The organism is Streptomyces sp. NPDC051576 (genome assembly GCF_040681835.1).
Lineage (GTDB): Bacteria > Actinomycetota > Actinomycetes > Streptomycetales > Streptomycetaceae > Streptomyces.
Genome location: NZ_JBFAZO010000005.1, coordinates 55,771 through 167,714, shown reverse-complemented (window position 1 = coordinate 167,714; position 111,944 = coordinate 55,771). Strand labels below are relative to the sequence as shown.

109 protein-coding genes and 5 pseudogenes (2 of these 114 only partly in view) are annotated in these 111,944 nt (G+C 69.6%); 59 read left to right on the top strand and 55 right to left on the bottom strand.

The genetic code is table 11. From position 1 onward, the window contains the following. The 7 genes in view from AB0M63_RS18100 to AB0M63_RS18070 are tightly spaced (at most 51 nt apart) and all read left to right on the top strand, a layout consistent with a single transcriptional unit that may run on beyond the window. Positions 1-64 carry the end of a universal stress protein gene (locus AB0M63_RS18100; protein ID WP_355901650.1) on the top strand. Its footprint begins 842 nt before the window's first position, so only the last 64 of its 906 coding nucleotides appear in the window; its start codon lies beyond the left edge, outside the window; the stop codon is at positions 62-64. Positions 65-87: 23 nt separating this feature from the next. Further along, on the top strand, positions 88-1,110 hold the full coding sequence (adhP, locus tag AB0M63_RS18095; RefSeq protein ID WP_366020061.1) for an alcohol dehydrogenase AdhP: 1,023 nt from the start codon (positions 88-90) through the stop codon (positions 1,108-1,110). A 5-nt stretch (positions 1,111-1,115) separates the two neighbouring features. After that, entirely contained in the window at positions 1,116-1,988 is an 873-nt protein-coding gene (locus AB0M63_RS18090) for a universal stress protein (RefSeq protein WP_366020060.1), read from the top strand. Between the two features lie 51 nt (positions 1,989-2,039). Next, positions 2,040-4,430: a phosphoketolase family protein gene (locus AB0M63_RS18085; RefSeq protein WP_366020059.1), complete on the top strand. Its 2,391-nt coding sequence runs from the start codon at positions 2,040-2,042 to the stop codon at positions 4,428-4,430. A 31-nt stretch (positions 4,431-4,461) separates the two neighbouring features. Next, positions 4,462-5,475 (top strand): type I glyceraldehyde-3-phosphate dehydrogenase, encoded by a 1,014-nt coding sequence (gap, locus tag AB0M63_RS18080; protein ID WP_366020058.1) that lies wholly within the window; start codon positions 4,462-4,464, stop codon positions 5,473-5,475. An 18-nt stretch (positions 5,476-5,493) separates the two neighbouring features. Further along, entirely contained in the window at positions 5,494-6,225 is a 732-nt protein-coding gene (locus AB0M63_RS18075) for a CBS domain-containing protein (RefSeq protein ID WP_366020057.1), read from the top strand. Positions 6,226-6,241: 16 nt separating this feature from the next. After that, positions 6,242-6,739, top strand: coding sequence for a flavodoxin domain-containing protein (locus AB0M63_RS18070; protein WP_366020056.1), 498 nt, complete (start codon positions 6,242-6,244; stop codon positions 6,737-6,739). 14 nt (positions 6,740-6,753) lie between these two features. Here AB0M63_RS18070 and AB0M63_RS18065 read toward each other — a convergent pair whose 3' ends face one another. The 3 genes from AB0M63_RS18065 to AB0M63_RS18055 all read right to left on the bottom strand — a co-directional run bounded on the left by AB0M63_RS18065 (position 6,754) and on the right by AB0M63_RS18055 (position 8,486). Beyond that, the gene (locus AB0M63_RS18065; RefSeq protein WP_355901643.1) at positions 6,754-7,257 is read right to left on the bottom strand and encodes a universal stress protein; all 504 of its coding nucleotides are present in this window, start codon (positions 7,255-7,257) and stop codon (positions 6,754-6,756) included. A gap of 72 nt (positions 7,258-7,329) precedes the next feature. Continuing rightward, the gene (locus tag AB0M63_RS18060) at positions 7,330-7,908 is read right to left on the bottom strand and encodes a hypothetical protein (protein WP_366020055.1); all 579 of its coding nucleotides are present in this window, start codon (positions 7,906-7,908) and stop codon (positions 7,330-7,332) included. Between the two features lie 203 nt (positions 7,909-8,111). Further along, positions 8,112-8,486, bottom strand: coding sequence for an STAS domain-containing protein (locus AB0M63_RS18055; RefSeq protein ID WP_366020054.1), 375 nt, complete (start codon positions 8,484-8,486; stop codon positions 8,112-8,114). Between the two features lie 221 nt (positions 8,487-8,707). On the opposite strand from AB0M63_RS18055, the gene AB0M63_RS18050 reads away from it, so the two are divergent. From AB0M63_RS18050 to AB0M63_RS18040, 3 genes are all read left to right on the top strand, one after another. Then, a complete protein-coding gene (locus AB0M63_RS18050; protein ID WP_366020053.1) occupies positions 8,708-9,778 on the top strand; it encodes a zinc-dependent alcohol dehydrogenase family protein in 1,071 nt (356 codons plus the stop codon). Between the two features lie 19 nt (positions 9,779-9,797). Then, positions 9,798-10,472, top strand: coding sequence for a pyridoxamine 5'-phosphate oxidase family protein (locus AB0M63_RS18045; protein ID WP_366020052.1), 675 nt, complete (start codon positions 9,798-9,800; stop codon positions 10,470-10,472). An 85-nt stretch (positions 10,473-10,557) separates the two neighbouring features. Continuing rightward, positions 10,558-10,998 carry a pyridoxamine 5'-phosphate oxidase family protein gene (locus tag AB0M63_RS18040; protein ID WP_355901638.1) on the top strand — a complete coding sequence of 147 codons (441 nt, stop codon included), beginning with the start codon at positions 10,558-10,560 and terminating at the stop codon, positions 10,996-10,998. A 132-nt stretch (positions 10,999-11,130) separates the two neighbouring features. On the opposite strand, the gene AB0M63_RS18035 is transcribed toward AB0M63_RS18040, so the two are convergent. The 4 genes from AB0M63_RS18035 to ppdK all read right to left on the bottom strand — a co-directional run bounded on the left by AB0M63_RS18035 (position 11,131) and on the right by ppdK (position 18,012). Next, complete coding sequence (locus AB0M63_RS18035; RefSeq protein ID WP_366020051.1) at positions 11,131-12,750, bottom strand: oleate hydratase; 1,620 nt, start codon at positions 12,748-12,750, stop codon at positions 11,131-11,133. A gap of 169 nt (positions 12,751-12,919) precedes the next feature. Continuing rightward, a complete protein-coding gene (locus AB0M63_RS18030) occupies positions 12,920-13,324 on the bottom strand; it encodes a hypothetical protein (protein ID WP_366020050.1) in 405 nt (134 codons plus the stop codon). Positions 13,325-13,373: 49 nt separating this feature from the next. Then, a complete protein-coding gene (locus tag AB0M63_RS18025; protein WP_366020049.1) occupies positions 13,374-14,588 on the bottom strand; it encodes a globin domain-containing protein in 1,215 nt (404 codons plus the stop codon). A gap of 724 nt (positions 14,589-15,312) precedes the next feature. Further along, entirely contained in the window at positions 15,313-18,012 is a 2,700-nt protein-coding gene (gene ppdK, locus AB0M63_RS18020) for a pyruvate, phosphate dikinase (protein ID WP_366020048.1), read from the bottom strand. Positions 18,013-18,230: 218 nt separating this feature from the next. On the opposite strand from ppdK, the gene AB0M63_RS18015 reads away from it, so the two are divergent. From AB0M63_RS18015 to AB0M63_RS17975, 9 genes and pseudogenes are all read left to right on the top strand, one after another. Beyond that, complete coding sequence (locus AB0M63_RS18015) at positions 18,231-19,949, top strand: GAF domain-containing sensor histidine kinase (RefSeq protein WP_366020047.1); 1,719 nt, start codon at positions 18,231-18,233, stop codon at positions 19,947-19,949. A 146-nt stretch (positions 19,950-20,095) separates the two neighbouring features. Further along, positions 20,096-20,818 (top strand): CBS domain-containing protein, encoded by a 723-nt coding sequence (locus tag AB0M63_RS18010; RefSeq protein WP_366020378.1) that lies wholly within the window; start codon positions 20,096-20,098, stop codon positions 20,816-20,818. A gap of 31 nt (positions 20,819-20,849) precedes the next feature. Beyond that, positions 20,850-21,449: a hypothetical protein gene (locus tag AB0M63_RS18005; RefSeq protein ID WP_366020046.1), complete on the top strand. Its 600-nt coding sequence runs from the start codon at positions 20,850-20,852 to the stop codon at positions 21,447-21,449. Between the two features lie 214 nt (positions 21,450-21,663). After that, positions 21,664-21,858 (top strand): hypothetical protein, encoded by a 195-nt coding sequence (locus tag AB0M63_RS18000; protein ID WP_366020045.1) that lies wholly within the window; start codon positions 21,664-21,666, stop codon positions 21,856-21,858. 939 nt (positions 21,859-22,797) lie between these two features. Beyond that, entirely contained in the window at positions 22,798-23,316 is a 519-nt protein-coding gene (locus AB0M63_RS17995) for a DUF2231 domain-containing protein (RefSeq protein WP_355901630.1), read from the top strand. Positions 23,317-23,417: 101 nt separating this feature from the next. Then, positions 23,418-24,311, top strand: coding sequence for a universal stress protein (locus AB0M63_RS17990; RefSeq protein ID WP_366020044.1), 894 nt, complete (start codon positions 23,418-23,420; stop codon positions 24,309-24,311). Positions 24,312-24,655: 344 nt separating this feature from the next. Further along, on the top strand, positions 24,656-25,228 hold the full coding sequence (locus AB0M63_RS17985) for a DUF2637 domain-containing protein (protein ID WP_366020377.1): 573 nt from the start codon (positions 24,656-24,658) through the stop codon (positions 25,226-25,228). 197 nt (positions 25,229-25,425) lie between these two features. Then, a complete protein-coding gene (locus AB0M63_RS17980) occupies positions 25,426-26,184 on the top strand; it encodes a DUF4118 domain-containing protein (protein ID WP_366020043.1) in 759 nt (252 codons plus the stop codon). Positions 26,185-26,275: 91 nt separating this feature from the next. After that, positions 26,276-26,365 (top strand): annotated as a pseudogene (locus tag AB0M63_RS17975) (SAM-dependent methyltransferase); the annotation flags it as partial. Between the two features lie 4 nt (positions 26,366-26,369). On the opposite strand, the gene AB0M63_RS17970 reads toward AB0M63_RS17975, so the two are convergent. Beyond that, on the bottom strand, positions 26,370-27,029 hold the full coding sequence (locus AB0M63_RS17970) for a peroxiredoxin-like family protein (protein ID WP_366020042.1): 660 nt from the start codon (positions 27,027-27,029) through the stop codon (positions 26,370-26,372). A 132-nt stretch (positions 27,030-27,161) separates the two neighbouring features. On the opposite strand from AB0M63_RS17970, the gene AB0M63_RS17965 reads away from it, so the two are divergent. Further along, positions 27,162-27,761 carry a TetR/AcrR family transcriptional regulator gene (locus AB0M63_RS17965; protein WP_366020041.1) on the top strand — a complete coding sequence of 200 codons (600 nt, stop codon included), beginning with the start codon at positions 27,162-27,164 and terminating at the stop codon, positions 27,759-27,761. Positions 27,762-27,774: 13 nt separating this feature from the next. On the opposite strand, the gene AB0M63_RS17960 is transcribed toward AB0M63_RS17965, so the two are convergent. Beyond that, positions 27,775-28,104 (bottom strand): TfoX/Sxy family protein, encoded by a 330-nt coding sequence (locus AB0M63_RS17960; RefSeq protein WP_366020040.1) that lies wholly within the window; start codon positions 28,102-28,104, stop codon positions 27,775-27,777. 209 nt (positions 28,105-28,313) lie between these two features. Here AB0M63_RS17960 and AB0M63_RS17955 point away from each other — a divergent pair, with 209 nt between their 5' ends. Continuing rightward, positions 28,314-29,045, top strand: coding sequence for a flavodoxin family protein (locus tag AB0M63_RS17955; protein ID WP_366020039.1), 732 nt, complete (start codon positions 28,314-28,316; stop codon positions 29,043-29,045). Positions 29,046-29,048: 3 nt separating this feature from the next. Here the strand turns inward: AB0M63_RS17955 and AB0M63_RS17950 are convergent, their stop codons facing one another. The 5 genes from AB0M63_RS17950 to AB0M63_RS17930 all read right to left on the bottom strand — a co-directional run bounded on the left by AB0M63_RS17950 (position 29,049) and on the right by AB0M63_RS17930 (position 33,362). Beyond that, positions 29,049-29,696, bottom strand: coding sequence for a hypothetical protein (locus tag AB0M63_RS17950; RefSeq protein WP_366020038.1), 648 nt, complete (start codon positions 29,694-29,696; stop codon positions 29,049-29,051). 106 nt (positions 29,697-29,802) lie between these two features. Next, a complete protein-coding gene (locus tag AB0M63_RS17945; protein WP_355901622.1) occupies positions 29,803-30,603 on the bottom strand; it encodes a hypothetical protein in 801 nt (266 codons plus the stop codon). Next, complete coding sequence (locus tag AB0M63_RS17940) at positions 30,590-31,249, bottom strand: ABC transporter ATP-binding protein (protein WP_366020037.1); 660 nt, start codon at positions 31,247-31,249, stop codon at positions 30,590-30,592. Before AB0M63_RS17940 ends, AB0M63_RS17945 begins: the two co-directional genes overlap by 14 nt. 11 nt (positions 31,250-31,260) lie before the next feature. Continuing rightward, a complete protein-coding gene (locus tag AB0M63_RS17935; RefSeq protein WP_366020036.1) occupies positions 31,261-31,905 on the bottom strand; it encodes a helix-turn-helix domain-containing protein in 645 nt (214 codons plus the stop codon). Positions 31,906-32,825: 920 nt separating this feature from the next. Beyond that, positions 32,826-33,362 (bottom strand): nitroreductase family deazaflavin-dependent oxidoreductase, encoded by a 537-nt coding sequence (locus AB0M63_RS17930; RefSeq protein ID WP_366020035.1) that lies wholly within the window; start codon positions 33,360-33,362, stop codon positions 32,826-32,828. A 114-nt stretch (positions 33,363-33,476) separates the two neighbouring features. On the opposite strand from AB0M63_RS17930, the pseudogene AB0M63_RS17925 reads away from it, so the two are divergent. From AB0M63_RS17925 to AB0M63_RS17915, 3 genes and pseudogenes are all read left to right on the top strand, one after another. Then, positions 33,477-33,659, top strand: a pseudogene (locus AB0M63_RS17925) (hypothetical protein); the annotation flags it as partial. Positions 33,660-33,693: 34 nt separating this feature from the next. Further along, positions 33,694-34,230, top strand: coding sequence for a MarR family transcriptional regulator (locus tag AB0M63_RS17920; protein ID WP_355901618.1), 537 nt, complete (start codon positions 33,694-33,696; stop codon positions 34,228-34,230). A 213-nt stretch (positions 34,231-34,443) separates the two neighbouring features. Continuing rightward, positions 34,444-34,773 carry a hypothetical protein gene (locus tag AB0M63_RS17915; RefSeq protein WP_366020034.1) on the top strand — a complete coding sequence of 110 codons (330 nt, stop codon included), beginning with the start codon at positions 34,444-34,446 and terminating at the stop codon, positions 34,771-34,773. A gap of 392 nt (positions 34,774-35,165) precedes the next feature. On the opposite strand, the gene AB0M63_RS17910 is transcribed toward AB0M63_RS17915, so the two are convergent. From AB0M63_RS17910 to AB0M63_RS17895, 4 genes are all read right to left on the bottom strand, one after another. After that, positions 35,166-35,906, bottom strand: coding sequence for a DUF4142 domain-containing protein (locus tag AB0M63_RS17910; protein WP_355901617.1), 741 nt, complete (start codon positions 35,904-35,906; stop codon positions 35,166-35,168). A 115-nt stretch (positions 35,907-36,021) separates the two neighbouring features. Then, positions 36,022-36,816: a DUF4142 domain-containing protein gene (locus tag AB0M63_RS17905; RefSeq protein WP_366020033.1), complete on the bottom strand. Its 795-nt coding sequence runs from the start codon at positions 36,814-36,816 to the stop codon at positions 36,022-36,024. Between the two features lie 244 nt (positions 36,817-37,060). Further along, complete coding sequence (locus AB0M63_RS17900; RefSeq protein WP_355901615.1) at positions 37,061-37,306, bottom strand: hypothetical protein; 246 nt, start codon at positions 37,304-37,306, stop codon at positions 37,061-37,063. A gap of 92 nt (positions 37,307-37,398) precedes the next feature. Then, a complete protein-coding gene (locus AB0M63_RS17895; RefSeq protein WP_366020376.1) occupies positions 37,399-39,078 on the bottom strand; it encodes a chloride channel protein in 1,680 nt (559 codons plus the stop codon). 440 nt (positions 39,079-39,518) lie between these two features. Between AB0M63_RS17895 and AB0M63_RS17890 the strand changes: the two genes are divergently transcribed. The 4 genes from AB0M63_RS17890 (at position 39,519) to AB0M63_RS17875 (ending at position 45,115) form a co-directional block, all read left to right on the top strand. Continuing rightward, a complete protein-coding gene (locus AB0M63_RS17890; protein WP_366020032.1) occupies positions 39,519-40,697 on the top strand; it encodes an FAD-dependent monooxygenase in 1,179 nt (392 codons plus the stop codon). 949 nt (positions 40,698-41,646) lie between these two features. Beyond that, positions 41,647-43,473, top strand: coding sequence for a long-chain fatty acid--CoA ligase (locus AB0M63_RS17885; RefSeq protein WP_366020031.1), 1,827 nt, complete (start codon positions 41,647-41,649; stop codon positions 43,471-43,473). 197 nt (positions 43,474-43,670) lie between these two features. After that, entirely contained in the window at positions 43,671-44,153 is a 483-nt protein-coding gene (locus AB0M63_RS17880; protein WP_366020030.1) for a GNAT family N-acetyltransferase, read from the top strand. Positions 44,154-44,380: 227 nt separating this feature from the next. After that, positions 44,381-45,115 (top strand): YceI family protein, encoded by a 735-nt coding sequence (locus AB0M63_RS17875; protein WP_366020029.1) that lies wholly within the window; start codon positions 44,381-44,383, stop codon positions 45,113-45,115. A 44-nt stretch (positions 45,116-45,159) separates the two neighbouring features. Here the strand turns inward: AB0M63_RS17875 and AB0M63_RS17870 are convergent, their stop codons facing one another. From AB0M63_RS17870 to AB0M63_RS17825, 10 genes and pseudogenes are all read right to left on the bottom strand, one after another. Further along, complete coding sequence (locus tag AB0M63_RS17870) at positions 45,160-47,583, bottom strand: CoA transferase (RefSeq protein ID WP_366020028.1); 2,424 nt, start codon at positions 47,581-47,583, stop codon at positions 45,160-45,162. Then, the gene (locus AB0M63_RS17865) at positions 47,580-48,566 is read right to left on the bottom strand and encodes an enoyl-CoA hydratase/isomerase family protein (RefSeq protein WP_366020027.1); all 987 of its coding nucleotides are present in this window, start codon (positions 48,564-48,566) and stop codon (positions 47,580-47,582) included. Before AB0M63_RS17865 ends, AB0M63_RS17870 begins: the two co-directional genes overlap by 4 nt. Positions 48,567-48,637: 71 nt before the next feature. Further along, positions 48,638-49,762, bottom strand: a complete 1,125-nt coding sequence (locus AB0M63_RS17860) for a M24 family metallopeptidase (RefSeq protein WP_355901606.1) — start codon at positions 49,760-49,762, stop codon at positions 48,638-48,640. Next, complete coding sequence (locus AB0M63_RS17855) at positions 49,752-50,963, bottom strand: Xaa-Pro peptidase family protein (protein WP_366020026.1); 1,212 nt, start codon at positions 50,961-50,963, stop codon at positions 49,752-49,754. Before AB0M63_RS17855 ends, AB0M63_RS17860 begins: the two co-directional genes overlap by 11 nt. 49 nt (positions 50,964-51,012) lie before the next feature. Then, complete coding sequence (locus tag AB0M63_RS17850) at positions 51,013-52,176, bottom strand: amidohydrolase family protein (RefSeq protein WP_366020025.1); 1,164 nt, start codon at positions 52,174-52,176, stop codon at positions 51,013-51,015. Positions 52,177-52,325: 149 nt separating this feature from the next. Next, positions 52,326-53,147 (bottom strand): SDR family oxidoreductase, encoded by an 822-nt coding sequence (locus tag AB0M63_RS17845; protein WP_366020024.1) that lies wholly within the window; start codon positions 53,145-53,147, stop codon positions 52,326-52,328. 16 nt (positions 53,148-53,163) lie between these two features. Next, positions 53,164-54,408, bottom strand: a complete 1,245-nt coding sequence (locus AB0M63_RS17840) for a cytochrome P450 (protein WP_366020023.1) — start codon at positions 54,406-54,408, stop codon at positions 53,164-53,166. 44 nt (positions 54,409-54,452) lie between these two features. Then, positions 54,453-54,647, bottom strand: coding sequence for a ferredoxin (locus AB0M63_RS17835; protein WP_366020022.1), 195 nt, complete (start codon positions 54,645-54,647; stop codon positions 54,453-54,455). Positions 54,648-54,871: 224 nt separating this feature from the next. Then, positions 54,872-55,021, bottom strand: a pseudogene (locus AB0M63_RS17830) (IS110 family transposase); the annotation flags it as partial. 335 nt (positions 55,022-55,356) lie between these two features. Next, complete coding sequence (locus tag AB0M63_RS17825; protein WP_366020021.1) at positions 55,357-56,007, bottom strand: TetR family transcriptional regulator; 651 nt, start codon at positions 56,005-56,007, stop codon at positions 55,357-55,359. Between the two features lie 134 nt (positions 56,008-56,141). Between AB0M63_RS17825 and AB0M63_RS17820 the strand changes: the two genes are divergently transcribed. After that, positions 56,142-56,795, top strand: a complete 654-nt coding sequence (locus AB0M63_RS17820; RefSeq protein ID WP_366020020.1) for a TetR family transcriptional regulator — start codon at positions 56,142-56,144, stop codon at positions 56,793-56,795. A gap of 488 nt (positions 56,796-57,283) precedes the next feature. Here AB0M63_RS17820 and AB0M63_RS17815 read toward each other — a convergent pair whose 3' ends face one another. After that, positions 57,284-57,976, bottom strand: coding sequence for a cysteine hydrolase (locus tag AB0M63_RS17815; RefSeq protein ID WP_366020019.1), 693 nt, complete (start codon positions 57,974-57,976; stop codon positions 57,284-57,286). 130 nt (positions 57,977-58,106) lie between these two features. Between AB0M63_RS17815 and AB0M63_RS17810 the strand changes: the two genes are divergently transcribed. The 5 genes from AB0M63_RS17810 (at position 58,107) to AB0M63_RS17790 (ending at position 62,285) form a co-directional block, all read left to right on the top strand. Further along, complete coding sequence (locus AB0M63_RS17810; protein ID WP_366020018.1) at positions 58,107-59,030, top strand: LLM class F420-dependent oxidoreductase; 924 nt, start codon at positions 58,107-58,109, stop codon at positions 59,028-59,030. A 78-nt stretch (positions 59,031-59,108) separates the two neighbouring features. After that, a complete protein-coding gene (locus AB0M63_RS17805; protein WP_366020017.1) occupies positions 59,109-59,906 on the top strand; it encodes an SDR family oxidoreductase in 798 nt (265 codons plus the stop codon). A 14-nt stretch (positions 59,907-59,920) separates the two neighbouring features. Then, positions 59,921-60,997: a zinc-binding dehydrogenase gene (locus tag AB0M63_RS17800; RefSeq protein ID WP_366020016.1), complete on the top strand. Its 1,077-nt coding sequence runs from the start codon at positions 59,921-59,923 to the stop codon at positions 60,995-60,997. Positions 60,998-61,052: 55 nt separating this feature from the next. Beyond that, a complete protein-coding gene (locus tag AB0M63_RS17795; protein ID WP_355901594.1) occupies positions 61,053-61,859 on the top strand; it encodes an SDR family NAD(P)-dependent oxidoreductase in 807 nt (268 codons plus the stop codon). A 93-nt stretch (positions 61,860-61,952) separates the two neighbouring features. Next, positions 61,953-62,285: an NIPSNAP family protein gene (locus AB0M63_RS17790; RefSeq protein WP_366020015.1), complete on the top strand. Its 333-nt coding sequence runs from the start codon at positions 61,953-61,955 to the stop codon at positions 62,283-62,285. A gap of 31 nt (positions 62,286-62,316) precedes the next feature. Here the strand turns inward: AB0M63_RS17790 and AB0M63_RS17785 are convergent, their stop codons facing one another. After that, positions 62,317-62,469: a hypothetical protein gene (locus AB0M63_RS17785; protein WP_366020014.1), complete on the bottom strand. Its 153-nt coding sequence runs from the start codon at positions 62,467-62,469 to the stop codon at positions 62,317-62,319. Positions 62,470-62,482: 13 nt separating this feature from the next. Beyond that, positions 62,483-62,839: a TetR family transcriptional regulator gene (locus AB0M63_RS17780; RefSeq protein WP_366020013.1), complete on the bottom strand. Its 357-nt coding sequence runs from the start codon at positions 62,837-62,839 to the stop codon at positions 62,483-62,485. Between the two features lie 89 nt (positions 62,840-62,928). Between AB0M63_RS17780 and AB0M63_RS17775 the strand changes: the two genes are divergently transcribed. From AB0M63_RS17775 to AB0M63_RS17760, 4 genes are all read left to right on the top strand, one after another. Continuing rightward, positions 62,929-63,693, top strand: coding sequence for an SDR family oxidoreductase (locus AB0M63_RS17775; protein WP_366020012.1), 765 nt, complete (start codon positions 62,929-62,931; stop codon positions 63,691-63,693). Between the two features lie 377 nt (positions 63,694-64,070). Beyond that, positions 64,071-65,702 carry an MFS transporter gene (locus tag AB0M63_RS17770; protein ID WP_366020011.1) on the top strand — a complete coding sequence of 544 codons (1,632 nt, stop codon included), beginning with the start codon at positions 64,071-64,073 and terminating at the stop codon, positions 65,700-65,702. A 350-nt stretch (positions 65,703-66,052) separates the two neighbouring features. Then, a complete protein-coding gene (locus AB0M63_RS17765; RefSeq protein WP_366020375.1) occupies positions 66,053-66,436 on the top strand; it encodes an FAD-dependent oxidoreductase in 384 nt (127 codons plus the stop codon). Positions 66,437-66,698: 262 nt separating this feature from the next. Continuing rightward, on the top strand, positions 66,699-68,369 hold the full coding sequence (locus AB0M63_RS17760; protein WP_366020010.1) for an FAD-binding protein: 1,671 nt from the start codon (positions 66,699-66,701) through the stop codon (positions 68,367-68,369). 775 nt (positions 68,370-69,144) lie between these two features. Here AB0M63_RS17760 and AB0M63_RS17755 read toward each other — a convergent pair. Further along, on the bottom strand, positions 69,145-69,429 hold the full coding sequence (locus AB0M63_RS17755) for a hypothetical protein (protein WP_366020009.1): 285 nt from the start codon (positions 69,427-69,429) through the stop codon (positions 69,145-69,147). A gap of 831 nt (positions 69,430-70,260) precedes the next feature. Between AB0M63_RS17755 and AB0M63_RS17750 the strand changes: the two genes are divergently transcribed. From AB0M63_RS17750 to AB0M63_RS17740, 3 genes are all read left to right on the top strand, one after another. Then, positions 70,261-70,881 carry a TetR/AcrR family transcriptional regulator gene (locus AB0M63_RS17750; protein WP_355901586.1) on the top strand — a complete coding sequence of 207 codons (621 nt, stop codon included), beginning with the start codon at positions 70,261-70,263 and terminating at the stop codon, positions 70,879-70,881. 244 nt (positions 70,882-71,125) lie between these two features. Next, entirely contained in the window at positions 71,126-71,866 is a 741-nt protein-coding gene (locus AB0M63_RS17745) for an IclR family transcriptional regulator (RefSeq protein WP_366020374.1), read from the top strand. 542 nt (positions 71,867-72,408) lie between these two features. After that, entirely contained in the window at positions 72,409-72,624 is a 216-nt protein-coding gene (locus tag AB0M63_RS17740; protein ID WP_366020008.1) for a hypothetical protein, read from the top strand. A 253-nt stretch (positions 72,625-72,877) separates the two neighbouring features. Here AB0M63_RS17740 and AB0M63_RS17735 read toward each other — a convergent pair whose 3' ends face one another. Continuing rightward, a complete protein-coding gene (locus AB0M63_RS17735; RefSeq protein WP_355901583.1) occupies positions 72,878-73,078 on the bottom strand; it encodes a hypothetical protein in 201 nt (66 codons plus the stop codon). A gap of 238 nt (positions 73,079-73,316) precedes the next feature. On the opposite strand from AB0M63_RS17735, the gene AB0M63_RS17730 reads away from it, so the two are divergent. The 6 genes and pseudogenes from AB0M63_RS17730 to AB0M63_RS17705 all read left to right on the top strand — a co-directional run bounded on the left by AB0M63_RS17730 (position 73,317) and on the right by AB0M63_RS17705 (position 79,585). Next, positions 73,317-73,970, top strand: coding sequence for a TetR family transcriptional regulator (locus tag AB0M63_RS17730; RefSeq protein ID WP_355901582.1), 654 nt, complete (start codon positions 73,317-73,319; stop codon positions 73,968-73,970). Between the two features lie 516 nt (positions 73,971-74,486). Then, positions 74,487-75,752, top strand: a complete 1,266-nt coding sequence (locus AB0M63_RS17725) for a cytochrome P450 (RefSeq protein WP_366020007.1) — start codon at positions 74,487-74,489, stop codon at positions 75,750-75,752. Positions 75,753-75,764: 12 nt separating this feature from the next. Then, positions 75,765-76,185, top strand: a pseudogene (locus AB0M63_RS17720) (FAD-dependent oxidoreductase); the annotation flags it as partial. 627 nt (positions 76,186-76,812) lie between these two features. Further along, on the top strand, positions 76,813-77,163 hold the full coding sequence (locus AB0M63_RS17715) for a hypothetical protein (protein ID WP_366020006.1): 351 nt from the start codon (positions 76,813-76,815) through the stop codon (positions 77,161-77,163). Between the two features lie 53 nt (positions 77,164-77,216). Then, a complete protein-coding gene (locus tag AB0M63_RS17710) occupies positions 77,217-78,785 on the top strand; it encodes an MFS transporter (protein WP_366020005.1) in 1,569 nt (522 codons plus the stop codon). Positions 78,786-78,856: 71 nt separating this feature from the next. Continuing rightward, entirely contained in the window at positions 78,857-79,585 is a 729-nt protein-coding gene (locus tag AB0M63_RS17705) for a GntR family transcriptional regulator (RefSeq protein WP_355901578.1), read from the top strand. Here the strand turns inward: AB0M63_RS17705 and AB0M63_RS17700 are convergent. Genes AB0M63_RS17700 through AB0M63_RS17675 form a run of 6 tightly spaced genes read right to left on the bottom strand, consistent with a single transcriptional unit; the run spans position 79,575 to position 85,737 of the window. Continuing rightward, complete coding sequence (locus tag AB0M63_RS17700; protein ID WP_366020004.1) at positions 79,575-79,898, bottom strand: L-rhamnose mutarotase; 324 nt, start codon at positions 79,896-79,898, stop codon at positions 79,575-79,577. The two genes, AB0M63_RS17705 and AB0M63_RS17700, sit on opposite strands and share 11 nt — an antisense overlap. Further along, the gene (locus AB0M63_RS17695) at positions 79,895-81,418 is read right to left on the bottom strand and encodes a sugar ABC transporter ATP-binding protein (protein WP_366020003.1); all 1,524 of its coding nucleotides are present in this window, start codon (positions 81,416-81,418) and stop codon (positions 79,895-79,897) included. Before AB0M63_RS17695 ends, AB0M63_RS17700 begins: the two co-directional genes overlap by 4 nt. Then, positions 81,415-82,458 carry an ABC transporter permease gene (locus AB0M63_RS17690; protein ID WP_366020002.1) on the bottom strand — a complete coding sequence of 348 codons (1,044 nt, stop codon included), beginning with the start codon at positions 82,456-82,458 and terminating at the stop codon, positions 81,415-81,417. Before AB0M63_RS17690 ends, AB0M63_RS17695 begins: the two co-directional genes overlap by 4 nt. Then, on the bottom strand, positions 82,455-83,519 hold the full coding sequence (locus AB0M63_RS17685; protein WP_366020001.1) for an ABC transporter permease: 1,065 nt from the start codon (positions 83,517-83,519) through the stop codon (positions 82,455-82,457). The genes AB0M63_RS17690 and AB0M63_RS17685 overlap by 4 nt, the downstream gene beginning before the upstream one ends. Then, positions 83,516-84,610 carry a mandelate racemase/muconate lactonizing enzyme family protein gene (locus AB0M63_RS17680; RefSeq protein WP_366020000.1) on the bottom strand — a complete coding sequence of 365 codons (1,095 nt, stop codon included), beginning with the start codon at positions 84,608-84,610 and terminating at the stop codon, positions 83,516-83,518. The genes AB0M63_RS17685 and AB0M63_RS17680 overlap by 4 nt, the downstream gene beginning before the upstream one ends. A gap of 35 nt (positions 84,611-84,645) precedes the next feature. Beyond that, positions 84,646-85,737, bottom strand: a complete 1,092-nt coding sequence (locus tag AB0M63_RS17675) for a substrate-binding domain-containing protein (RefSeq protein WP_366019999.1) — start codon at positions 85,735-85,737, stop codon at positions 84,646-84,648. A 310-nt stretch (positions 85,738-86,047) separates the two neighbouring features. Between AB0M63_RS17675 and AB0M63_RS17670 the strand changes: the two genes are divergently transcribed. Then, positions 86,048-86,953 (top strand): helix-turn-helix transcriptional regulator, encoded by a 906-nt coding sequence (locus tag AB0M63_RS17670; protein WP_355901571.1) that lies wholly within the window; start codon positions 86,048-86,050, stop codon positions 86,951-86,953. A 15-nt stretch (positions 86,954-86,968) separates the two neighbouring features. Here AB0M63_RS17670 and AB0M63_RS17665 read toward each other — a convergent pair whose 3' ends face one another. From AB0M63_RS17665 to AB0M63_RS17645, 5 genes are all read right to left on the bottom strand, one after another. Beyond that, complete coding sequence (locus tag AB0M63_RS17665; protein WP_355901570.1) at positions 86,969-87,784, bottom strand: SAM-dependent methyltransferase; 816 nt, start codon at positions 87,782-87,784, stop codon at positions 86,969-86,971. Positions 87,785-87,943: 159 nt separating this feature from the next. Next, positions 87,944-89,125 carry an MFS transporter gene (locus AB0M63_RS17660; RefSeq protein WP_355901569.1) on the bottom strand — a complete coding sequence of 394 codons (1,182 nt, stop codon included), beginning with the start codon at positions 89,123-89,125 and terminating at the stop codon, positions 87,944-87,946. A 128-nt stretch (positions 89,126-89,253) separates the two neighbouring features. Next, complete coding sequence (locus tag AB0M63_RS17655; protein ID WP_366019998.1) at positions 89,254-89,922, bottom strand: dihydrofolate reductase family protein; 669 nt, start codon at positions 89,920-89,922, stop codon at positions 89,254-89,256. After that, a complete protein-coding gene (locus AB0M63_RS17650) occupies positions 89,922-90,428 on the bottom strand; it encodes an SRPBCC family protein (protein ID WP_366019997.1) in 507 nt (168 codons plus the stop codon). The genes AB0M63_RS17655 and AB0M63_RS17650 overlap by 1 nt, the downstream gene beginning before the upstream one ends. Before the next feature lie 3 nt (positions 90,429-90,431). After that, a complete protein-coding gene (locus AB0M63_RS17645) occupies positions 90,432-90,773 on the bottom strand; it encodes a metalloregulator ArsR/SmtB family transcription factor (RefSeq protein WP_366019995.1) in 342 nt (113 codons plus the stop codon). Positions 90,774-90,852: 79 nt separating this feature from the next. On the opposite strand from AB0M63_RS17645, the gene AB0M63_RS17640 reads away from it, so the two are divergent. Further along, positions 90,853-91,728, top strand: a complete 876-nt coding sequence (locus tag AB0M63_RS17640) for a PhzF family phenazine biosynthesis isomerase (RefSeq protein WP_366019994.1) — start codon at positions 90,853-90,855, stop codon at positions 91,726-91,728. Positions 91,729-91,909: 181 nt separating this feature from the next. Here the strand turns inward: AB0M63_RS17640 and AB0M63_RS17635 are convergent, their stop codons facing one another. Both AB0M63_RS17635 and AB0M63_RS17630 read right to left on the bottom strand, forming a co-directional pair. Next, positions 91,910-92,290, bottom strand: a complete 381-nt coding sequence (locus AB0M63_RS17635; RefSeq protein ID WP_366019993.1) for an antibiotic biosynthesis monooxygenase — start codon at positions 92,288-92,290, stop codon at positions 91,910-91,912. Between the two features lie 589 nt (positions 92,291-92,879). Continuing rightward, entirely contained in the window at positions 92,880-93,749 is an 870-nt protein-coding gene (locus tag AB0M63_RS17630; protein ID WP_366019992.1) for an SDR family NAD(P)-dependent oxidoreductase, read from the bottom strand. A gap of 166 nt (positions 93,750-93,915) precedes the next feature. Here AB0M63_RS17630 and AB0M63_RS17625 point away from each other — a divergent pair, with 166 nt between their 5' ends. Beyond that, positions 93,916-94,785, top strand: coding sequence for a helix-turn-helix transcriptional regulator (locus tag AB0M63_RS17625; RefSeq protein ID WP_366019991.1), 870 nt, complete (start codon positions 93,916-93,918; stop codon positions 94,783-94,785). Between the two features lie 450 nt (positions 94,786-95,235). After that, entirely contained in the window at positions 95,236-96,471 is a 1,236-nt protein-coding gene (locus tag AB0M63_RS17620) for an acyl-CoA dehydrogenase family protein (protein ID WP_366019989.1), read from the top strand. Positions 96,472-96,557: 86 nt separating this feature from the next. Here the strand turns inward: AB0M63_RS17620 and AB0M63_RS17615 are convergent, their stop codons facing one another. The 5 genes from AB0M63_RS17615 to AB0M63_RS17595 are packed head-to-tail and all read right to left on the bottom strand — an operon-like array spanning position 96,558 to position 100,155. Beyond that, on the bottom strand, positions 96,558-97,154 hold the full coding sequence (locus tag AB0M63_RS17615; protein WP_355901560.1) for a GAF domain-containing protein: 597 nt from the start codon (positions 97,152-97,154) through the stop codon (positions 96,558-96,560). 31 nt (positions 97,155-97,185) lie between these two features. Continuing rightward, on the bottom strand, positions 97,186-97,788 hold the full coding sequence (locus AB0M63_RS17610; RefSeq protein ID WP_355901559.1) for an ATP/GTP-binding protein: 603 nt from the start codon (positions 97,786-97,788) through the stop codon (positions 97,186-97,188). Beyond that, a complete protein-coding gene (locus AB0M63_RS17605; RefSeq protein ID WP_355901558.1) occupies positions 97,766-98,143 on the bottom strand; it encodes a DUF742 domain-containing protein in 378 nt (125 codons plus the stop codon). Before AB0M63_RS17605 ends, AB0M63_RS17610 begins: the two co-directional genes overlap by 23 nt. A 2-nt stretch (positions 98,144-98,145) precedes the next feature. Further along, positions 98,146-98,583 carry a roadblock/LC7 domain-containing protein gene (locus AB0M63_RS17600; RefSeq protein ID WP_043677397.1) on the bottom strand — a complete coding sequence of 146 codons (438 nt, stop codon included), beginning with the start codon at positions 98,581-98,583 and terminating at the stop codon, positions 98,146-98,148. Between the two features lie 39 nt (positions 98,584-98,622). Then, complete coding sequence (locus AB0M63_RS17595) at positions 98,623-100,155, bottom strand: ATP-binding protein (RefSeq protein WP_366019988.1); 1,533 nt, start codon at positions 100,153-100,155, stop codon at positions 98,623-98,625. Positions 100,156-100,822: 667 nt separating this feature from the next. Here AB0M63_RS17595 and AB0M63_RS17590 point away from each other — a divergent pair. The 3 genes from AB0M63_RS17590 (at position 100,823) to AB0M63_RS17580 (ending at position 104,899) form a co-directional block, all read left to right on the top strand. Further along, positions 100,823-101,077: a hypothetical protein gene (locus tag AB0M63_RS17590; protein ID WP_366020373.1), complete on the top strand. Its 255-nt coding sequence runs from the start codon at positions 100,823-100,825 to the stop codon at positions 101,075-101,077. Positions 101,078-101,223: 146 nt separating this feature from the next. Beyond that, complete coding sequence (locus tag AB0M63_RS17585; protein ID WP_366019987.1) at positions 101,224-102,978, top strand: hypothetical protein; 1,755 nt, start codon at positions 101,224-101,226, stop codon at positions 102,976-102,978. Positions 102,979-103,165: 187 nt separating this feature from the next. Continuing rightward, entirely contained in the window at positions 103,166-104,899 is a 1,734-nt protein-coding gene (locus AB0M63_RS17580) for an LCP family protein (protein WP_366019986.1), read from the top strand. 7 nt (positions 104,900-104,906) lie between these two features. On the opposite strand, the gene AB0M63_RS17575 is transcribed toward AB0M63_RS17580, so the two are convergent. The 3 genes from AB0M63_RS17575 to AB0M63_RS17565 form a co-directional block, all read right to left on the bottom strand. After that, positions 104,907-105,386 carry a DUF5990 family protein gene (locus tag AB0M63_RS17575; RefSeq protein ID WP_366019985.1) on the bottom strand — a complete coding sequence of 160 codons (480 nt, stop codon included), beginning with the start codon at positions 105,384-105,386 and terminating at the stop codon, positions 104,907-104,909. A 30-nt stretch (positions 105,387-105,416) separates the two neighbouring features. Continuing rightward, the gene (locus AB0M63_RS17570; protein ID WP_366019984.1) at positions 105,417-106,313 is read right to left on the bottom strand and encodes a proline iminopeptidase-family hydrolase; all 897 of its coding nucleotides are present in this window, start codon (positions 106,311-106,313) and stop codon (positions 105,417-105,419) included. Positions 106,314-106,489: 176 nt separating this feature from the next. Continuing rightward, the gene (locus AB0M63_RS17565; protein WP_366019983.1) at positions 106,490-107,341 is read right to left on the bottom strand and encodes a PhzF family phenazine biosynthesis protein; all 852 of its coding nucleotides are present in this window, start codon (positions 107,339-107,341) and stop codon (positions 106,490-106,492) included. A gap of 49 nt (positions 107,342-107,390) precedes the next feature. Between AB0M63_RS17565 and AB0M63_RS17560 the strand changes: the two genes are divergently transcribed. The 3 genes and pseudogenes from AB0M63_RS17560 to AB0M63_RS17550 all read left to right on the top strand — a co-directional run bounded on the left by AB0M63_RS17560 (position 107,391) and on the right by AB0M63_RS17550 (position 109,785). Then, positions 107,391-108,434: a permease gene (locus tag AB0M63_RS17560; protein ID WP_366019982.1), complete on the top strand. Its 1,044-nt coding sequence runs from the start codon at positions 107,391-107,393 to the stop codon at positions 108,432-108,434. Further along, entirely contained in the window at positions 108,431-109,171 is a 741-nt protein-coding gene (locus AB0M63_RS17555; protein WP_355901550.1) for a TIGR03943 family protein, read from the top strand. The genes AB0M63_RS17560 and AB0M63_RS17555 overlap by 4 nt, the downstream gene beginning before the upstream one ends. 162 nt (positions 109,172-109,333) lie before the next feature. Continuing rightward, positions 109,334-109,785: pseudogene (locus AB0M63_RS17550) on the top strand (phospholipase). 75 nt (positions 109,786-109,860) lie between these two features. Here the strand turns inward: AB0M63_RS17550 and AB0M63_RS17545 are convergent. Further along, positions 109,861-110,640, bottom strand: a complete 780-nt coding sequence (locus AB0M63_RS17545; RefSeq protein WP_356055619.1) for a DeoR/GlpR family DNA-binding transcription regulator — start codon at positions 110,638-110,640, stop codon at positions 109,861-109,863. 124 nt (positions 110,641-110,764) lie between these two features. Between AB0M63_RS17545 and AB0M63_RS17540 the strand changes: the two genes are divergently transcribed. Further along, entirely contained in the window at positions 110,765-111,646 is an 882-nt protein-coding gene (locus AB0M63_RS17540; RefSeq protein WP_366019981.1) for an SIS domain-containing protein, read from the top strand. Between the two features lie 36 nt (positions 111,647-111,682). Beyond that, positions 111,683-111,944: the 5' portion of a class II fructose-bisphosphate aldolase gene (locus tag AB0M63_RS17535; protein ID WP_366019980.1), read on the top strand. It continues 608 nt past the right edge of the window; the window shows 262 of its 870 coding nt (coding positions 1-262); the start codon lies at positions 111,683-111,685; its stop codon lies off the right edge, out of view.

Genomic DNA, 111,944 nt, shown 5'->3' with positions numbered 1-111,944 from the left:
CCCCGTCACGCACGCCGTGCTGCACCACTCCACCGCCCCCGTCGCCGTCGTCCCGCACGGCTGACCCACCTTTCAGGAGAACAGACCATGAAGGCAGCAGTCGTACGAGCATTCGGTGAGCCCCTCGTCATCGAGGACCGTCCCGACCCCGAGCCCGGCCCCGGCCAGGTCCGCGTCCGGGTGGAGGCCTCCGGGCTGTGCCACACCGACATCCACGCGGCGCACGGCGACTGGCCGGTCAAGCCGAACCCGCCCTTCGTCCCCGGACACGAGGGCGTCGGCCTGGTGGAGGCGCTCGGCGAGGGCGTCACCCACCTCTCCCTCGGACAGCGGGTCGCCGTGCCCTGGCTCGGCAAGGCCTGCGGGCGCTGCGAGCACTGCCTCTCCGGCTGGGAGACCCTCTGCGAGCGGCAGATCAACACCGGCTACGGCTGCGACGGCGGCTACGCCGAGAAGATGCTCGCCTGGGCGGACTTCGCGGAGCCGGTGCCCGAGGGCATCACCGCCGTCGACGCCGCCCCGCTGACCTGCGCGGGGGTGACCACGTACAAGGCGCTGAAGGTCGCCGAGGTGAAGCCCACCCAGCTCGTCGCGATCTCGGGCGTCGGCGGGCTCGGCCACCTGGCCGTGCAGTACGCGAAGATCGCCGGCGCCACGGTGGCCGCGATCGACGTCACCGACGAGAAGCTCGAACTCGCCGCCGAACTCGGCGCCGACCTCGTCATCGACGCCCGCAAGGACGACGTCGGCGAGGTCCTCAAGCGGCACGGCGGCGCGCACGCCGCGATCGCCCTCGCCGTCAACGACGCCGCCTTCGAGGCGGTCAACTCCGGTCTGCGGCGCGGCGGCAAGCTGGTCATGGTCGCGCTGCCCGCGCACGGCACGGTCCGCGTCCCGATCTTCGACACCGTCCTGAACGGCACCAGCGTGATCGGCTCGATCGTCGGCACCCGGCAGGACCTCGCCGAGGTGTTCCAACTGCACGCGGCCGGCCGCACCCGGGTCATCTCCGAGACCCGTCCGCTCGACTCCGTCAACGAGTCCATCGACGAAGTCCTGCGCGGCGAGGTCAAGGCCCGGATCGTCTTCGACCTGGGCGCGGGGCGGTGACGACGATGGACCTCCCGATCGTCGTCGGCGTGGACGGCTCCGAACCGAGCATGCGGGCCGTCGACTGGGCGGCCGACGAGGCCGCCCTGCGCGGGGCCCCGCTCCGGCTGGTCTACGCCTCGCTCTGGGAGCGCTACGAGGGTGTCTCACTGACCCGGGACCTGGACGAGCCGTCCGAGCAGATCATGGCCGAGGACATCGTCCGGGTCGCCGCGGAACGCGCACACCTGCGCCAGGCCGGCGTCAAGGTCTCCACCGACGTGCTGCCCGAGGAACCCGAGTACGCGCTGGTGCGGGAGAGCCGTGAGGCCGCCGTGATGGTGCTCGGCACCCGGGGCCGCAGCGGCTTCGTCGAGATGCTGCTCGGCTCGGTCGGCCTGACCGTGGCCGCCCACGCGGCCTGCCCGGTGATCGTGCTCCGCGGCAGCCACGACAACCAGGCCGGTGCCGGACGACACGGCCGTGTCGTCCTGGGCATCGGCGAGCACGGCACGGACTCCGCCGCCCTGCGGTTCGCCGTCCAGGAGGCGAAGCTCCGCCACGCGACCCTGGACACCGTACGCGCCTGGCGGTGCCCGGCCTACGAGACCACCGATCATCCGCTGATGGCCGGCGAACCCGCACGGCTGCACGAACAGCACGCCGTCGAGGTGTTGGCGGACACGCTGAAGGACGCACCGCCGGACGTCGAACTGCGCCGGCGCACGGTGGAGGGCCCGGTCCGCCAGGTGCTCCTGGCAGCCTCGCACGAGGCCGACCTACTGGTGGTCGGTGCCCGCCGCAACCCGGACCACCTCGGACTCCAACTGGGGCGCGTCGCCCATGGGTTGCTGCACCACGCCGCCTGCCCGGTCGCGGTAGTCCCCGAACGGCCCTGACCAGCATTCGCTCACGCCGGCAACACGCCCACGACTCCCGGAGACCCCGCCATGTCCACGGTCGAACATCAGGACACCAACGCACTGTCCGTACTCTCCGACGACGAACTGCGCACCCTGGACGCGCACTGGCGCGCCGCCAACTACCTCGCGGCCGGCCAGATCTACCTGATGTCCAACCCGCTGCTCACCGAGCCCCTGAAGCCCGAGCACATCAAGCCCCGGCTGCTCGGCCACTGGGGCACCTCGCCCGGACTCAACCTCGTGTACACCCACCTCAACCGGGTGATCAAGGCCCGCGGCCTGGACGCGCTGTGCGTGTGGGGGCCGGGACACGGCGGCCCCTCGGTGCTGGCCAACTCCTGGCTGGAGGGCAGCTACAGCGAGACCTACCCGGACGTGCCGCGCGACGGGCAGGGCATGGCGCGGCTCTTCCGCCAGTTCTCCTTCCCCGGCGGCGTGCCCAGCCACGTGGCCCCGGAGACCCCCGGCTCCATCCACGAGGGCGGCGAACTCGGCTACTCGCTCTCCCATGCCTACGGTGCGGCCTTCGACAACCCGGACCTGCTGGTCGCCTGTGTGATCGGCGACGGCGAGGCCGAGACCGGACCGCTGGCCGCCTCCTGGCACTCCAACAAGTTCCTCGACGCCGCACACGACGGCGCGGTCCTGCCGATCCTGCACCTCAACGGCTACAAGATCGCCAACCCGACCGTGCTCTCCCGCCTCCCGGAGTCCGAACTCGACGAGCTGCTGCGGGGATACGGCCACGAGCCGATCCACGTGACCGGCGACGACCCGCTCCAGGTCCACCGGGCCATGGCCGCGGCGATGGACGACGCGCTGGACCGCATCGCCGCGATGCAGCAGAGCGCCCGCGAGGACGGCGTCACCGAGCGCGTGCACTGGCCGATGATCGTCCTGCGCACACCCAAGGGCTGGACCGGCCCCGCCGAGGTCGACGGCGTCCCCGTCGAGGGCACCTGGCGCGCCCACCAGGTCCCGCTGGCCGCCGTACGCGAAAACCCGGAGCATCTACGGCAGTTGGAGGCCTGGCTGCGCTCCTACCGGCCCGACGAGCTCTTCGGCCCGGACGGACGCCCGGTCGCCGATGTGCTCGCCTGCGTCCCCGAAGGAGTCAAGCGGCTCGGCTCCTCCCCGTACGCCAACGGCGGCCTCCTCGTCCGCGACCTGCCCATCCCCCCGCTCGACGACTTCTCGGTCCCCGTCGACAAGCCCGGCACGACCCTCCACGAACCCACCCGAGTCCTCGGCGACCTCCTCGCCCGGGTCATGAAGGACACCGGCCACAGCCGCGACTTCCGGCTGGTCGGCCCCGACGAGACCGCCTCCAACCGTCTCCAGGCCGTCTTCGACGTGAGCGGCAAGGCCTGGCAGGCACAGCACCTCCCGGTGGACGAACACCTCGAACACCACGGCCGGGTGCTGGAGATCCTCTCCGAACACACCTGCCAGGGCTGGCTGGAGGGATACCTGCTCACCGGCCGGCACGGACTGTTCTCCTGCTATGAGGCGTTCGTTCACATCGTCGACTCCATGGTCAACCAGCACATCAAGTGGCTGAAGACATCACGGGAGTTGCCGTGGCGGGCGCCCATCGCCTCCCTCAACTACCTGCTGACCTCGCACGTCTGGCGCCAGGACCACAACGGCTTCTCCCACCAGGACCCCGGCTTCGTCGACCACGTCCTCAACAAGAGCCCCGAGGTCGTACGGGTCTACCTCCCGCCGGACGCCAACACCCTTCTCTCCGTGGCGGATCACGTGCTGCGCAGCCGTGACTACGTCAACGTGGTCGTCGCCGGCAAGCAGCCCTGCTTCGACTGGCTGTCCATGGACCAGGCCCGCGCCCACTGCGCGCGCGGCGCCGGGATCTGGGAGTGGGCGGGCACCGAGAACGGCGGCGAACCCGACGTGGTCCTGGCCTGCGCCGGCGACGTCCCCACCCTGGAGATCCTGGCCGCCGCGCAACTGCTGCGCCGCCACCTCCCGGACCTCGCCGTCCGGGTGGTCAACGTCGTCGACATGACCCGCCTGCTGCCGCGCGAGGAACACCCGCACGGCATGAGCGACTTCGAGTACGACGGCCTCTTCACCCAGGACAAGCCGGTGATCTTCGCCTACCACGGCTACCCCTGGCTGATCCACCGCCTCGCCTACCGCCGCACCGGCCACAAGAACCTGCATGTGCGCGGCTACAAGGAGTCCGGCACCACGACCACGCCGTTCGACATGGTCGTCCGCAACGACCTCGACCGCTACCGCCTGGTCATGGACGTCATCGACCGCGTCCCCGGCCTCGCCGTGCGCGCCGCCGCCGTACGCCAGCAGATGGCCGACGCCCGCACTCGCCACCAGGCCTGGATCCGGGAACACGGCACCGACCTCCCCGAGGTCGCCGACTGGACCTGGAACGCCTGAACACCCTTGCTCCCGAAAGGAGTTCACCACCATGACCGTACGCGTCGGCATCAACGGCTTCGGCCGTATCGGCCGCACCTATCTGCGCGCCGCCCTGGACCGCGCCGAAGCGGGCACCCAGGACGTCGAGGTGGTCGCGATCAACGACATCACCTCACCCGCCACCCTGGCCCATCTGCTGGAGTACGACTCGACGTTCGGCCGCATCGGACGCGACGTCCAGCACGACGACAGCTCCATCACGGTCGACGGGCGACGCATCGCCGTCAGCGCCGAACGTGACCCGGCCGCGCTGCACTGGTCGGACTACGGCGCGGGCATCGTCGTCGAGTCCACCGGCCGCTTCCGCGACCGCGACTCCGCCGCCCTGCACCTGAAGGGCGGCGCCCACACCGTGCTGCTGTCCGCGCCCGGCAAGAACGTCGACGCCACGATCGTGATGGGCGTCAACGACACCTCCTACGACCGGCACCGCGACCGGATCGTCTCCGCCGCCTCCTGCACCACCAACTGCGTCGCCCCGATGGTGAAGGTGCTCGACGACGCCTTCGGCATCGAGCGCGGCGTGATGACCACCATCCACGGCTACACCAACGACCAGTCCCTGCTGGACGGCCCCCACAAGGACCTGCGCCGGGCCCGCTCCGCCGCCCTCAGCATCATCCCCACCAGCACCGGGGCCGCCCGTGCCGTGGGCCTGGTGCTGCCGGAGCTGGCCGGCGCCCTGGACGGGATCGCGGTCCGGGTCCCGGTGGAGGACGGCTCGCTCACCGACCTCGCCGTCGTGCTCACCCGGGAGGCGAGCGCGGACGACATCAACGCCGCGTTCGACGCCGCCGCGCAGGGCCCGCTGAACGGCATCCTGCGCGTCTCCAAGGCCCCGATCGTCTCCCGCGACGTGATCGGCGACCCGTCGTCCTGCGTCTTCGACCCGGCCCTGACCCAGGCCAACGGCACGCTGGCCAAGGTCTTCGGCTGGTACGACAACGAATGGGGCTACACCAACCGCCTCCTGGACCTCACGGCCCTGGTCGCGGACGACTGAACCGGGAAGGGAACAGTCATGAGGTACAACAAGGTCGGCTCCGTGATGACCACGGACGTCGTCCGCGCCGAGATCGGCACACCGTTCAAGGAAGTGGCCCACCTGCTCGCGACCCACCGCATCAGTGGACTGCCGGTGGTCGACGAGGACGACAAGGTGGTCGGCGTCCTGTCCGAGACGGACCTGATGATGCATCAGGCGACCACGCCCGAGCCGTACGAGATCAAGCACGGCAGCGGGCTCGCCGTGCTGACGCCGGGCGCCCGCAGGCAGGCCGCGAAGGGCAGGGCCCGCACGGCCGGCGACCTGATGACCGCGCCGCCCGTCACCGTGCACGCCGACGACACCATCGTCCGGGCCGCCCGCGTCATGGCCCAGCGGCACGTGGAACGGCTCCCCGTCCTCGACGAGGAGGACCGCCTCGTCGGCATCGTCACCCGTCGCGACATCCTCCAGGTCTTCCTGCGGTCCGACGAGGAGATCCGAGACGAGGTGATGAAGGAAGTCCTGGTGCGCACACTGTGGCTGGCGCCGAACAACGTCGACGTCTCCGTGACGGAGGGCGTCGTCACGCTCACCGGTCACATGGAACGCAAGAGCGAGACGGAGATCGCCCGGTCCATGACCCGTCGGCTCGACGGTGTGGTCGACGTGGTCGACGAACTCACCTACCGCCTCGACGACGCCCGCCTGCGCGTCGAGGAACAGGCCCTGCACGGCGTGGCCGACGACTGGCTGCGCCGTATGTGAAGGGAGGCGGATCGCCATGACCGGCCTCGTGTTGGTCACCTTTGGCACGACGAACGGATCGACGGCGCGGATCGCCGAGGCCGTCGCCGACACCCTGCGCAAGGACGGCCTGACCGTCGAGTCGCTTCCGGCCCGGTGCGTGATGACCGTCGCGCCGTACCGCGCGGTGGTGGTCGGTGGCGGTCTGTACGGCGGGCGTTGGCACAAGGACGCACGGCGGTTCGTACGCCGGCACCGCGCCGCACTCGCCAAGCGGTCTGTGTGGTTCTTCAGCAGCGGCCCGCTCGACTCCTCCGCCGCCGAGCGGGACCTCCCGCCCGTGCGGGGCGTGCGCCGGGCCATGGCCCGGCTGCACGTCCGGGAGCACGTCACCTTCGGGGGATGCCTGGAAGCAGGAGCCGAGGGACGGATCGCCGGCATGATCCTCCGCTCCGGCAAAGGCGGCGACTTCCGTGACTTCGACGCGATCGAGGCGTGGGCGGAGCGGGTCGCCGGTGCGCTGGCGGAGCCGTAGGAAGCCGGGCTCGTTCAGGCCGATGCGGTCGGCGTCGGCACCACCGTGACGGGGCACGGGGCCTTGCGCAGAAGGGTCCGTACGACTTCGCCGCACTCCGTACCGGGCTCCTCGCCCACCACGATCAGCGCGGCGTTTCCGGAGTGGTGCAGCAGGGCTTGGGGCGGAGGGAGGAGCAGCACGTCTTCGAGCACCGGGACCTCCGGGTACCTCTCTCGCCACGGACGCAGAGCGTCGGCCAGGAACTGCACCTCCTGGTCCTCCCAGGTCGCACGGTCCGTCTCCGGCACGCCGAAAGGCCACTCGGCGGCAGACGGAGGGAGCGACCAGGCGTGCACGACGTGCAGCAGCGCGCCGCGTGTCCGCGCACTGACGAAGGCGAAGGCGATCGCGGCGTCGGAGGGACGGCGGGCATCCAGTCCGAGGACGATTCTGCCCGAGCGGGGCACGGGCTCGTGTGAGGTGTCACGCAGGTCGTGTGCCGACGGGTCGGTGGTGACAAGTGCCGTTCGTTCCATCGTCGTTCGCCTTTCCGGTACGGCGGACAGGTGCCTCGACAGTTCGGCTCGGACCCCCGGTCCCTGACGTGTTCAGCCGGTCTTGTGACCCCATCGCGGTCCCACCAGATCCCACTCCTGGTCCCACTCCTCCAATCGTCGGCAGTCGAGCCGCCACCGGGCGACCGCCTCGGCACCGAACACCAGACCGGCGAGAGAGATCCCGGCCACGGCACCCAGGAAGGCCGACTCGACGGCCGCCTCCTTGGCGCCGATCGGCGCGATGGTGAGGTGGCCCTCGGCGTCCTGCCAGACCGTGACCTCGGCGCCGGCCTTGAGGCCGGTGTTCACGAGGGTCTGGCCCGTGCGGGTCGAACCGCCGGGTGTCGTCCAGCGAACCGACGCCGCCCGGCGATCGGACGCACCGAGCGCACCGGTGCCGCGCGGGACGTCGTTCAGGATCACCGCCCGCACGGTGTGCCGTTCCGTTCGCTGCCGTGCGAAGGTCTCGTCGGCGGCATGGGCTGTGACCAGACCGGCGACGGTGCCACCCACGGCGACGACCGCCCACGCGGTCAGCATGACCCACGCCTCGACGACGTCATGGTGTCGCCGCAGCGAATTGTTCCGCCACCGCCACAGCAGTCTCCTCGGGTACCCGTTCCTGGGCATCGGCCCGCACCTCCTCGTCGTCGGTGACACTTCTGAAGGTGACAGCCACGACGTGGTCGCGACTTGGGCCGACCAGGTGCCGTCGAGGGGCCGCTCGGGACCAAGTCCGGGGTCGGGCAGGGCCGTTCAGCCCAAGAGGCGACGCGTGACGTTCCGGGTGCGCGCCGGTCCTGAGCGTGGCAGGCCGCGCCGAAACGGCCGGCTCACGCGGAAGCGGGCAGACCAGGCAGGTCATCGGGCCACCGGGCATGGATGTCGAGGACGCCGGTCAGCCCCGTGCAGCGCAGGACGCGCACGAAGAGGGCACTGTCGGTGACCAGCCGCACCCGGCCCTGGCGGGCCCGTGCGCGGTTGTGTGCCCGGCACAGCACACTCAGCCCGGCGCAGTCGATGAAGGACACCGGACGCAGATCGAGCACCAGATCGGGTCGTGGACCGGCGGTCAGCCTGTCCAGGCGGGTCGAGAGCGGTGGTGCCGCCAGGACGTCGATCTCGCCCCGCAGGGTCACGACGGTCGCGTCACCGACCACGCGGTGCGTGGCGTGGTACGGCGTGGACCTCGTGTGGTTATCGGCCATGAGGAGAGGAAAGCGGGGCCGACAGGTGCCCGGAAGGGCCGTTCGGTCCCTGTTCGGCAGGTCCGACAGGTCCCGAACGCCTGTCTCACCGCCGGCTCGGCACGAAGGGTCCGTCCGGCGGGCGACGAGGGCCGGACGGCCCAAGCCAAGCTGACGACCGCCGGACAAGCTGGATGCGTAGGGCGATCTCCGTATGCGACCGGACGAAGGTGAGGAGCGTCATGAAGGGCTACGTCTTCCACGGCCCCGGGCAGTCCGCCTGGGAGGAGGTTCCGGACCCCGCCGTCAAAGATCCCACCGACGCCGTCGTACGCGTGATGGCCGTGACGATCTGCGGCACGGACCTGCACATTCTCAAGGGCGACGTGCCCGAGGTGCGCCCCGGCACAGTCCTGGGGCACGAGGCGGTCGGCGAGATCGTCGAGGTCGGCAGTGACGTGCGGACCGTGCGCCCCGGCGACCGGGTGCTCGTCTCCTGCATCAGCGCCTGCGGGCGCTGCCGCTACTGCCGGGAGAGCGCCTACGGCCAGTGCCGCGGCGGCGGAGGCTGGATCCTCGGCCACACGATCGACGGCACCCAGGCCGAGTACGTCCGCGTCCCCTATGCCGACCTGTCCGTGCACGCGCTGCCCAGCACGGTGGCGAGCAAGGACGCCGTCCTGCTGGCCGACATCTTCCCCACCGCGTACGAGGTGGGTGTGCTCAACGGGCGCGTACGCCCTGGCGACACCGTCGCCGTCGTCGGAGCCGGGCCCATCGGCCTAGCCGCGATCGCCACGGCGCGACTCTTCGCACCCGAGCGGATCGTCGCCGTAGATCTGGCCGCATCCCGGCTGGAGGCGGCACGGCGGTTCGGTGCCGACGCGGTGGTCGCCGCCGACGAGGCTCCCGAGCAACTGATCGCCGATCTCACCGACGGGCTCGGCGCGGACGTGGTCATCGAGGCCGTCGGTGTGCCGGAGAGCTTCGAACTGTGCACACGCACGGTGCGGCCCGGCGGCCACGTGGCCAACGTCGGTGTCCACGGCAGGCCCGCCACGCTGCACCTGGAAGACCTGTGGATCAAGAACGTGACCATCACCACGGGTCTGGTGGACACCTACTCGACACCCACCCTGCTGCGCATGGCGGCGGCCGGCCGGCTGCCCACCGCGCAGCTGGTCACCCACACCTTCCCGCTGGACCACATGGCGGAGGCGTACGACGTCTTCGCCCGGGCCGCCGACACCGGCGCGCTCAAGGTCGTGCTCGGCGAGAAGCCGCACGACGACGTCGCCGTCCGGGCGGCCTGACGAGAGGACATGACGGGCCATGACCGAACAGACAGAGGCGATGGTGGCGGAGGGCCCGCCCGCGGGCGACCTGGGCCGCCGACTCGCCGCCCGCCGCATCGAACTCGGGCTGTCCCAGGGACGGACGGCCGCACGGGCCGGCATGGCCACCAGCTATCTGCAGTACCTGGAAGAGCATGCCGGCTCCGCACCGACCCGCGGTGCGCTGCTCAAGCTGGCCGGTGTGCTGGAGACCACGGTCTCGGCGCTCACCGGTGGCGACGTCGATCTGCCGCCCGGTACCGGACAGGCCGCGCCTGCCCCCGAGTTCACCGAACTCAGCAGGACCGAGTGCGGTGATCTGCTGTCGACGCACGGGGTGGGACGGCTCGCGCTGTCCACGGACCAGGGGCCGATCATCGTGCCGGTCAACTACAGCGTGGTCGACGGCACGATCGTCTTCCGGACCGCACGCGGCACGACCCCGTCGCAGGCCGACGGCTGCCGGGTGGCCTTCGAGGTCGACCGCATCGACGACGTGTTCAGCCAGGGCTGGAGCGTGCTGGTGCGCGGGCACGCACGCCTGGTGACGGATCTCGGCGAGCGGCTGCGCATCGCGGACCAGTCCCACAGCACACCGTGGACGGGCGGCCGACGGGACCTGTGGATGCGCATCGAGCCGTCCGCGGTCACAGGACGCCGGATCGCGGTCTGACCCCGGTTCTTCCACGCCGGCCGGTGATGGTCCCCGGCCGGCGGTTCCGGCACAGGGCGGCTTCAGGCGAGAGACGAGAAGACAGATGGACGCCAACGACGGTTTCCGCGAACTGGACCGGCAGGAATGCATGCGCCTGCTGGCCACGGTGCCCGTGGGACGCATCGTGTACACGCGACGGGCGTTGCCCGCCGTCCTGCCGGTCAACTTCGGCCTGGACGGCGACGGCGCGGTGCTGCTGCGGACCTCGGCCCTCTCGGACCTGGCGAACGCGGTCGACGGGGCGGTGGTCGCCTTCGAAGCCGACGAGGTGAACGCCGCCGCCCACTCCGGCTGGAGCGTCGTCGTCACCGGCGCGGCCACCCGGGTGACCGACCCCACCGAGCACGCACGCCTGCTGCGCACCGGGCCGCGTTCCTGGGTGCCGGCACCGCAAGAGGTCTTCGTACGCATCGAACCGGAGCTGGTCACCGGGCGCGGACTTGTCGGAGGCCACAGCGAGTACGGTGTGCGCTTCGCTCCCTGACCACGTGAACGGAGCGACACCGCGGGGGATCGGTGCCGCTCCTGTCCTTACTGTCGCATGGGCGACGGTGTTCCCACAGGTGCCGATGGGCCCCGGCCATGGGGCCGGGGGTCCCTCATGTCTCAGGCCCGGCTATCGGCGGTGCATGGTCTCCAGCGCGGCCGCCAGCACATGCGGATCGTGGTGGCCCTTGTAGACCTCCGGCGGTTGCTTCTCCAGCTTCAGGAGCTGTGCCACCGCCGCCCAGGCCGTGCGCACGGAGTACTCGACGGTGAAGACGACGTCGTCGGGCACCTCCGCGAACTGTCCGATGAAGGCGAGGTTGACCGAGCCCTCCGGGACGACCTTCGGCCGGTCGTCGCGGCGTCGGGCCAGGAACTGGCTGGTGATGTACGGCATCACACAGGGCACGACGGTGGAGGTCGCCAGGACCCGTGCCGCCGTCCGCTCGTCGAACGGGAGGTGGTGCAGCACCTCTTGGAGGATCTCGCGCCCGGAGCACATCGTCATCGGCTTGGGCGTCTGGTTGCCGGTACGGTCGGGGAAGAGGCCGTAGCCCCACCAGACGCCGACGTCCTCCGGCTGGTCGCGGTAGACGGGCTGACGGTTGGCGACGATGGTGAGCAGCCAGTTGGAGTCGGTGAAGGTCATCAGGCCGCCCTTGCCGGACGGACGGCCGCTGAACTCCTCCAGAGCGTTCAGGAAGGCGGGGTCCTTCGACGTGACGGTGAACGACTCCCAGCGGGACTCCTTGACGTGCTTGTCGAAGACCGCCGGGTCGCCGAAGTCGTCCCGTCCACGGGCCAGTCGGTGCCACAGCAGCCAGGCGTCCGAGCGCTGTGGAGCCGGTGGCGGCGCGGAGGTGTGGGAGCCGAGGCTGGAGGCATCGGTCATGGAGCCGTTGGTGACGAGGACCAGGTCCTCGGGCGTGACGGTGATCTTCTCGTCCTGTCCGTGCCGGCTCAGGTAGAGGGTCTCGACCGTGTTGCTGCGGATGCCCGGGGTGAACCCGAGGTCGGTGACCCGGCAGCCGGTGTGCAAGGTGACGCCCTGCTCGCGCAGCCAGGCCGTCAACGGCCGGACGATGGAGTCGTATTGGTTGTAGCGGGTCCGGTGGATGCCCGACATCGACGCGAACTCGGGGAAGAGGTGGACGAAGCGCCTCAGGTACCGGCGGAACTCGATCGCGCTGTGCCAGGGCTGGAAGGCGAACGTGGTGCACCACATGAACCAGAAGCTCGTGGTGAAGAAGTGCTCGCCGAAGCAGTCGGTGATCCGCTTGGCGTCCAGATGCCCCTCAGGGGTGGCCAGGCAGCGGATCAGCTCCAGCCGGTCGCGCTCGGAGAAGCCCATCGAGGTCGTGTCCACGATCCTGCCGTCCCCGTCGACGAGTCGCGCGATGTCGTCCCAGGCGAAGTCCTCGTGTCCGGCGAGGGTTTCCTCAGTCACCGAGACGGCGGGGTCGTCGAGGGTGGGGATGCCGGACAGCAGGTCGTACGTGCAGCGGAACTCGGCCTCGAACATCCGCCCGCCCCGCATGGTGTAGCCGATGTCCGGTGTGCCGCCCGCGTCCAGGCTTCCGCCGACCGTGCGCTGCTCCTCGAAGAGGTGGATGTCGGATCCCCTGAAGCCGCCGTCCCGGATCAGGAACGTGGCCGCGGCCAGCGCCGCGATTCCGCTGCCCACCAGATATGCCTTCGCCATCACACAACTCCTCGTTCTCGCCGGTCGATCGGGAACCGCACACCCCACGGTTTCCTGCCGCGGGGGACCCCGTCTGTGGGCCGTTGGTCACCTCGGGGGCCCGGACGGCCCCGGTAGCGCGAGTCACTGATGTCGACACACCGCAGACGAGGGCCCGGTCGGCGAACTGTCGCCGACCGGGCCCGTGTTCAACTCGGACTCACACAGTGCGGTCGCCCTACGCCGCGCTGTCGGGGCCGACTCCGCGACGGGACTCCGGGCTTCCACCGCGCCACGGCGGGGCCGTGGTCCGGCGGCCGTCGCCCCGCGGGAGAGCGGTCTTGTCGATCTGACCGCGCAGCCGGTCCTGGAGCCGGTCGACGACCTCCGTACCCGTGGCCTCCTCGGCCGTGGCGGTCACTTGGCGACCGCCGACGTGCAGGTCGGCTGTGGCCAGCCACGGGTGGCCGGCATGGTGGGCGCCTGCCCGGACGATGCGCACCTCGCCCGTGACAGCGGGCAGTCCGGGCCTGCTCACGACGACATCGATCTTCGTACGGGCGTATGCCAGCGTGTCCTGGCCCACAGGGCCGTCGGAACGCAGCCGCACGGCGGGTACGGCTTGGGTGTGGTCGGTGGCCATGGGGATTCCTCCATCGCGCTGCTTCGGGATGTCGAACATTCGGAGCGGTTCAGGCCGTGGTGCCGGGGAGCCACAGGTCGGGGCCGAAGACCTCGTAGCGGATGCGGCGTGCGGGCACCCCGGCGTCGAGCAGTTGCCCGCGGACCGCTCGCATGAAGGGGAGCGGTCCGCACAGGAACACCGTGGCGTCGGCGGGGAGTTCGATGTCCCCCAGGTCTATCAGGCCTGTGCGGGCGCCGGGTTCCTCCGCGCCCGGGTGCTCGTACCAGAAATGGGCCTGAGCGGAAGGAAGTTGACCGACCAGGTCATGTGTCTCGGAGCGCAGGGCGTGATCGCCGGGGGAGCGGTCGGCGTGCAGGACCAGTACGGGGCGGGCGGAGCCGACGGCGGCCAGGTGGGCCAGGATGCCCGTCATGGGGGTACAGCCGATGCCGGCCGAGACCAGTACCACCGGGGTGGTGGCATCGGCCGGTTCGTCGAGGAAGACATCACCGAACGGCGCGGACAGCGTCAACTCGTCCCCTTCGCGGACGCGATCCTGCAGCAGGGCGGACACCTCGCCGTCGGGCGCGGAGGCCTCGCCCGTGACCCGCTTCACGGTGATCCGCCGCAGGTCACCGCCCGGGTCCGAGGACAGGCTGTACTGGCGGAGTTGGCGAACCCCGTCGGGCATGCGCACGCGGACGCTCACGTACTGGCCGGCGCGCGCCCGTGGTGCCGGTGCGCCGTCCGCGGGGCGGAGCAGGAAGGAGACGGTGTCGGGGGTCTCGGTGCGGCGTTCCACGACCGTCCAGGGCCGCCAGATCTCGCCGGGCCGGACGCCCGCGTCCTGGTAGAGGCGGGCCTCCTGGCTGATCAGGGCACCGGCCATCAGCCAGTAGACCTCGTCCCAGGCGGTGGCCACTTCCGGGGTGACAGCGTCCCCGAGGACCTCGGCTATCGCACCGAACAGGTACTTGTGCACGATCGTGTACTGATCCTGGGTGACCCCGACGGCGGCGTGCTTGTGAGCGATCCGGGCCAGCAGAGCGTCCGGTCGGGTGTCCGGTTCGGCGAGCAGCGCGGTGGCGAAGGCGGCGATCGACCCGGCCAGAGCCTGGCGTTGGGCGCCGCTGGCCTGGTTGCCGCGGTTGAACATGCCGTCGAGCAGGTCCGGCCGGTCCTGGAACATCGTGCGGTAGAACCGGGTGGTGATCTCGTCGAGCGCTCCGGCCACGGCGGGCAGGGTGGCACGGACGAGGACGGCGGATTCCGCGGACAGCATGGAGACCTCCGGAAGAAGGCGAACGAGAGGGAAAGGGGCCGCGTCGTGTTGGGCGGCGGTCTTCTGTGTAGCAGGCGGCGGCACCGGTTTCTGCGCCGTTTCCGGGCAGCGGCCCGAAAGGGGCCGAAGGACCCATCACCCGAGGAGGATCGGCCCCCACGACGCTTCTCCGACCGGAGCCGGACGGCTCCGCGGTGTGGTCCTCTCGGCCCCTGCAAGGACCGACCAGGGCGCCGGACGGTACGCGGTCGGAAAGCGGACGACGTCTCAACTCCACCTGATCGGCGCTGCTGCGGGTATCTGGCCGACTGAACTCCATCGGAGCCCGCGCGGTTGCGCGTGCATTCATCCGAGAACGAACCAGGCGGCGCCTCCGCGAACGTCGTCGTCCTCGGCATCGCCGAACGCAACCGACAGCCCATCACCTTCTGGCAGTTCCACGGGGAGGACGGCCGCGTTGGTCGACGCCCTGTGCCCCGAGCACCAGCCGTCGCACTCGGCGCCGCAGCACTGGTGCTGCTCGTCCGGTCCGCCACGGCCGCCACATCTCCCGCTTCGTCTCCGGCGAGCATCCCGCAGGCACTGCGTTACCGGGCCGCACGGCGGGCGGCACCCTGGTCGCGGGCGGCGAGTTCCCCATCGTCATCGCAGGACCCGCCGTCACCTCAGCGCACGGGCCCACAGTCGTCCGTGACCGGCCTCTGCTCATGGAGCCCGGCCCTCGTCACCTGCTGTCGCTCGACCCCGTTTCCGGGAGGGCGGCCCGTCCTGCCTCCAGGCGGGCGACCGGGACGCGGAACGGCGAGCAGGAGACGTAGTCGAGTCCCGCCGTGTGGAAGAAGTGGACCGAGTCCGGATCGCCGCCGTGCTCACCGCAGACGCCGATCTTCAGGTCGGGCCGAGCGGCACGGCCTTCGTCGACCGCGATCCGGACCAGTCGGCCCACACCCGCGCGGTCGAGCGTCTCGAAGGGCGAGGCGGCGAAGATGCCCTTGTCGAGATAGGTGGAGAAGAACGCGGCCTCGACGTCGTCGCGGGAGAAGCCCCAGGTCGTCTGGGTCAGGTCGTTGGTGCCGAAGGAGAAGAACTCGGCCTCCTCGGCGATCCGGCCGGCCGTGAGCGCGGCCCGGGGCAGCTCGATCATCGTGCCGACCGGGCAGTGCACGGGGACGCCGGACTCCTCGGAGACCTCGGCCAGGACGCGTTCCACCTCTTCGCGTTCGATGCGCAGTTCCTCGACCGCGCCGACCAGCGGCACCATGATCTCCGCCTCGGGGGAGCCCCCGGCCCGGGTCCGGGCCACGACCGCCTCGGCGATCGCCCGCACCTGCATGGCGACCAGGCCCGGCACGACCAGGCCCAGTCGGACCCCGCGCAGACCGAGCATGGGGTTCTCCTCGTGCATGCGGTTCACGGCGTCGAGCAGCTCGGTGTCGTGCGGCTCGGGTGCGATGCCCCGGGCCTCGGCGGTGGCGATGCGCACGGCGAGGTCGGTCCGGTCGGGCAGGAACTCGTGCAGGGGCGGGTCGATGAGCCGGATGGTGACCGGCAGACCGTCCATCGCCTCCAGGATTCCGATGAAGTCCCGCCGCTGGAGCGGCAGCAGGGCGTTCAGCGCGGCCTCCCGCTCGGACTCGTCGCGGGCCAGGATCATCGCCTCGACCAGCTTGCGGCGCTCGCCGAGGAACATGTGCTCGGTACGGCAGAGTCCGACGCCCTGTGCCCCGAACCGTCGGGCCCGGGCGGCGTCCTCGGGGGTGTCGGCGTTCGCCCGCACCTCCAGCCGCCGTACACCGTCGGCCCGGTCCATGGCGCGGGCCACGGCCTCGACCAGCCCGGCCGACCGCTCGCCCGTCTCGAAGTACCGCATCGCGGCGGAGTCCATCAGCGGAGCGGCACCCAGATACACGGCGCCCTCGGAACCGTCGACCGAGACGACGGTGCCCTCCTCGACGACGGTGTCGCCCACGGTGAAGCGTCGCGCCCCGGTGTCCACGGTGATCTCCTCGGCGCCGCACACGCACACCGTGCCCATGCCGCGCGCGACGACTGCCGCGTGGCTGGTCTTGCCGCCGCGGCTGGTCAGGACGGCCTGGGCGGCGATCATGCCGGGCAGGTCGTCGGGGGTGGTCTCCTGCCGTACGAGAACGACTTTCTCGCCCGCGGCGGCCCGGCGGACCGCCTCGGCTGAGTCGAACACCGCGGCACCCACGGCCGCACCCGGCGAGGCCGGCAGGCCGTGCGCGAGCGCCTCGCCGACGGCCGAGGTGTCGAACCGGGGGAACATCAGCCGCGCGAGGCCGTCCCCGTCGACCCGGGCCAGGCCCTCGTCGGCGGTGATCAGGCCCTCGTCGACCAGTTCGGCGGCGATGGCGAACGCGGCCTCGGCGGTGCGCTTGCCCACGCGGGTCTGCAGCATCCACAGCCGGCCGCGCTCGATGGTGAACTCGATGTCGCACAGGTCGCGGTAGTGGGTCTCCAACGTCCGCAGGTGGCCGCGCAGTTGCTCGTAGGACGTCGGGTCCAGCTCTTCCAGGGCGGTCAGCGGGACGGTGTTGCGGATACCGGCGACGACATCCTCGCCCTGCGCGTTGGCCAGGTAGTCGCCGTACGGGCCGGGCTGCCCGGTGGCCGGGTCCCGGGTGAAGGCGACGCCGCTGCCGCTGCTTGTGGATGTCACTGTGGCGCCGAGGTTGCCGAACACCATGGTCTGCACGTTGACGGCGGTGCCGAGGTCGTCGGCGATGTGCTCGCGGTGACGGTAGACCCGGGCGCGCTCGCCGTTCCAGGACTCGAAGACGGCGAGGACCGCCCGGCGCAACTGCTCGTCCGGGGACTGCGGGAAGACCTTGCCGGTCTCCCGGTGGATCAGTTCCTTGTACGTCTCGACCAGCCCGGACAGGTCCGACGCGGTCAGGCCCAGGTCGTCGGCCGCACCCCGGGCCCGCTTGAGGTCGGCGATGGCGTTCTCGAACAGGGCGCTGTCGACGCCCATGACCGTGCTGCCGAACATCTGCACAAGGCGCCGGTAGGAGTCCCAGGCGAAGCGCTCGTTCCCGGAGACCTTCGCGAGGCCGAGGACGGAGTCGTCGTTGAGCCCGATGTCGAGGATCGTCTCCATCATGCCGGGCATCGAGAACCGTGCCCCGGACCGGACGGACAGCAGCAGCGGGTCGTCGGACTGGCCCAGCCGGCGTCCGGCGACCCGTTCCAGGGCCGTCAGACGCTCGGTGATCTCGTGGGCCAGCCCGTCGGGCTCGGTGCCGGTGGTGAGGAAGGCCCGGCAGGCCTCGGTGGTGACGGTGAAACCCGGCGGGACGGGCAGGCCGAGCCGGGTCATCTCGGCCAGGTTCGCGCCCTTGCCGCCGAGCAGGCCGGCCTGGTCACGGCCGCCCTCCGCGAAGTCGTACACGTAACGGACCATGACGCCGGTCTCCTCCGTCGGTCTACGGGTGGATACAGCTCCAGCGTCCGACCGGCGGGACCACAGAGGCAGGTGCTGTCGGTCCTCGCCGTTGGGCCGACCGGCCCTGGTCGGCCACCTGGTGAACTCGTCGGGATTGGCTACCGAGTTCTGCGGCCGACCACTACCGTGGCACTTGATCGGACCCGTGGGTGTCCGTCCGACCTGGAGGAGCAGCGGTGGGAAGCCCCGAGGAGGCCCGAGTACGTCTGCCTCACCTGCGGCTCGACGAGCTGCTGGAGGAGTTGCAGGCACGGCTGGACGCGGCCCGCGGTACCCGCGACCGGGTCCACAGCCTGCTGGAGGCGGTGCTGTCGGTCGGCCGCGAACTGGACCTGGAGCAGGCCCTGCACAGCATCGTGGAGGCCGCGGCGGTACTCGTCGACGCGGAGTACGCGGCGCTCGGGGTGATCGGCCCGGACGGCAGGCGGCTGTCGGCCTTCCACACCGTGGGGGTCAGCGAGGAGCAGATCGCCAAGATCGGCCCGTACCCGGAGGGGCACGGCATTCTCGGCGAGCTGATCCACCACCCCGAGCCCCTGCGGCTGGCGAAGATCGCCGAGCACCCGTCCTCGTACGGCTTCCCGGCCCACCACCCGCCGATGAACACCTTCCTGGGCGTCCCCATCCGGGTGCGCGACCAGGTCTTCGGCAACCTCTACCTGACCGAGAAGCGTGACGGCGCCCAGTTCGACGAGGAGGACGTCTCGGTCACCCTCACCCTCGCCGTGGCGGCCGGAGTCGCGATCGACAACGCCCGGCTGTACGAGGAGTCACGGCTGCGTGAGCGCTGGCTGCAGGCGAACGCGGAGATCACCCACCGGCTGATGTCGGACGCCGAGCGCAGCGAGGTCCTCGCCCTGATCGCCGAGCGGGCGGGCGAGATCACCGGCGCGGCCCTCGCGGCGGTCGCGCTGCCCATGGAGGGCACCGGGGTGCTCGCCGTGGAGATCGCGGTCGGGATGGACGCCGAGGCGCACCAGGGGCTCGTGCTGGCCATGGACAGCAGCCTGATGGGGCTCGCCTTCTCCGCCGCGGCGCCGGTCACCAGCGCGGACGTGGGCCGCGACGAACGCATCTCCTTGGAGCCGCCGCGTTTCGGTGGACTCGGCCCCGCAGTTGCCGTCCCCATCGGCACGGGCGAGGCGGGGGCGCGCGGCGTGGTCCTGCTGGCACGGGAGACGGGCCGGCCGGTGTTCACCGCCACGGAGACCGAAACCCTTCAGGCCTTCGCCGCGCAGGCCGCCGTCGCGATGGAACTGGCGGAGCGCCGCCAGACCGCGGAGGAGGTCGCGGTACTCCAGGACCGTGACCGCATCGCCCGTGACCTGCACGATCTCGCGATCCAACGGCTGTTCGCCACCGGCATGACATTGCAGAGCGCCGGCCGCTTCATCGAGCACGAGGAGGCCGCCGAGCGCGTGGCGCGCGCGGTCGACGACCTGGACGAGACCATCAAGATCATCAGGTCGACGATCTTCGGCCTGCGGTCGCGCGACGGCGCCGGGGAGGCGGGGCTGCGGGCCCGCACGGTGAGGGTGGTCGGGGAGGCCGCGCCGGTGGTGGGCTTCGCGCCCAGCGTGCGGATGGAAGGCCTGCTGGACACCGACGTCCCCAAGGAGATCGCCGACCACATCGTGGCGGTCCTCTCCGAGTCCCTGACCAACATCGCCCGGCACGCTCACGCGACCCGGGTCGAGGTGGTGCTGGCCACGGACGGCCGGACCGTACACCTCACGGTCACCGACAACGGTGTGGGCGTCCCGGACGGAGGCCGCCGCAGCGGCCTGCGCAACATGGCCGAGCGGGCCGAACAACTGGGCGGCCGCATGGAGCTGACCGCACCTGACGGCGGCGGAACCACGCTGACGTGGCGGGTTCCCCTGAAGAAGCCGTAGGGCACGGGGCGCGGGGAAATCCCGCGCCCCGCCACGGACGAGCCCCTCGGTCCCGGGACCAGGGCCGCCCGGCCCATGCCCCGGCGCGTGTGATGGTGGACGCTGGAAGTGTGACGCAGGACGGCATCCGAGCACTGGAGGACGCCATGGCCGGCACGCCCTACCTCGTGAGCGACCTGATGACCCGCACCGTGGTCTCACTTCGCGCGGGAGCGGCCTTCAAGGACATCGCGAGGACCATGCGGCAGTGGAAGGTCAGCGCCCTCCCCGTACTGGACGACGACCACCGTGTCATCGGTGTGGTGTCCGAGGCCGACCTGCTGCCCAAGGAGATCTTCCGCGACGGCGATCCGGACCGCTCCGAGCGACCGCACCACCGGTCCGACCTGACCAAGGCCGACGCCGTCACCGCCGAGAACCTGATGACCGCGCCGGCCGTCACCGTGCACGCGGACGACACCGCCGGCCTGGCCGCACGCCTCCTGGCACGGCACAACCTCAGGCGCCTGCCCGTCGTCGACGCGGCGGGAGTGCTGCAGGGCATCGTCAGCCGCACCGACCTGCTCAAGGTGTTCCTGCGGGACGACGCCGACATCGCCGACGAGGTGCGCCGGGACGTCGTCGCGCACACCTTCACGGCCCCCGTCGGACCGATCGAGGTGGAGGTCCACGACGGCGTCGTGAGACTCACCGGCCGAGTACGGGACACCTCACTCGTCCCCGTAGTGACCCGTCTGGTGCGGGCCGTCGAGGGCGTGGTGGACGTGGACTGCGCGCTGTCCGGGCCGCTCCGTCACCCCGACCTCGACCCGGACCTGCCCGACGACGAGCGGACCGGCTGGGTGGGCGGCGCCGGAACCGTGGTCTGACCGTCACGACACTCAAGGAGGTGTCGACCCCATGGCACGGGCACAGCGGGCGAAGCCGACCGGAGTGTGGTTCTGGCGCTGGCGGCACAACCCCCTGCGGCGCCACAGCGACGTCGTCGAGGCCAGGGTCGTACTCGCCGCGTGGACGCTCGCCCTCCTGGCCGGAGCCATCGCCGGCCAGGCAGCCGCGACGGAGACCGACCACTACCTGACCGAACGCCGGGCGGACATACACGCGGTCGCCGCCGTGCTGACCGAGGACGCTCCGAAGACCTCGGCCGTCACGACCGGATTCGACGACGGCAAGGTATGGGCGAAGGTGCGCTGGACGACGGACGGCGTCACACACACCGCGCGGGCGAAGGTCGAGCCACGCGCCACGGCGGGCACCCGCATCACGGCGTGGGCCAATCGTGCCGGTGCTCTGGTCCCCGAACCTCCCACGGCGACGGAGCACACCCTGGGCGTGCTGGGGAACGGAGTGCTCGTCGGGTCCGGCGCCTGCTCCATGGTGCTGGCAGGCGGATGGCTGATACGTCGGCGCCTGCTACGACAGCGCCTGGCCGAATGGGACGCGGAATGGAAGCGCGTCGGCCCGCAGTGGCGCAACCGCAGCGGCGGAAAGGGCTGACGGGCGGCCGGAGTCGACCGTGCCCCCGCCTTCATACGCCCGACACCGCCACGGCGGTCGGGCAGCCCGACAGCCCGACCGGCCAGGGGCCGTACGGCCCACCCGCAAGGGCCCCATCGGACCCCGCTCCGCCCCTCTCGGCTCAAGCACCCCGGCCTGCGCCGTAGTTGGCTGGAAGCAAGGAGAAGGACAGCGATCAGGGAGGGCGAGGACAGTGGGTACCAGTCTCACACCGGAGTTCTGGGAGAGGTTCGCGGTGCTGCTCGTGCTGGCGATGGGACTGACCTGCGTCCTCGCCGCGTTCTTCGACGATCTCGCGGTCCGGATGCTGCACCGGGGGACTCACCGGACGCCGCCGACGCCACACCAGCCGGTCCGGACGGACCACCGCACGTCGGTGCACTGCTGACGTGGCTGCCGGACAACTCATCGAGCGGGCCGGGGACTTGCTCCCCGGCCCGCCGCGGTCGATGCCCAGGACCGCGATCGCGTCCTCCGGCACACGACCCGTCCGCCACGAAGGTGCCCGGGAGGTGCCATGGACGTTCCCAGCGACGCCTCGGCCTCCGCGCCGCGCGCCGCTCACGAGCGATTCGTGACCTCCTCACGGCCCGAGCCACAGGGCATGCGGAGTCTCGTGGCCGACTCGTGGCGACGGTGCGAGGCAAGTGACGTACGCCCCGACGGCAGTTGCAGTCCACCGCTCCGCTGGGCGCCCGTAGAACTCGACGCCTATCGCCGGGCCCACCCCCTCGCCGCCGTACTGCCCCTCGGCGACGCCGCACGGTCAGCCTCGACCTGCTGCCGTGCACTCTCAGCCGCGCCCAGTCCCATGGACGCGCTGACCCCCCCAGGCCAACATCGCCAGCCCAAGGCCGCATCGCGGCGGGCACCATGCGCCCGGCGCAGGTTCTGGTCCTCGGCGCCGTCGTCTCGGCGTACGACGTACGCCCCGCGTCACGAGGGTAGGTGGAGTCCCTGGGTGCCCGGTTCCTCGACGTCCAGAGCCCGCCGAACGAGGAACCGAACCCGGAGGTGAAACGTCATGAACAACCTAGACCTCCTCACCGGGATCACCGTGTTCGTGCTGAGCGTGCTGGTCGGCATCGAGGTCATCAGCAAGGTCCCCGCGACCTGCACACCCCGCTGATGTCGGACTCAACTCGGTGCACGGCACCGTTGTCATCGGCGCCATGCTGATCGCCGCCGAGTCGCACACCTCGCTCGCCTGCGCGCACTCGTCGAGTCGCCGATGTGTCTGGGCTCAGAGGGAGCTGAGAGGTTCCTGTGCCACGCTGGCGCGCGCCTGTTCGGCGCCCCCAAGGCCCAACCCGCTGGAGAAGCCCACATGAGCCTGGTCAACGGCCTGCCCGCGCACATTCTGCTCGTGCATTTCGTCGTCGTACTCGTCCCCCTGACCGCGCTGGCCCTCGTGGTCGGCGCGATCCGGCCGGGTGCGGCGCGGCGCATGGGCATCGTGCTGCCGCTGGTGGCCCTGGTCACCCTTCTGAGCGTGCCGCTCACCACCCAGGCCGGCGAATGGCTGGAGCGGCACGTCGACGACAACGCCCTGGTGCGCCGGCACACCGAACTCGGCGACGGCCTGCTGCCCTGGGCGGCGGGCCTGTTCCTGCTCGCGGCCGTCGTCTGGTGGGCGGCCCGTCGTACGGCCGCGTCCGGAACGGGCACCGAGGGCAACCCGCGCTGGTCCGCCACATCCGTGCGCGTGGTCGTCGCGGTCCTGTCGGTCGCGGTCGCCGCGGGAGCCGTCGTGGACGTCTACCGCATCGGTGACTCCGGCGCCAAGGCGGCCTGGAAGGACGGCTACTCCAAGACGGCGTCGGGCGGGGAAGGCGACGCGGGCTGAGCCCCAGTGGGCCGATCGGGCCCCCGACAGGGACCTCAGGCCCCTCCTGCCACCCGCGTGTGCGGCCGGAGACTGACGGTGCATCCTGAAGGAGGTCGCACATGTCCGCCATCACCGTCGGTCTCGACGGCTCCCCCGAAAGCCTCGCCGCCGCGGACTGGGCCGCCCGCGAAGCGCTGCAACGCGATGTACCCCTGCGTCTCGTGCACGCCGGTGACTCGCTGCGCCCCCTGTACGCGCCGTTCACGGGGTTTCCGACCCTCGACGTGACCGACGTGCAGCGCGAGTGGGCCGCCGACCTGCTGCGCGAGACGGAGTCCCGGCTCGCGGCGGCCCACCCCGGGCTCCGGGTCACCGGCCGCCAGATCGAGGAGCAGGTCGTCCCGGCCCTGTTGACCACCACCGAGGACAGCGAACTGCTGGTCATCGGGTCCCGCAGGCTCGGTGCCGTTGCCGGGTTCCTGGTCGGTTCCGTCGCGCTCGCCCTCGTGGCGCGCGCCGAGCGGCCCGTCGTCCTCGTACGGGCCGGCGAACACGCCGAGGACGAACATCTGCCGGATGCCACGGGCGCCGGCTCGATCACCACCCCGTACCGCGACGTCGTCCTGGGACTCGACACCGAGAACCCCTGCGACGCGGTGGTCGAGTTCGCCTTCGAGGCGGCCCGCCGCCGAGCGGCCGGTCTGCGGGTGGTCCACGGCTGGACCGAACCGACGGCCGACGGCTACGGCGCCGCCCTGGACGCCGAGCAACTGCGGCGGGAACTGGGTGATGTCCTGCGGCCCTGGCAGGACAAGTTCCCCGGCGTGGAGGTCACCGCGCAGACGGCGATCGGCGGCGCCGGCCGTCACCTCGTGCACGCCTCACGCGACGCGGCGCTGGTCGTCGTAGGAAGCGAACGGCGCCACGCCTCGGTGGGCGGCCACATCGGACCCGTGACACACGCGGTACTCCAACACGCCTCCGCGCCCGTCGCGGTGGTGCCGCACGACTGACGAGGGTGGGTGGAGGAATCGCGGCAGAGGTGTGAGCTGTCCAGGTCCCTCCGGGCTCCGGACGGCCCACGCGAGATGTGGGCGGGGCTCGCCGCTATACGCCGTGTATGGTGCGGCTTGTCCTTCGTCGTGGCTCTCACCTGGGCTTATGGCCTAGCCGGGGTGCTGTGGGTGGCCTGGGCACCGCTCCCTTCTACCTGGGAGTTCCCGGAACTTCCCGCGCAAGTGTGCACTGGTTGTGCACTGGGGGACGGCGTCGGGCTGCTGGTCGACCCGGATGCGAACCGTCGGAAAAGGGCCATCCAAAGGGGCGGACGGACGCTCAGGGTGCGGCGGTGGCGTCGATGACTCATGGCGCCGAGGCCGATCAGGAGGTGTCCCGGCTCAGTGAGTTCGATCTTGACGCGTGGGTCCGGCCGCTCTGTGCTCTGGTGGTTGCGGGCGTCGCCGCATACGCCTCGTACATCCATCAGCGGAAGTTCGCGCTGCAGGGCGGAGCGGATCGTGTCAGTGCCTCGTTGTGGCCGTTGTCCGTGGATGGCCTCTTACTCCTGGCCACGGACGGCCTGTTGAAGCCTTCCGGCGCGCGCACGCTGCGTGCGCGAGGGGCTCTGTGGTCAGCGTTCCTCCTGGGGATCGGGGTCTCGTTGGCCGCGAACATTGCGGCGGTGCCGGCTTTGGAGTGGCAGCCGGTGCTTGTCGCCGGATGGCCTCCGGTCGCGTCGTTGCTGTCGGTGGAGCTCCTGGTGCACCGCTCGGCCGACTCGATGGCTGACGGGGACGTGTTGGAGAGTGATGGCCACTCGGCAGGGTGGAGGTGGAAGGAGCGCATGCCCGACCGCCTCCTGACCGTCGCCGAGGCCGGCGAACTGCCCGGCACGGGGGGAGACAGCGTCGTCCGCCGTCTGATCGCCTGACACATCTGCTACGTCAACCTCGGTCGCCCGATCACCACCGGCTGCTGTCGGGTCGGCGCGTCAAGGCGGCGTCAACGTCCAGATGATTGCCGCCAGGGGTGCGTCAAGACTCGTGCCCTGCGGTGTGGGAAACGAGTTCAGTGGGGGGAGGAGCATGCGCGCAAGAGCTGCCGCGTGCGCGCAGGAGGTGGATCCGTATGACCGGCTATCCACTGCGGGACCGGCTGGCTCTGGCCGCGGCCCTGCTGGGGCCGTTGTTGGTGGCGTTGACCCTCGTGCCCTTCCGCACCGATCTGTCGAACACCAACGCCGCGCTGATCCTTGTCGTGGCGGTCGTCGCGGTCGCAGCTGTCGGTAACCGGGTCGCCGGCGCGGTCACGGCGCTGTCGGCCACGGCCTGGTTCGACTTCTTCCTCACCCGTCCGTACGAGCGCTTCACCATGACCGACACCGACGACATCGAAACTGGTGTGCTGCTCCTGGTTGTCGGTTTGATCGTGTCCCAACTGGCCGCTCGCGCCAGACGGCTTGAGGTGATCACCGTGACGGACGCCGACCACCTCCGCCGAATCCACGAGACGGCTGACCTCAGCCGTAGCGCCGGCTCCGGCGATGCCGTAGTCGAGCATGTGCGGCGTCAGTTGACCGAACTGCTGGCACTGCAAGGGTGCCGTTTCGAGTACGGAACGCTCATCGGCCGGCCTCCGCGGCTGGAGCGGGACGGGGCGTTGGCAGTCGGTCGTCGGCACTGGGACGTCGACGCCAGTGGCTGGCCCGAGGGTGAGATCGAGGTGCGGACCTACGGCAACGGCCACTACTTCGGGCGGTTCATGCTCGACCCTGCTCCGGGCGTCGTGCCGTCGCTCAGGGCACGGCTGGTTGCGGTGACGCTGGCCGACCAGGCGGGCGCAGCCATGGACACGGCGGGGTTGGCGAACGGGCGCACGCGAAGCTGAGGTACGTGAGGCTGCGTCCGAAGGGCAAGCGGGTGCCGGACCCCTCGGGGCGCAAGCAGTCCTGGCTCCAGGCTCGCCGGGGTCCGGCGCGGAGGAGCGCGAGCGACTGCGCGCGGCTTTCCCCGACCGGACGCTGGAAGAGACCTATGTGGTCGATCTGTTGGCGGCCGCTCGCCCGTGATGCGCTAGCGGGGTTCGTCGAGTGCGTCCACCGCGGCCAGGATGTCGGCGGGTTCGGCGCGGGTGGTGTAGTCGGCGTCGACGAAGGCCCAGCGGATCGTGCCGTCACGGCTGATGACGTAGGTGGCGGGCAGCGGGAGGGTGCGTGGGTGGCCGTCGTTGACGCGCTGGAGGTCGAAGCCGAGCTCGTCGTAGACGGCGGCGAGGTCGTCGGGGAGGTCGAAGGCGAGGCCGTACTGCTTGGCGGTGTCGGAACCGATGTCGCTGAGCACGTCGAAGGCGAGGCCGTGCTTCTCGGTAAGGGTGAGTGACTCGTCGGGGATCTGCGGGGAGACGGCCACGAGGCGGGCGCCACGTGCGGTGATGTCGGTGTGGTGCTGCTGGAGGGCACGCAGGGCGAGGTTGCAGTACGGGCACCAGGCGCCACGGTAGAAGGTCAGCACGACGGGGCCGTGGACGAGCAGGTCCTCCAGGGCCACGGACTCGCCGGTGGCGGAGGGCAGTTGGAAGCGCGGGGCGTCGGCACCGCAGGTCAGGGCGCGGTCGACCTGCCCGGAGGCGGCCAGTTCCCGTACCGCCCGCTGCATGATCTCCCTCGTCCCTGCGGGGATCTGTTGCTGGCGGGCCTTGTAGAAGGTGCGCAGTTCGGCGTTGAGGTCGGTCACGGTGCTCGATCCTCCCGGTCGGCGTCCGACTAACTTGGAATGACCGTTTCAAGATATGGGAGTCCGCGATCTCATGCCAAGGGGGTGCGAGGGATATCTTGAAATCGACGTTCCAAGATGACGGGGTGGAGCATGCCGGACATCAAGCACTTCGACCCGGACGCGGTCCTGGATGCCGTGGTCCGGCTGTTCTGGCGCCAGGGCGTGGCCACGACGGGGATCCAGGACGTCGTGACCGCGACCGGCCTCAACCGTTCCAGCCTCTACGCCACCTTCGGCGGCAAGCAGGAGCTCTACCGCGCCGCACTGCGCCGCTACCTGGATCAGCGGTCCCGGCCGGCGTTCCGTCGTCTCGCCGACGACGGGCGGGGACTGCCTGCCGTCGCCGAGTTCTTCACCGGACTCATCGAGGCGCGGTGCACCGGCGAGCATGCCCGCTGGGGATGCCTGGTCTCCAATGCGCACGCGAGTGCCGAGAGCGGCGATCCCGAGGTTCGCGCTCTGCTCGACCGACACCACCAGGAACTGCGGGACGCCCTGTACACGGCGCTCGTCGCGGCCGAGGCGCGGGGACAACTCGCCGCCGAAGTCGGCCCGCGTGCCACAGCCGAACTGCTGGCGCTGCTTGCCTACGGCGTGAATCTGCGCTCCCGCGCGGGAGCCGACGCCGAAGCACTACACGCGACGGTGCACAACGCCCTGCAAGCCCTCGGTAGCGGAACCGCCGTGTGACGAGGGGCCGGCCTCACTTGGCCGGCAGACCCGCCGCGAAGGCGCGACCCTCCTCGATCCACCCGCTGAGCACGTCGTCCTCCGTGACAGCGGATCCCGCGACTACCACCCAGCCGCGCATCGGGCGGCCCGTCATGTCGAAGATCCGTACGCCCGGCCTGGCCAGGGCCTCGTCCGTGGCGTCGGCACCGACCCGCACCATGAGGTCGTCGCCGGTTACGCCGACGGCCATGTTGCCGCGGTGCAGGAAGGCGATGCCTCCGAACATCCGCTTCTCGGTGATGTCGGGATCCGTCCCCAGCCGCTCCCGGATTCGCTCGGCCAGCCCTTCGTCGTACGGCATCAGGTGCAGCCTTTCCGATCGGTGAGCCGGTGTTCGGGGTCGCGCAGGTCCCTGGTGGGGTTGGACAGCGTCAGGATCCCAGCTGTTGCCGGTGAGCGCGCGACATCGGTCGGAATGGTGACGAGTGAAGGACAAAGCGCGACAAACGGATATCCATGCGAGAGGCTGCGGCTGGACCCGTCCCCGCACCTCATACGAAGGAGCCTGCCATGACGACCGCGAACTCCGCCGACGACGTGTACCGCTTCGACGACCTCACAGCCCTGTTCATCAACTGCACCCTCAAGCCCTCCCCACAGCAGAGCCACACCCAGGGACTCATCGACAAGAGCGCGGCGATCATGATGGAACGCGGGGTCACCACGTCCGAGATCCGGGCCGTCGACCACGACATCGCCACCGGCATCTACCCGGACATGACCGAGCACGGCTTCGCCACCGACGCCTGGCCGGCCTTGTACGAGCAGGTGTTGGCCGCGGACATCCTGGTGCTCGCCGGACCGATCTGGCTGGGCGACAACAGCTCGGTCACCAAGAAGGTGATCGAGCGGCTCTACAGCTGCTCCGGACTGCTCAACTCCGTGGGACAGTACGCCTATTACGGCCGTGTCGGCGGCTGTCTGATCACCGGCAACGAGGACGGCGTGAAGCACTGTGCCATGAACGTTCTCTACAGCCTCCAGCACCTGGGCTACACGATCCCGCCTCAGGCCGACGCCGGCTGGATCGGACCGGCGGGCCCTGGACCCTCGTATCTCGACCCCGGATCGGGCGGCCCGGAGAACGACTTCACCAACCGCAACACCTCCTTCATGACCTGGAACCTGATGCACCTGGCGGCGATGCTCAAGCGCGCCAAGGGCGTTCCCGCACACGGCAACGTGCGCTCGGAGTGGGACGCGGGCTGCCGCGCCGACGCGCCGAACCCGGACTACCGCTGAACCCTAGGCGTTCAGCGGTACGCCGTGTTCGTCGGCGAAGATGCGTCGGCACTGACCGTTGCAGAAGCCGTGGACGGTGTTCTCGTGGTCCAGGGTGAGGTCGGTGGAGTTCAGGTCGACGGTCATGCCGCACACCGGGTCGATGACGGTGCCGGGCGGAAGGTCGCCCGTGGGGATGTCCGCGATGGCGTCGCGGTGCGGGGCGGTCATGTGCTGGATCAGGTCGAGGCTGCCCATGGGGCGGCCGTACATCCCGAGACTGCCTTCGGCGATGCCGAGGACGTGGATCAGAGTGTGCGGCTGGTCGCGGAGGCGGTCGGGGTTGCGGCCGGCGTCCGCCTCGGCCTCGGCGAGGGCCTGGGTGAGGCGTTCGATGGCGTGGGCGCTCATCTCCTTGCGCCAGGCGGCGGGGGCACTGACGCGGATCAGGTAGCGGGGCGGGTCGGTGGGGTCCGTCGGGTGACGGTCGCCCGTGATCCAGGCGGCCGGTTCGTGGATGAGGACCTGGGTCAGGGCGCGGGCGGAGTCCATGACGGCCTCGGCGTGGGCGTCTTCGGTGCTCATGAGCGCGTCGATGAGCCGCCTGCCGAGCTGTTGGCGCTGTGCCGGGGTGAGGACGCCTGCGGGTGCGAAGAGTTCGATGAGAATCATGGCTTCATGCTCGATCGGCGCGCTGCGGCGGTCGTCGTACCGGGGGAGCGGGTTGTGGGTACTCCGAGGGGAGTCGTGGGCTGCTACGGCGGGAGTACGGCGTCCGTCAGCCGTCGGTGCGCGTACGGTTCCGTGTTCTGATCTTGAAGATGACCAGCCCTACGGCTCCGAAGGCGCCCGCCCAGGTCAGGCCGAGGGCGAGGTGGCCCCAGAGCGTGGTCTGGCCGAAGGAGCCGCCGACGGCGAACTGCATGGGGCCGAAGGAGGGGAACCACTCCAGGACGGGCTTGTTGGCGAGCGGGTTGCCCAGCGGGTTCTGCAGGAAGGTGTCCATCAACCCGCCCATGATGATCAGAAAGAAGCCCTCCAGATCGTGCCTGACCAGGACGCCGAGGAGCAGGCCCAGGGCGCCGTAGGTGAGCGCGATGACGGTGAAGCCGGCCAGCACGGCGCACCAGCCGACAAGGCCCGGGCGCCAGAAGGGCAGCATCGCGACGGCGGTGTAGAGGGCGATGGCTGTGGCGACGAGGGCGACGGCGAGGGACTTGGCTCCGATGAGCGTGCCGTGCCGGTATCCGGAGAAGACCAGGCGCCGGTCGAACGCGAGGGCCTTGCGGACGGCGTCGAAGACGACGAACCCGGCGATCATCGTGACCGAGTTGAGACCGGCGGAGATCAGGGTCAGGTGACCGCCGTCCACGTGCAGAACCTCGCCGGTGGCGTACAGCCTGAAGTCCAGCGGCGTCCGTCCGGCCATGGCGTCCATCATCAGGTACCAGGCGGGGACGAACAGGGCCAGCAGCAGTCCGGCGAGCCGGTTGCGCGTCTGGTCGCGCACGCAGAACCGCAGAGCGGTCGGGAACTGGCCGTACAGCGGCCGGAGTCGGACGGCGTCAGGCGCCGACATGCTGGTCCTCCCTGGACGTGGTGCGGGGGGTGAGACGGCCGTCGGTGAGGTCGGCCAGCAGGTCGAAGCGGTCCTGTTCGAAGACGAGATGGGTGATGACCACGACAGCCTTGCCCCGGGTTCGGAGGTCCTCGACCAGGTCCCAGAAGCGCAGGTACGTCTCCCAGTCGAAGCCCTGGTACGGCTCGTCGAGGAGCAGGACATCCGGGTCGTGCAGGAGGGCCAGGGTGAGGTTGAGCTTCTGGCGGGTGCCGCCGGACAGTTCGTCGACGACGGAAGTCGCGTACTGCCCGTAGCCGAGGAGGGCGGCGAGTTCGCGGGCCCGGTCCACGTGTGGCAGGCGGTGGGCTGCGGCGAAGTAGCGCAGGTGCTGTTCGACGGTGAGGCTCGCGTTCAGGACGGGGTCCTGCGGGCAGTAGCCGAGGGTCCCGGACAGGGAAACCTCGCCGCGGTCCACGGGCAGGGTGCCGGCCAGGATTTTCAGCAGCGTCGACTTTCCGGCACCGTTCTCCCCGACGACGGCGACGAGTTGTCCGGGTGCGACGGTGAGGTCGGCGCCGCGAAGGACGGGGCGCTTGCCGAAGGACTTGTGGATGTCGCGGGCCTCAAGTACTTGCTCGCGTACGGGTGTTGACCCGGGTGCCATGTGCGGTCTCCTTAGGGGGCGTCTCCTTGTGTTTCCGGTGGTGCGGCGTTCAGCCCGCCCGCGTAGATGCTGAGCATCTCCGGGGCCCAGCGCGTCATCCCGCCGGCCGACAGCGGGTCCGTGCCGAGGACTTCGGCGAGGCGGTCGCGCAGCAGGAACAGGGCCAGGTCGTTGGCGAGGAGGAAGGCCGCGCGCACGGCCGGGTCCCGGCCGGGGTCGGCCAGTCCGGCTGCGGCCAGACCGTCCAGCGCGGCCCTGCTCAGCTCGTACAGTCGCCGGAACAGCAACCGCCCGGCGTCCGTGTCGGACACCAGCAGCCGACGGAGGTAGCCCGGCAGTGGCGAGTCGTCCGGGAGGTGCCGGGCGAACGCCTCGCTCAGCGAACCCGTCCCGGCGCCGGGGTCGAGCAGCTCGGCTCCGCCCTCGCCCGTCAGTTCGCCGAGCATGGCCTCGAAGACGTCCAGCACGTGCTGGTCCACCTCTTGGCGCAGCTTTTCCTTCGATCCGAAGTGGTGCACGACCAGGCCGGGCGACACGTCGGCGGCAGCGGCGATCTGCCGCATCGTCACCGTCTCCGGGCCGTTGGCGGCGAACAGACGCAGGGTCTCGTCGCGGATGACCGCACGGGTGGTTCGGTCATCCCGGATTGAACGCATGTACAGAATGCTAAACAATCGTTCAATCGATGTCCAGAGGGCGAGGTGAAGGCCCATCCCGGCTGCGTATCCCAAGTGGCACGGGGAGTCGGGAACGGTGTGCCCGTGGTGGCCGTCGTGGTGGACACTCCGGCCGGCAATACGCCTCCCGGCGGATGTGGGATGCCCTTGCCGGGCGTGCCGTCCGGGATGCCCGGACGGGTGGGCATCCCGAACGGAGCTCCCGAGGTCGCTGCGATCGCGGCGGCGGCCCCGAGGGCGCGGGAGGCATGTCGGCGTCCTGCCGGGAAGTTCATGTCCCGCCCTGCCGGACCGGGCCCCTGATCCTCCGGTTCCCGCACTTCGCCGACCGCGTCCGTCGGTCCCGGTCCGCGTTTGTCGGCATGCGTCGAGCGCTGCCGTCCTGTGCTCTCCGCGGCAGCCGGGATCATGGCAGACCTCGGGGAGGCGCAGCGGACTCCTCTTCTCCGTGGCTTCGGTGGGCGTCATCCTGTAGCCACCCATGGATTGCGAGGGGCGCAGCCACAGTGGCACCGCTGAAGCTCACGGCGGTGGGAGGCCCGTCGGCGGCCAGTGCTCGCCTCCACCCGCGACACGGTGCCGATCACTCCTGGGCGCCAGGCAAGCCCGGCCGCCGACTGGTCCCCCATATGATTGTTGCACAGTGCAAAAGTTGATGCCAGTGCTGTGGGATGCCTTTTCGGACCACTCCCGTGCCCACCCAGCTCCCGGCTGACCCTGGTTCTTACGAGACCCTGACGCCGGGTGCGCATCGTGCCATCGCAGCCGCGTCGTGCGTCACTCTGGTTCTGTTCGGCGCCCGTTGTGGAGGGCGGTCGTCACGGCTTAGGGAAGCGGCAGCCGTGAAGCGGCGCCCCGGGCCGATCCCGGGGCGCCCGGCCCGCTGCAAGCCGATACATCTAGCTCTTCGCGGCAGTCGACCCAGGTCCGGTGCCCAGCCGTACGAAGGGAACGGCCCGGCCGGCCTCCCGGAATCCGGCGCCGGTGCCGTCCGGGGCAAAACCCATGAACGCGCACAGGCGGCGGGCTGTCCGTGGGTGCCTTCGGGCGTAACGAGTCATGATCTCGGCGCCGTCGACCGCGGCCAGGAAGCGGGCGGTGACAGCATGGTGACTGCCGCCCACCTCGATGACGGTCTTCGGATCCGCGCGCAGATTGCGGTACCAGGCCGCCCTCGGGCCGAAGCCGGACGCGACGATCCAACTGGTGTCGTCCGGCTCGTGCTCCACCACTTCGAGGACTACTCGGCGATCGAGCCCGGTGACGCGGCCCGTGTGGTGGAGCAGGAGCAGTCGTCCGCCGAAGATCCATCCCAGTCCCCAGCGGAAGAGGAGGATCGGTACGCGCACGACGAAGCGCCGCCAGCCGGTGGGGAGTTGGGGCCGTCCTGGTGCGGTCTTTCGGTGGGGCATCTGCGCCTTCCGGAGGTCCTGCATGTCGGCTCCCGGCCTCCGTTGGGTAAAGGGCCGGGCCCGAGAGCCCTTCCCTCACATGAACCTTTGCGTAGTCTAAAGGTGGGGAGGGATGTCTGTGTCAAAAGGAAAGCGGACGGCTCTTTCTACCCTCTCGGCGACCGGGCGGACCTGATCAAGGAGCCCGATGCGGAGCGCGCCCTGGAGGCCCTGCGTGAGGACCTGGTCCGGCACGCGTCAGGGCCGCTCCATGACGACGCCGCGATGTTGCTGCTCCGGTATCACGGTCATGGGGAAGGAAAATCTGTTCCCATCGGGTGAGGGGGCGGCGCCTGCGGCAAGGTAGAAAGGACATATGCCGGAGCACGAGAACCCTGCGGGGACCATGGACGACGTCGACGCCGTCACCCGGGCGGTGCTGACCGCCTCGCGCCTGCTGGTGGCGGTCTCCGCCCGTTCCCTCGCCGAGGTCGAGGAGCGGGTCACGCTCCCGCAGTTCCGGATGCTGGTCGTGCTGTCCACCCGGGGGGCCACCAAGCTCGTCGCCCTCGCGGACCTGCTCCAGGTGGCGCCGTCGACCGCGATGCGGATGGTCGACCGGCTGATCGCGGCCGGGCTCGCCGACCGCCAGACCAACCCCGGCAACCGCCGCGAGACCCTGCTGCAGCTCACCGAGGAAGGCCGGCGCACCGTCGAGGACGTCACCGCCCGGCGCCGCGCCGAGATCGCCACGATCGTCGCACGGCTGGGTCCGACCCAGCGGCTGGCGCTCATCGAGGCTCTCAACGCCTTCAACAGGGCGGGAGGGGAGCCGCCGGCGCCCGCCTTGGACGACCCGGAGCCGCACCCCCTCGGCTGGGTCGTGGACGGTGCGATGGCGCACGACGTGTAACTGCTTCCCCGTTCGGACGGTACCGAGCTCCGGACGGCTCCTTCCCTGACCCCGGAAGTTTTGCGTAATGCAATGGACCGGTGGGTGTGGGATCGGCTGCCGGACTTCGGCAGCGCGGGCGCACAGGTGGGGTCGATCGGAGGCACGGTGGCTCGTGCCGTCGGATTCGGCGGTCGCTGACGCACCGGCAGGGACACGGGGAGGGTGACACGGATGCGCCGAAGACGTGGGCCCTCACCCGCCGCCGAACCGCACCTCATGCAGCATCTGCGTGCCACGGTGTGGGGGCCCGCGGAGTTCGTCGGGCTGCCGCCCCGGTGGTTGGTCGCGGAGGGGATCATTGTGGGGATCCTCGGTGTTGGGGCGATCATCGGCACGACGCTCTTCGGCGCGTGGACGGGGAGGCCGTCGCTCGCCGACGGCGAGGCCGGCCTCGTGTGCGCGGCAGCCGTCGCCCTGTATCTGTCGTTCGTGGGGGCCGGACGTGCGCTCGTCGGTGTGGCAGTTTTACTCGGCGCATGCCTCGCCCTGCAGGCTCCGTAGGCCGCCGCCGGCATGGTGCTGGCGGAGCGGGGACAGGTGCAGCCCGTCGTGGTGACGTCGGTCGAGGACGGCAGGGCGGCGAACGGCGGGCGCGTCCTGTACCTCTGCTCCGTGGCGGACGCCGACGGCGTACCGCTGGCAGTCCGCATCTGGCGCGGTTGCGGGAGTGCCACCCGGCCCGCAGACGCGCTCACCGTCGTGTACGACCCACGGGGCGCGGTGCCCCGCGCGGCGCGGAGGCGGATGCTGGAATTCCGGGGGCGGCGCGCGATCTGGCGCCGTGGGCCGCGGTACTCGTGGCCGCGAGCCTGGTCGCCGTCATCCGCTCCTACCGGCTCACTCATCTCTCCTTCGCGGTGCCCGGGCCGGAGGGCGGCGCCGTCGCCTGCTGATCAGCCGGCGGAGGGGCTGGGTGCTGGTGAGGCGGTGTTGATGTTCAGGTCGGGGCGGGCTGTCAGGGCGACGATGGGTGCGCCGGGCTGGGGCGGGGGAGGGGTGACCTGGTCCTTGGGGAGCTTGGGCGGGGTGGTCTGCTGGAAGTTGACCTGGTCGAAGTTGACCACTCCGGTCTTCTCCAGCACCGTGATGTGGTCCAGAACGGTGTCGTTGGCCAGGTCGGCGAGCTGGCGCACCAGGGTGTTGGTGGTGCTGGCGCGGATCTTGGCGATGGTCGGGAAGATCTGGCCGTGGGTGACGCGCATGATGTTGGCGGCGGTGCTGTCGAACTGCCGGCCGGATTGTGCCGCCGAGGTCGCCACGAACTGCTGCTGTTGCGGGGTCGCCTGGTTGGGCAGCGCGATGTTCAGCATGGGCGCGATCTGGCGGCACAGGTCGTCCAGCCCGGCGTGTCCCACGATCAGGTGCTTGCCCGCCTCCTTCATCTCCGGCGTCGAGCCCTTCTCCAGTGCGAGCTCGCCCAGCGGGTACTCCCAGAGCCCGGCGGAGCGGACCTTCACGACGAAGTCGCGATCGCCCTCGGTCAGTGGTCCCCATTGAGTGTTGGCGATGATCCGGGACGGGCTGGAGGCCGTGGTCTGGACGCCCAGGATGCCCGGGTAGACGAGGGCAGCCAGGGTGGCGGTGAACGCCCCGCCGACGACAAGGGTTCCGACCGTGCTGCGGGCGATGGGCATGGCGCCTCCTGACGCGAGGGGGACGGTTCGCCAGGAGGTACGGGCACGCCATGCCGACTGATCATTGCGCAAGGTAAAACTTGCATGCTGCCGTTCCGTAGTCGACGGGGCGGCCTCATCCTGTGGTCGGCGACGGCGTCGGAGATGACGCGGAGGAGCCGTTCGAGGCGTCGTCGGAGGTGGTGGCCGGACCGGTCGGGACTCCCGCGGTGGCCAGACCGGGGGGCACGGTGAGTGCGACGATGGGCGAGCCCGGCTGCGGTACCGGCGGCGTCACCTGAGAGGCGGGAAGCTTCGGCGGGGTGGTCTCCTGGAAGTTCACCTGGTTGAAGTTGATCAGTCCGGTTTTCTCCATCTGTGTGATGTGGTCGAGGACCACGTCGTTGGCCTGGTCGGCCAGTTGGCGCACGAGGGTGTTCTCGGTGGTGGAGCGGATCTTGGCGATGGTGTTGAAGATCGAGCCGTGGGTGATGCGCAGGGTGTTGGCGAAGTCGGTGTCGAACTGTTTGCCCGTGTCCGACTGGAAGGCCGCCAGGAAGCCCTGCTGCTGCGGAGTGGGCTGGTTGGGAATGGTGATGTTCAGCTCAGGGGCGATCTTCCGGCAGGCGGCGTCGAGCGCGGCGTGGCCGATGACCAGGTGCCGTCCGGCCTCGCGTACGGCCGCGGTCGTGCCCTTCTTCATGGCGAGGTCCCCGGAGGGGCCTTCCCAGAGCCCGGCGGAGCGCACGAAGACGACGAAATTGCGATCGGCCTCGGTGAGCGGTCCCCATTGGGTGTTGGCGATGATCCGGGACGGGTTGGAGGCCGTGGTCTGGACGCCGAGGATGCTCGGGTAGACGAGGGCGGCGAGGGTCAGGCTCAGCGCCCCCGCCACGAAGAAGGTTCCTGTCGTGCTCCGTGACATACGCATGGTGTCTCCCGACGTGAACAGCGTGAACGTCGAGGAGTACGGGTGCGGCAGGACCCAATAACCTTTGCTCTAGGTAAAGCTTGCATGATGCTACATATTCGTTTTTCCTGTCCGGGGAGAGGGCAACGCCGTCGCAGCAGGAGGTCCATGGCGATCGCCAGGGCACTCGCTCCCGCCAGGGCGAGGCCGATCCAGCCCAGTGTCTCCAGTCACGCCGGAGGGTGGTGATGGGACCCCATCGGCATCACCTCTCGTGCAGGCGGGCCGAGGCGACGCGTCCCGGCCGCATGATGCGTACCTTGCCGCTCTCGCAGGCCGGACAGCAGGGCGACTGCAACGGCGACGGTACGGGTTTGCCGTGGAGTTGGTAGGCGGCGGTGATCCGTGCGTACTCGTCCACGGTCACGTCGATGTCGTACGTGTCCTCCCAGCCGTACCCGCAGACGAGACATACGAACGAGTACGAGCGCTGGACGTGCTCTGTGTGCATGGCAGACCTCCCTGGAGTAGTCCGTCCGTCGAAGTCCCGCGACCTATTTTTGCATAGTGCAAAAATAGGTCGCGAGCCTCTTCGGGACGCTGTCAGGCGGTCATGTGCACCGCCCGCAGGGCGCTCTGGTGGCTCAGCCAGCCGACCGGCCTGCCCTGGACTGGGTCGAGAACCGGCACACCCGTCCCCGCGGCTGACAGGAGGATGTGCAGCGCCTGGGCCAGGGGCTGGTCGGCCAGGACGGGCGCGGGCGTTTCGGCGAGCTGTCCGATCAGCGTCGGTGCGTCCTCCGGTTGTTCCGCCAGGGACTCCGCCACTGCCTGCGCTGTGACCACGCCCACGTAGTGGCCGCTGTCGTCGACCACCGGGAGTGCTCCGTGGCCGGACAGGCTCAGCAGGTCGGCGGAGTCCGCCAGGGTCGTCGACGCGGGCAAGGCGGAGGGCAGCGGTTCCATGACGCCGCCGACGTGCTGAGTGCCGATCCGTGCGCCGACGGCGGCCCCTTCCAGGTCGATGCCGCGGCGGCGCAGTTTGAGCGTGTAGATCGTGTCACCCGACAGCAGGCGGCTGGTGGCGGTGGCCAGCACGATGGCCAGCATGAGCGGCAGGATGATCGAGTACTCGCCGGTGAGTTCGAAGAGGATCACCACGGCGGTGATCGGTGCGCGCGCCGCACCGGCGAACACCGCCCCCATGCCGACCAGCGCGTACGCGCCCACCGCGCCGGCCGACTGGGGCAGTAGATGGTGTACGCCGATGCCGTAGGTCGAGCCCAACATCGCCCCGATGAACAGGCTGGGGGCGAACACCCCGCCCGAGCCGCCGATGCCGATCGTCAGGCTGGTCGCCAGCATCTTGCCGACGAGCAGCAGGAGCAGGAAGCCGACCGCGTAACCGCCCTCCGTCGCCTTCTGCAGGACTGGGTAGCCGACTCCGTACATCTCCGGCAGGGCCAGCAGTACCAGGCCGAGCACCAGTCCACCGGCCGCCGGACGCAGCCACTCCGGGCCGCGCCAGAGCCAGTCGCAGGCGTCCTCGATCAGGTAAAGGAACCGGGCGAATCCCATGCCCACCACGGCGGCCCCGATGCCGAGCGCCGCGAACAGGCCGTACTGGGTGAGGTGGTCGACGTGGAAGTCGGGGAGGTTCAGGAAGGCCGTGTTGCCGAAGGCGGCGCGGCCGATGACGCTCGCGGTGACGCTGGCGAGCACGGTGGCGCCGAAGGCTTCCGCGCTGAAGGTGCCGAGGATCAGTTCCATGGCGAAGAACACACCTGCCAGCGGGGCGTTGAAGGTGGCGGCGATGCCGCCCGCCGCACCGCAGGCGACCAGGAGTTTCATCCGGCCCTCGGTCACCTTCGTCACACGGCCGAGCGTGGAGCCAAGGGCCGAACCGATCTGCACGATCGGGCCCTCGCGGCCCACCGAGCCGCCGGAGCCGATGGTCAGGGCGGAGGCGAGGGTCTTGACCACGGCGACCTTCGGGCTGATCCGGCCGCCGCGCTGGGCTACGGCCAGCATCACCTCGGGTACCCCGTGCCCGCGGGCTTCCTTGGCGAACCGGTTCACCAGCGGGCCGTACAGCAGGCCGCCGACTGCCGGGGCGAGGACGACGAAGTACGGCCCGAGCCATGGCGTGTGCGGATTGCTCGCGCCGGGCGAGGCCGCGTAGTCGGAGTGACCGGAGAAGAGCTGCGTGAAGGTCTTGATGCACCAGCGGAAGACGACCGAGCCCGCGCCGGCCCCGCCCCCGATCACCACGGCCAGCATCATCAGGCCCCAGGAGTCGGAGCGCAGACCCGCGAAGGCCGATGGAGAAGTCGAGCCGCTCGTCGCGGTGCTGGTCATACGATTCCTGTCCTTGGATGCCTGGATGGCACTCATCAATTCCCCTTCCTTACCTTTGCATTATGCAAAGGGAGTCAAGGGGGCGTTGCTCGGGCCGATCGGCGTGGCATGGGGCCTGGTCGCAGCTGGGGCGACGCCGGTGCGAGCGGGGTGTCGACGGCCGGCCTGATGTCGGCCGCTCGCATGTCGACCGTCCGGGCGCCGGTCCGGTATGTCGGGTGTTTCGTCGCCTGATCGGCCGACGTGGTCCAGTTGGCCGACGATGCGCCTCCTTGGCATTCGAGGGCTGCATAGTGCAAAAGTAGAGAAAGGGAAAGGGTTGGACGCCCGCGGGGCGGAAGAGGCGATGTGCACCGATAAGAGCAGTGATCTGTGGAGCCGGTATTGCCGGACTGTCACTGGCCGGCCGTCTGCACAACGTCCTCGGCTGGGATGTCGTGGTCCTGGAGAAGGCCCCGCGGCCCCGCACCGAGGGCTACATGATCGACTTCTTCGGTCCGGGCTACGACGCGGCCGAAGCCATGGGGGTGCTGCCCTGGCTGGAGGAACTCAGCTACCCGGTCTCCGAGACGGCTTTCATGGACGAGTACGGCCGGTGCCGCGCACGGCTCGGGTACGACCGGTTCGCCCGTCCACTGAACGGGCGCCTGCTGAGCATCATGCGGCCCGACCTCGAACTCGCCTTGAGGGAACGGCTGTCCTTCGCCGTGGGGCTGCGCTTCGGTGTCGGCCCGGCACGTATTGCCCCGAGCACCTACGGCATCCGCGTCACCCTCACCGACGGCAGCGTCCTTGACGCCGACCTCCTCGTCGGAGCCGATGGTCTGCATTCCACCGTGCGTGCCATGGTCTTCGGCGAGGAACAGCGGTGCGTGCGCCACCTCGGCTACCACACCGCCGCGTTCACCTTCGATGACCCTCGGGTCCACGCGGAACTGGGCGACCGGTTCTGTCTCACTGACACCACCGAGCGGCAGATGGGCCTCTACGCCCTGCGCGACGGCACCGTCGCGGCCTTCGCCGCCCACCGCAGCACCGATCCTCGGCGCCCCGAGGACGCACGGGCCGCCCTGCGCCACGAGTACGGCTCCCTGGGATGGCTTGTGCCTCAGGTCCTGGCAGCCTGCCCGCCGTCCTCGCGGATCTACTACGACCAGGTCGCCCAGACCGCCCTGCCGACTTGGAGCCAGGGCCGGGTCGTGCTGGTCGGCGACGCCTGCCAGGCCGTGTCCCTGCTCGCCGGACAGGGTGCCTCCCTGGCGGTTGCCGGAGCCTATGTCCTGGCCGACCAGCTCGCCGGTGCCCGCCGCGTCGAGGACGCGCTGCACGGATACGAACGCCTGTGGAGGCCCGTCATCAGGGACAGACAGCGAACCGCGCGCAGAGCGGCCCGCTGGTTCGTCCCCGCATCGGCACGGCAACTGCGCGTGCGCCATGCCGCTCTGCGTTTCGCCGGAATGCCGGTCGCGAGTCGCCTAGTAGGTACCTCACTGGCCGGGAAGCGGAGACCGTCCCTGTGTCAACTCGCCGCAATGTCCGTCTAGTTGAGTTGCGTCCGGGCACTTGCCGTCGACACCGCGGAGCCGGGCCGACTGGTTCGCCGCGACAGCCGGCCCGGCCGCTGCGAGCTGGACCGGCCTGGCGCACCGGGCACTCATCCCGGGTCGTCGTCGTGGTCGTGGGCGGCGTGGCGGGCGAGGTAGGCGTTGTAGACGGCGAGTTCGGCGTCGGGGTCCCAGTCGGTGTGGCGGTCGTTGCTGCCTCACTGGACGAGCAGGGCCATGAGGACCGGCACGTGGGGATCTCGCTGAACGCCCAGGCCATGCTGCCGTCGGTGTTCTGGTCGGCCGGGGGACTGGTGTGCCAGGCGGTCGCCGGATGGCCTTCGGGCTCCGCTGATATCGGTCGAGCCGCCCGATCGATCGCGTGATGGAAGAGATCGGTCCAGGAGAAAAGGACACCAGTGCTGCAGAGGGTCGTGATCCATTGCTCGCCCAGGCCCGAATGATCGATACCCGGCATTGGGATCGGCATCTATAGGTGAGGGGGGTCGGTCGGCGGGCGACTTGCGTGGGGACTTGCGAGTTCACGCACAGGCCGTTGTCTCAGATGCTCTACGCCAGTAGAGTTGAACAATGGTCATGACTCGCCGGCGCTGATGTCCACCGGGTGCGGGGTAACGCATCGGTGACTGGCGGCGCTGAAGGTACTGACGGTCTTCGGCGCGGATCCGTACCGAACCGGGCAGATGCCCCGAGTCGCCTTACTGGTGAAGGCTTCCGTAAGGCAGGGGCCTTGTGGAGTCGGGGTGCAGGTTTCGTCGCACTTTCGTGTCCACTCAATGCGTTCTGTGACTGTTTAATCTTGTAGGCCCCTTTCGGTGGGTAGCCATTAATCCCTTTTTTGGCGATTGGACCGATTGCCCCTACAGTTAAATGGCGCTGTTTTTTTGCGATATCTTTCGCGTCACTGCCAGGCGCGAAGGAGCGGCGGATGCGCGAGTTCACTATTTCTCCGTTGGAATCGGTACGCCCGTTTGGTGGCCTGGCTGACAGTGTCTTTACCCGTGCGGATGAGGATCCGGGGGCCATCGTGCTTGGCTGGAAAGACGAGTGCGGCAAGTGGCTTGATGTAACGGCAGCCGAGTTCGGAGCCGAGGTCCTGGCCCTGGCCAAGGGATTATTAGCCAAAGGGATCCGTTTTGGCGACAGGATCGCGATCATGTGCCGGACCCGATACGAATGGACGCTATTCGATTTCGCGTCGTGGACGATCGGTGTCCAGGTCGTACCGATCTATCCGACCGCTTCCGCCGAGCAGGTCATGTGGATCCTCCACGATGCCCAACCGACAGCGATCCTTGTGGAACACACGGACAACGTCATGACAGTAGCCGGTGTCATGGGCAGGCTTCCCGCTCTGCGCCACCTCTGGCAGCTCGACGCCGACGTCCTGCCGGAGCTTCTGGAGGCCGGCTCCGGCATTGACGACGCGACGGTTCACCGTCACCGGAAGGCCGTCACCCCGGCCTCGGTCGCCACCGTCATCTACACCTCGGGCACAACGGGACAACCCAAGGGCTGTGTCATTACGCACGGCAGCCTGATGTATGAAACGGACACGGTCGTCAGCCGCTGGGACCCTGTCTTCCATTCGAGGAAAGGTGACCAGGCGTCGACGCTGCTGTTCCTGCCGCTGGCTCATGTTTTCGGGCGGATGGTCCAGGTGGCCGCGATCCGGGGAGGAGTCCGCCTCGGGCATCAGCCGGAGCTGACCGCGTCGACACTGCTGCCGGATCTGGCGGCCTTCAAGCCCACGTTCATCGTCTCGGTCCCCTATATCTTCGAGCGCATCTTCAACGCGTCCCGGCGCAAAGCGGAGACCGAGGACAAGGGGTGGGCTTTCGACCGCGCGGTCGAGGTGGCGGTTGCCTACGCGGAAGCCGTGGAGGCTCACGCCTGGGGTTGCGGGCCCGGTCCGTCAGCACGTCTGCGGCTGCGGCATCGGCTCTGGGACCGAATCGTCTACGCCAAGCTGCGCGCGACCATGGGCGGACAACTGCGCCACGCGTTGTCGGGCGGCTCGGGCATGAAGCGCAGTCTCGGGCTGTTCTTCGCGGGTGCGGGCATCGCCGTCTACGAGGGGTACGGTCTCACCGAATCGGCTGCCGCGGCCACCATCAACCCGCCCGAACGCACCCGGTACGGAACGGTCGGGCAGCCCATACCGGGGACCACGGTCCGGATCGCCGACGACGGCGAGGTCTGGCTGCGCGGAAGGACATTGTTCGCGGGCTACCTGAACGACGACGAAGCCACCGGCGAGGCACTGTGCGACGGCTGGCTGCGGACCGGTGACCTCGGCGTTCTGGACGCTGACGGCTACCTCACCATCACAGGCCGCAAGAAGGAGATTGTCGTGACGTCCGGCGGAAAGAGCGTCTCGCCGGTACTGCTGGAGGAACGGGTCCAGGACCATCCACTGGTTGCGCAGTGTGTGGTCGTCGGCAACGACCGACCATACGTCGCCGCACTCATCACCCTCGACCCTGCATCGGTGAAGCACTGGCTCTCCATTCGAGCGAAACCCGAACTCACAGCGGCCGAACTTGTGATGGACGAGGAGCTGGAAACAGAGATACGGCGCGCGGTCATGGCCGCCAATACACGCGTGTCCCAGGCCGAGTCCATCCGCACATTTCGCATCCTCGCCCGTCCCTTCAGCATCGAAGAGGGACTTGTCACGCCGTCATTCAAACTCCGGCGGAACGCCATCACCGAGGCATACGCCAAAGAGATCGAAGCGCTCTACCAGCGGTAGGCGTCGCTCTCCCTCTGCGGGCGTCCTGGATGGCGCTCCTCCGTACGTCGAACCAGCAACAGCCAACACTAGGGAATTGGTGCACAGTCTTGTATGAGGCAGCCGGCCGATACAGCCTCACAACGCTGACGGACTCCCATGTTCTCGCACTTGCGGCGGCGGACATAGGAACGATCTACCAGGAGGTGTACACCGACATGACCGTCCTCCCCGGCCTGCTGCCGCCCGGCGAATTTATCGAGCGCTACCAGCAGGACTGTCAGCTCCCCGGCATCAGATTAGTGAAAATCGAAGCCAACGGCAGACTGATCGGATTCGGCTACGGACTGCTTCTCCAAGCGGACTCGGACTGGTGGAGCAGTCTGACCAGTTCAGCGATGCCCGATTCGTTTACTTGGGAGGACGGCCAACGAACTTTTGCCGTACGCGCAATCGTTGTTCGGCCTCATTACCGGAGGCTTGGACACGGACAGGTGATTCACGATGCTCTGCTCCGGGACAATCCTGTTGAACGCAGCACCCTCATGGTGCCCCCAGAAGTGCCGGCCGCCCTCGGACTGTGCGAAAATCTCGGTTACCTTTTCGTAGGTGCTGCTCGCCCGCAAGAATCGGAATCCACCTATCTCAGTATGGTCCGTGAGACTTCCGGCGGCTCCCACAGAAAAATTGGTCGGCGCTGAGTCGACTCGTACCTTGCCCATCCTGTATCCGTTCACCAAAAGAAGGGGGTCATTATGGGCCTCGCATTGCTGAAACGCCGCAAGCCGAAAACGGGAGGTGCGGGCACTGATCTCCTGACCCGGTTACCCCTGACGGCCGGATCGCTTGCCCTTGAAGTCTCCGAACCCAACGGCCATCCCGTGGACGGGGCCGAGATCCAGGTGAAGGCCAACCACACGGGACATTGGTGACGAAAGGCTGCACCGATCTCTACGGCACCTTTACCGTCGGACTTCCTCCGGGACGACACTCCGCACTGATCACGGCAGACGGTCTGATACCCGTTCAGGTCACGGTGGACATCGATGCGAGAAGGCAGACCCACCGCAAGGTCACGCTGGAACACTCCAGCCCCCTGGCGCCCCCACGGCCCGGCGTCTGGCTCTTCGATCCGCCCCACACGGCGATCCGGTTCATCGCGCGGCATGTCGGTATGGGCAACGTGCATGGCGGATTCACCAAGTTCGACGGCGGTGTCCACATCGCCGAACGGCCCGAGGACTCCTATGCGGAATGCATCATCGACGCCGCGAGCATCAACACGGGAAACCGGACCCGAGACAACCACCTTCGCTCCGCAGACTTCCTGGACGTGGCAGAGTACCCCCACATCCAGTTCGTCAGTCAGCGATTCCAGCGTGGTATGGGAAACAAATGGGCCGTGCGCGGGGTTCTCACCCTTCGCGATGTAAGCCGCACTGTCAGCCTGGAGACCGAATATCTTGGATCCGTCAATGGCGGATACGGTGAAGAACTCCGTTGCGCCGCCAGGGCCAAAACCGAACTGCACCGTGAAGACTACACTCTCAACTGGCGGAACATGTTGGCGAGAGGCATAGCGATAGTGGGGCCCACGGTCCAACTCGAACTCGATATCCAGGTGATGTTCCGCTGCGGCGAGACACCCACGCCACCCGATTAGTTGGCCAGACGCCCCGCTCCATGCGCAGCTCCTTTAGTACGTCGTTACCGGGTCGGCGCCCGGCCCACGACGCCATCGGCTTCCAGGGCGGCGATCTCCCGCTCGGTCAGGCCGAGTTCGGCCAGCAACTCGTGGTTGTGCTGTCCGAGCAGGGGAGCCGGGCGTACATGGCGGCGGTCCGGGCCCAGGGAGAACCGCACCGGCATGGTGCTGTAGCGGGCGCGGCCGCCCACCGGGTGGTCGAGTTCCTCGAAGAATCCACGGAACCTCACCTGCGGCAGCTCTGCCTGGCGGTGCGGCTGCATCACCTTGCCGACCGGGACTCCGGCGTCCCAGAGATGGTCGACGATCTCGTCCGCGCCCCGCCTGCGGCACCAGGCCGTGAGCCGATCGTCGATCTCGTCGTGGTGGGCGCGCCGTCCATCGGCGGTGGACAGCCCGGTGTTCATCGCCCAGTCGGGTCGGCCCAGAGCGTCCCGCAGCGCATCCCACTGCTCGTCGGTGGCCACGGCGATCGCCACCCAGGAGTCCTCCTGGCCGAACTCGTCGACATCCGCGGTCGGATAGAGGTTCTGCGGGGCTGCGGCCGGCCCCCGGTTGCCGGCCCGCTCCAGGAGTGCGTTGTACGCCGAATGCTCGATGACCTGTTCGGCTGCCACGTTCAGCGCGGCGTCGACCATCGCGGCCTCCACCAGTGCTCCTTCGCCGGTGCGACGGCGGTGTTCCAGCGCCAGCAGCAGACCGTTGAGCGCGTGGACGCCGGCGTTCGGGTCTCCGATCGAGTAGGGCTCGACCGGGTTCTGGTCCCGATGGCCGGTGAGCCAGGTCAGTCCTGCCGCGTCCTCGATGACGAAGGCGAAGGCGGCGTTGTCGCGCCAGGGGCCGTCGAGGCCGAACCCGGGCATGCGGACCATGATGATGTCGGGACGGACGGCGCGCAACGTCTCGTAGTCCAGGCCGACTTGGTCCAGGACCCGCGGAGTGTAGTTCTCGACGAGGACGTCGCAGGTCGCGATCAGTCTGCGCAGTACGTCGCGTCCCTGGTCGGTCCGGATGTCGAGGGTCAGGCTCTTCTTGTTGGAGTTGAGGCCGGCGAAGATCGGCGACCTCTCCCACCACTGGTCCACGGTCGTCGGTACACCCGCGATCAGCCGGGTGCCGTCCGGCCGCGATACGGCTTCCAGGTGGATCACTTCGGCGCCGAGCATGGAAAGGATGTGCGTGCACGAGGGACCCGCCCAGAAGGCCGTCATGTCCAGGACGCGCAGCCCGCTGAACGGCAATCGCGTGGCGGCGGTGGCCGCCTGGACGGGCGGCGGTGTCGGCCGATGCGTGGCACGGCGGCTGTCGGTGTGCATGCCGAGGCGCGGAGGCGCCTCGGGCGGTCGGAGGAGGGCGGGCTCGAAGCGGTAGGGAGGGGCAGGTTGGAGAAACCCGTCCCTGGGGTTCTGCTCGAAGCTCCGGCGTGCGTCGAAGTGGGTCATGGCCGGGGCCTTGGCGCCGTTCACCACCGGGGAGTTGGGGATACGGAACGCCGTGGCCAGTTCGAGGATCTCGGCGACCGTCCGGGCGGCGATCCACTCCTGGATCACCCCGGCCATCTCGGTGGCTTTTTCGACGATGGAGAACGACTTGCCCTCGTCGATCCACTCCGGGTGGCCGACCATCGCGCAGAGGTCGAAGAACTGCTGCGCCGTCGCACAGCCGAGCGCGACGAGGCCGTCCTTGGCGGCGGCCACACCCGGCATGTTCAGTCTGCGGGTCTTCTGCCACGGGCGCTGTGCCATGTCCCAGAACGTGACCGGGTGGTAGGTCAACGACATGATGTGCGCTTCGAGCATCGAGAGGTCGACCAGCTCACCCCGGCCACTGCCCGGTTCGCGCAGTCGCGAGGTCATCGTCGCGGCCGCGGCGTACGCTCCCGACACCCAGTCACCGACCTGGCCGCCGACGTGGACCGGTGCCCGGTCCGGTGCACCGCGGCCGAGGCCGATGATGCCCCCGGACCAGGCCTGCAGGGTGAACTCGGTTGCCGGACGGTCTCGCCACGGGCCGTCGAGTCCGAAGGGGGTGATCGATGTGACGACGAGGTGGGGATGCGTGCGGTGGATCTCCTGCGGGGACAGCGCCGGGAGGTCTGCGACCGGAGAGCCCGGGGACCACACCACCACGTCGGCCGACGCGAGCAGCCCGTGTACGAGGTCGAGGGCGCGGGCTCTGCCGGGATCGACGACGACGCTCTCCTTCGAGCAGGCCAGAAAGCTGAACAGGGCGCCGTCCTGGGTCGGCGGGATCACCGCGCCTGACGCCGACCAGCGGCGCAGCGGATCGCCTTCGGGCGCCTCGACCTTGACGACCTCCGCACCGCCGTCGGCCAGCAGTTTGGTGCAGTAGGCGCCGGCGATCCCGGTCGACAGGTCGACGACCGCGCAGCCGCTGAGCGGGGGTTCGGCGGGCGTCGGGGTCATGAGTCGTCGCCTTCCTGCGGATCCGCCGCTCTGCGGCCGGACTTGCTCAGCCGGAAGTCCGGCGGGAACCGGTGGTCGTTCCCCCTGACCGCGTTGGCTATCCCACCGTCGACCGTGTCCTCGTCGAGCATCAGGTCGTCGCCGTCGGCCCGGGCGATGCCACCGATCGACTCGAACAGGCCTGCGAGCATGGAGCCCATGTACTCGCCCTGGTGCTGTTTGTAGATCTCGAAGAAGACCTTCTGCATGAACACGGTGTCGGTGGGACGGGTGCGTGCGCAGGCCAGCGCGTACTTCTCGACCTCCGCCTCCAACTCGTCCCGGGGGACGATGCTGTTGAGGAAGTTGCACTCGTACATCTCCAGCGCGGTGAACGGCCTGCCGGTGAAGACCATCTCCTGGAACTTCCGCAGGCCCATGGTCTGGATCCAGGTCCACATCCGGGGTGCCCAGCCGATGTAGCGGAAGGAGGGATGGCCGAAGAGGGCGTCGTCGGAGGAGATCACGAGGTCGGCGTCGGCGGCCTGGTAGAAGTGCCAGCCGTAGCAGTAGCCCTTGACCTCAAGGATGCTGATCTTCTTGAAGTCCTGGAGGCTGCGGCAGCCGCCCTGGGGGTTCGCGTACCACTGCGCGGGCGTCCCGCCGTAGCGGTAGGAGCCCTTGGGGGGATAGCGGACGTCGTCGTCCTCGCCGATTCCCTGCTCGGCCAGGAGCGGCCCTGCGGTCGGCGAGGCGTGCATCTCCATGGTCTCCGCGATGTCCGCTCCCGAGCCGAGGTCGTCGCCTCCACCCCGGATGACCAGGACCTTCACCTCGTCGTCGACGTTGGCCCGGTGCAGGAGTTCACCGAAGCGCAGCCGTGCCGCCGCCGTGGGCGCGTTGAGGGCGTCGGGCCGGTCGAGGGTGAGGGTCGCGATCTTCGTCTTCGGGTCCTTCTCGTAGCGGATGATCTCCTCCGCCGACGGACGTGTGCTGTCAGCCATGTGCTGGGGTCCTTTCCCGGATGGTGTGACGACGGGCCGGGGCCGTGGGGCTCCGGCCCCGGCCCGCCGGGCTACGGTTTCCAGACGGGGCTGGACGTGAGCAGTTCGGCCCCGTCCGGGGTGATGAGCACGGCCTCTCGTCCCAGGACGGATCCCACGCCTTCGTGCCAGACGTAGCCGGTCACGGCGAGCACCATGCCGGGTTCGAGCCGCTCCTCGGCGGCGGTGGCCGGCAGGCCGGAGACGATCACGGGGGCGTCGAAGCCCAGGCCCAGGCCGCGGGCGACGGGCATCGGCGGCAGCGGTTCGTCGGCCGCCGCGTACGCGGCGACCAGGGCGCTCGCCGGCGCACCCGGCCGGCAGGCGTCGAACAGCCGGGCCCACAGCTCGTCCCAGCGCCGGTACAGGGCGGCTGTGGAGACCGTGTCGCCACCGTCGGCCGGCCAGGTACGGGCGACCTCGCCGATGTATCCGCGCGCGACGACTCCCGAGGTGAAGGCCACGAGGTCGCCCGGGCCCACCCTCCCGTCCCCGCGCACCTTTCGCCACGGGTGTTCACGAGAGGTCACCCAGGCCACCTCCTGGGTCGCCGGCGTGCTGACACCACCGGCTGCCGAGGCCTCAAGGAGGACGCCGGCCAGGTGCTGCTCGGTCACGCCCGGCCGCAGCTCCGTGACCGCCTTGGCCAGGCTGCTCTCGGCCACCGCCAGGGCGTCCCGCAGAGCTACGACCTCGTCGGGTGTCTTGACCCGGCGGGCGGCCCGCATGGCCGGTTCGCCGTCGACCATCTCGGCCACCGGGAAGGCCAGGGGCAGGAGTTGGAGGAAGAGGGGCGAGATGGTGTCCGTGCCCACTCGGCGCGCCGTGGCCGTTCCCTCGATGTCCTGCAGTGCGGTCACCCAGTTCATCGGGTTCCACGTGAGGCCGTAGAGGTGTTCCCGGGGGATGTCGTCAGGTACTCCCTCGTCCCAGGTCATCAGCGCGTGGACCGCGCCCGTGGCGCGGACCACGACGGCGGCGGGGGCGAAAGGACGGGTTCCCGCGGTCCACAGTCCCGGAGTTCCGGTGACGTAACGGACGTTGGCCTCCCGTCCGAGGACGAGGACATCAAGGTCGTGGGCTGCCATGTGTGCCAGCGCGCGCTCCCGCCGCCCGAGGCGCAGAGCGCGGTCGTCCGGCAGGACCTCAGTCGCCATAGGGGGAGTAGGGATAGTCGGTCAGGGCCGTGAAACCCTCTTCCTCGATCACGAGAACCTCCTCGCTGCGGTAGCCGCCGGTGCCGTCCTCCCAGACGACGGGTTCGAGGACGAGCACCATGCCGGCTTCCAGTACCAGCTGCTCGTCGAACTCCTCGCCCAGGTCGGTGCCGACGAAAGGCATCTCGGCGGGGTCCACTCCCATGCCGTGAGCCAGATAGAAGTGGGGGAGCCACGGCTTGCTGCCGCCGTTCGCGGCGATCGCGGCCTCGGTCAGGTCCGATGCCGAGGCACCCGCCCGCAGTACCTCCTTCACCGCGGAGTGGATCTCCCACCACTTCCGGAACTGCGCCCGCTGGCGCGGCGCCGGATCCTGGCCGACGATCCAGGTGCGGCCGAAGTCCGAGCAGTAGCCGGCGTACGTGATGCTCACGTCGGTCCACAACACGTCGCCCCTGGCCAGCTCCCGCTCGGTGGTCAGCAGCGGAAGGGCCAGATCGCCGTGGGTGGTCCACACCCCGGTCTCCCGGGAGGCCGGCATCACCTGCCAGATGGGGTCGAGGACGTTGGCCTGCGCGCCGTGCTCGTAGGCATGGCGCAGGAAGCCGGCCGACAGGTCGATCTGGCGCATCCCCGGCGTCAGAGACCCTTCGATGTCGCGCATGGCCCGTTCCGTGATCCGTAGGGCGGTGCGGATGCAGGCCAGTTCGTCGGGGGTCTTGATCAGTTTGGCCACCGCCAGGACCATGGCGGCGTCGCTCGGGGGGCCGCCGGGGAACAGGGCCTTGTCCGCTCGGCGCATCGCCCCGGTCAACTCGTCGGTCGCGACCCTCGCCCCGCCGGGCACGAGGTCGGCGAGCACGGTGGCGAAGTTCCGTACGCCTTCGTCGTATTCCAGGTAGACCGGCGGGTGCAGGTGGTCGGTGGGCAGCAGGGCCTCGGTGGCGCTTCCCTCGCGGAACGGCATGAACAGATGGGGCCACGGGTCGTTCGCCGTCACCACGGCGACGGGACGGTCCACGTGCGCCAGCCCGGAGTCGCCGAGCGGCCAGCTCGCCCCGGTCGCGTAGCCCACCGCGGTGTTGCCGAGGAGGATCAGGGCGTCGATGTCCTGGTCCCGCATCGCTGTGCGCAGCCGTACGCCGCGTTCACGTCCCATGCGGGCCAGATCGGGTTCGGCCTGGATGTCGATGACGGTCATGCCCGTCTCCCTAGCGATGTCGTGGTGCTCTCCGGGACGGGGGTCGGCATCACAGGCCGAGGTATTCCTTGACGTTGCCGCTGACGATGCGTGCCGCCTTCTCCGGTCCTACGGCGTCGACGACCATCGCGATCGACTTCTCCGAGTAGCCGAAGGTGCTCTCGTTGTGCGGGAAGTCGGCGGACCACATGACCCGGTCCACGCCGATGCGGTCGAGGAGTTCGAGGCCGAGCGGGTCGACCATGAACGACGCGTACATGTGGTGGTCCCAGTAGTGGCGCACCTCGTGCTCCAGCGGCCGGTCCAGCATGTGCCGGTAGGAGGCGAGGATGTGCTCGGCGTCCTGGAGGGCGGAGGGCACCCAGTTCGCGCCGCCCTCGAACCAGCCGATGCGCAGGCCCGGATGGCGGTCGAGGATGCCGCTGAAGATGTACTTCGCCCACACCTCGCGGAACGGCGACACGTTGACGATCATGCCGACGGCGATCGCGTTGGACTCGCAGGGGGCTTTCAGCGTGCTCTCTCCGATGTGGTGCGAGACCGGCAGCCCCGACTCCTCGATCGCCTCCCAGACGGGATCCATGGCGGTGCTCGCGTAGTCGACGGGGTTGCCCTCCAGGTCGTTGCCCGGGTTCAGCGGCATGAGGAACGTCCTGATGCCCAGGTTCTTCAGCTCCGCCAGGGTCCTGCGCGCGCCTTTGCCGTCCCACCAGTTGATGAGACCGACGCCGTAGAAGCGGCCTTCGGACCGTTCCTGGAGTCCGGCGATGTACTCGTTGTAGATGCGGAAGGTGAGCTCCCGCACCTCCGGGTCGGGGTAGAAGAACATCGCCAACAGCGCGTTGGGGAAGGCGAGTTCCTTCTGAATGCCGTCCGAGACGAGGTGTTCCAGGCGCCCGCCGAGGTTGTTGGAGCCCGCCCCGGCCAGCGGGTCGTACTGCATGAGTACGCTGCTGAACTCCTTGGGCAGGAAGGAGTGGCCGCCCATGCCCAGTTCATAGGCCCCGTCCTCGTACCAGATCCGCGGCGCCTGGTCCTTGAGCCGGTCGGGGAAGCGCTCGTGGAAGATGTCCTCCGCCAGCGAGATGTGGTTGTCGGCCGAGAAGACCTCGGTGCCCGGAGGCAGGCCCAGGGAGCCCTGCGCGTGGCCGTGCCGTTCCTTGGGCGGGCCGAAGCCCTCGGGGGGATACAGGGTGGATGGCTGGGTGGACATCGTCGTCCTCCGTTCTGAAGGTGCGGTTTCACGTGCGGGAGAGTTCACCCGGGCGGGAGCTTGTTCGGTTTCCCGGGCCGGGGGAGGGGCCTTCATCTGCGCAGACCGGCAAGTCGTTTGTCATGCAGGCGAGTTGTATAAGGAGGGGGTTACGAGGCCGGTGCGGTGGCCTGCTCGGGCCGCATGGGCTTGACGCCCGCCGTGGTGCCGCCGTCGATCGTGAGGACGGTTCCGGTGATGTGCAGCGACCGGTCGCCGCCCAAATAGACGACGGCCTCGGCGACGTCCTGGGGCGTGCCCAGCCGCTTGAGCGGCTGGGTGGCCGCGATGTGGGCACGGATTCGCTCGGCCATCATGTCGCCGTCCGCTCCTTCGACCGTCCCGGTCGCGGAGGTGAGCAACCGGGTCGGGATGCCTCCCGGCGCGATGCAGTTGACCCGGATGCCGTACTCGGCCAAGTCCATGGCCACGCATTTGGTGAAGTGGAGGACAGCGGCCTTCGACGCGCGGTAGGCCAGCACTCCAGGACCGGCCTGCACACCGCCGATGGAGCTGATGTTGACGATGGAGCCACCGCCTGCCGTCATCTGTCGGGCGGCTTCCCGGGTGCCTGTCATCACACCGAGCAGGTTGACGGAGAGCACCCGCTCGAAGTCGGCGAAGTCCTCGTCCAGGAAACTGGTGTGCATCGCCCCGGAGATTCCGGCGTTGTTGACCATGAGGTGCAGTCCGCCGAACTTCTTGACCGCGAAACCGATGAGGTCGCGGACCTGTTCGGCGTTGGCGACATCTGTGTGCCGGAAGCGGACGTCCGCGCCGAGTTCGTCCACGAGTGCCTCGCCGGCGTCCCGGTCGAGGTCGGCGACGACGACCCGGGCACCGTCCTCCAGCAGCCGCTCGACAGTGGCGCGCCCGAGGCCCGCCGCGCCGCCGGTCACGACGGCGACCCTTCCTGACAGTTCTTCGGCCATGGTGTTCCGTGTCTCCTTACCAGGTGACCGGCAGCGAGTAGACGCCGTAGGCGAGCCGGTCGTGCTTGAACCGGACCTCGGCGAGCGGCGTGGCCAGGGTCAGGGTGGGGATGCGGCGGAAGAGGGTGCCGTAGACCACCTGCAGCTCCACCCGGGCCAGTTGTTGGCCCACGCACTGATGGATGCCGAAGCCGAAGGCGTTGTGGTCACGAGCGTTGGAGCGACGCAGGTCGAGCACATCGGGCTCGGGGAAGACCCGCGCGTCCCGGTTGGCGCTGAACAACTCGATGATGACGCCCTCGCCGGCCCGGATCACCTCGCCCGCGATCTCGATGTCCTCCTTGGCGACGCGCCGTTGCCCGCCATGGATGATGCCCAGGTAGCGCAGCAGCTCATCGACCGCGCCCGCGACGACCTTCGGATCCTCCGTGTCGCGCAGGATCGCCAACTGCTCGGGGTGCTCCAGCAACGCGGGGACCGCGAGCCCGATCATGTTGGCGCTGGTCTCGTGGCCCGCGATCAGCAGCCCCAGGCCCATCATGGCCGCCTCGGCCGTGTCGATCTCACCGGCGGTGACCCGGGCCGCGATGTCGGACAGCGCGTCGTCGGCCGGTTCGGCGGCCTTCTTCTCGACGAGCTGGACCAGGTAGGCGTTGAGTGCCCCGAAGGTCTGCATGGTCTCTTCGGCGGACACGTTGTGGGCTATACCGCGGGAGGCGTTGTCCTGGAAGAAGTCGTGGTCCTCGTACGGGACGCCCAACAGCTCACTGATCATCAGCGTGGGCAGGGGCAGTGCCAAGGCATCGACGAGGTCGGCCGGTTTCGGGCCGGCCAGAATCTTGTCGATGAGGTCGTCGGTGATCTTCTGGATGGTGGAGCGCAGCGCCTCGACCCGCCGGAAGGTGAACGGCCCGGTCATGATCCGGCGGAAGTGGGTGTGTTCGGGGGCGTCCGAGTTGAAGACGGAACGCGGACGGTAGGCCACCGCGGCGGCCATGCCTTCGTGCCAGTGCGGGAATCCGGGCAGCCGCTCGTCGACGCTGACCCGCGGATCACCGAGTAATTGCCGCTGCGCGGCGTGGCCGGTGACGATCCAGGGGGTGGAACCGTCCCAGATCCGCACGCGGGCGAGCGGCTTGTCGGCGGTGAGCGTCCGCAGGCCCGGAGGTGGATCGAAGGGACAGCCCTCCGCCCGGGGCATCGGCCACTCGGGAGCGGCGGACGCGGCGCCGGACGCGCTGTCGGTCGGTGAGTTGGACATGAGCATCCTTAAGGTGTCGGCTCCTGGACGGGGCGGACGCGGTGTCATTCCATGAGGTGGATTGCCAGCGCGGGACAGATGGCGGCGGCGTACCGGACGTCGTCGGCCAGTTCGGCGGGCGGCACGTCGGTCAGCAGCACGACGACACCGTCGTCTTCACGCTGGTCGAAGACGTCGGGCGCGGTGGCCGCACACTGGCCGGCCGCGACGCACCTGTCCTGGTCGACGGTTACTTTCACGGGTTGCTCCTCGCTGTGGGCACAGCGGTGCGCGGGACTTGGCGGTGGTGTGGTGCGGGGGCTGCCAAGCGCAGCGCGAAGGGACGAGCGGCCGACGGTTGACACTCCGTCAGGGAGCCTGTGGGGGAAGGGAGTTCCGTCGGCCGCGCCACTGAGTGAACTCCTGCCATGGGGCTAAGTCAATCGGTTGATTCAAAATTTCTTGAGGGGTCGTCCCCGTCTCTTCAGCCAAGCGGTGCGTGGGTTCCGGGTTCGCTGGAGGTGCTGTCGCGAAGCATGGGGAACAGCACGCTGGTCTCTTGTCGGGCGAGCGGGAGGAGGAGTAGTGAGTGGGTCTTTGCTCTGGCCCGGCATCTGTCGTGACAGGTGTGGGACCGGCCTAGGAGGAGAGGCGGGCGGCAGTGGGAAACTCGTGCCGTGGCCGGGGCGATCATCAGAACGGCGGTCCTGACGTCGGCGGCGGGCAGCGACGTCAGAACCTTCGAACGAGCGTGTTGTCCAACAGGGCCCGATCTGGGCCTGCGGAGCGCGGCGCTGTTCGTGGGCGGCGCCGAGGGGATCGCGATGTCGAGCGTGCGGGTGCCCGAAACGGTGTCGGTGACCGCAGGAGCGGTCGGCACGGCCGGCAGTGCCCCGCCGAGGGGCGGATCCCGCGGATCGGTCCTCCGTCGCCGGGCTACGGAGACGCTATTGGCGGGCAGGGCGCGTGTCAGGCCACCTCGGTGACCGGTGCCGTCCAGAGGCCGACGATCGCGTCCACCATGCCGGTGGCGGCCTCGTGCCAGTCGGGTCTCGGTGTGGGGGTGCCGACGGCGAGGGCGCGCTCCCGTTCCGCACACATCTGAAGGATCACGTGACGGGTCATGGCGGTGCGCTCCGAGCGTACTTCGGCCGGCAGGTCGGGCAGGCAGCGATGGAGTCCGTCGAGGATCTGCCGCCAGACCGGGGCGTTGAGAGTCTCGTCGACCAGGATCTCGTGGAGTGTGGGGTTGGCCATCACCTGGGCGGAGAATCGTGCGAACCACGTGGGGCTGCCCAACTCCGCCAGGTATGCGGGAGTTGGCCGCACCAGGCAGGACACCCAGTCGCGGAGTTCGGTGGAATCGCCGGTCTCGGCCAGCAGCCGCGCCGTCACCACTCCCAGCCGCTCGGTGTGATGACGGGCGATGGCGCGCACCAGGTCCGCCTTGGTGCCGAAGTGATACCCGACCACGGCTGTGTTGCCCTGGCCCGCGGCCTCGCTGATCTGACGGTTCGACACGGCGTACACACCGTGCTCCGCGAACAGACGCTCCGCCGTGTTCCGGATCAACTCCCGGGTCGCCCGGACTTGTTCCTCGCGGATACTTCTTCCCGTCATGTCCACCACGGTACGGGGAGGGTGAGGTTCCGGAGGGCCCACTGGACGGGATTCAATCGGATGATTTAAGTTTGGGCTGACGGTCCACGACCACGGATCGGCCCTTGGTGGCACGATCCTGACAGGTGGTGATGATGGCAAGCGGTACCAGACGGGACGAGCGGGCCAGAGGGACCCGCGAGGCGCTCCTGGCGGCGGCCGAGCGGCTGTTCGCCGAGCACGGGGTCTACGCGGTGGGCAACCGTCTGATCAGCGCGGCCGCGGGCCAGGGCAACAACACCGCCGTCAGTTACCACTTCGGCACCAAGGTCGACCTGGTGCGGGCGCTGGTTCGGAGGCACGCTGAGCCCATCGAGACCATTCGGGTACGGATGCTGGACGCCATCGGCGACTCGGCCGAGCTGCGCGACTGGGTGGACTGCTCGGTCGGCCCCGTCACCCAGCACCTGGAGGACCTCGGGTGCCCGAGCTGGTACGCCCGGTTCATCGCCCAGGTCACGGCCGACCCCGCCCTCTACGTGATCGCGGAGGAGGAGTTCTACGGCGCATCCCCGACGCTGGTGCAGTTGGAGGAGGGCCTGAACCGCTGTGTGCCTCATCTGCCCGACAAGGTGCGAGCCGAACGGGCCGACATGACGCGGCACCTGATCGTGCAGATGTCCGTCGAGCGAGAGCGAGCCCTCGCTGACGACACCCGCGCCGTTTGCCCGACCTGGCAGGACACCGCCAGCGGCCTCGTCGATGCGATCGTCGCGATGTGGCGGGCGCCGGTGACCCACGAGCCCTGACCCCGGACCGCCTCGCGGGCTTGCGACCGTCCCGGTACGGGCAACTCGGCACCGCTCAGGGACCCGCCAACGGGCTCTGCCTGCGCTTCCTGGCCGCGCGGGAACTCCTCTGTCTCGACCTGTGCCCCCAGCGCCATCTCCGCAGGGAGTTGTCCCCGGTTGCCTCAAGACCAGGCGTGCGTCCTGAGCGCGCTTGACGACACCGTTGCTCCGCGCGAGGACCCGGTGGCGCGGTTGTTGAGGACGATGCCTGGCGTGGCGTTCCACTGAGCGGGAACGGTGCGTGTGGCCCTTGGGGCGACACCCCTAAGGGGGCGTCCCCGACTCGGCCGTCGACGCGCTCAGTACTGCGACACCATCGTGGGCGACGTGGGACGTGCCTCGTCGCCCGCACACAGACTCGCCTACATGGACTCCTGTGTCGGGATGGTCGACTTCCTGGAGCCCGAGGGGACGGAGGTCCGGTGCTGTGAGCGCTACAGCGACTACTACTCGGATGTCCGGGGGTGCGAGGGTGGGTCGGTGCGGGGCAGGTCGATTCCGCCTGGAAGGGCCGGAGAGAGTTGCTGTCGGAGAGCGGCGACGACCTCCTCCGCCGAGCTGACGGTCGCCAACAGCGGGATGATGTGGGCGAGTTGGAAGTCGTGGATCTCCCGTGAGCTGCCGGCCACGCAGTCCTCGGGCACGACGGCCGCGAGCCCGCGGTTGACCGCTTCCAGGCAGGTGCCGGGGATGCCGATGTTGGTCGAGACCCCGGCGACCACGACCGTGCGGACCTCACGCTGACGCAGTACGGATTCGAGTTCGGTGCCGTGGAACGGCGACAGACCGTGCACTCTGCGCAGGACGAAGTCGCCGTCGTGCGGGGTGAGTTCCGGGTGGATCTCGGCGTCCGGCCTGCCCTCGACACAGGTGGCGCGCTTGGCGAGGGCGGCGAGCAGCAGGCAGGGCATGGCGGTACCGACTCCGTCCGGCCTGAGCACGATGGTCGAGTGCACGACCAGCGCCCCGGCGGTACGGAACGCGTCGGCCAGCGCCGCGATCCGCCCGAGGACGCCTCGCGTCGCGATCTCGTCGACCAGACCGCCGTTGTGGCTGAACTCCTCGTTGATCATGGCGTTCTGGCACTCGTTGATGATCAGCGCGGCACGTTCCCCGCGATCAAGCCCGCGAACTCCCACGAGACTCCTCCTGCCCGATGGATAAAGGGTAATCAATAGCAGCAGTCCGGTTCCATGCCGGACAACTGCCTGCTACGGTCGACCGAGGCAACCAATTAAATGCACTCTATTCCGAGATCGAGGAGTACTGGTGCGCTTCACCGCCGAACACCCCGTCGGGCAGCCCGGCTGCGACCCTGAGCTGCTCCAGGGCGAGGGGATGGCGGCGTTCGCCCGGGCGGCCGAGGAGGCGGGCTTCGACGCCGTCGCTTTCACCGAGCACCCGGCGCCCTCGCGCAAGTGGCTCGGCAGCGGCGGCCATGCCAGTCTCGACCCCCTGGCCGCGCTCGCCTTCTGCGCCGCGACCACGACCAGGATCCGGTTGCTGACCTACCTCCTCGTCCTGCCGTACCGCAATCCGCTCCTGATGGCCAAGGCGGTCGCCACCGTGGACCGGCTCTCCGGCGGCCGGCTCACGATCGGTGCGGGAAGCGGCTACCTGCGCTCCGAGTTCGGCGCGCTCGGGATCGACTTCGAGGAGCGCGGGGCGCTGCTCGACGAGGCGCTGGACGTGCTGCGCGGGCTGTGGGCCGGGGACGCCTTCGAGCTGGCGGGACGGCATTTCACCGCCCGTGGTCAGGCGAGTGTTCCGGGTCCGGTCCAACTCCCGCACCCACCGGTGTGGTTGGGCGGGAACGGGCGCAACTCGCGCCGCCGGGTGGCGCGTGCGGGCCAGGGATGGGCGCCGCTGCTCATGGGCGAGGAGTCGGCCCGGACCGCGCGCACCACCGCGCTGACCACGCCCAAGGAACTGGCCCTGGCCGTCGGCGAGCTGCGGCAGATGCTCCGCGAGGCCGGCCGCGCGCCGGACGAGGTCGACATCCAGGTGCACTCGCAGCAGACCGATCTCACCGTCCGGAGCCAGGTGTCGCTCGACGAACACCGGCGGCATCTGGACGAGTTGACCGAGGCGGGCGCCACCTGGTTCGTCGTGCGGACCTCCGGCCGCAGCGTCGCCGAGGCGTGCGAGGTCCTGGCCGCGTACGGCAGAGACGTGATAGCCCCCGCCCGCTGAGCGGCGACCGAGCAGCAGACAACACGCAATAGAGGACACTCAATTATCGGCTGACGGCACAGGAACACGGAGCAGCGAATGGATCTGGGTCTGCGGGACAAGGTCGTCCTCATCTGCGGTGCTTCGGGTGATGTCGGCACGGCCACGGCGGAGTTGCTCGCCGAGGAGGGCGCGGCGCTCGCGCTGACCTCCAGGTCCCCGGCGGCGCTCGATCAGCTCGTCGGCAAGCTGCGCGAGGGCGGGGTGCGGGCCACCGGCGTGGTCGCGGATCTCGGCGACTCCGGCCAGGTCGCCCGGCTGGTCGAGGAGGTCGAGTCGGACTTCGGCCCGATCCACGGGCTGGTGAACACCGTGGGCCCCAACATCGACCGCCCGCAGTTGTACGAGGACGACGAGGTCTGGCGCTTCCACTTCGAGAACGTGCTGATGCCCGCCGTCCGGCTGGGCCGCGAGGTGCTGCCCCGGATGAAGTCCCGCGGCGCGGGCTCGGTCGTCAACCTCGTTGCCACCTCAGCCCGTTACTACTACACGCGGCTCGCGTCCTACGCGTCGATGAAGGCGGCCGTCGCCCACGTCTCGAAGGCCTTCGCCAAGGATGTCGCCAACAGCGGCGTACGGGTAAACACCGTGCATCCCGGCTGGATCTACAAGGAGAGCACCCGCCAGGCGGTGCACGAACAGGCCCTCGCCGAGGGCGTGAGCGACGAGGACGTCGTGGGCCAGTGGCTCGACGTGAAGGCCGACGGACAGTTCTACACCCGCCGGTTCGGCGAGCCGGAGGAGTACGCCCGGGCCATCGCCTTCCTCCTCTCCGACGCGTCGAGCTACGTCAACGGCTCCTGGTTCGCCGTCGACGGCGGCCACGCGGCCGGCTGACCGGAGGTCCCCCGATGAGAGTCGGATACGCCGACGCCGTGGACGCGTTCAAGGTCGCCGATCTGCCCGCCCTGCCGCCCGGCCCGCACGACGTGGTGGTGGAGATCGGCGCGAGCGGCATCTGCCACAGCGACCACAGTGTGCTCGCCGGTGAGATGCCCTTCGCTCTGCCGCTGGTGCTCGGTCACGAACTGGCCGGCACCGTCGTCGAGATCGGGCCCGAGGTGACCAGGGTCCACGTCGGCGACCGGGTCATCGGCGCCACGAAGCCGTCGTGCGGGCGCTGTTGGTGGTGCGTGCGCAGCCTTCCCTACCTCTGCTCGGAGGGCGTACGGCTGTGGGAGACGCCGCGTTACGCGCTCGGCGGCGACCGTGCCGCTCCCCTGTTCTGCGGCCTCGGTTCCTTCGCCGAGATGAACACGGTGCACGAGTTCTCCGTCGTGCCGGTCCGCACCGACCTGCCGTTCGAGCAGCTCGCCATCATGGGGTGCGCGGTGGCCACGGGCGCCGGCGCGGTGTTCAACACGGCGAAGGTGCGGCCCGGCGACGAGGTCGCGGTGATCGGACTGGGCGGGGTGGGCCTGGCCGTCGTACAGGCCGCCGCGCTGGCGGGCGCCGTCCGGATCGTGGCCGTGGACCCCGTAGCGGCCAAGCGGTCGCTCGCGCTGGAACTCGGGGCCACCGATGCGCTCGACTCCGCACCGGGCGAGGAACTGGTCGCGCGCGTCCAGGAGTTGACGAGTGGTCGCGGGGTGGACGTCAGCTTCGAGGCGGTGGGCCGGGTGGACACCATCACGAGCGCCTACCGGATGGCCCGCAGGGCCGGCACCGTCGTGACAGTCGGTGCGCCCGACAGCACCTCCAAGCTCGACCTCGGGGGCTGGGAGGCCGTCAGCAGCGGCAAGCGGCTGACCGGTTCGATCGCCGGCGAGACCCACGCCGACCGCGATCTGCCAGGCCTCGTCCGGCTGGCGGAGGCGGGCAGGCTCGACGTCGGCCGGCTGGTCACCCACCGGATAGGGCTGTCGGCGGACGACATCCTCAAGTCGTTCGACGACCGCGAAGGCATCCGCACCGTCATCACCCCTTGATCAGCAGGCCAGTTGGGCCAGTCCGACCAGCCGCACTCCTCTCGGAAGGGCAGACATGCCGGGTCTCATGCAGGACAAGGTCGCGATCGTCTCGGGCGCCGGGCAGGTCGGTGGACTCGGCCACGAGAGTGCCCTGCTGCTCGCCCAGGAGGGCGCCAAGGTCGTCGTGGCGGCCCGCTCGGAGGACGGGCTGCGGGCCGGCGCGCAGACGATCGAGGAGGCCGGTGGCACCGTCCTCGCCGTACCGACCGACATCACCGACCCGGCCCAGTGCGCGCACCTGGTCGAGGCAACGGTCGCGGAGTTCGGGCGGGTCGACTGCCTGGTCAACAACGCCTTCAACGCCAGTCCGCGCGGCATGCTGAGCGACGCCGACCTCGACGCCTGGCGGGGCGTCTTCGAGGTCAACTTCTGGGGCAGCGCCCGCCTTTGCCAACTCGTGCTGCCCCATATGAAGAAGCAGGGCGGCGGCTCGATCGTCAACATCCTGGCGCACATCATCTTCAAGCCGCAGCGGGTGCCCGAGACCGGCATGTTCGCCTACGCCTGCTCGAAGAACGCGCTGTACACCCTCACCCAGGCCCTCGCCCTGGAGGTGGCCGAGTACGGCATCAGGGTCAACTCCCATGTCCCCGGCTACATGGACGGACCGAGCGTGCGCTCCAGCTTCGAGCGGCTCAAGCAGCAGGACGTGAAGGCGTGGGCGGCCACCGAGAGCGCCGTGCTGGACATGATCCCGCAGCGGCGCATCCCGCCGACGCGGGAGTGCGCCAAGTCCGTCCTGTTCTTCGCCTCCGACCAGCTCTCCAGCGTGGTCACCGGACAGGCTCTGCTCGTCAACGGCGGCGAGGCACTGCACTGAGTCGTCCCAGAGCGATATCGACACCAGGATCAACGGTCGGCGCAACATCAAGTTCGACGAACAGGATCCCGATTCCCCAGGTCAGGACAGTGAATGTACTACGAATTGCGCGAGTATCAGATGGTTCTCGGTGCCGGGGCCGCTGAATACGTCAAGAGTTTCGAAAACCTCGGCCTGCCGATCATGCGCGAATGCGGATTCCACCTGGTCGGCGCGTGGACAACCGAGATCGGGCCCGATGCCCTGACCACGTTCGCCTGGATGCTCCGCTGGGAGAGCCTGGACCAGCGTGCCGATGCGTTCCAGGCATTCCGCGACCATCCCCGCTATGCCGCGTTCACAGGTGAGAATTCCGGGCGCGTTGTGAAGGTCTCGAACCGGATCTTTCGGCCCGCACTGCAGGAGGACCCGGCGGCTGGGAACTAGAGATCCAGAGCCGTGCTCGCGGCACACGTGTTCAGTGGTGCGGAGTGATGAGCTGCTGAATGGCCGGGCCGTAGAGTCGGACCAGGCGGTTTCGCCTGTCACCGATGGACGATTCGCGCTCGACGGCGTCCAGGGTCTGGACCAAGCCCATGAGCTGTGCCGAGACGAGCCAGGCGCGCGTCATGGCGTCGGCCCCCTCAAGACGTGCGCCGCATCTCCGCGTGTTCAGGGGCCAGGAGATATTCGACGAGGCGCTCACCCAGGGTTTCGAGCGGACCGTCGAGCCGTGGGGTGAAGTAGGCGTCGAATCCGATCACCCTCGCGAACAGCTCCGTCTTCGAGTGGAAGTGCCGCATGACGATCGACGGGTCGACGGCGGCGGCCGAAGCGATGTCACGGATCGACGTGCCCGAGAAGCCGCGCTCGTGAAACAGGCGGTGTGCCTGTTCCGCGATGGCGCGCTGCGTGGGCGTCGCCGTTGTGTGAGCGACGTTCGACATGAGCGAGGAGGTATCCGACACCTCCGCAGCCAACACTGTTGGCAGGGATCCCATGAGAGGCGGAGCTTCACCGCACGCCCAGTCCGGCGCGCTCCCGCGCTCTCGCCAGCCGGCAACATCTCTGATTTGAAAGGATCGGACACATGAGTGGACGTCTTGACGGCCGGGTAGCCATCGTCACCGGTGCCGCCGGCGGCATCGGAGGAGGCGCCGCGCGACGATTCGCGGATGAGGGCGCTTCGCTGGTGGTCACCGACATCAACGGTGAAGCGGTTGAGGCCGTGGCTCAGGAGATCCGCGACAAGGGTGGCCGTGCGATCGCGGTGCAGTGTGACATCAGCGTCGCGGAGCAGATCGAGGCCGTCGTGGAGGCCACGATCCAGGAGTACGGCACCGTCGACATCCTCGCGAACATCGCGCAGGGCGGCCTCAACGAGCACGCCCTGCTGGAGAACGCGACCGAGGACGAGGCGTTGACCGCGTACCGCACCGGCCCGCTGCAGAGCATGCTCTTCATGCAGAAGTGCCTGCCCTACATGAAGGAGCGGGGCTACGGCCGCGTGATCAACACGGCGTCCGGTGCCGCGGTCAGCCCTCGCCCAGGGTTCTCGACCTACGCGATGGCCAAGGGCGCCGTCATGGCTCTTACACGCGTCGCGTCGCAGGAGTGGGGCCAGTACGGCATCACCACCAACACGTTCCTTCCGGTCGGCCGGAGTGACGCCTTCAACCTGACCGCACAGGGACGTGAAGCAGCCGCGATGATCGGGTCGCACAGCCCCGTCCGCCGCTTCGGCACGCCCTACGACGATGTCGCACCGCTGTTGGTGTTTCTCGCCAGCGAGGAATCCGGCTACATCAACGGCCAGGCGATCGGGGCGGACGGCGGAATCACCTTCATCGCCTGATCCGCTCGCTCACCCGCCATGTGTCGGACATGACGCCGTTTTGGTCGGCGACCGGGCTGCGGCACCGCCGTGTTCGAACGAGCCAGTGACGGACGGACGCTGACCCCGAGGTCTCGATCTCGCCCGTGGCCGTCCGGCGGAGGTAGTCCTGGTACGGCGTGCCCCCCGCTGCTCGTGCACGAGCCTCGAATTGGCGCCGATCGGTATTCCGTCAGGAGGTTCTTACAGGCGACCGGAAACCCAGTCGGACCGATTGCATACGACCGCTCCTGGTAGCCGGGAGCGCTACGCGCCCTACGTTCCGAAGCTCAGGACCATGGTGGTCATTTCCCACCGGGCTCCATCGGGCCCTATCGGGTGAGCGAAGGGAGAGACACATGGCAATCGGGCCCGCGAGCGTCTCGGCGTCGGCCGAGGAGGTCGACACCGGGCGTCTGGAGGACGCGTCACCACGCCGTATCCTGCTGATCGTCCTGGCGATCGTCGCCGCGACGGAGATCGTCCCGTTCCACTACACGTTCATCAGTATGGCCGTACGCCTCATCGGACCGGACTTCCCCTCGGCCGGCAGTCAACTGGCCTGGCTGAACACGCTGTACGCACTGGTCGGCGGGGTCGCCGTACCCGTCGCCGGCAAGCTGTCCGACATGGTCGGCAAGAAGCGGGTCATCCTTGTGTGCCTGCTGCTGTCGATGGTCGGCTCCGCGCTGGACGCGTTGACCCACTCATGGACGGCGCTGCTCGTCGGCCGTGCTCTCCAGGGGCTGGCCTTCCCCGTGCTGGTCATCTCCTACGGTCTGATACGTGACCTGGTGCCCCGTCGAATGGTCCCTGTCGCGATCGCCGTCGCGGGCGGTGGCACCGGTATGGGCGCGGTCCTCGGCCCGATCGCCGGCGGCGCGTTGACCGACCACTACAGCTGGCGGTCCTTGTTCTGGTTCTGCACGCTGTACACCGGCGTGACCGGCCTGTTGATGCTGTTGTTGGTGCCGGAGAGCAAGCTGCGCGTGCGGTCCCGGCTCGACTACCTGGGCACGCTGCTACTCGGTTCCGGTGTCGGCCTGGTGCTGATCTATCTCAGCCGGGGCAGCGACTGGGGTTGGGGACAGGGTGCCACCCTCGCCTGGCTGATCGGCGGCCTGGTGCTGCTGGTGCTCTTCTACGCGTGGGAGACCCGGACCCCGGAGCCGATCATGAGTCCCGTCCTGCTGCGTTCGCCACGGCTCGTGTCGCTGCTGGTGTGGGCGTTCCTGCTCAACATCTGTACCCAGGGCTTGAGTTATCTGCTGGGTTACCTCGCCGAAGGACCGGGAGGTGCGACGGGTGACGCGCTCAAACAGCAGGTCGCCGCGGGCGCGGCTCAGCAGGCGGCACAGCAGTCCGGAGCGCCGCTCGCCAGTCTCCAGCAGTACTTCTCGGTCCAGGGCGACCTGCCGGGACTGAACCTGACCTTGTTCCAGTTCACCGTACGGATCCTGCTTGTCATGTCCGTGCTATATGTGGTGGTCGCGCCACTCACAGGATGGTCGGCCACCCGCTTCGGGCTGCGGCTGCCGGCCGCCGCGTGCGCCTTCTTCTTCGGCCTCGGCAGCCTGCTGCTGTACTACTTCCACGGCAGTGTGCTCCAACTCGCCTTGTGTGCACTCCCGTTGGGCGTAGGTGCGGGCATCTTCCTGGGGACTGTGCCGAACATGCTGATCGAGGCGGTACCGCAGGAACAGCAGGGGGCCAGTGCGGGGATGTACGGAGTGTTCAGCAGCTTCGGCAGCGCCACCGCGACGGCCGTCGCGGCCGCGGTGATGGCCACCCACCCGCTGGTCCTGCACGTCGGCCTGCCCGGCCATGAGTCGAACACCGAACTGAAGAGCGGTGCGCTGGCGCAGCTCTCCACGGAGGCCGCTTACACGCGACTGTTCCTCATCTTCGCCGGTGTCGCCCTGGTCGGTCTGGTGGTCGGACTGCTGATGCGTCAGTACCGGAAGCCGGCCACGGGTGGTCTGCACAGCTGACCGTCCCGGGCCGGACGAGGCAGGGCGAAGAGGCATTTCCGCCCGTGGGTGGCCGTCACCCGTGGGCGGAATGCGCTGTGGTGCCGGGCGGTCGGCCGACTCCGCGCCGCTCGACCCCACCGCGATATCCCGACGCACCACCTTTCCTGTCGTGGTGCGCGGCACTGGGCCCACACGGCGATGCGGTCCGTAGGCCCTTGGTATCAAGCAGGGTCCAAGGGGGACCACTACGGCCCCGATGCGCTGTCCCCGTTCCTCGTGGGGGACGCCGACCACCATCGCGTCCGCCGCTCCCGGCCGAGGCAGCAGAACCCCCTCGATCTGCACCTGGACCGGGAGGTGATGCTGCGCTGCGGGGTGACCGTGGTCGAGACGACCGTCGGCGCGGTGCGGTTCGCGGACGGGAGACGGTCGAAGGCGACGCGGTAACTGTTGCGATCGGCGCGGTACCCGACACCGAGTGGCCGGTGGACAGCGGCCTGCCCCTCGACGACGGAGTGGTGTGCGACCAGCACTGCCGGGCCGCGCGGGGAGTGCATGCCGTCGGGGACGTGGCCCGCCGGCGCAACCCGCTTTTCGACGTCTCCGTGCGGATCGAATACCGGACCAACGTCGCCGAACGGCCATGGCGGCGGCCCGCGACCTCCTCCAACCCGACAGCGCGAAACCGTTCGCGCCGGTGCCCTGCTTGCGGTCCGATCAGTACGACGTCCTGGCCGGAGGCGTACGGCTGAGCGCGTGGTCACGACGAGATCGCCGTACCGGACGGAGATCTGGCGGAACGCCGGTTCGTGGCTGCCTGTCGTGGCGGGAGACGGTGACCACGGGGCTCTGATCCGGACGGGGTTCGGTGATCGCGGATGTCCGTACCCCTCCCCGAACCCGGTTCCACTCACCGGGAGCGCGGCGGCGGCGCCCGATCCCCGATTCCCTACGGTGGGCGTCCTCTGGCACCCGGGACACGGCTGCCACACCGGCGACGAAGGAGGCGGGTCGATGACCGGCTGGGACCACTCGACCGACTTCCTGGTGGTGGGCAGCGGCGCGGGCGTCGTGGGAGCGGTGCGGGCCCACGCGCTCGGCAAGGACGTGCTCGTCATCGAGAAGTCCGACCTGTTCGGCGGCTCGACCTGCATGTCGGGCGGAGTGCTGTGGCTGCCCCAAAACCCGCTCATGCGACGCGAGGGCGTTCCCGACACCTTGGACGCGGCGCTGCGCTACTTCGACACCGTCGTCGGCGACGTGGGCCCGGCCTCGTCTCCGGCCCGCAGGCGGGCCTACCTCGACGCCGGTTTCGAGATGGTCGGGTTCCTGGAGGCCGAAGGCGTGGAGTTCCGGCGCTGCGAGGGCTACAGCGACTACTACTCCGGTGTCCGCGGGTGCGAAGGCGGTTCGGCGCGTGGCAGGTCGATAGAGACGAAGGCCTTCGACAAGAAGCGCCTCGGGGCCTGGCAGGACAAGATCCGCCTCGGCTTCGCCGGCGGCCTCAACGCCTACACCGGCGAGGCCCACCACTTGATGCTGATGAGGACCCGGGTCGGGCTCGCCACCCTGGCCAGAGTCGGGCTGCGCACCCTCTTCGGCCGCCTCCGAGGGCAGCGCCTCGTCACCAACGGGGCGGCCCTCAGCGCCCGGCTGCTCCAGGTACTGCTGCGGCGGGGCGTCCCCGTGTGGCTGGAGTCCGCGCTGTCCGACCTCGTGGTGGAGGACGGCCGCGTCGTAGGAGCCGTCGTCCGTCAGGGCGGGCACGACATACGGGTCCGGGTACGTGACGGCGTGCTCCTCGCCGCCGGCGGATTCGCCCGTAGTCAGGAGATGCGCGAGGAGTACGCGCCGGGGCGGCCCACCGAAACCCGGTGGTCCTCGGCCAACCCGGGCGACACGGGAGAGGTGATCCGGATCGCCATGGCGCACGGAGCGGCGACGGATCTGCTGGACGAGGCCTGGTGGATGCCCTCGTGGATCACACCTGACGGTGCCCCGAACATGTGCCTGTCCGAACGCACCAAACCGGGCGCCATCATCGTCGATGCGGAGGGCCGCCGCTATTTCAACGAGGCTGTCGCCTACCAGGAGGCAGGCCAGCGGATGTACGCCCGTGACCGGGACGTCGGCGGTGCCGTGCCTTCCTGGCTCGTCGTCGACTCCCGGCATCGCAGCCACTATCCGTTCGGGATGTCCCCGCCCGGCCGGACCCCGAAAGAATGGATCACCAGCGGCGCGATGAAGCGCGCCGACACCCTGGAAGAACTCGCCCGCCAATGCGGGGTCGACGCCGACGGACTCGTCAGGACGGTCGAACGCTTCAACGGATTCGCGCTGGAAGGCGTCGACGCGGACTTCCACCGCGGAGAGGGCGACCACGAGAAGTACCACGGCGACGTCACCCACAGCCCGAACCCCTGCCTGGGCCCCCTCCACAAGCCGCCGTTCTACGCCGTAGCCCTGTATCCGGGCGACATCGGCACCAGCGGGGGAATTCTCTGCGACGAGTTCTCCCGGGTCCTCGACGCGGCCGGGAAACCGGTCGCCGGCCTCTACGGCACGGGCAACTGCACGGCATCCGTGATGGGCCGCGCGTATCCGGGCGCGGGAGCGAGTATCGCCGCCTCCGCGGTCTTCGGGTTCGTGGCGGCGAACCACGCCTGCGCACCGGCCGCTGCCTGAGTTGGCGCCCGGCCGAGAGTCCCCTCGCCGCCGTCTGTGGAGTGCCACGAAAGAAACAGCGCATCAATGGAAACGGAAAAGCACGTGTACGCGTCACACGTGCCTGCTTGAGCGCACGAACCGGCCGTAGGTGGACCCCCCACCGTGCAGTTTCACCGTTCATTCGGAGAACCCTCATGTCTGCTGTACGTGCGAAGACTTGATCATCGGAATCACCCCGTTCTGCCGACCGGACGCCAGACTGGCCGCCGCGGTCAGCCGGGCCGGTGGCCTCGGGGTGCTCGACCTGGGAGACGGCGGCCGACAGGCCCGAGACGCGCTGGACGCCGGGCAACTTCGGGGTCCGGCTGGCTGGGTACTGCCGCATCGCTCCCGATGAACTCGCGAACGCTGGCGCCACGTGTGACGGCGACGGCCCTCACACCGTTGTCTTGGGTGCCGAATCGGCGTGGCGGGTCGGTGACGTAGCAGCCTGCCATCGGGTACTCGTGGAGGTCACGGGCCTGGGGCAGGCGCTCGCGGCGGCCCGAGCCGGGGCCGCCGGGCTGATCGCCCGGGGCGCCGAGAGCGGCGGCAGAGTCGGCGAGCTGAGCACATTCATCCTGCTCCAACAACTGCTCGCGGAAGCCGAGTTGGACATCCCGGTGTGGGCCTGCGGGGCATCGGCCCCCATACGGCGGCTGCCGCGGTCGCTGGTGGCGCGGCCGGTGTCGTCCTGGACAGCCAACTGGCTCTGCTGGCCGATTCGGGGCTGCCGGAAACGACGGCGGCGGCACTACGCGCGATGGACGGCTCGGAGACGACGGTCGTCGAGGGGCACCGCGTACCGCGCCCCTCGAAGGGGCGTGCGGCCGAAGCGTCGGCCGCCCGCCTCCTGCCGGTCGGTCAGGACGGCTTCCTGGCCGCACGGTTCGCCGAGCGGTGGGGTGATGTTCGGCGAACCGTGGGGGAGTTGACGGCGGCGATACGGGGAAACAGCGCCGCCGGTGATGTGGTGCGGGCCGCCGACTCCGCCATGAGCCGCGCACTGGGTACCCGGCTGCCCGTCGCCCAGGGACACCTTGCTGAGTTGCCTCCGTACCAAGCGAGAGTGTGTGGGCCCTCTGCTGACCGTGGACATGGACATCGCGGGGCGTCTACGGGCCCTGAGAGGGCTGTGACGGCCGGCCCGCCTGCACCATCGGGTCCGTCGACGACCTGGACGCGTTCTCCGCACCGTCCCCGGAGTTGCGTCTCTCGCAGATCCGCGAAGACGACATGCGGCACCGGGGCGGCGAGCGACGGGAGGGCTGCCGTACCGCAGTGGTGCTTGATGCCCACTGGTCCCATGACCGGTGGATTCAACCCCTGCGGAAGGGGGGCGCCGCCGCAGGGCTGTTCCCAGTGACCGGGAGCGTCGGATGGCCGCCGGAGGCGCGCGCCGGGAGTCGGGTGAACTCTGGGATGTGGTCCGCACCGTTCCCGCTTCCTGCCTCCGGTGCGCGACGTGTGCTCTGGAACCGCGACCTGGAGGTGTACGGCGTGGCTCATGAAAGGGACCGGCGAGGGCTGCGCCCTCCTGTCGGGCAGGATGGGCCACCGGCCTTGATCCGGGGCGCGAGGCGGCACCGGTTCCGCCAACGACGGCACTCCGATGAGGGCGCCTGTCCACCTCGGCGACCGCACGTGCGGGGTTCGCCGAGAACCTGCCCCCGTGGGCGGGCGACGTTCGTGCCTGACCGCCACGAGCCACGTTCCACAAGATCGCGGGGTACCGCGCTGCTACCGTGGGCCGTGGAGGTGCTCTGGACGCTGTCCTGTCGGCCGATTTGCGTCATCCCGAAGGCGCAAGTGCACGAACTGTGGGTACGGGGCCATTAAGGGCGGTGCATCCGACCGCTTGGGGGGAGACGTGGGGAGAGGCACCGAGCCGCGAGAGCCGGCCGCTCCTGTCTCATACGGGCAGGCCGCGCGCCGCGTCCGGATTCTGCGAGCGGCCTCCGAACTCGCCGATCGTGACGGGCTCGCCGGCATCCAGATGCAGGACGTCGCCAAAGCGGCCGGGGTCGCCCTCGGCACGCTGTATCGCTACTTCCCTTCGAAGCCCTATTTGTTCAGTGCGGTCTTCGAGTGGCACATAGAAACGATCCTTCAGAGCCACGGCGAAGACAAACCGGTCGATGCGACGGCGGACCGGGTGGCCGAAGTCAGCGACACCCTCATTGCGCTCAGCCTCACATTGCTCGACACCCCGCTGCTGGCGTCTGCTGCCGCCCTGTCCGCGTTCACCGAGTACTCGGGGGCGCATCCAGGCCGGTTCGATGTCGTCGAAACCGGCCTCGGGCGGACGCTGCTACGGATTCTGGTCACGTCCGAGCCAGCAGAAGAGGATCGCAGCGTGGTGCGACTGCTCATCTATAGCTGGTGGGGACTGTTCGTGGCCATGCTCACCGAAGAGATCACGGTTCGCCAGGCCGAGTCGGATCTGAGGCTGGCGGCACGGCTGATGGTCGCGCCGTACAGCGGAGGCTGACGCTCGACAGCGAACCGGCAGTAGAGGCGGTGGGTTTGACGAGGTGTCACATCACTGACGTAAAGCGTGAGTTGCCATATTCGACGGTGCACACGTCTTGGTCGACGACTGTTCCGGGGAGTAGCTTGTCGTCCGGCAAACTGAAATAGATTCTAGTTTCAGCAGAGAGGCGCCGACGATGACGTCTGCCCTTGACCTCAGTCCACGTTTCGAGGCTGAACGGGCCGTACTGCCCCCGTCGATGATGGAGCGCGTGACGTTGATCATGGACCTTTTCGAGCACCCGCAGACGCGTGTGATGCTCGAAGAGGTTTCTCGCCGCACACGACTCCCTCGCTCTACCGCCCACCGGATAATCGAGCAACTGGTCCGCCTGCAGTGGCTCCACCACGCGGAGACGGGGTACACGCTGGGGTCGCGGGCGTTGGGGCTGGGCGGCCGAGAGATCGGGCACGGGGCTCTGCGCGCAGCCGCAGCCCCCCAACTGCTGGAACTGGCCGTCCACACTCGTATGGTCGTTCACCTGGCGGTGCTGGACGGGGCCGAGATCTACTACCTCGACAAGATCGGGGGCCGCGCAGCCGTCACCGTACCCTCGCAGGTCGGCGGCAGGGAGGCTGCGCACTGCACCAGCCTCGGCAAGGCGATGCTCGCGTGGTTGAGCCCGGAGGAGGTCGAGGCGCGGTGCGCGGCGGCGATGAGGCGGCGAACCGTCCACAGCATTGAGCGGGTGGATGTTCTGCACCGGGAACTCGGAGCTGTGCGTCGTCGCAAGGGGCTGGCCTTCGACGAGGGGGAGTGTTTCGCGGACATCGCCTGCCTCGGACTCGCCATCCGCGGGCACGAGGGCCCGGCGGGCGCGATCTCCGTCGTCGGCGACGCGCGCGCCACGGTGGAACGTGCCGCACCACTGGTCATCAACGCGGTCCGGGCCGTGTCCGACAAGTACTTCGCCAATGGGCGCGCATTTCGCACTGTGCCTTGAAGGTGCCGGAAGCAGCGAGTGCACAGGTGTCGAGTCGTACCTCGGCCGCATGACGCCGTTCAGGCGGGGCGGTCGTCGACTCCGCCGATTTCGGAGCGCTTCACCAGGCGCGTCGTGCCCTCGCTCAAGGCGGAGGTGCCTGTCTGTCGACGGGATGACGAAGGCACAGGGGTGGCGGCCGGGAGGGCCTTCGTGGTTGGTCCGCCAAGACAGGTGGTGAGGCGGTGGACGAACAGGCGGCATACCTCCAGGACGGAGCGCCCCCGTGCCGCAGGCAGCGACCCGCGTGTCGGACCGCATTGTGCTCGCGGTGTCGTGTGCCTGGGGACCGTGAGGCGGACGAGTTCGACCGGTCGATGGTCACAAGGGGCGGCGACCATCGTCGCGGTATCCCGCTTCGGTCTGGCGCTCGGCCTTCGGGTGGACCGCAGGGCCACGGCGGCTGGGCGACCGGGTAACGCATCGCCCAGGATGACCCGGACGCCAGTGTCGGCTCTCAGCGATGGGACGAGAACGCCCGGCTCTCCAGGTCCGTCAACGTCATGGCCGAACTCCTCGACGCCCAGGCGGCGGCGGAGACCGAACCCTGCCGGGTCGGCGCGACGGCGCGCCGCGCGCTTGCGGGTCTGGAGGGAGTGGAGGTGAGGATGGTTGTGGACCTGCTCGCGCAGACCGATCCACGGCACGTGGAGTGGATCTTCACCAACCTGGTCACCGGCGTCCTGCGGTGGCGGGCCGTCGGTCACGACCGGCCCTGACAGGGACGACGACAGACCCGTCGTCGGGTCCTGGATCACGGCTTCGGCTTCCGGTCCAACCCGGTGGCCGCCCGCGCCGCCTCCGCGTCGTCCGGAACCGGCAGGGCACCGAGTAGCACCCCGGCCAAGCCCGGGTGCTCGGTGCCCGCCTCATCTTCCGTCACCACTCCGAAGGGGGCGCTGAGGTGACCTCACGCCTGGTCCCGACGGCTCCACCTACGGGAACCAACGGGACGAGCGACGGGACTCGGACTCACAGGGTGGCACGCAGTTGGCTGACGGTGACGAAGTGGTAGCCACGGGCGGTGAGGGTGTGCGGGATCTCGGGGACGGCGGCGACGGAGGTGGGGTGGATGTCGTGCATGAGGACGACGTCGTTGCGGCGGACCTTGGTGATGACGGTCTGGGCGACCTTGGTGGCGTCGGCCGGGCCGGGGGGTGACTCCGACCCCATTAAATAAGTGTGTTGCTTTAAAATGCAACCCGTGGCCGGACGTGTTCAGGCCGGTGCGACCCCCTGGCTCAGCCTGGCCGGAGGGTCGCACTGGGAGGCTGTGGAGAGGGGGGCTCGAAGTGTTCGCGTAATTGCGTACGCTTTCGCCGTTCGGCCTCGTCGATCCGGCCGGGGGTCCGCGGTTGCCTGGGGGACGGGCTTCCGCGAACTGGTGCGATGTCCCGAAGCGGTGGTGAAGATGGCCGGCAGGATGACCCGTGACGAGCAGGTCGGCGCGACGCGGGAGGCGCTGCTGACCGCGGGTGAGCGGCTTTTCGCCGAGCACGGCGTGCACGCGGTCGCCAATCGGCAGATCAGTGAGGCGGCCGGGCAGGGCAACAATGCGGCGGTCAGTTATCACTTCGGCACCAAGATCGATCTGGTCCGCGCCATCGCTCGCGGTCATGCCGAGGCGATCGAGGCCGGGCGTGCGCGCATGCTGGCCGCCATCGGCGACTCCACCGACCTGCGGGACTGGGTGGCGTGCGCGGTGCGTCCCGTCACCGGGCACGTGGAGTCCCTGGGTAGCCCCAGTTGGTACGGCAGGTTCATCGCTCAGATCACCTTCGACCCAGCGCTGCGGGCGGTCATGTCCGAGGAGTTCGAGGCCAGTTCACCGTCGTCGGAGAAGCTGCAGGCCGGCCTGAACCGCTGCCTGCCCGACCTGCCGCCCGAGGTGCACAGCGAACGTGCCGCCATGACGCGGCACCTGGTCACGCAGACGGTCGCGGAGCGGGAGCGCGCCCTCGCGGACAACACCCCCACTCCTCGCGGCAGTTGGCGCGAGACGGCGAACGGCCTGATCGACGTCATCGTCGCCGCGTGGCAGGCACCCGTCACGCGCGAGGGCTGAACGCCGGCCGTGGCCGATCACTCTGTGGTCTCGGGGTGAGGTCTCGTGAGCGTTTAAATCAACGGAATTACTTAAACGGCTTGACTTAAATTGCCGGGAGGTGTTGCCTGGGTCTCCGGGGGCGCCCAGTCGAAGGAGACCAGATGGCCCGCAGCGACGCGGACCGCATCTCGTGCCGCCCTGAGGCGGCGGACGCATCACGGCCACGGTCCCGAAGACGGCGCGACCCGAACGCGTCGGCACGGCAGGAAAGCCGGAGATGACCGTGGCGGCCCTTCGACTCCCCTGAAGGGCCGCCACGGTGCCGCCTCCCTGGTCTCACGGCCGGAAAGGCCCCGGCGCCCTCGGTGGCGCGGCAGCCCCGTACCCCCTCGAACCAGCTCCGCCGCCGGCCGGACGTACCGCCCCGCCGTACGCACCGCGACGGCTGCGTGCCGATACATGCACCCCCACCTGAGCCACGCATACGACAGCTCGGCGATCCCTCGATGGCCGTTTCACGAGCAGGAGACAGCAGTGACCAGCGCAGTAGGCAGCCCGACGAGTGACACCCCGTCCGAGCTCCCGGAGTACGACATCAGCCGGCCCGCGCGGTGCCCGCTCGATCCCGCGCCCGCCATGCGGGCCCGGCAGGCGGAGGGACCGCTGACCCGGATCCGGTTGTGGGACGGCAGCACCGCATGGCTGGTGACCGGTCATGCGGCCCACCGGGCGGCGTTGTCCGACCAGCGGGTCAGCGTGGACCCCATGCGTCCCGGTGCGCCGAAGCTCTCCGCCGGGGAGGCCTCGATGACCGAGGAACTGAGGAAACGCGGCCGGGACTCGGTCGGCATGAGCTTCATCATGATGGACGACCCCGAGCACATCCGGCTGCGGCGGATGGCGACCTCGGCCTTCACCATCAAGCGCATCGAGGCGCTCCGCGTGCCCACCCAGCGGATCGTGGACGAGCTGATCGACACGATGCTGGATGGCCCGAACCCGGTCGACCTCGTCGAGGCGTTCGCACTGCCGGTGCCGTCCCTGGTGATCTCCGAACTGCTCGGCGTGCCCTACGACGACCACGACTTCTTCCAGACCAGCAGCAAGGCCATCATCAACCGGCACACCTCCGGCGAAGAGCGGCTCGGAGCACGCCAGCAGCTCATCGACTACCTGGGCGGGCTGCTGAGCGAGAAGCTCACCAACCCCGCCGAGGACCTGCTCTCCGGACTCGCCGAGCGGATCAAGGCCGGCCAGCTGACCCACGAAGAGGCCACCGAAATGGGGGTGTTGATGCTGTTCGCGGGGCACGAGACCACCGCGAACATGATCACGCTCGGCACGCTGACCCTGCTCCAGTACCCCGACCAGCTTGCCCTCCTACGCGACACCGACGACCCGAAGCTGATCGCCTCGGCGGTCGACGAACTGCTGCGCTGGATCACCATCACCCATGGCGGGCTGCGACGCGTGGCGCTGGAGGACATCGAGATCGCCGGCCAGGTCATCCGCGCCGGCGAGGGCATCATCCCGGTCAACGAGACCGCCAACCGGGACCCCGCCGTCTTCCCCGACCCCGACCGCCTCGACATCACGCGCGACGCCCGCCTCCACGCGACCTTCGGCTACGGCATCCACCAGTGCCTGGGCCAGCCGCTGGCCCGGATGGAACTCCAGGTCGTCTACCCCACCCTCCTGCGCAGGATCCCCACCCTGGCGCTCGCCGCCGACCTGGGGGAGATCCCGTTCAAACACGACGGGTTCGTCTTCGGGGCCTACGAACTGCCCGTGACCTGGTAAGGAGCGACGTCCGTGCCCAGTGATGTGCTGATCGTGGGTGCCTCGGCCGCCGGACTGGCCACAGCCGAGGCCCTGCGCAACAAGGGATACGACGGGGCCCTCACCCTCGTCGGAGACGAAGCCGTTCTTCCCTACGACCGGCCTCCGTTGTCCAAAGCAGATCCTGTCCGGGGTCTGGCAGCCGGATCGGGTACGACTGCGCGACGACCAGGCCATCGCCAAACTTGACGCCAACCTCCAACTCGGGCGCAGAGCAGTCGGGTTGGACACCGCCGGGCGGAAGGTCCTGCAGGACGACGGCGACCGCCTCGCGTTCGACAACCTGGTGATCGCCACCGGCGGCCTGGCAGGCGTACACGTCCTGCGCACCCTCGACGACGCCCTGGCACTGCGCGCCGACCTGCTGGAGGGGGCGAGGTTCGTGGTGGTCGGCGGTCCCACTCTGAAGTCAGTTCGCGATCGCACCTTGCCATTGGCACGCACTGCGGCTGTAGGCATGACCACTGGCGCGCAGCACCACCTTCGAGCAGAAGGGCCATTGAACCTGGGCTAGCGGCACGCCAACCAGCGTGCTGCGTCTGAGGATCTGGGCCGCCGAGGTTCCCGGCGCCTCTGGGTGAACGGTCAGTTCTCCCCTTTTCCACTTCCCGCAGCACGCAGAAAGGCACCATTTCCATGGGTACTTGGACCATCGCAGCGGTACCCGGACGCACCGTCGGAGTAGCGGCTGTAGGGGTTTTGGCCCTCATGGTCGCTGGCTGCTCTAGCGACAGCATGGACCAGGACCGGACACTGACCCCTGCCGCGCAGGCCAGAACCACCGCCCCACGCCCACCGGAGGGTACGGACGACACTCCCCTGGCGAAGTAGCAAGGGCAAGGAAGTCTGAAGCTGACGACCGCATCGGCCGAGCGGGACCGGGCATCCGATTGCCTCACCGTGAGCGGAGAGCTCAACAACGACGGAGCCCAAACGGTCGTGGTGCGCGCCGAGCTGCGAGGCAACGAGCTGGACGTCCTGCGGGCCGGCCCGTCGCTACGGCCAACATCACGATCTCCGGGTGAGGTGGGATCCGCATGTACCCGGTCCGATCCCGCGCGACTTCATGGATGCCGTCCTGGTCGCCTCAGGTGTGCCGCTGCGGAGCGTTCAACTCCGCATGCGCCACGGGTCCCTCGCGTTGACGCTCGACACCTACCGCTTCGCGCTGGAGGTGGACTGGGAGAACGCACCGGCCTCCTTCAGGGAGCGGGGCATGATCGGCGAGCTGAGTTTGCACAGCTACTGGCCAGCGGCCAGCACTTTCCCCGCCGGTGTGCACGCGATGTGCATCGCCCCTGTCCGTCCAGGTGGTTGGCGCAGGTCATTGGCCGCTCAGGCGGGACTCGCCGCTATACGCCGTGTATGGTGAACCGATGTCGCTATACGCGGTGTATAGCGACCCCGTGAGCGGGAGTCTGTCTGATGAGCACGGCAGTGAACGAGTCGAGTCCCACGGATCCGTCCCCCGCGGCCCGCCGGAAGGTGCTGAAGGCGCTGAGCGGGCTGCTCCTGGCGTTGTTCGTCTCCACCCTCAGCAGTACGGTCGTCTCCAGCGCGCTGCCGAAGATCATCGGGGCGGTGCACGGATCGCAGACCCAGTACACGTGGGTCGTCACCGCGACCCTGCTCACCACCACGGCGACGACGCCGATCTGGGGCAAGCTCGCCGACCTGTTCAGCAAGAAGACCCTCGTGCAGGCCGCCATCGCCGTGTTCGTGCTGGGGGCCGTGGCGTCCGGGATCAGTCAGAGCGCGGGGCAGCTCATAGCCTCGCGGGCCCTTCAGGGCGTCGGCGTGGGCGGGGTGCAGGCCCTCGTCCAGATCACCCTCGCGGCGATGATCCCGCCACGGGAACGCGGCCGTTACAGCGGATACCTGAGCAGTGTCACGGCGACCTCGACCATCGGCGGGCCGCTGCTCGGCGGGGTCATCGTCGACACCTCGTGGCTGGGCTGGCGGTGGTGCTTCTTCATCGGTGTGCCGATCGCCGCCGTGGCGCTGTTCCTGCTCCAGCGGACGCTGAACCTGCCCGTCCTGCGGCGCGAGAACGTGAAGATCGACTACTTGGGGGCCACTCTGATCGCCTCGGGCGTCAGTGTGCTGCTGGTCTGGGTGTCGTTCGTCGACAACTCCTTCGGCTGGGCCTCGTGGCAGACCGCGGCGATGGTCGGCGGCGGGCTGGTCCTGATCGGCATCGCCGTGTGGGTGGAGTCGCGGGCCGCCGAACCTGTCGTACCTCTGGGCATCGTGCGGCAGCGCACGACAGCCCTCGCGATCGTCGGCAGTCTGGCCGTGGGGACGGCGATGTTCGGTGCCGCCGTGTTCCTCAGTCAGTACTTCCAGCTCAGCCGCGGACACAGTCCGACCGAGGCGGGACTGCTGACGATTCCGATGATGGCCGGCATCCTCGTCGCCTCCACGGTCGCGGGGCGGCTGATCAGCCGGACCGGGAAGATCAAGCCGTTCATCATCACCGGCGCCGCTCTCCTCACGGTCGGATTCGCGGGTCTCGGCACCATCGACTCCAGGACCTCGATGCTCTTCCTGGGCGTGGCCATGCTGTGCGTCGGGATGGGCGTCGGCATGACACTGCAGAACCTGGTGCTCGTCGTCCAGAACACCGTGCCGCTGAAGGACATCGGCGCGGCCAGCTCCACCGTGTCCTTCTTCCGCTCCCTCGGCGGCACGATCGGTGTCTCCGTGCTGGGCGCCGTCCTGGCCCGGCACGTCCAGGACCAGATCGCGGACGGGCTCGCCTCGGCGGGGCTGCGGAGCACCGGCGCCGCCACGGACGTCGGCGCGCAACCCGCCGCCGTACAGGCGATCATCCGTGTCGCGTACGGCGACGCCACGGCGGAGATCTTCCTGCTCTCGGCCGGCGCGGCCCTTCTCGCGGTGATCGCCGCGATCCTGCTGAAGCCGGTCAGCCTGCGCAGCAGTCTCGATCTGACCGAGAAGAGCGGGGGAGCGGCGGTTCCCGCGGAGGCGTGAGCAAGGGCCCGCTCATCGGCGGCCACCTGGGTAAACTGTCGGGACACGCCGTGCGTTGAGGAGGAGTCGGGATGCCGCCGCACAGTCCTTCCGCGGCCGGGGTCCCGGACGAGGGCGACGAGCGGAGCGCGCCGCCCGTCCGGCAGGCGCTGTCGGACAGTGTGTACGAGCGCATCAAGGCGATGGTCATGGACCACGAGATCGCCCCCGGCGCACGCGTCGGCATCGAAGCGCTCGCCCGCACGCTCAAGGTCTCACCGACCCCCGTCCGAGAGGCGCTGGCCCGGCTGGAGTCCGACGGTCTGGTGGTGAAGCGGGCGCTGTCCGGATACCGGGCCACGCAGTTGCTGACGCGGGAGGGTCTCGACCAACTCTTCGAGATGCGGCTGCTGTTGGAGCCCCGCGCCGCCGCGCTCGCCGCCGTGAACGCCTCCGAGGACCAACTCGACGGCCTGGAGCGGATATTGGAGGAGATGCAGGCCCATCCGAGCCCCAACGGACGGTACGCGTCGTACCGCGACTTCGCCGCCCTCGACCAGCGGTTCCACGAAGCGCTCGGACAGGCCGCGCACCGGCCCCTGTTGGCGGACGCGGTGGAAAGGCTCCACGCGCATCTGCACATCTTCCGGCTCAGCAAGGTGGTCGGTGCCGGGGACCCGACCGTCGCCGAGCACGAGCGGATCGTCCGCGCGGTGCTGCGCCGCAACCCCGAGCGGGCCGCCGAGGCGATGACGGACCATCTGACACGCAGCCTTGAACGGCAGATCGAGGACTGCGGCGACGAGCCGCCTACTCCATGAGGAACACCTGCTCCGCCGTGGCCCACCACTCGCCGGGTCCCGCCTCGGGAACAGGCGTCTGGCAGGGCGCGGTGCGCCGCCACCACTCCTGGGTCGCCTCGTCCGCGGCCATCAGCGCCAGGTCCGCCGCCAGATCGTCGCCGTGGTACTCGAAGTAGGCGAACAGCCGGTCGCCGAGCAGATGGATCGAGTAGTTGGCGATGTGGCAGTACCGGAGCCGGACTTGAACCGGCTCCGGTACGTCGCGGTGCAACTCCCGGTATTCGTCCAGCCGTTCCGGGCGTACGGCGATGACCTGGGCCACGCGCCTCATGAGCGCACCGTGTCGCGGTCGTGGATCAGGCGGATCACCCGGCCGCTCATCCGGTCGTAGTCGCGGTCGTTGTCGATCTCGCCGCGGACACGGTGGTCGGTCATGACGACGATGCGGTCGGCGAGGGTGACCATCTCCGCGAGGTCGCTGCTGATGAGGAGGATGGGCAGGCCGTCGCGGGCCAGGTCCCAGATCAGTTCGTGGAAGGTGTGCTTGGTGCGGACGTCGACGCCGACCGTCGGCTCGTCGATGACGAGCAGCCGGGTGTCGGCGGCCAGCCACTTGGCCAGGCTGACCTTCTGCTGGTTGCCGCCCGAGAGTTCACCGGCGTTCTGACCGAGGCCCGAGATGCGAATGCCGAGCCGGTCGACGAGGTCCTGGGCGGTGTCGCGCTCCTCGCGGGCCGGGACGAACCCGAACGCCCTGGCCAGCCGCTTCCACACCGTCACCGTGATGTTGCGGACGATGGGCTGCTCCAGGAAGACACCCTCCTCCTTGCGGTTCTCGGTGACGTACCCGATGCCGAACTCGTGCAGTGCCTGGCGGGGTGAGGTGATGCGGGCCGGCGTGCCGTGCACGCGGATCTCGCCGCCGGTGACGCGGTCCAGGCCGAGCACCGCCTTGACCAGCTCGCTGCGTCCGGCGCCCACCAGCCCGTACAGGCCGACGATCTCCCCGGGCCGGACCTCCAGGCTGATGTCACGGTGTCCGCCCGCGGTGGAGACCCCGTCCAGTTCGAGTGCCGGCGGGGTTGAGCGGTCGACCGTGCGCGGGCGCATCTCGGTCGCCGCGTGGGCGCGGCCCACCATGAGGCCGACGATGTCGTCGTGGGTGTGGCCGGAGAGCGGGGCGGATTCGAGGACGGATCGTCCGTCGCGCAGGACCGTGACCGTGTCGCAGACCGCGAAGACCTCCTCCAGTTTGTGGCTGACGAAGACGACACAGGCACCGCGCGCTGCCAGTCGACGGACCACCTCGAACAGGCGGTCCGTCTCCTGCGGGGAGAGTGAAGCGGTGGGTTCGTCCAGCAGCAGCACCCGGCTCTCGGTGTACAGGGCCTTGGCTATCTCGACCAACTGCTGCTGGGCGACGGACAGTTCACGCACCGGCTGCGCGGGATCGAGGTCGACGCCCAGCTCCGCGAGGCAGGCCAGGGCCGGTGCGGTCATGGCCTCGCGGTCGACCAACCCGCGGCGGGAGGGAGGGTTCTGCAGGGTGATGTTCTCCGCCACCGAGAAGCCCGGGATCAGATTGCGTTCCTGGTGGACGACACCGATGCCGGTACGGGTCGCCTCCAACGGCGAGCGCAGCCGCACCGGTTCGCCGCACCAGGTGAGCCGGCCGCCGTCGGGGGAGTGCACACCGGTGAGGACCTTGATGAGGGTGGACTTGCCCGCACCGTTCTCGCCGAGGAGGGCGTGCACGGTGCCGGCACTCAGCTGCAGCCCGACGCCGTCCAGCGCGCGGACACCGGGGAACACCTTGACCAGGTCGTGGCATTCGAGGAGAACCGAACTCACTGGGCACCTCCGGTCTGTGGCAGGACGGCGCCGTCGGATGCCCCGGACTTCGCCGAGCGCGTCTGGTGCAGCCGGCCACCGGCGACCGTACCCAGCACCACCAGGCCGATGAGGAGGTTCACCCAGCTCGGATCCAGCGAGAACTGGGCGCGGGTCGCGTCGATGAGCCGGGTGACGAAGGCCGCCAGCACCGTGCCGAACACGGCGATCGATCCGCCGGTCAGCGCCACGCCCCCGATGATCGGCGCGGCGAAGCTCGGCAGCAGCCAGTCGCCGCCGACGCTGCGGTTGACGCCGGGCAGGGAGGCCGTGGAGGTCACGGCGGCCACGCCGATCAGCAGCCCGGACAAGGTGTGCGCGGCCACGATCTGCCGGTCGGTGGAGATACCGGAGAGCCGGGCCGCGAGGGGATTGCCGCCGGCGGCGAGGAGCCGTCGGCCCGCGACCGTGCGGTACATGAAGGCGGCCAGCGCGGCAGCCGCGACGAGGGCGGTGACGAACACGAGCGGGATGTTCAGCGGCGCCGCCGTGCCGAGGTCGCGCAGGGTGCGCGAGTAGCCGTCGACGGTACGGGTGCCGACGAGCCGGTACTGCGCCCCCAGCAGGATCGTCATCGTGGCCAGGGTGACGATGAACCCGTTGATCCGGGTGGCGACGATGGCGACACCGGTCGCCAGGCCGATGGCCGTCGCCGTCAACAGGCCCACGAGCACGGCGACTTCGGCGGGCACACCGTGGTCGGCCATGAGGACGCCCATCAGGCAGGCGGTGAAACCGCCCAACGCGCCGACGGCGAGGTTGAGTTGCCCCACGCACAGCGCCACCATCTGTGCCAGCCCGATGAGGATCGGGGTGGCCAGGTACTGGAGGAACACCCGCACCGAGGGGCCCTCGAAGAAGGAGCCCGACGAGGCCACCCCCAGCGCCACGTATCCCGCCACGACCACGCACAGCAGCATCGCCGTCGTGGAACGGGAGAACCGACGCAGCGCCGCGGGAACCCAACTCCCCTGGCTGCCCTTCGTGTTGACGAGGTTCATGTCGAGCGCACCACCTTGCGATAGGACACCACCGTGCGGATCCGGTCGGCCGACAGGGCCAGCAGGAGGACACAGCCGAGATAGATGTTCAGGCTCTCCAGGCCGACCCCCAGCAGGTCGAGGCCCTTGCGGATCACCCCGACCAGGGCGGTGCCGAGCAGGGTGCCCAGCACGGACACCACCCCACCGGTGAGCAGGGTTCCGCCGAGGACCGCGCCCAGGAAGGAGGGCAGCATGAAGTCGTCGCCGATGGAGGCCCGGAACGTGCCCGTGCCCGCCGCCGCCATGAACCCGGCGAGCGCCGCGAGCAGCCCGGAGAGCGTGTGCGCGAGCAGGACGCGGCGCCCGGTGGGGATGCCGGACAGTTCCGCGGCGGCCGGGTTGGCGCCGGTGAGCAGCAGTTCACGGCCGATGCGCGTACAGCCGTAGAGGAAACCGAGTCCGAGCATGGCGAGCACGGTGAACTGGGCTATCTGCGGGATGGCGGGGGAGCCGCAGATCGGGCCGGCGCAGATGTCGGCGAGGGAGTAGGAGCGCAGGGCGTCGATTCCGGCCGGGTGGGTGGTGAAGGCGGCGTCCTCGGTGAGGGCCGAGTAGAGGAGGGAGACGAGGCCGAGCAGGGCGAAGTCCATGGCGAGGGTGACGACGAAGGAACTCACTCCGGTACGGGCGATGAGCCACCCGGTGACCGCGCCGACGGCGGCACCGGCGGCCAGGCACATCAGGAGGCCCACCTGCATGGGGACGCCGAGGCGGTCGTAGCCGAGGCCCGCGAACAGGGCGCCGAAGGCGGCCATCCGGCCGACCGCGAGGTTCATGTGGCCCACGGACAGGGCGACCATCTGGGCGAGGGCGACCACGGTCAGCGTGGCGATGTCGCGCAGCAGGGGGAAGAGCACCAGCCGCTGGTCCAGGAACGCCGGGCGCAGCACACCGAACAGGACGCTCAGCGCGATCACCAGCACCAGCAGGCCGAGCCGCTGGTTGACCCAGAACGGCAGGCGGTGCCGGGCCGTCCGCTCCTGCGGGACGGTGTCCGGCGGGCTGATCGAGGTCGTCATGCCACCCTCCGGTCGTCCAGAGCGTCGAGGTCCCAGTCGATGCCGATGCCCGGTACGTCGGGGGCCACGGCCAGGCCGTCGCGGATGGTCAGCTCGGTCCGGGTCACCGCCCTCAACTGCGGGATGTACTCGACGTATTGGCCGTTGGGCACCGCCGCGGCGAGGCTGACGTGCAGCTCCATCAGGAAGTGCGGGCAGACCATCACGTTGTGGCTCTCCGCCAGGTGCGCGACCTTCAGCCACGGGGTGATGCCACCGATCCGGGCCGCGTCGACCTGGACGACGGAGGCGGCGCCGGCCTCCAGATAGGCACGGAATTGCATGAGCGAGTACATGGACTCGCCTACGGCGACCGGGATCCGGGTCGCGCCCGCGAGCCGCGTGTGACCGCTGATGTCGTCGGCGGGCAGCGGCTCCTCCAGCCAGTACGGGTCGTAGGGCTCCAGCGCGGACGCCAGCCGCAGGACGGAGGACGTCGTCTGGGACTGGTTGGCGTCGGTCATGATGTGCAGCGCGGGACCGACCGCCTCGCGTACCGCGCGCAGCCGTTCCGCGTCCTCGGCGGGATGCGGCCGGCCCACCTTGATCTTGACGCCCGCCCAGCCCGACTCCTGGGCGCGCAGGGCGCCTTTCACCAGTTCCTCGGCGCTCAGATGGAGCCAGCCGCCCTCGGTGTCGTAGACCGGCACCTCCTGACGGTGGCCGCCGGCCAGCCGCCACAGCGGTTCGCCCGCCCGCCTGCACCGCACGTCCCACAGGGCGGTGTCCACGGCGGCGAGCGCGAGGGAGGTGATGGCTCCGGTGGTGGTCGCCCGCGTCAGCGCGAACAGCCGCTGCCACAGCGCCTCCACGTTGCGGGCGTCCTGCCCGACGAGCGCGGGCAGCAAGTGGTCGCGCAGCAGGGCGAGTACGGAGCTGCCGCCGGTGCCGATCGTGTACGAGTAGCCGGTTCCCGCGAGGCCGTCGGCCGTCTCCAGGGCGACCAGGACCGTCTCCTGCTTGACGAACGACTGCACCGCGTCGGTACGGTCCTGCTCGACCGCGATGTCGGCCAGCCTGGCGGTGGCGGTCGTGATGATGCTGCTGCTCATCCGGCGATTCCGCTTTCTGTCGGGGGAGTCGGCCATCAGCCGCAGGAGAGGATCTTGTCGGCGAACTCCTGCTTCAACTGCGCGGTCTTCGCCTGCCGCGCCTTGTCGTAGCCGGACACGTTCGCCTTGGTGACGACGAACGAACCCGAGTCGACCTCGACCCCGGGCGAGCGCACGGTGCACTGCTTCGTCTGCAGCAGCGCCAGGGCCCAGGCCCCGATCTCGGCCTGACCGGCCGGGTTCTGCACCACGGTGGCCGTGACCGTGCCCTGCCTGATGCCGCTCAGGATCTTGGCGTCGTCGTCGATCGCGATCACCTTCGCCTTCGACCCGGACGACTTGACGACGTCGGCGGCGGCGACGGCCGGGTTGTAGGCGGTGGCGACGATGCCGGTGATCTGACCGCCCTTGGCCGCCATCAGGTCGGACACCGCCTTCTGCGCGGTCTGGAGGTCCGTGTCGATGTCGGTGATGGTCTGAAGGAGCTTCACCTTGCCGCCCGTCTCCTTCACCGCCTGGGCGACGCCCTTGATCCTCAACTGGGTATTGGCGTCCACGTTGTTGCCGGTCAGGTGGACCAGCGTGCCGTGGCCGCCCATGGCCGTGATGGCCGCCTTCGCGGCCTTGTAGGCGGCGAGTTGGACGTCCGTGGAGAGACAGAAGTCGGCGTCGTCCTTGTCACCGGCGGGGCAGGAACCCAGCGAAGCCACCGGGAAACCCTGCGACTTGAGGTCCGCGAAGGTCGAGTTGATGTCGGTGGGGGAGACACCGAACACCCCGAAGGCGTTGTAGCCGCGGGCCGCCAGCGTGGACAGCAGGTTGTTCTGCTTCTGCTGGTCCCACTCCGCCGTCTCGTCGAAGGCGACGGCACCGAGTCCGTACGTCTTCTTCGCGGCGGCGCCCGCGGTCTTCCACGGCTGAAAGTACGGGTGGGCGCCACCGGGCACGAGGGCGACCTTGGTCCCGGAGCCGTCCACGAGGTCGGCGCCACCGCCCGTCCGCGCGGCCGGCGCGGCCTGACTCCCGGACGTGGCACCCGAGTTCCGGTAGGTGCAGGCCGCCGTCCCCGTCGCCAGCAACACGACCGCGACAACTCCCGGCAGAACAGATCTGGTTGGGAAACGCATGCCCCACCCCTGCGAAATCAGATAGGAAATCGATGCGGCGATCGTGGGGGAGGAACCCGTGCGCGTCAAGGCTTCCGGCATGAAGTGGTGTGGTGGGATGGGGGCTAGCGCTTCGTGGAGTGGGGTGCCCCGGTGTCCGGAGTGATCTAGCAGCGCGCGAAATCGTATAGGAAAGCGCCTGTGTGGCGGCCTGATCACAAAGGCCGAGATCATTCCCGTGACTCGAAGATCGTGCGCTCAACTGCCCCTAGGATGGCGGGTCTCAGCTTGCCTGCGTGCAAGGCCGTGTATCACCGCAGGGAGATCGCTCATGGGCTCCGACGACGCCTTACCCGCACTGTCCGGCAACGGGATCCTGGACGGGCTGTCGGCCGGTCCCATGGTGCCGCGGCTGGTGCTGGGCGCGCGGTTGCGCGAACTGCGGGAAGGGCGGGACATCTCCCGCGAGGCCGCGGGCGAGCGGATCCGCGCCTCCCGCTCCAAGATCAGCCGGATGGAGGCCGGCCGTCATGGATTCAAACTCCGTGACGTGACCGACCTGCTCACCCTCTACGGCGTCACCGACGAGGCCGAGCGCGCCACCCTGCTGACCCTCGCCGAGCAGGCCAACTCACCGGCCTGGTGGCAGTACTTCAACGACGTGGTGCCCACCTGGACGCAGACCTACCTCGGGGCCGAACAGGCGGCGAGCCTCATCCGCTGCTTCGAGGTCCAGCGCGTTCCCCACCTGTTGCAGACCGCCGACTACGCGCGCGCCTCCCTCCGGCTCGCCCACTCGGCGGCCGGCGGGGCGGAACTCGACAAGCGGGTCAGGCTGCGGATGACCCGGCAGCGGATCCTGCGCCGCCGGCCGGCGGCACAGCTCTGGGCGGTGATCGACGAGGCGGCCCTGCGGCGCCCGGTGGGCGGTATCCGCACGATGCGGGCCCAGTTGAGGCATCTCATCGAGATCTGCCGGCTCCCGCAGGTCACCGTCCAGGTGATGCCGTTCCGCGCCGGCGGTCACGCGGCGGAGGCCGGTCCGGTGACCATCCTGCGCCTGCCCGGCGGACGGCTGCCCGACATGGTCTACCTGGAGCAGCGCGTCACCGCCCTCTATCCCGACCGGCCGGACGAGATCGAGTGCTACTGGGACGTCATGAACCGCCTGGTGGTGGAGGCCGAATCGCCGGACGAGACTCCGACGATCCTGCATCGCATCCTTCAGGAGACCTGAACCACCGGGCGGCGTCTAGCGCTTGAGGGCGACACCGCCGTACTGATGCACCTCCGCGGGCAGACCCCAGGCGCTGTCGTCGGGACGCCAGCGCGAGCACGACGCCACACCCGGTTCGAGCAGTTCCAGACCCTCGAAGAAGCCCGCGATCTGCTCGGGGCTGCGCAGGATGTACGGGATCGAACCGCCCTCGTTGTACTGCCGGATGGCGTCGACGTAGGCCTCGCTGGTGTCGGTGCTGTCGTAGTGCACGAGATAGCTGCCGGAGGGCAGGGCGGCCACCAGTCGCCGCACGATCGAGCGCGCCTCGTCGTAGTCCTCGATGTGACCGAGGATGCCCATCAGCATGAGGGCGACGGGCCGGTCGAAGTCCAGCGTCTTCCCGGCCTCCCGCACGATGGTGTCCGGGTCGCGCAGGTCGGCGTCGACGTAGTTGGTGACACCTTCCGGAGCGCTGGAGAGGAGCGCGCGGGCGTGGGCCAGCACCAGCGGGTCGTTGTCGACGTAGACGATCCGGGACTCGGGGGCCACCCGCTGGGCGATCTCGTGGGTGTTGTCCACGCTGGGCAGCCCGGTGCCTATGTCCAGGAACTGCCGGATGCCCTCCTCGGCGGCCAGGTGTCGGACGGCGCGGGCGAGGAAGTAGCGGGCGGCCCGGGCTCCGGTCTCTATGCCGGGGAAGATCTCCCGGAAGGCGTCACCGGCGACCCGGTCGACTTCGTAGTTGTCCTTCCCTCCCAGCCAGTAGTTCCAGATCCGGGCCGACTGCGGCACGGTCGTGTCGAACCTGGAGAGCGCATCCGGCTCGGAGTTCTCTGCCTCATCGGTCATGGACGCTCCTGTGCGTATGTGGTGAGAACCACGACATGGTCGAACACCGGTCGTGGAGGCCCACGTTATTCCCCCGTGGCTCGGCCCATGTGCCTCGGGGGCCCCAACCGCCCGTGTACTGGTGCCAGTTGGCTTGTTTTCCGCCCTGGGGAACCGGAATCAGCGCTCTGCCGCGTGCCGGGTGAGGAATCCGACGAGGGCGGCGGTGGCGGCCAGCACGGCCACACTGGTGAGGGCGGCGGGCAGGGAGTACCAGTCAGCCATGAAGCCGATGGCCGGTGGTCCCAGGAGCATGCCGCCGTAGCCGAGGGTGGAGGCGATCGCGACTCCGTCGGGGCCGGCGAGGGTGCCGGCGCGTTCGACGGCGACGGGGAAGAGGTTGGCGAGACCGAGCCCGGTGATCACGAAGCCCAGGACGGCCGCCCACAGGGAGGGCGCGAGGGCGCCGAGCAGCATGCCGAGGGCGGCGACCGTGCCGCCAGACACGAGGGTGCGGGTCCGGCCGAGGCGTTCGAGCAGCCGGGTGCCGCTGAGCCGGCCGACTGTCATCGCGAGCGCGAAACAGGAGTAGCCGATCGCGGCGGCGCCGGCCGTGGCGTCGAGGTCCTGCTCCAGGTGCAGGGCGCTCCAGTCGGCCAGGGCACCTTCGCCGAAGGCCGTGCACAGGGCGATCAGACCGAAGGTGAGGACGAGGCCACGGGTGCGGGCGTCGAGGCGGCGGGGCGGGGCCGCCTCCTTCGACGAGCCCTCGGGGGCCGCCGGGGGCCGGAGGCGCAGCAGGGTGCGGCCGACCACGGCGGTGACGAGCAGGCCGATCACCGTCAGGCCGAGCAGGTGCTGGGTGGGGGTGAGGGCGCCGGCGACCAGTCCGCCGAGCCCGGCGCCGACCATCCCGCCGAGGCTGAACGCGGCGTGGAAGCTGGGCATGATGGGCCGCCGCAGGGCCCTGACCAGGTCGACCGCCGCGCTGTTGAACGCGACGTTGATCCCTCCGTAGGCGGCGCCGAAGACGAGCAGCACGAGACCGAGGGTGAGTGCCGAGTGGGTGAGCGGGGGCAGCGACACGCTCAGGGACAGCAACACGGCGCAGACGACGGTGACTTGGTGGTTGCCGTAGCGGTGGCAGAGACGGCCCGTGAGCATCATCGTGATGACGGCTCCGGCCGAGACACCGAGCAGGGCGAGACCGAGGGTGCTGGCCGAGGCACCGGTCTGCGCCTTGATGGCGGGGATGCGGACGACCCATCCGGCGAAGATGAAGCCGTCGAGGGCGAAGAAGGCGGTGAGGGTGACGCGGAGGCGGGTGAGGTCGGTGGGGGTGCCCGGCACGGCGTTGTGCATACGGGATTTGTTTATTTGCGGCACAAAATCAGGCTAGGTGGGTGCGGGGCGTGGGGCAAGGCCGCAGCCGCGAAGCTGGGACGCGTGGCCCGGGGGGTGGTGGCGGGTGGGTTGGAGTAGTGGTGCGGCTACCTCGGGTGCACCGCGTAGGCCAGGTGCGTCACCCGTGCCGACGGCTCCGAACGGATCGGCTCCAGCGCGATCCTGGACGCGTCCACGCCGTCGAACAGCCGGGTGCCCGCCCCGAACAGCACCGGTGACAGCGTGATCGAGAACTCGTCGATCAGGCCCGCGTTCAGATACTCCAGGATCGTCACGCCGCCGCCCGCGATGCGGACATCGCGGTCGCCGGCGGCCTCGCGGGCCCGGTCGAGGGCGTGCTCGATGCCCTTGTCGACGAAGTGGAACGTGGTGCCGCCGGGCCGCTCCCACGGGTCACGCTTGGTGTGGGTCACGACGAAGACCGAGGTGTGGAAGGGCGCCTCCTCCGGCCATGACCGCTCGCCGAGGTCGAACATGCGCCTGCCCATGACGCTCGCGCCGGTGCGCTCGAACGTCTCCCGTGCCATGTCGTTGTCGCGGCCCTTCTCGCCGCCCTCGCCCAGCTTCAGGTTCTCCCGGAAGAACCGCAGCGGGAACACCCACTGCTGCAGCTCCGTCCACTGCGCCATCCAGCGCCGGACCTCCGGGTCGCCCTGCCTGCCGGGCGAGAACAGTTCCTCCTCGACGGACACGGACTCGGGCGCGATGAAGCCGTCCAGCGACATCGACACGCTGAAGAACACCTTCCCGGCCATCAGCCCTCCGCTCCCTTCCGTACGAGCTCGGTGACGTACGCCGCCAGATTGCTCAGGGTCTGCCGACCGCCCTCGACCGCGTGGTACTTCTCGACCGCCTCGTCGCGCTGTTCCCTCGTGGGGAACAGCGTGCGCATCACGATCCGGGTCGCCGCTCCGTCCGGCCTGAAGGTCAGGACCGACTCGAAGGCGTTCGGGTCGTCGCGTGACTCACCGTGCAGCAGCGCGATCCGCTCCGGCGGGACGATCTCGGTCCAGGTGATCCACTCCTGGTAGTCGGTCCCGTCAGGCCCGTGCAGCACGAAGTCCCACGCCCCGCCCTCGCGGAACTCGAAGGACCGCGTGGTGGTGGTGAACCCCTCCGGGCCCCACCACCGCGACAGATGCCGGACCTCGGTGAACGCCTCGAACACCAGCTCCCGCGGGGCGTCGATGGCCCGGGAGATCACGATCTCCCGGTCGGCCGTCGCCGGATCCGCCCGCGTCTCCTGCTCTGCCCCTGCCATCGGTCATCCCTCCTGCCGTGTCTGCTTGAGGTCCTGCACATAGCTGTCCAGCCGGTCGAAACTCTCGTTCCAGAACCGCTCGAATCCGCCCACCCACTCGTGGATCGGTCGCAGCCCGCGGGCGTCCAGGCCGTAGAGGCGCTGCTTGCCCACCCCGCGCACCCGCACCAGCCCGACCTCCCGGAGCACCCGCAGATGCTTGGACGCCCCCGGCTGACTCATCCCCAGCTCCTGGGCCACATCGGTCACCGGCCGCTCGCCCGCCCGCAGCAGCACCAGGATCTCCCGGCGCTGCGGCTCGGCGATCGCGTTGAACGCGTCCGACGTCGTCGCTGCTCGTGCCATGACAGCCATCGTATTCCCATATCGGTATGCGTCAAGCGGACTGGGAATTGCCGCCGCCCCGCCCCGCGTTGCCCCTGCCATGACGACGAACGCGCCCCGGCCCGAGGTCCTGCGATACACCGCCTTCTCCAGTGACCCCTCCGGGGGAAACCCCGCCGGCGTAGTCCTGGACGCCACAGCCCTGGACGACGGCGGGATGCTGGCCATCGCCGCCGAGCTCGGGTACTCGGAGTCCGCGTTCCTGACCGCGCCGCCGGAGGGACTCGGTGGACAGGAGGGGCGGGCGTACAGCATTCGCTACTTCAGTCCCAAGGCCGAGGTGCCGTTCTGCGGGCACGCCACCGTCGCGACCGCCGTCGCGCTGGCCGAGCGGATCGGTCCGGGGGAGTTGGTGTTCTCGACGCGCGCGGGTGCGGTGCCGGTGGTGGTGGCCGAGGAGGGCGGGGCACTCCGGGCCACGCTCACCAGCGTCGAGCCGCGCGTGGAGGAGATCGCCGCCGCCGATCTCGACGAGGCGCTCGCCGCGCTCGACTGGCCGCAGGCCGATCTCGACCCCGCCTTCCCGCCCCGGATCGCCTTCGCCGGTGCCCGTCATCTCGTTCTCGCGGCCGCGACCCGCGCCCGACTTGCGGACCTCGCCTACGACTTCGCCCGCCTCGAAGCCCTGATGCACCAACTGGACCTGACCACCGTCCAGTTGGTGTGGCGGGAGTCGGCCACCGTCTTCCACGTCCGTGACCCGTTCCCCGTCGGCGGCGTCGTCGAGGACCCGGCGACCGGCGCCGCGGCCGCCGCGTTCGGCGCGTACGCACGGGAGTTGGGCCTGGTCCCCGAGGACGCCGTCCTCACCCTGCACCAGGGCGAGGACCTGGGCCGCCCCGGGGAACTCACGGTGACCCTGCGCGCCGGCGACCCGCGGGTCCGGGTCGGCGGCGCGGGAGCGCGCATCGGCTGACGCGCGTGGCGCTGTGGCGTTGCGGACGCGGGGCTCCCGAACGGGCTCGTGAGCCGGGCTGTCGGCTGATCCGGAACCGGATCGGCTCCGGGTCCCGTGCATCGCCTGCTTCCCGTGCCCATGACCACCGTTCCGCGCGAGCTCGTGGCCGCGGGACGGTCGCCAGGGTGACGTCGGTCGGTCAGTCCGCTGCCGGGCTCTGCGGGGTCCGGGCCCGGGTGAACCCGTGGCTCCGCTCCACCTTCGCCACATGCAGGGTGTAGCTCTCGTACCACTGGGCCTGCCCGCGCTGCTGCGCCGCGCGGTGCTCGGCGTTGGTCCGCCACTCTGTGAGGGCGTCGGCGTCGCGGAAGTACCCGACCGTGATGCCGAGCCCGCCCGGAGTCTGGGCATGGTCCATCCCCAGGTACCCGGGGATGTCCTGCACCAGCTCTTCCATACACGCGGCGGTCTCGCTGTACCCGCTCTGCTCCTGGGTGCGCACCGTGGTGAACACGGCCGCGTAGTAAGGGGGTTCATAGGCCGCGACGGGTGCGACAGGCGCTTCGGAGTGCTCGCTCATGGCGTCACGGTAAGGCAGAACGCGCCCGATGATCCGGACGAATTCCGTCAGTGGCCCATGGCACGATCGCGGGCATGCCATCGATCGACGAGGCGCTCCTTCTCAAGTCGGCCGCAGAGCACGGGATTCCCGGTCCCGTCGCACGGGAGTTACTGGCCCGGTGCCGGTCGTGCCTCTATCTGGTGCAGGACACACAAGTGCCCGAGTCCCTGCGGGAACACGTCCACCCCGCCGCCCGGACCGGCGGGCTCCCCGCACTGCCGGACGGGATGGACTGGCCCGAAGGACGCGAGCCGCTGGTGCTGAGCGTCGACTGCGCGGCGCTGCCCTGGACCTCGACCTGGCCTACGGCGGACCCCGCCCCGGTGTCCGCGTACAGCTCGGCGGGTTCTCCGACCCGTGGGACATGGCACCGGACGAGGGCGATCTCGTGCCGTTCGCGCAACCGGCCGGGCAGGCGATCGACTACACGGTGTGCACCATGGACCTGATCGTGGCCACACGGGGGACATCGCCGCGCGGCGGTATGCCGATCTCCGGTTCGAGCAGCAGACCTGATCCGCGGCGTGGCCGGCGGCCTCCGCGCAGCTCACCGGGCCGCCGCCCCGACAAGCTCGGCGGTCGCGTCCCACAACCGGCCGGCCAGGGTCGGGTCGAGGCCGGCCTTGCCTGGGCGGCGGAGGGCGGGGGCGCCTCGGAAGCCGCCCAGGCCCTCCGGCCCGATGTAGGAGTTGCCGGGGACGTCCTGGGTCGCGGCGTAGAGCAGGGACAGGGCTCCACGCTCCGGCGCGTTGGTGAGGAACGTGAACCGGTTGATGACGTTCGACCGGGAGTGGGCCGCCAGCGAGGTGCGGGCGATGCCAGGGCTGGCGAGCACCGAGCGGACCGGGCTGCCGGCGGCGGTCAGCCGGTGCTGCAGCTCCAGTGAGAACAGGACGACGGCGAGCTTCGAGGCTTGGTAGGCCTGCATGCCGTTGTGCTTGCGCGTGCGCCAGTCGAGGTCGGCCAGGTCGATCCTGCCCTGCTTGTGCAACTCGCTGGTGACGTGCACCACGCGGTCGGTGATGTGGTCGAGCAGCAGGGTGGTCAGGAGGAAGGGCCCCGTGTAGTTGGTGGTGGTCTGGAGGTCGAGGCCGTCGGCGGTGCGGGCGGCGGGGATGTCCATCACGCCGGCGTTGTTGATCAGGATGTCGATGTCGCCGGACCAGGCGTCGGCGAACGCTCGCACCGAGGTCAGGTCCGAGACGTCGAGCGCCCGGATGTCGAAGGTGCCGGGCAGGTCGGCGATGGCGTGACGGGCCTTGCCGGGGTCGCGTACGCCGAGCACGACGCGGGCACCGGCACGGGCCAGCTCGCGTGCCGTGATCAGGCCCAGGCCGCGCCCGGCACCGGTGATGACCACCGTCCGGCTGGTGAGGTCCGGGAGGTCGTTCGCTGTCCAACTGGGCGTGTTCGTCACGGGACTTGGCTCCTTGGTCCGTGGTGCGCGGCGGCGGGTTCGCCGTGGTCGCTTCTCGGCGACCGGTGATCGCATCGCCAGTGAACTCGCCGCACCACGGGCGCTGGAAGGACATGCGCAACCACTGACCGACAGGTCGTGGATAAGCCGCGCCGGATCGCCAACGATGGGAACCATGGACCATACGTTCGACCGCTCGTCCTTCGGCGCCTTCCTGCGCACCCGTCGTACGGCGCTGCAACCCGAGGACGTCGGGTTGCGCCGCGGACCGCGCAGACGTGCTCCGGGCCTGCGCCGCGAGGAGGTGGCCGAACTGTGCACCATGTCCGCCGACTACTTCGCCCGGCTGGAGCGCGGCGATGGGCCGCAGCCCTCGGAGCAGATGATCGCGGCCATCGCCCGCGGACTGAGGCTGACTCCGGACGAACGCGATCACCTGTTCCTGCTCGCCGGCTACCGAACTGCCCGCCGCGATCTACGACTTCAGCATGTGAGCCCCGGTCTGATGCGCGTCATGGACGGCCTGGCCGGCGCCACCGCGCAGGTGATGGGCCCGCTGGGCGAGACCTTGCTGCAGACGCCGTCCGCGGTGGCCCTGCTCGGCGAGCAGACCCAGTACACCGGCAACTCCCGCAGCGCGACCTACCGTTGGTTCACCGATCCGGTCGAGCGTGAGCGGTACGACCCCGAGCAGCACGACGACAACAGCCGTACCAACGCGGCGTTGTTGCGCGCGGCCGTCACCCGGGACGGGCCCGGCTCCGCCGCGGCGGACCTGGCGGACCTCCTGCTGCGCGGCAGCGAGGAGTTCGCCCGGCTGTGGGAGCGCCACGAGGTGGGCCTGCGCTGGAGCGAGACCAAACGGTTCGTCCACCCCCAGGTCGGACGACTGGACCTCTACTGCCAACTCCTCCTCGAACCGGACCAGGGCCAGTCGCTGCTCGTCTTCACCGCCACCCCGGGCACGGAAGACCACGTGAAGCTCGCCCTCCTCACCGTGCTGGGCACCGAACGGTTCGCCGTCGACACCGAGTGATGCGCGAAGGGCGATTCAGGGTTCATGTGGTGAAGTGGTCGACAAATCTCCTGGGTGGTGGCTGATGTTCGCCGTTCGATCGTGGCCACAGGCCCCGCACAGGCCCTCTTATCGGTCAGGCGGAACGTGACTGATTGTCGATGTGAGCCACGTCATGCCCGTTCGGCACGTGCCTGGTGGGCAGACCTCTGTCCGTATTGGGTGCGGCTTGTTCGGCCTTGGTTGGTTTCTCTTCGTGACGTGTCCGGAAGAGACCATGTCGTGGCGCATATCGCACAGTTGGGAGTCACGGCAAGACGCCGGGTTTCAGTCAACCTAGTAACGTGATCTTGGCTGAGATGGGTCGACAAGTAGACAATATTTCGGGCAGGCGCCCATGGGCGACGAACCACTGCCCGACGAACGACCTCCGGATCAAGCCCGACACGGAGGCAGCGTGCAGGAGGGGTTGTGGAACGCTACTTCACCAGCGGGTGGCACGAGGACCTGCGCCAACGAGTGCGAGAGTTCGCCGAACGGGAGGTGCGCCCGCGGATAGCGGAGATGGAGACATCCCGCACCGTGGCGCACGAGCTGTCCAGTCTCATCGCCCGGCAGGGCTGGATCGGCGTGACCATTGGGAAAGAGTACGGCGGAATGGGCGCCGGGCACCTGGCGAAGACCATCACCATCGAAGAACTCGCCCGGGTATGCGGTGCTATGGGAGCCATGGTTCAGGCCTCCCAGCTCGGTGTGGCAAAAATCATTCACTTCGGGAACGCGGAGCAGAAGCGGAAGTGGCTGCCGCGCATCGCCGCCGGCGACTGCCTCCCGACCATCGCGGTCACCGAACCGGAGTCGGGCGGCCATGTGTTGGGCATGGGCAGCACCGCCGTCCGGGACGGTGACGACTACATCCTCAACGGCCGCAAGGTCTTCGTCGGCAACAGCCACGTCGGCGACCTGCACGGCGTGGTCGTACGCACCGGCGAGGGCTCCAAGGGACTGTCGGCCTTCCTCGTCGAGGCCGACCGCCCCGGCTTCTCGCTCGGCGAACTGCGGCCCGCGATGGGCCTGCACGGCTTCAGCTTCGGCGAGCTGATCTTCGACAACTGCCGTGTACCGGCGGCGAACCGCCTCGGCAAGGAGGGCCAGGGCCTGGCCGTCGCCTACTCCTCCAGCATCCTCTACGGCCGCCCCAACCTCACGGCCGTGTCCCTCGGCATCCACCAGGCCGCCTTCGAGGAGACGACGGCGCTGTGCATCGAGCGCGAGCGCTTCGGAGCACCGCTGGGCGACCTCACCAACATCAAACTCAAACTGGGCAGGATGAAGTCCCGCCTGATGACGGCCCGGCTGGCCGCCTATCACGCCGTCCACCTCCTCGACCAAGGGCTGTCCTGCGACGCGGAGTTGATGAACGCCAAGCTCCTCAACGTCGAGGCGGCCGTCGACTCGGCCCGTGACAGCATGGAGATCCACGCCGCCAGCGGCCTGTTCACCGACCGCCCGGTGGAGCGCTATCTGCGCGACGCCCATCACATCTACGCCCCCGCCGGCACCTCCGACATCCAGCTCCTCCGGCTGGGCGAGGTGGCCCTCGGCACGGCCAAGGGCCAGTGGTCCGAGCGGCTGGCCGACCTGGTGCGGACCGTCCAACCCCAGCGCCGTCTGGGGCAGTTGGAGACGGCCGGTCACGCGGGCTGAACACCGGGGAGCCACGGACACAGCGTCGTGCCCGCGGCTCCCGTCCTGAATTCCCCCCAGCCCCGGCGTCCGCGTCGGCCGCGGGCTCAGATTCCGCCCCGGGTCTCCATCTGGTGGAGCCGGTCGACCAGTTGCTGCGCCATCGACTTGATCGTCGCCAGACCCTCACGGCCCCACGGATGGGTGTCCGTGTCGACCACGCAGATCGTGCCCAGGGCCATGCCCGTCTTCCAGTCGATCAGCGGCGCGCCCATGTACGAGCGGATGCCTATCTCGTCCACGACCCGGTTGCCCGCGAACCGCGGGTAGTCGCAGACGTCTTCGAGGACCAGCGCCTTCTTCCGCACGACGACGTGCGGGCAGTACCCCTGATCCCGCGTCATCGTCCGGCCGACCTCCGCCTGCTGGTCCGGCTCCAACTGCACGCCCGGACGGCCACCGGCGTACAGGCCCGCGAAGTACTGACGGTTCTCGTCGATGAAGTTGACCATCGAGAAGGGCGCGCCGGTGACATGCGCGAGGTTGCGCGCGAACTCGTCGAACTCCGCGATCGGCGCCTCCCCGAGGCCGAGTTCGCGCAGCCGCGCCACCCGGGCGGCCGCTTCCCGGTCCTCGGGCGTCAGCAGCAGATGGCTGGTCGGGTCGTACGAGTTCTGGGTGTTGTAGGGAACCGGGGCTGACATGCAGGCTCCATTCGGTCGCGCCGAGCGTGGCTCAACGCGACGGGTAAAGCTCCGCGGGCGGGGTGCCGGGAGTCGAGGCGAGCAGATGCTGTACGAGTGCGATCAACACGCGGGTTCCGGAGTTGCACTGCCGCGCGTCGCAGATCACGACGGGTACGTCGGGCTTGAGGTCGAGCGCCGCGCGGATCTCGTCGGACTCGTAGTGATAGGAACCGTCGAACTCGTTGACGGCGACGATGAAGCCGATGCCACGCCGTTCGAAGAAGTCGACGGCGGCGAAGCAGTGGTCCAGCCGGCGGGTGTCGGCGAGCACCACGGCGCCCAGTGCGCCGTTCGACAACTCGTCCCACATGAACCAGAACCGCTCCTGTCCGGGCGTACCGAACAGATACAGGACGTGGTCCGAGTCCAGGGTCATCCGGCCGAAGTCCATCGCCACCGTGGTGGTCGACTTGTCCTCGATGCCCACCAGGCTGTCGGTGCGGGCGCTGACGGAGGTCAGCAGTTCCTCGGTGCTCAGCGGCTCGATCTCGCTGACCGCACCGACGAACGTGGTCTTGCCGACCCCGAAGCCCCCGGCTATGAGGATCTTCAGGGCGGTGGGGAAGGGGTCAGAGCCGCTTGCGTAGCCCATGCAGCACCGCCTCCAGGAGGTTTCGGTCGGTCGGGGAGGCCGCCTCGACGGCGCGCGGCGAGCGCAGGGCGAGCGCCTGGTGCGTCACGAGGTCGGAGAGCAGAACTTTGGTGATCACAGCGGGCAGCCGCAGATGCGCGGCCACCTCGGCGACCGAGATGGGTGCGTCGCACAGGGTCAGGACCTGGTCGTAGTCGGGCCCCAGATAGCTCTGCGGCCTGGTACCGGTGGCCATCACCATGGTGAGCAGGTCGAAGTGCGCCGTGGGACGGGTACGACCGTTGCTCACGGTGTACGGCCGTACTAACCGCCCTGCCTCGTCGTCGAGCCACGACCCGTCCTCCGCGTCGGACATGGTCAGCGCCTCGGATCCATCGACGAACCGGCCCCCTGCTGTCGGACCGGCGTGGCGAGGTAGGGGCGAACACTCTTGACCAGCATGGCCATTTCGTAACCGAGGACGGCCGCGTCGGCCTCCCGGTCGGCCAGTACGGCAAGACAGGCGCCGGAGCCGGCCGCGCACACGAACAGCAGGGCGCTGTCCAGTTCCACGACCACCTGCCGCACATCGGCGCCCTGGGCGAACTGCGCGCCCGCGCTGCGGGCCAGCGAGTGCAGACCGGAGGCCAGGGCGGCCAGATGCTCGGCCTCGGCCGCCGTCTCCAGGCCGTCGGCCGCCTTCGCCAGGCCGTCCGTGCTCAGCAGCACTGCGCTGCGGGTGTAGGGGACCCTCTGGACGAGTCCCGCCAGGAGCCAGTCGAGGTTCTGCTGGCCGGCGTGCATGTCGCTCACGATGGCGTTCTTCTCCTTGATGCGAGTAACGGAGCCTGCGGGTCAGCGAGCGCTGTCGGTGGGAGGCTCGTCGGGTTCGTTGTCGGCGAGGCTGACTCCGCGCCGGAACATGGCCATCAGTCCCGGATCGTGCTCGACCTCTTGTTCCTCGGTCCTGCGCGGCGCCGGACCGTCACGCAGTTCCGGTACGAGGTGCTCCTGCGCGTGCCGCTGGGGCAGCCGCGGCCGCTCGTCCCGGGAGTCCCTGCCGTACGGCACGGACCCGCGCTCACGCGGTGCGGCCGGTTCCATGGTCATCGGGCGCTGCTGCTGGTGCTGGTGCTGCTGCGGGGCGGGCATCGGAGCGTCGGCGGAGCGGGCCGGGGGCAGCGGCTGCCGGAACGTGGGCGGCGGAGCGGCGGGCCGGCCCGGCGCCTCCGGTACGGCGGTGTGGTGGGCCGGGGCGACCTGGGCCGGCCGGGACATGTCGGCGACCGCCTGGGGGTGCCCCTGGCCGGACACCTCGCCGGGCTCCTCGCCCATCAGTCCGCGCGGGATCACCAGAATGGCCTGGATGCCGCCGTAGATGTTGCTCTGCAACCGGACCGCGATGCCGTGCCGGCGGGCCAGCGCTGAGACCACGTACAGGCCGATCCGGCCGTCGGCGAGAAGCTTGCTGATGTCGATGCGGTCCGGTTCGGCGAGCAACGCGTTGATACGGTCCTGCTCCTGCGCGGGCATGCCGAGCCCGCGGTCCTCGACCTCGACGGCGAGACCGGCGGTCACCCGCTGGGCGCGCATCAGGACCTGGGTCTGGGGCTCGGAGAACGTCGTGGCGTTCTCGACGAGTTCGGCCAGCAGGTGGATGACGTCGGCGACGGCGTGGCCGCGCAGCGTGCCCTCGATCGGGGGGACCAGCTTGACCCGGGAGTAGTGCTCGACCTCGGCGATCGACGAACGCAGCACCTCGGTCAGCGTCACCGGACGGGTCCACTGCCGACGCGAGACCGAGCCGCCGAGCACGGCCACGTTCTCCGCGTGGCGGCGGATACGGGTGGCGAGGTGGTCGACGTGGAAGAGGCCCTTGAGGAGCTCCGGGTCCTCGACCTCGTTCTCCAGTTGGTCGAGCATGTTGATCGCGCGGTGCACCAGGGACTGCAGGCGCCGGGCGAGGTTGACGAAGACCTCGACGCGCTCCTCGCTGTCCGGCGCGGAGGCCCGGGCGAGCTGCGCGGTCTGGGCGACGACGGTACGGGCCTGCCACAGGCCCACGCCTATCTCGTACGTGAGGCGGCCCAGCGGGTCGTTCCCCGACGGCGGCTGGTGGGTGAACGGCACCTGCGCCACCGGCTCACCACGCTCCAGCCGCTGGAGCACCTCCTGCAATTCCGACTGGCCCGTGGCGACCGTGTGGCGCAGCGAGGCGTACTGCTGCGATATCCCCGTGGCCTCGGCGCGCCCGAGCCGAACGCCACCGACCAGGATTCCGCAGCCGAGGACGGCGGCGACCGCGAGCACCGTCCAGGTGGTCCCGTCGGCGGATCCGCTCTGGGTGCGCAGCACGATCAGGACGACGGCCGCGGCGAGGATCGTCATGGCGGCGGCGGGCAGGACGGCGAGCCGGACCGAACGTGACCGAGTGGCTGAATCCGACGGTCCGTCCTGGGCGGAGGACCGGGCGTGTCTGTTTCGCGCGGAGCCCGATCCAGCCGTTCGATCGGGCTCCGAGGGCACAGCATAGGAGGGGATTTCGGGCATCGGAGTCCTCTCGATCAACCAGCTGGGACACACCGCGCGCAGCGCACATTAACCGTCAAGTCCGGTAAGGAATGGGACAGTTAACGGTCAGCCACCCTACGCCACCATCCTTAATGCGACGTAATCACGTCACGGTAGACGCCCGACCTGGCCTGCTGAAACGGTTCTCTGGTGGTTCCTATGAAGAGAACGGGCACTGCTTACGCGACAAAGGACCCATTTGCCGCGCCCCGCAACATGGTGGAAATGCAGAGTTGGCTCAACTGTTGTCTGCGGGAGCCGGAAAGTTTGCCCAGGAAGACAGCTGCGGCCGGCGATCCAGGCGACGCTCGGCCCCCAACCGTGTGAAGAGATCGAGGAGTTCCGGTGCGTCCACGGTGGCTGGAATCACCACCCCAGGTCCGCAGGAGGTCGGCGCGGGGTTGCCGTCGCAGGTGCAGGCGTTCGCGCCGCCCGCATGGCCGGCTCCCGGGCGGAGCTGATGCAGGTCCTGCGCCACTGAGGTCTGCGCGCCCCGCGCGCCGTACGCGACCTGGAGGCCGGCGTCGCCTCCGGCCGCTTCCCGGTCGCCGACCGGACGGTGGCCGTTGCGGCACTGGGCGGTTCACTGCTTGCGCTGATCGAACTCCGCTTCACCGAACCGGACTTGGACGGTGAGGAGGCGGCCTCGAACCTCGCCGAGATGCTGCCGCGCATGCTCGGCGCCGCACCGGACGAGGTGCACGACGTGACCCGGCCGCCGCTGCCCGACCTCGGCTGACGGACTGTCGCGGCAGACCCCTTCTTTCCGAGCTCTTCCCTTCCCCTGGTGAACCCCGGCGGCTCCTTTCACCTCTACGACATGTAGTGGAGGTGCCCCCGGCGTGAACCGCCGACCGACGGGGACGGAACGAGGGGAAGGACGCCATGGACGACGGTCCCCGTGCCGACGGTGGTCTCCGGCTGAGGCGGCGCCCCGCGCCCTCGACGGCGGGACCGCTCCGGACCCGGCCGCTCACCACCGGGCCCACGGCGCCGCAGCAACTGCACCGGGGGATGACCCTGATCGCCGCGATCAGCCTGTTCATCGGCACCCGCGACGCCTGGACGAGAGCGATCACCTCCCGGCCGCCGGCCGCCGGGATCATCTCGGTCTGCTACGCCGGAATCCTGGTCGCGGGCGTCCTGGCCCTCACCGTGCGCACCCGGCGCACCCTGACCCGGGTGGACGCGGGCGTCCTGCTGCTCGCCGTCGTGCTGGTCCTCTGCGGCTACTGGCTCAACCACGCGGGCACCGACGAGGGCGTGCTCACCGCGCAGGCCGCCCACCAGATCCTGCACGGCCAACCCATCTACGGCCGGCCCTGGCCATGGCTGTTCGACACCCCGTCCGTCGGCATCACCAAGACCATGTCGGGCGGCGCCGACTACACCTACGGCTATCCGCCCCTGACCGCGCTGCTCGCCGCCCCCGTCCACGCCGTCGTCCACTCGACGGCCGCCGCCACCCTCGTGACCACCGGCGCGCTCCTCGCGGGCGCCGTCCTGCTGTGGCTGCTGCTCCCGGCCCCCTGGCGGCCGGGCGCCACCGCCGTCTGTCTCGGCTTCGGCTTCCTGCCCGGCTACGCCTACTCCGGCTACCCCGCCGTCCTCGCCCTCGTCCTCCTCGTCCCCGTCGTGGTCAGGTGGCCCGACACCGGAGCCAGTGGCCGGCTCGGCGGGCCGGGAGTGCTCCAGGCCCTCTGCCTGGGCGCGGCCTGCGCCACCCAGCAACTCGCCTGGTTCCTCACCCCGTTCCTCCTCATCGGCCTCTATGCCGTCCGGCGCGGCGAACTCGGACCCCGGATCGCCCTCGGCGTACTCGCCCGCTACACCGGCACCGCCGCACTGACCTGGGCCGCGATCAACGCCTACTTCGCCACCCAGGACTTCCACACCTGGCTGCACGGACTGCTGCTCCCGATCACCCAGAAGGCGATCCTGCACGGCCAGGGCCTGATGGGGATCTCGTACTACTTCACCGCGGGCAGCAGGCATCTCGACTACTACTCCTACGGCAGCCTCCTGCTCCTGATCGGCCTGCTCGCCGCCACGCTGCTCTTCGTGCGACGGCTCGGCCCGGCGATCACCGTGCTGCCCTGGCTGAGCTTCTACCTCGCCACCCGGTCCCAGGACGGCTACTTCCTGATGATGACCCCGCTGTGGCTCGCGGCGGCCGCCACTGTCTCCGCCGCCGCGCTCGCCACAGCGTGGCAGCCCCGCGTCCCGCGGCTGACCACACGCCCGGCCAAGGCCGTCCTCGCCGCGGGACTGCTGGCTCCCGCCGTCGTGTGCGCGACGATCGCCGCGGCCAGTCCGCCTCCGCTGCGCATGAACGTCACGGCGAGCATCGTGGAGCGCTCCGGGCACCGCGACATCACCCACCTCGTCGCCCGGGTCGTCAACAGGACCGCCACCCGGCTCACCCCCCACTTCGCCAGCCGCCTCGGGCAGGGCGCCTCCGACTGGTGGACCGTCTCCGGCGGCCCGGTGTCCCTGGCCCCGCACGCCTCCGCGACATACGTCGTGAAGCCGCCCGGCGGTGTCCGGCGGGTGCCGGGCGGCTCGCATCCGCGCTTCTACCTCATCGCCGTCACCGGGACGCCGATGACCATCACCACCGCCCGCATTCCGACCAGTTGACCGACCTTGACGCAAAATGAAATCCCGTAAATGAGAAAGTCCTTACAGTGCCCTCATCTGAGATTGTTATATTGCGCAACCACGCAAGCGAGACGGGAACCCCCTCTCGCCCGACCCGACACGGCCGCGCGCCCCAGGCCGCAGCACCGACGGCCTGAACGGCCCGACCGTTTTGTGGGAGTGCCAGATGACCGACCTCGGGGACGGCCCCGTGGGACATGCCACGCGCAGTCGCACACGAGGGGTGCCCAGGCCGCGCACAGGTGATGCCGAGGAGCCGCTGCCCACCGGCGGCCGGGCCGCCGCGCGTGCCGCGGCCCGCCACGCGCCGCGCGGCGGATCCCGCGCGGCCGGACGCGCCGCCTCCCGCCGCCGGGCCAAGCAGACCCCGCGCGGCAAGCGGGTGTTGAAGATCACCGCGATATCCCTGTCGGTGCTGATCATGGTGACCGCGGGCGCCGGCTGGTGGTTCTACGAGCACCTGAACGGCAACATCAACAGCGTCTCGATCGACGACGGAGCGGGCGGCAAGGAGAAGGCCGACGCCTTCGGCCGTACGCCGATCAACCTCCTGGTGATGGGCAGCGACGCCCGCACCAGCGCGACCGACTGCAAGCTCGGCGGCGGCTGCTCGACCACCGGTGTGCAGACCGGGAACGGCAACGCGGACGTGGAGATGGTGGTGCACATCTCGGCGGACCGTTCCAACGCCACCGTGATGAGCATCCCCCGCGACACCATGACCCAGGTCCCCGCCTGCTCGGACCCGAAGAGCAAAGAGTCGACGCCCGGCTACTACGGCCAGATCAACAGCGCGCTGCAGTACGGGCAGGAGTGCCAGGTCAAGACCGTGCACGCGCTGACCGGCATCACCATCGACCACTTCGTGCAGATGGACTTCTCCGGCGTGGTGAAGATGTCCGACGCGGTTGGCGGCGTCTCGGTGTGCGTCGACGCCGACGTCTACGACACCTACTCGCACCTGAAACTCGCCAAGGGCACCCACACCCTCAAGGGCAACGCGGCGCTCGAATTCGTCCGCTCCCGGCACGGCTTCGGCGACGGCAGCGACCTCGGCCGTACCGTCTCACAGCACCTCTTCCTCAGCGCGATGATCCGCAAGTTCAAGAGCGCCGGCACCCTCACCAACCCCACGGCCGTCTACAACCTGGCCGACGCCGCCACCAAGGCGCTCACCGTGGACACCGGCCTCGGCACCGTCAAGAAGCTCATCGGGCTCGCCGCCGACCTCGACAAGGTCCCGACGAAGCGCATGACGTTCACCACGATGCAGACCGGTGCCGACCCGGCGAACGCCAACCGGGTCGTGCCCGCCGCCGCGGCGAAGAGCCTGTTCGCGACCATCGCCAACGACCAGTCGCTGACCAGCTCGTCGGGCAAGAAGTCCTCGGCGGCCACCGCGACGGCCACGGCCGCCGCCGTACCCGCCGCGCAGATCGCCGTCACGGTGGAGAACGGCACCAGCATCAGCGGCCGCGCCTCCACCGTCGCCACCTCCCTGATAGACGGGGGCTTCAGCTCCGGCACCACCACCGGCAACGCCTCGGTCAGCGCGACCACGACCACGCTCACCTACGGCACCGGCCAGAAGGCCGAGGCCCAGACCGTGGCCAAGGCGATCGGCCTCGCCTCCTCGCACCTCAAGCAGGGCACCGGCACCGGCCTGACCCTGGTGATCGGCACGGACTGGCCCAGCGGCACGACGTACCCGGGCGCCAGCTCGTCCCCGGCCCCCGCCGACACCAAGGCTGCCACGTCCAACGCCCAGGCCTCGACCGCCGACCAGTCGAAGTCCTGTGCCAAGGTCAGCCCCTACAAGACGGTCAGCCTCAACGGCGTCGCGATGACCCCGACCCAGGCCTACCGCGCGGCGACCAACAAGAAGGACTCGGCCTCCTGACGGACGGCTACGGCTGCGGCAGTACGACGCTCTCGGCGGTCCAGGTGATGTGCGGGGGATCCACCCGCGCGCACAGGGGACCGCCGCGTGCGTCGGTCAGCCCGAGCCGGCCGACCAGCAGGCCGTCGCGCGCGGCGGCGGCCAGGACGTCGGCCGGCACCGAGTCGAGCATGAGTTTGGCGCGCCGGAACATCGTGAAGACACCGGCCTCGTCGACCGTGCCCCAGGACAGATAGACGAACCGCAGGCCCATCCGGTGCTGCACATAAGGGCCCTCGACCACGATGCCGTCCGGGGTGACCTCCGTCGTGCACTCCAGCGTCCAGGTCGCGGACGCGCCGTCCCCCGGCTGCGGATCGAGCAGTTCGGCCGGCCGGTCCTTGCGCTGCACGGCGACATGGATGTTGTCGTACGTCGGGACGGGCTTGTCGGCGGGTGCGGGGCAGCTGCGGCCGGGCAGGTCGACGGCGTCGATACGGAGGTGCATGGGGGCCATCATGCCGGGCCCGCCCGGGGATCAGTCGGTGGAGTCGAGGAAGCTGCCCACGACCCGGAGGTAGAGCTCCTCCTCCTCGACGTGCGGCATGTGGCTGGAGTGCTCGAACATGTGCCAGCGCACGTCGGGGACGTGGTCGGCGAACGGGCGCAGCGTCTCGGGGGTCGCCTCGTCGTACCGTCCGGACACCAGCAGGGTCGGTGCCTCGATCAGATGCAGCCGGTCGATCACGGACCAGTCCTTGAGTGTGCCGACGACATGGAACTCGTTCGGCCCGTTCATCGTGTGGTACACGGTCGGGTCGGCCGCGATGTTGTCCCAAGTCGCCTGCACCTCAGGCGGGTTGGGGGTCAGACGGCACACGTGGCGCTCGTTGAAGACCTGCTCGGCGGCGACGTAGTCGGGGTGGTCGGTGGTTCCGGCGGCCTCGTGAGTGAGCAGGGTGCGCTGTACCTCGGGCGGGAGCTGGCCGCGCAGTTCGGCCGCCCCCGCGAGCCACAGCTCCATGGACGCGGGGGAGTTGGCGATGACCAGACCGCGCAGCCCGGTCGGTCGGCGTACGGCGTGCTCGGCGGCGAGCATGCCGCCCCAGGACTGGCCGAGGAGGTGGTAGGCGTCGGCGATGCCCAACTCCTTGAGGAGCTGATCGAGTTCGTCGAGGAAGAGCTGGACGGTCCAGAAGTCGGCGCCCCTGTCCCGCAGATGGGTGGAGCGCCCGGTGCCGAGCTGGTCGTAGTGCACCACGGGCCGTCCCTGCTCGGCGATGCCCGCGATGCTGAGCGTGTAGTCGTGGCCCGCGCCGGGTCCGCCGTGCAGCACGACCAGGGGCGTCCGGCCGGCCTCACCGGTGATCCGGTACCAGGTGGAACAGCCGTTGAAGTCGACCGTGCCGGTGCGATGCGGCTCGGGAATCGCCACGCGAGGCCTCCCAGACGGACCGGACGCGAGCCGGCCGGGGGTTGGAGCGGAAAAGGGTGCGACGGATCGCTGTGATGGTGATCGAGCGAAAGGCCGCCGCACAAGACCTTTTGGCGGGGCCGGGCCAAGACGTAACGGCGAGTTCACGTGGCCCGCCCGCGTTCACAGAACCGGCATCAACGCGTCTCGACGGCGAACTCCCGCACGGCACCGTCGACTTCCGCCACACCGCCCAGCCGCGGCACGGGCCGCGCGCTCGCGGTGATCGTGGCCGGGCTGCCCAGGGAGTCGCCCATGTCGACGGCGATCTCGGTGACGCCCCGGGCGGCCAGGTCGGCGGCGAGACACGCGGTGCTGTTGGCGTTCGCGATGTCCTCCGGGACGCCGATCGACGGCGCGAACATCCGCGCCGTGATCCCGCCGGAGCGCGTCGGTACCGAGTACACGTAGCAGCCGAGGAGTCCGAGCCGGTCGCAGGCCGCGCGGAGCCCTTCGAAGTCCGGGGCGAGCGCGGCGAGCGCCGCGCGCGACACCACCGGGACCAGCAGGCGTGCCCGTCCGATCGAGGCCACGCGAGCACCGGGGGCGAGTGTGTCCGGGGTGATGCCCAGCGGGGGCAGGACGAGTGCGGTCTCGTCCGCGCTCGGCTCCCGCGTCTCGACGGGACCCGGCTCGAAGCCGGCACGGAACCGCGTCCCCTCCCGTACGGCACGGCCGGCGAACGAACGCCCCCCGGCCCGCAGGGTGCCCCGGTACTCCGGGCCTCCGGCGCGCGCCGCGAGGAAGGCCAGGGCGGCGACCGTACCGTGGCCGCACGCGGGGAGTTCGCCCTCGGCGGTGAAGAAGCGGAGCGAGACCTCGGACCCGCGCACGGCGACGAACGCGGCGTGCGAGGTCCCCGCGAGGACCGGCACCCGGCATCGCTCGTCGTCGCTCAGCGGCATCTCGTCCAGCACGGCCGTGGGGCTCCCGCCGGAGCCTTCACGCAGACACGCGCGGACGATGGTGACGGACAGTCGGCTGATCACACGAGAACCGTACTATGTTCTGTCGCACCATCAGACATTCGGAGCAAATATGCAAAAAACGGATGAGCTGCTTGATGTGACGGAGCGGGCGGCCCAGGAAACCGTCCACCCACCCGAGCCACGGCGCCGCACCCTTCGCAGACCCCCGCCCGCGACAGCGCTCGCCCTTGCGCTCGGTCTGGCGGCGGCCGTTCTCCTGCTCTCGGGCACGCCATGGCTGAACGGCCCCGCCGTCGCGGCCTGGCGCACCGTCTGCCTGGCCATCACCGTGCAGGCGCTGCCCTTCCTCCTCCTGGGCACCGCCCTGTCCGGGGCCATCAACGCCTTCGTGCCCGCCGACCTGTTCACCAAGGTGCTGCCCAAGCACCCCGCGCTCGCCGTCCCGGTCGCGGGCGTCGCGGGAGCCGTCCTGCCCGGCTGCGAATGCGCGTCCGTGCCGGTCGCCAACAGCCTGATCCGCCGGGGCGTCACCCCGGCCGCCGCCTTCGCGTTCCTGCTCTCGGCGCCCGCGATCAACCCGATCGTGCTGACCGCCACCGCCGTCGCCTTCCCGGCCAGCCCCGCCATGGTGCTGGCCCGGCTCATCGCCTCGCTCGCCACCGCGGCCGCCATGGGCTGGCTGTGGCTCTGGCTCGGCCGCGAGGAGTGGCTGCGCCCGGTCGTCCGGCACACCGGACACCGGTCGGGACACAGCCGCCTCACGGAGTTCCGGCTCGGCTTCCAGCACGACTTCCTGCACGCCGGCGGCTTCCTCGTGCTCGGCGCCATGGCCGCGGCCACCTTCAACGTGACCGTCCCGCGCTCCGTCCTCGACACCTTCTCCGGCTCGCCCTGGCTGTCTGTGCTGTTCCTGGCCGCGCTCGCCGTCGTCCTCGCGGTCTGCTCGGAGGCCGACGCGTTCGTAGCCGCCTCGCTCACAGGCTTCTCGCCCACAGCCCGGCTGGCATTCATGGTGGTCGGCCCCATGGTGGACCTCAAACTGATCGCCCTTCAGGCGGGCACCTTCGGCCGGGCGTTCGCGATGCGTTTCTCCACCGCGACCACCGTCGTGGCCGTGGCCGCCAGTGTCCTGATCGGAGGCGCCCTGCTGTGAAGCGCACCGCACAAGTACTGCTCCTGGTCCTGACCGGCCTGGGCCTCCTGCACACCGCCCTCTTCACCGACCTCTACCTGCGCTACGTCAAGGAAGGCCTGCGCCCGCTGCTGATCGTCTCCGGCGTCCTCCTCCTGCTGCTGGGCCTGACCCACGCGGCACTCGACCGCGACTCGGCCGACGAGACGGAACACGACCACGGCCATGACCACGGCCACGACCATTCCTCCGCACCCCGCATCGCCTGGCTGCTCTTCCTCCCCGCGCTCAGCCTCCTCCTCTACGCCCCACCCGCCCTCGGCGCCTACACGGCAGCGCACGCCGGCAGCGAGACCGTCAAACAGCAGAAGCGCTTCGCCGCACTGCCCGCCACCTCACCCCTGCCGATGACCCTCACGGACTTCACCACCCGCGTGCAGCAGGACAGGGAGTTGGCCATCAAGGGCCGCACCGTCCAGATGACCGGCTTCGCGACACCGGACCGGCTCGGCGACGGCTGGAACCTGACCCGCATCATCTTCACCTGCTGCGCGGCCGACGCCCAGACGGTCAAGGTCCGGATGTACGGCACCCCGGCCCCGCCCGCCAACACCTGGCTGGCCGTCACCGGAACCTGGCACACCCAGGGCACACTCGGCACCAGGACCGCGGCGGCGGCCCTCGACGTCCACGGCACCCGGCGCATCGCCCAACCCGTCAACGCCTTCACGGACGACCTGCCGCTCACACCATCCTGACCCGGGGCAAAGGGCGGCTGGATGCCACGCCCAATTCACCCCGCACATACGAGAGTTAACGGGACATTGGGGCTCATGCGGTGTGAAGGCACGGTCGACGCGTAAATCATCTTGTCATGAACCTGCGATCCGACGGGCGGATCGCGGTCATGGAGGTGTTGGATGCACCGCAGACTCGCCACCGCTGTCTCCGCCTCGACTCTGGCCCTGGTAGCCGTCGTCGCCACCGCGACCGCCGCCACCGCCGTCCCCGCCGACAAGCCCCAGGTCCTGTCGGACTGGACCCAGACCAGCGCGTCCAGCTACAACCAGTGGGCCGCCGCGCGCGCCAACCAATCCGCCTGGTCCGCCTACGAGTTCGACTGGTCCACCGACTACTGCTCCGACTCGCCCGACAACCCTTCGGCTTCCCCTTCGCCACGTCCTGCGCCCGCCACGACTTCGGCTACCGCAACTACAAGGCCGCCGGAGCCTTCGACGCCAACAAGTCGCGCCTCGACAGCGCCTTCTACGAGGACCTCAAGCGCGTCTGCGCCGCCTACACCGGCGCCACCGCGACCGCCTGCAACAGCACGGCGTGGACGTACTACCAAGCCGTGAAGGTCTTCGGCTGACATACCGTCAACTGCTCGGACAGCGCGGGACGTCGACCCTCGGCGTCCCGCAACCCCCGCTTCGGGAAGCCCGGTTCACACCGCGACGACCCGCACCCCCGCCTCCTCGAACCGCCGCACCACATCCGGCCCCACCGCCGTGTCCGTCACCAGCGTGTTCACCGACTCGGCCGCGCAGATCCGGGCGAACGCCCGCTGGCCGAGCTTGCTGGAGTCGGCCGCGACGACCACCCGCTCGGCGCGCTCGCACAGCAGCCGGTTGACGGCGGCCTCCGCCTCGTCGTGGGCCGCCGCGCCGTGCGTCACGTCGAAGGCGACCACGCCGAGCACCGCCACATCGACGGTGATCTGCGAGAGCACCCCGTCCGCGAGCGGCCCGACGAGTTCGTACGACTGCGGGCGCGCGACCCCGCCGGTCAGCACGATCTTGAACTGGGGCCGTACGGCAAGCTCATTGGCGATGTTGAGCGCGTTGGTCACGATGGTCAGTGCCGGGGACCCGGACGTGAGGTCGCTGCGGACCGCCAGGGCGCGGGCCACCTCCGTGGTCGTCGTACCGCCCGTCAGGCCCACCGCCTCGCCCGGCGCGACGAGTTCCGCGACCGCCTTGGCGATGCGCTGCTTCTCGGAGGCGTGCCGGGCGGTCTTGTAGCGCAGGGGTAGTTCGTACGACACCCCGTGGACCACCGCGCCGCCCCGGGTGCGTACCAGCATCTGCTGCTCGGCGAGTTGGTCGAAGTCGCGGCGGATCGTCGCGGCCGACACCGCGAGGTCGGCCGCCGCCTCCTCGACGTCGAGCCGGCCCCGCTCGACGAGCAGGTCCAGCAGCGCCTTCCAGCGGGCGTCGCGCGACATCCGCACTCTCCGTTCCTCGATTCTCCGGCGACCCTAGCGCACACCACCCTCGGCGAATTGCTTGATTGTGCTCGAAAGCTCGCTATATCTTGCAAGAACAAGCATCAACGGGGAGGGGTACGGCATGACCTATGTCGAGGACGAGCTGAACAGCCAGCCCGAGTGCTGGACACGCGCCGCGGCGGAGGCGGCGGGACACGCGCGGCTGCTGCCGACGGCGGGGGAGCGGGTCGCGATCGTCGGCTGCGGCACCTCGTACTTCATGGCCCAGGCGATCGCCGCGCTGCGCGAGGGCGCAGGCCAGGGTGAGACCGACGCCTTCGCCGCCTCCGAGTTCCCGCGCGGCCGCTCGTACGACCGTGTCCTCGCCCTCACCCGCTCCGGCACCACCACCGAAGTGCTGGGGCTCCTGGGGGAGTTGAAGGGGCGCACCCGCACCACCGCGATCACCGCCGACCCGCACACGCCCGTCATGACGGCCGCCGACGAGATCGTCGTGCTCGACTTCGCCGACGAACGATCCGTCGTGCAGACCCGGTTCGCGACCACCGCGGTCACCCTGCTCCGCGCCCACCTCGGACTGCACACCGACGCGGTCGTCGCGGACGCCCGCTCCGCGCTCACCGCCGAACTGCCCCAACAGCTCGTCGCCTGCACGCAGTTCACCTTCCTCGGCCGCGGCTGGACCGTCGGTCTCGCCAACGAGGCCGGGCTCAAGATGCGCGAGGCCTCACTGTCCTGGACCGAGGCCTACCCGGCGATGGAGTATCGACACGGCCCGATCAGCATCACCACCCACGGCACCGCCACCTGGATGCTCGGCGACGCACCCGAGGGACTCGCCCAACAGGTGCGTGCCACCGGCGGGTTGTGGATCGACGGCGGCCTCGACCCGCTCGCCGAACTCGTCCGCGCCCAGCGCCTCGCGGTCGCCGTCGCCGCCCACCGCGACCTCGACCCCGACCGCCCGCGCCACCTCACCCGCTCGGTGATCCTCGCCCCCTGAACTCCGGTACCCGGAACGACAGGAAAGGACCCGGCCGTGCCCCTCGTCACCACCGGCGAACTCGTCACCCGCGCCGCCACCGCCCGCTCCGCCGTCGCCGCCTTCAACATCATCACGCTGGAACACATCGAGGCCGTCATCGCCGGCGCCGAGTCCGCCGAAGCACCCGTCGTCCTCCAAGTCAGCGAGAACGCCGTCAAGTTCCGCTACGGCCGCCTCCTCCCGCTCGCCCGCGCGGCCGTCGCCGCCGCCGAACGGGCCACCGTACCCGTCGCGTTGCACCTCGACCACGTCCAGA

Bases quoted from the DNA above. Each gene is read 5' to 3' on its own strand.
- AB0M63_RS17795 (WP_355901594.1), top strand. From the start codon at position 61,053: ATGCCGGGTCTCATGCAGGACAAGGTCGCGATCGTCTCGGGCGCCGGG.
- AB0M63_RS17690 (WP_366020002.1), bottom strand. From the start codon at position 82,458: ATGAACCTCGTCAACACGAAGGGCAGCCAGGGGAGTTGGGTTCCCGCG.
- AB0M63_RS18090 (WP_366020060.1), top strand. From the start codon at position 1,116: ATGGACCTCCCGATCGTCGTCGGCGTGGACGGCTCCGAACCGAGCATG.
- AB0M63_RS17930 (WP_366020035.1), bottom strand. From the start codon at position 33,362: ATGCAGGACCTCCGGAAGGCGCAGATGCCCCACCGAAAGACCGCACCA.
- AB0M63_RS17895 (WP_366020376.1), bottom strand. From the start codon at position 39,078: ATGATGCTGGCCGTGGTGATCGGGGGCGGGGCCGGCGCGGGCTCGGTC.
- adhP (WP_366020061.1), top strand. From the start codon at position 88: ATGAAGGCAGCAGTCGTACGAGCATTCGGTGAGCCCCTCGTCATCGAG.
- AB0M63_RS17860 (WP_355901606.1), bottom strand. From the start codon at position 49,762: ATGGCGACTGAGGTCCTGCCGGACGACCGCGCTCTGCGCCTCGGGCGG.
- AB0M63_RS17870 (WP_366020028.1), bottom strand. From the start codon at position 47,583: ATGACCCCGACGCCCGCCGAACCCCCGCTCAGCGGCTGCGCGGTCGTC.
- AB0M63_RS17705 (WP_355901578.1), top strand. From the start codon at position 78,857: ATGCCGCCGCACAGTCCTTCCGCGGCCGGGGTCCCGGACGAGGGCGAC.
- AB0M63_RS17920 (WP_355901618.1), top strand. From the start codon at position 33,694: ATGCCGGAGCACGAGAACCCTGCGGGGACCATGGACGACGTCGACGCC.
- AB0M63_RS17595 (WP_366019988.1), bottom strand. From the start codon at position 100,155: ATGACGATCCTCGCCGCGGCCGTCGTCCTGATCGTGCTGCGCACCCAG.
- AB0M63_RS18010 (WP_366020378.1), top strand. From the start codon at position 20,096: ATGGCCGGCACGCCCTACCTCGTGAGCGACCTGATGACCCGCACCGTG.
- AB0M63_RS17770 (WP_366020011.1), top strand. From the start codon at position 64,071: ATGGCAATCGGGCCCGCGAGCGTCTCGGCGTCGGCCGAGGAGGTCGAC.
- AB0M63_RS18045 (WP_366020052.1), top strand. From the start codon at position 9,798: ATGACCGAACAGACAGAGGCGATGGTGGCGGAGGGCCCGCCCGCGGGC.
- AB0M63_RS17945 (WP_355901622.1), bottom strand. From the start codon at position 30,603: ATGTCGGCGCCTGACGCCGTCCGACTCCGGCCGCTGTACGGCCAGTTC.
- AB0M63_RS18085 (WP_366020059.1), top strand. From the start codon at position 2,040: ATGTCCACGGTCGAACATCAGGACACCAACGCACTGTCCGTACTCTCC.
- AB0M63_RS17995 (WP_355901630.1), top strand. From the start codon at position 22,798: ATGAGCCTGGTCAACGGCCTGCCCGCGCACATTCTGCTCGTGCATTTC.
- AB0M63_RS17825 (WP_366020021.1), bottom strand. From the start codon at position 56,007: ATGACGGGAAGAAGTATCCGCGAGGAACAAGTCCGGGCGACCCGGGAG.
- AB0M63_RS17700 (WP_366020004.1), bottom strand. From the start codon at position 79,898: ATGAGGCGCGTGGCCCAGGTCATCGCCGTACGCCCGGAACGGCTGGAC.
- AB0M63_RS17785 (WP_366020014.1), bottom strand. From the start codon at position 62,469: ATGACGCGCGCCTGGCTCGTCTCGGCACAGCTCATGGGCTTGGTCCAG.
- AB0M63_RS17610 (WP_355901559.1), bottom strand. From the start codon at position 97,788: ATGGGCTACGCAAGCGGCTCTGACCCCTTCCCCACCGCCCTGAAGATC.
- AB0M63_RS17900 (WP_355901615.1), bottom strand. From the start codon at position 37,306: ATGCACACAGAGCACGTCCAGCGCTCGTACTCGTTCGTATGTCTCGTC.
- AB0M63_RS17615 (WP_355901560.1), bottom strand. From the start codon at position 97,154: ATGTCAGCCCCGGTTCCCTACAACACCCAGAACTCGTACGACCCGACC.
- AB0M63_RS18065 (WP_355901643.1), bottom strand. From the start codon at position 7,257: ATGGAACGAACGGCACTTGTCACCACCGACCCGTCGGCACACGACCTG.
- AB0M63_RS17685 (WP_366020001.1), bottom strand. From the start codon at position 83,519: ATGACGACCTCGATCAGCCCGCCGGACACCGTCCCGCAGGAGCGGACG.
- AB0M63_RS17655 (WP_366019998.1), bottom strand. From the start codon at position 89,922: ATGGCCGGGAAGGTGTTCTTCAGCGTGTCGATGTCGCTGGACGGCTTC.
- AB0M63_RS18055 (WP_366020054.1), bottom strand. From the start codon at position 8,486: ATGGCCGATAACCACACGAGGTCCACGCCGTACCACGCCACGCACCGC.
- AB0M63_RS17760 (WP_366020010.1), top strand. From the start codon at position 66,699: ATGACCGGCTGGGACCACTCGACCGACTTCCTGGTGGTGGGCAGCGGC.
- AB0M63_RS18075 (WP_366020057.1), top strand. From the start codon at position 5,494: ATGAGGTACAACAAGGTCGGCTCCGTGATGACCACGGACGTCGTCCGC.
- AB0M63_RS17775 (WP_366020012.1), top strand. From the start codon at position 62,929: ATGAGTGGACGTCTTGACGGCCGGGTAGCCATCGTCACCGGTGCCGCC.
- AB0M63_RS17575 (WP_366019985.1), bottom strand. From the start codon at position 105,386: ATGCACCTCCGTATCGACGCCGTCGACCTGCCCGGCCGCAGCTGCCCC.
- AB0M63_RS17790 (WP_366020015.1), top strand. From the start codon at position 61,953: ATGTACTACGAATTGCGCGAGTATCAGATGGTTCTCGGTGCCGGGGCC.
- AB0M63_RS18025 (WP_366020049.1), bottom strand. From the start codon at position 14,588: ATGCTGTCCGCGGAATCCGCCGTCCTCGTCCGTGCCACCCTGCCCGCC.
- AB0M63_RS17660 (WP_355901569.1), bottom strand. From the start codon at position 89,125: ATGCACAACGCCGTGCCGGGCACCCCCACCGACCTCACCCGCCTCCGC.
- AB0M63_RS17675 (WP_366019999.1), bottom strand. From the start codon at position 85,737: ATGCGTTTCCCAACCAGATCTGTTCTGCCGGGAGTTGTCGCGGTCGTG.
- AB0M63_RS17935 (WP_366020036.1), bottom strand. From the start codon at position 31,905: ATGCGTTCAATCCGGGATGACCGAACCACCCGTGCGGTCATCCGCGAC.
- AB0M63_RS17745 (WP_366020374.1), top strand. From the start codon at position 71,126: ATGGAGCGCGTGACGTTGATCATGGACCTTTTCGAGCACCCGCAGACG.
- AB0M63_RS17650 (WP_366019997.1), bottom strand. From the start codon at position 90,428: ATGGCAGGGGCAGAGCAGGAGACGCGGGCGGATCCGGCGACGGCCGAC.
- AB0M63_RS18040 (WP_355901638.1), top strand. From the start codon at position 10,558: ATGGACGCCAACGACGGTTTCCGCGAACTGGACCGGCAGGAATGCATG.
- AB0M63_RS17965 (WP_366020041.1), top strand. From the start codon at position 27,162: ATGCCGGACATCAAGCACTTCGACCCGGACGCGGTCCTGGATGCCGTG.
- AB0M63_RS18030 (WP_366020050.1), bottom strand. From the start codon at position 13,324: ATGGCCACCGACCACACCCAAGCCGTACCCGCCGTGCGGCTGCGTTCC.
- AB0M63_RS18070 (WP_366020056.1), top strand. From the start codon at position 6,242: ATGACCGGCCTCGTGTTGGTCACCTTTGGCACGACGAACGGATCGACG.
- AB0M63_RS17905 (WP_366020033.1), bottom strand. From the start codon at position 36,816: ATGCGTATGTCACGGAGCACGACAGGAACCTTCTTCGTGGCGGGGGCG.
- AB0M63_RS17540 (WP_366019981.1), top strand. From the start codon at position 110,765: ATGACCTATGTCGAGGACGAGCTGAACAGCCAGCCCGAGTGCTGGACA.
- AB0M63_RS17985 (WP_366020377.1), top strand. From the start codon at position 24,656: ATGACTCATGGCGCCGAGGCCGATCAGGAGGTGTCCCGGCTCAGTGAG.
- AB0M63_RS17670 (WP_355901571.1), top strand. From the start codon at position 86,048: ATGGGCTCCGACGACGCCTTACCCGCACTGTCCGGCAACGGGATCCTG.
- AB0M63_RS17955 (WP_366020039.1), top strand. From the start codon at position 28,314: ATGACGACCGCGAACTCCGCCGACGACGTGTACCGCTTCGACGACCTC.
- ppdK (WP_366020048.1), bottom strand. From the start codon at position 18,012: ATGGTCCGTTACGTGTACGACTTCGCGGAGGGCGGCCGTGACCAGGCC.
- AB0M63_RS17800 (WP_366020016.1), top strand. From the start codon at position 59,921: ATGAGAGTCGGATACGCCGACGCCGTGGACGCGTTCAAGGTCGCCGAT.
- AB0M63_RS17645 (WP_366019995.1), bottom strand. From the start codon at position 90,773: ATGGCACGAGCAGCGACGACGTCGGACGCGTTCAACGCGATCGCCGAG.
- AB0M63_RS18005 (WP_366020046.1), top strand. From the start codon at position 20,850: ATGGCACGGGCACAGCGGGCGAAGCCGACCGGAGTGTGGTTCTGGCGC.
- AB0M63_RS17665 (WP_355901570.1), bottom strand. From the start codon at position 87,784: ATGACCGATGAGGCAGAGAACTCCGAGCCGGATGCGCTCTCCAGGTTC.
- AB0M63_RS17950 (WP_366020038.1), bottom strand. From the start codon at position 29,696: ATGATTCTCATCGAACTCTTCGCACCCGCAGGCGTCCTCACCCCGGCA.
- AB0M63_RS17640 (WP_366019994.1), top strand. From the start codon at position 90,853: ATGACGACGAACGCGCCCCGGCCCGAGGTCCTGCGATACACCGCCTTC.
- AB0M63_RS17880 (WP_366020030.1), top strand. From the start codon at position 43,671: ATGACCGTCCTCCCCGGCCTGCTGCCGCCCGGCGAATTTATCGAGCGC.
- AB0M63_RS17625 (WP_366019991.1), top strand. From the start codon at position 93,916: ATGGGAACCATGGACCATACGTTCGACCGCTCGTCCTTCGGCGCCTTC.
- AB0M63_RS17980 (WP_366020043.1), top strand. From the start codon at position 25,426: ATGACCGGCTATCCACTGCGGGACCGGCTGGCTCTGGCCGCGGCCCTG.
- AB0M63_RS17990 (WP_366020044.1), top strand. From the start codon at position 23,418: ATGTCCGCCATCACCGTCGGTCTCGACGGCTCCCCCGAAAGCCTCGCC.
- AB0M63_RS17560 (WP_366019982.1), top strand. From the start codon at position 107,391: ATGCAAAAAACGGATGAGCTGCTTGATGTGACGGAGCGGGCGGCCCAG.
- AB0M63_RS17845 (WP_366020024.1), bottom strand. From the start codon at position 53,147: ATGGCCGAAGAACTGTCAGGAAGGGTCGCCGTCGTGACCGGCGGCGCG.
- AB0M63_RS17740 (WP_366020008.1), top strand. From the start codon at position 72,409: ATGGCCGAACTCCTCGACGCCCAGGCGGCGGCGGAGACCGAACCCTGC.
- AB0M63_RS17940 (WP_366020037.1), bottom strand. From the start codon at position 31,249: ATGGCACCCGGGTCAACACCCGTACGCGAGCAAGTACTTGAGGCCCGC.
- AB0M63_RS17865 (WP_366020027.1), bottom strand. From the start codon at position 48,566: ATGGCTGACAGCACACGTCCGTCGGCGGAGGAGATCATCCGCTACGAG.
- AB0M63_RS17635 (WP_366019993.1), bottom strand. From the start codon at position 92,290: ATGAGCGAGCACTCCGAAGCGCCTGTCGCACCCGTCGCGGCCTATGAA.
- AB0M63_RS17820 (WP_366020020.1), top strand. From the start codon at position 56,142: ATGGCAAGCGGTACCAGACGGGACGAGCGGGCCAGAGGGACCCGCGAG.
- AB0M63_RS17850 (WP_366020025.1), bottom strand. From the start codon at position 52,176: ATGTCCACCCAGCCATCCACCCTGTATCCCCCCGAGGGCTTCGGCCCG.
- AB0M63_RS18050 (WP_366020053.1), top strand. From the start codon at position 8,708: ATGAAGGGCTACGTCTTCCACGGCCCCGGGCAGTCCGCCTGGGAGGAG.
- AB0M63_RS17580 (WP_366019986.1), top strand. From the start codon at position 103,166: ATGACCGACCTCGGGGACGGCCCCGTGGGACATGCCACGCGCAGTCGC.
- AB0M63_RS17605 (WP_355901558.1), bottom strand. From the start codon at position 98,143: ATGTCCGACGCGGAGGACGGGTCGTGGCTCGACGACGAGGCAGGGCGG.
- AB0M63_RS17960 (WP_366020040.1), bottom strand. From the start codon at position 28,104: ATGCCGTACGACGAAGGGCTGGCCGAGCGAATCCGGGAGCGGCTGGGG.
- AB0M63_RS17805 (WP_366020017.1), top strand. From the start codon at position 59,109: ATGGATCTGGGTCTGCGGGACAAGGTCGTCCTCATCTGCGGTGCTTCG.
- AB0M63_RS17545 (WP_356055619.1), bottom strand. From the start codon at position 110,640: ATGTCGCGCGACGCCCGCTGGAAGGCGCTGCTGGACCTGCTCGTCGAG.
- AB0M63_RS17885 (WP_366020031.1), top strand. From the start codon at position 41,647: ATGCGCGAGTTCACTATTTCTCCGTTGGAATCGGTACGCCCGTTTGGT.
- AB0M63_RS17780 (WP_366020013.1), bottom strand. From the start codon at position 62,839: ATGGGATCCCTGCCAACAGTGTTGGCTGCGGAGGTGTCGGATACCTCC.
- AB0M63_RS17710 (WP_366020005.1), top strand. From the start codon at position 77,217: ATGAGCACGGCAGTGAACGAGTCGAGTCCCACGGATCCGTCCCCCGCG.
- AB0M63_RS17730 (WP_355901582.1), top strand. From the start codon at position 73,317: ATGGCCGGCAGGATGACCCGTGACGAGCAGGTCGGCGCGACGCGGGAG.
- AB0M63_RS18060 (WP_366020055.1), bottom strand. From the start codon at position 7,908: ATGCCCAGGAACGGGTACCCGAGGAGACTGCTGTGGCGGTGGCGGAAC.
- AB0M63_RS17910 (WP_355901617.1), bottom strand. From the start codon at position 35,906: ATGCCCATCGCCCGCAGCACGGTCGGAACCCTTGTCGTCGGCGGGGCG.
- AB0M63_RS17680 (WP_366020000.1), bottom strand. From the start codon at position 84,610: ATGAGCAGCAGCATCATCACGACCGCCACCGCCAGGCTGGCCGACATC.
- AB0M63_RS17915 (WP_366020034.1), top strand. From the start codon at position 34,444: ATGCGCCGAAGACGTGGGCCCTCACCCGCCGCCGAACCGCACCTCATG.
- AB0M63_RS17735 (WP_355901583.1), bottom strand. From the start codon at position 73,078: ATGGGGTCGGAGTCACCCCCCGGCCCGGCCGACGCCACCAAGGTCGCC.
- AB0M63_RS17840 (WP_366020023.1), bottom strand. From the start codon at position 54,408: ATGTCCAACTCACCGACCGACAGCGCGTCCGGCGCCGCGTCCGCCGCT.
- gap (WP_366020058.1), top strand. From the start codon at position 4,462: ATGACCGTACGCGTCGGCATCAACGGCTTCGGCCGTATCGGCCGCACC.
- AB0M63_RS17855 (WP_366020026.1), bottom strand. From the start codon at position 50,963: ATGACCGTCATCGACATCCAGGCCGAACCCGATCTGGCCCGCATGGGA.
- AB0M63_RS17585 (WP_366019987.1), top strand. From the start codon at position 101,224: ATGGACGACGGTCCCCGTGCCGACGGTGGTCTCCGGCTGAGGCGGCGC.